Source organism: Streptomyces albus subsp. albus (assembly GCF_000725885.1).
GTDB lineage: Bacteria > Actinomycetota > Actinomycetes > Streptomycetales > Streptomycetaceae > Streptomyces > Streptomyces albus.
Genome location: NZ_JODR01000019.1, coordinates 55,580 through 139,557, shown reverse-complemented (window position 1 = coordinate 139,557; position 83,978 = coordinate 55,580). Strand labels below are relative to the sequence as shown.

Below are 83,978 nucleotides of genomic sequence, written 5' to 3'. Positions count from 1 at the left end.
GCGGCGGGCCGTTGCCCGGTCTCCTCGCGACCTGGCACCCACCCTGGGAACCGGCTCCCCACCCCCGCAAACATGTGACCTACGACCCCGCATAGTCCGTTATGTCCGATACGGGAAACCGCCCCACCCCCACCCCCGATCCCGGCATACCGGACATACGACACGAGGTCGTATGTGACCTGTCCCCTATGGGCGCCCTCACATTTCGCCCAGCACGAGGGCGTTCTTGGCCCGCTCCAGGGACTCCTCGGAGGGACCCTCGCCGGGGTTCTCGGTGGCGAGGGCCTGGTTGGACTCCACGTAGGGCCGCATGCGCTCCTCGTAGCGGGGCAGGGCCGTTGCCGGGTCGGCGGAGCGGCCCAGTTCCTCGGCCAGGACGTAGGCCCCCGCGAGGGCGAGGCTGGTGCCCTGGCCGGACAGCGGCGAGGCGCAGTATCCCGCGTCGCCGACGAGGGCGACGCGCCCCCGGGACCACCGGTCCATGTGCACCTGGGCCATGGCGTCGAAGTAGAAGTCGAGGGCGGTCCGCATGGCGTCGAGCAGCTTGGGCGTGTCGCCCCCCAGGGACTCCAGACGTGCGGCGAGAAGGGCTTTGTGCGCTGCGGTGTCGCGGTGGTCGTGGTCGAGCGGCTCCGAGCGGAAGCCGAGGGTGACGCGCAGCTCCGTGTTGTCGCGTGCCGGATACACGCAGTAGGTGGCGGTCTCGCCCTGGCACCAGATCTGCCAGTCCCGGAGGCCGAGGAAGTTGTCAGCGGTGAAGACGGCCACGTAGGAGCCGAGGTGGCGCAGGTGGTGCGCGTCGGGGCCGAAGACCAGGCGGCGGACGCCGGAGTGCAGCCCGTCGGCGCCGACGACGTAGTCGTAGGTGCGGCGCGCGCCGCCGGCGAAGGTGACGTGCACTCCGTCCGGCGCCTGGTCGAGCGCGGCGATGGCGTCGCCGAAGAGGAAGGTGGTGTGGGCATCGGCGTTCCGGTGGAGCAGGGCCGTCAGGTCCTCGCGGAGCAGTTCGATGTCGTCGCTGTCCAGCCGGCCGGCGCTATAGGTCATCTCGGTCGAGCGCCACAGTTCGTTGCCGTCGCCGTCGAGCATCGACATGCCGCGTGTGCGGGTGCGGGCCCGGCGGGCCCCGTCGAGGAGGCCCATCCGGTCCAGGACGGTGAGGGCGGCGCCGCGTACGTCGATGGCGTGTCCGCCGCGGCGTACGGCGGGGGCACGCTCGACGACGGTGGGCGCGTAGCCGTGGGCGTGCAGCCGCTGGGCGAGGGCGAGGCCGGCGACGCTCGCGCCGGAAATGAGGACAGTCTTCACGGAGGACTCCTTGTGTACGGCGTACGCGGAGGCGGTGCACACCTCCCGAGCCGTGAATGTACGCCGTACGCGCAGCTGCGGGCACCCTTCAACTCCGCGACTGCGCTAGGACAGGAGCCTCCGACGACCACCCCGCCGCCCCGCTTTCGCGCTGTTAGCCTCTGTCCTAGTACAGCCCCAGCCAGGAGGCCCCCTGTGACCGACGTCACTCCCCCGTATGCGCGGATCGCGGACGCCCTGCGCCGGCGCATCACCTCCGGCGAGCTCTCCCCGGGCGACCGGGTGCCCTCCACCCGGCAGCTCGCCCGGGAGTGGAACGTCGCGCTGGCCACCGCCACCAAGGCCCTCACCGCTCTGCGCCAGGACGGGCTGGTCGAGGCCCGGCCACGGGTGGGCACCGTCGTCGCGGCCCCGCGCAGCCGGACGGCGGCACCCCGCAGGAACCGGGCGCCGGAACCGGAACCGGGGACCGGGGCCACGGGCGGGGGCGAGCTGACCCGGGAGCGCATCGTGCGGGCCGCCGTCGCACTCGCCGACGCCGAAGGGATCTCCGCTCTCTCGATGCGGAGCGTCGCCGCCCGGCTCGGCACCGCCACGATGGCCCCGTACCGGTATGTGAACAGCAAGGACGACCTGCTGCTGATGATGGCGGACACCGTCCTGGGCGATCATCCGCTGCCCGCCCCGGCGGACGCCCCCGACGGCTGGCGGGCCCGCCTGGAGCTGGGCGCCCGGTGGCTGTGGCGCCGGCACCGGGACCACCCGTGGCTGGCCCAGATCGGTCCGCTGACCCGCCCCCTGCTGCTGCCCAATCTGATCGCGTACTCGGAGTGGATGCTCAGCGCCCTGGAGGGCCGCGGGCTGTCACCGGCCACCATGCTCGATGTGAACGTGCTCTTCTACAGCCACGTCCAAGGGCTGGCCGTCCAGTGGGAGCGCGAGACCGCCGCCCGCAGCAGCACCGGTCTGTCCGAACAGGAATGGCTGGACCGGCAGGAGGGCACCCTTGCCCAGCTCACCGCCTCCGGTGCGTACCCGGCCTTCGCCCGGGTGCTGGAGGCGCTGGCCGACGGCGGCTACGACCTGCGCCTGGACGAGCTGTTCGAGAGCGGTCTCGCCGCCATCCTCGACAGGGTGGCCCGCTTGAGCGGACAGCCCTGAAGACCGGCACTCCCCGCGACCCGGCGACCGCCCCGCCCACGTCCATAATCCGTTCGACCGCGCGGGGCCGCTCCGGCATCCTCCCGTCATGGAAGCCGAGGTATGGCCCCTCTACGGGCTGAGACTGACAACACCCCGCCTGGAGCTGCGACTTCCCGACGGGCCGACGCTCGACGCACTGTCCCGGCTGGCCGCCGGCCCGGTGCACGACGAGGCCGACATGCCGTTCAGCATCCCCTGGACGGCCGCCCCGCCCGCGGAGCGCGCCCGCGGCTGCTTCCAGCACGTCCTGGGCACCGTCGCGCAGTGGCGGCCCGAGGCCTGGACGCTGAGCACGGCCGTGCTCCACCAGGGCACGGTGATCGGCCGCCACGACCTGATTGCGGACGACTTCGGGGTCGTGAGGGAGGCCCGGACGGGCTCCTGGCTCGGCGCCGCCCACCAGAACCAGGGCTTCGGCACGGAGATGCGGGCGGCGATGCTGCATCTGGCCTTCGCGGGGCTCGGCGCGCTCAGCGTCACCTCGGCCGCCATGACGGACAACCCGCGCTCGCGCCGGGTATCCGAGAAGCTCGGCTATCACGTGGACGGCAGGGAGACCGTCGCCGTGCAGGGCAGGGCCCGTACCCAGTACCGCTTCCGCCTCGACCGCGCCGACTGGGAGGCCCGCCGCACTGTGCCGGTCACCCTCACCGGTCTGGAGCCGTGCCTGCCGTTCTTCGGCCTGTGAGCCGAACGGGCCCCGGGGCCCCCGCCCCCCGCGCCCGCCCCCGGGCCCCGGCACGGCGAAGGGCGGGCACCCCCGGTGGGAGTGCCCGCCCTCGACTGCCTTCGCGGACGGTACCGCGTCAGCGGTGTGGACCTGACCGGCCGATCAGAAGTCCATGCCGCCCATGCCGCCGGCACCCGCGGCGTCGGCGCCCGCGGCGGCCTTCTCCGGCTTGTCGGCGATGACGGCCTCGGTGGTGAGGAAGAGCGCCGCGATGGAGGCGGCGTTCTGCAGCGCGGAGCGCGTCACCTTGGCCGGGTCGAGGATGCCCTCGGCGATCATGTCGACGTACTCGCCGGTGGCCGCGTTCAGACCGTGGCCCGGGGTCAGGTTGCGCACCTTCTCCACGATGACGCCGCCCTCAAGGCCGGCGTTGACCGCGATCTGCTTGAGCGGGGCCTCCAGGGCCAGCTTGACGGCGGCGGCACCGGTGGCCTCGTCGCCCTCCAGCTCCAGCTTCTCGAAGACCGAGGACGCCTGGAGCAGGGCCACGCCACCGCCGGCGACGATGCCCTCCTCGACGGCCGCCTTCGCGTTGCGGACAGCGTCCTCGATGCGGTGCTTGCGCTCCTTGAGCTCGACCTCGGTGGCGGCACCGGCCTTGATGACGGCCACGCCGCCGGCCAGCTTCGCCAGACGCTCCTGGAGCTTCTCGCGGTCGTAGTCCGAGTCGCTGTTCTCGATCTCGGCGCGGATCTGGTTGACGCGGCCCGCGACCTGCTCGCTGTCACCGGCACCGTCGACGATGGTGGTCTCGTCCTTGGTGATGACCACCTTGCGGGCGCGGCCCAGCAGGTCGAGGGTGGCGTTCTCCAGCTTGAGGCCGACCTCCTCGGAGATGACCTGGCCGCCGGTGAGGATGGCGATGTCGCCCAGCATGGCCTTGCGGCGGTCGCCGAAGCCCGGGGCCTTGACGGCGACGGACTTGAAGGTGCCGCGGATCTTGTTGACCACCAGGGTGGACAGGGCCTCGCCCTCGACGTCCTCGGCGATGATCAGCAGCGGCTTGCCCGACTGCATGACCTTCTCCAGCAGCGGAAGGAGGTCCTTCACGTTGCTGACCTTGGAGTTGACGATGAGGATGTACGGGTCCTCGAGCTCCGCCTCCATGCGCTCCATGTCGGTGGCGAAGTAGGCGGAGATGTAGCCCTTGTCGAAGCGCATGCCCTCGGTGAGCTCCAGCTCGAGACCGAAGGTCTGCGACTCCTCGACGGTGATGACGCCTTCCTTGCCGACCTTGTCCATGGCCTCGGCGATCAGCTCACCGATCTGGATGTCGCCGGCGGAGATCGAGGCGGTGGAGGCGATCTGCTCCTTGGTCTCGATGTCCTTGGCCTGCTCCAGCAGGGCAGCGGAGACAGCCTCGGTGGCCTGCTCGATACCGCGCTTGAGGGCCATCGGGTTGGCGCCCGCGGCGACGTTGCGCAGACCCTCGCGGACCAGCGCCTGGGCCAGGACGGTCGCGGTCGTCGTGCCGTCACCGGCGACGTCGTCCGTCTTCTTGGCGACCTCCTTGACCAGCTCCGCGCCGATCTTCTCGTAGGAGTCCTCGAGCTCGATCTCCTTGGCGATGGAGACACCGTCGTTGGTGATGGTGGGGGCGCCCCACTTCTTCTCCAGAACGACGTTGCGGCCCTTCGGGCCGAGCGTGACCTTGACGGCGTCGGCAAGCTGGTTCATGCCACGCTCAAGACCGCGCCGCGCCTCCTCGTCAAAGGCGATGATCTTGGCCATGTGGGTTGGTCCTCCCTGGATTCCCCCATGCCCGACGCAAGGGGAGGGTTGGATTTCTCCGGACCGCGTGGCGCCCGCGACGGACGGCCTGCGACCCGGCGGTTCCTTCCCCACCCGGCCCGCGGACCTCACCGACCCGGTCCTTGTCTGTCACTCTCACTCGTAGAGTGCTAACCCAATGATTAGCACTCGGGCATGGCGAGTGCAAGCGGCACCGGGGGCGTCTCTCGACGGGGTGACACAGGGACGAGCCGACGACGGCCGGACACCGGGAGCCGGGTCCGGCGCCCGGCACACAGGGCTCCGCCCCGCCGGAAGGGTGCCCTCTCGCGGACCCCACCCCGGCCCACCGGGACGAGGCGTCCCCTTCCAGGGCCCACACCCCTCCCCGCGCGCACCCGGGGGCCGCCCGCCCCGAACGGGGAGAGCGGACACCGAAGCTCCGGGCCGGGAGCCCCGGACCCGATGACCCGGCCCCTCGGAGAGCCGGCCTCCCGGGGGCCCGGACCCACCCCCGGGACGTCAGAGAGGGGCCGCCCCCCTCATGGGGTGCGGCCCCTCTCTGTTCGAGGTCTGCGCCGTCGCGCAGTCCGGCAGCACTCAGCCGGTCACGCGGACCATGTCCGCCTGCGGCCCCTTCTGACCCTGCGAGATCTCGAACTCGACCCGCTGTCCTTCGTCGAGAGTGCGGTACCCGTCCATCTGGATCGCGCTGTAGTGGACGAACACGTCCGCACCACCGTCGACCGCGATGAAGCCGTACCCCTTCTCCGCGTTGAACCACTTGACGGTGCCCTGAGCCATTCCTAACTCCCCTATTACTGGCCCTTGCACGAGCCCGCACTTCGCGAACCCGGGTCAGACCTCACCCCCACGAGCGAGCGGGGGCGTGCGCCGGAACGCGTCGACCGCCGCTGAATGTATCTGCACGGACGCCCTCTGCAACAGGGCAATCGGACGGGAATTCTTGGCACGGCTGATCGGGAAAATCAGCTCAACTCCGGTGCTATCAGGGCAAGTCGGGCCGGGCATACGGGATCTTCACGACAATTGGCACACGGCTTTCCGCACTGATCCACGCCAACTTGTCGCGCTCTTGGCGCGTATTCATATGCAACCGGCAAGCGCGGCTGTCCTGTTCGCAGCCGCAGCGCGGGGAATCCCGGGGAACATCCGTCACTCTACCGCCTTCCGGAACGCGGAATCGCCCCTCCCCGTGCGGCCGGGGAGGGGCGATTCCGCAGGGGTTCGGGGCAGGTCAGCCGCCGGCCACCGCCGGGATGATGGAGACGCCGGCGCCGTCCGGCGTCGGGGTCTCCAGGCCCTGCTCGAAGCGGACGTCGTCGTCGTTGACGTAGACGTTCACGAAGCGGCGCAGCTTGCCGGTGTCGTCCAGCACACGGGCGCTGATGCCGGCGTGGTTCTTCTCCAGGTCGGCGAGGACCTCGGCGAGGGTCGCCCCCTCCGCCGTGACCTCCGACGCGCCGCCGGTGTAGGTACGCAGGATGGTCGGGATCCGGACGTTCACACTCATGTCGATCTTCCTCACGTGGGGTGAGGCCCCGCCCGGGGCCTCGGCGGCAGGGGTCAGGCGAGGCCCGCGTCGCGGAACGCGTCGAGGCTGGGGCGGATCACCGCGGTGGGCCGCGCCGTCGGCGCGACCGCGTCGAGCGTCTTGAGCCCGTCACCCGTGTTGAGCACGACGGTCGTCAGGGCCGGGTCGATGGCCCCGGACTCGATCAGCTTGCGCGTCACGCCCAGCGTGACACCGCCCGCCGTCTCCGCGAACACGCCCTCCGTCCGCGCCAGCAGCTTCATCGCGTCGACGATCTGCTCGTCGTCGACGTCCTCGACGGCACCGCCCGTCCGCTTGCAGATGTCGATGACGTACGGCCCGTCGGCCGGGTCGCCGATGGCGAGGGACTTGGCGACGGTGTCGGGCCGCTTGACCGGGCGGACCGCGTTCGTCCCGTCCTTGAAGGCGCGGGAGACCGGGGAGCAGCCCTCGGCCTGGGCCGCGAAGATCCGGAACGGCTTGTCCTCGACGAGCCCCAGCCGGATCAGCTCCCGCAGCCCCTTGTCGATCTTGACGAGCTGGCAGCCGGAGGCGACGGGGATGACGATCTGGTCGGGCAGGCGCCAGCCGAGCTGTTCGCAGATCTCGTACGCCAGGGTCTTGGAGCCCTCGGCGTAGAACGGCCGCAGGTTGACGTTGGTGAAGCCCCAGCCCTCGCCCAGCGGGTCGCCGATGAGCTCCGAGCAGAAGCGGTTGACGTCGTCGTACGTGCCGTCGATGGCCACCAGGTCACCGCCGTAGACGGCGGCCATCACGACCTTGGACTGCTCCAGCCCGTCGGGGATGAACACGCAGGAGCGCAGCCCCGCGCGGGCGGCGGCGGCCCCCACGGCACCGGCCAGGTTGCCGGTGGAGGAGCAGGAGAGCGTGGTGAAGCCGAAGGCGCGGGCGGCCTGAAGCGCGATGGCGACCGGACGGTCCTTGAAGGAGTGGGTCGGGTTGCCGGAGTCGTCCTTGACGTACAGACCGCCGGTCACGCCGAGTTCGGCGGCGAGCCGGTCCGCCTTGACCAGCTGGGTGAAGCCGGGGTTGAGGTTCGGCCCGGCGGCGACGTCGGCGGGCACCGGCAGCAGCGGGGCGTACCGCCACATCGAGGCGGGCCCGGCCTCGATGCGCTTGCGCAGCCCCTCCGGGTCCCCGGTCGGCAGTTCGTAGGCGACCTCCAGCGGACCGAAGCACTCCAGGCACACGAAGCTGGGGCCGAGCGGGGTGCGGGTGCCGCACTCGCGACAGGAGAGGGCGACGGCCGCGCCGAGATCGTAGGGGGAGTCACCGCTGGTGCCGGGGGTGCTGTTCGCTGCAACTGTTTGCACAGCCATGTAGGCGAGGCCCTTTCTCCTCATCTTCCCCGTGCCGTATCTCGTCACGGGCCGGAATTGGCACCGTCCCCACGAGGCGGTCTCGCCTGGAGATTCCGCGTACACGCGGATCGCGGGATGGTTGCCGGGGCTTCAACGGGCCGTTCCCTCTGCCCCTCTGGATGAGCTGCACTATGGGCACCGGGCGGCCGGCAGGCCGCTCGGGCATGTGACGCGAGGGCCCCCGAGATGCGGAGGCCACCTGCGTTGTTCAAGACTGTAACCGACGGCGGTCACGCTTGAGAGGGACGTCCGATCGGCGAGATGGCACAGTCGGGGACCGTCCGTCACCCCCAGTCGGACTACGGGAAGGCGCACACGTGCTCGATGAAGTGGGCGAATGGCTGCGACGCCGTTCCTGGCGCGCCGCCGACCGGCCGCTGGAGGCACTGCTGGCCGCCAAACGACGCACGGGTGCCACGGTCAGTGTGGTGCTGCCCGCGCTGAACGAGGAGGCCACCGTCGGCGACATCGTCTCGGTGATCCGCCGGGAGCTGGCCACACCGCACCCCGCCACGGGAACCTCGCTGGTGGACGAGGTGATCGTGATGAACTCGGGCTCCACCGACCGCACGGCGCAGGTCGCCGAGGCGGCCGGGGCCCGGGTCGTGCACCGCGACGACGTGCTGCCCCGGGTGCCGACCCGGGCGGGCAAGGGCGAGGTGCTGTGGCGGTCACTGATGGTGACCAGGGGCGACATCATCTGTTTCGTCGACGCCGACCTGCGGGAGTTCTCCCCCGACTTCGTCACCGGCATCGTCGGCCCGCTGCTGACGGAGCCCGACGTCCAGCTGGTCAAGGCCATGTACGACCGTCCGCTGCGGGACAGCCCGGCCGGCGGCGGCCGGGTCACCGAATTGGTGGCACGTCCGCTGCTCAACCTGCACTGGCCGCGGCTCGCGGGACTGGTGCAGCCGCTGGGCGGCGAGTACGCGGCGCGGCGCTCGCTGCTGGAGCGGCTGCCGTTCCCGGTCGGCTACGGCGTGGAGCTGGCGCTGCTGGTGGACGCGCTCGATCTGGTCGGGCTGGACGCGCTGGCCCAGGTCGACGTGGGCGTACGGCTGCACCGCAACCAGGACGGGCTGGCGCTGGGCCGGATGGCCACCGCCATCATGGCGGCGGCCGAGCGGCGCATCGGCCGCACCCCCGAACCGGACGGCGAGGACGGCCCCGCCCTGCTGGACGGCCGGTCCGGGGTGACTCCGCTGACCCAGTTCGAGCGGGACGGCTCGGGCTCCTTCGTCCCGCGGGGGCACCTGGTGGACGCCGAGGAGCGCCCGCCCATGTGCACGGTGCCCGAGTACGGGCAGCGCCGGGTGGCGGCGTGAGCGGCGCACCAGGGTGAAACAGCGAAAGGGGCCCCTCCCGGGCGGAGTGCCGGGAGGGCCCTTCGTGACGGCAACGCCCGGTGGCGGCGCGCCGGGGCGGTGACGCGGCGGGTGCGGGTGCCCCGGCAGGACGGTCCGCACACGCGGGCCGTCCCGTGGTGTGTCCGTGTTCGGCGGCCATAGGTGGTTGGGCGGCCACGCGTACGTTTGAGCCAATTCGGTCGCGGCTAGGCTCGGCCCATGGTCGCTGGAACACCGTCACAGGGAGTCACTTCGCCAGAAGGACCGGCCCGCGTGCTGGTCGCCTCCAACCGGGGGCCCGTCTCGTACACGCTGGAGGAGGACGGCTCGCTCACCGCCAAACGCGGTGGCGGCGGTCTCGTCTCCGGGCTGTCGGCCATCGGGCCGGAGGCGGACGCGGTGTGGGTGTGCGCGGCGCTCGGCCCGGGCGACCGGGAGGCCGCCCGCCGTGCGGAGGGCCGTCTGGACCGCGCGCAGACCGGCGGCCAGACGGTGCGGATGCTCGACATCCCCGCCGCCACCTTCGAGGCGGCCTACCAGGGCATCGCCAACTCGGTGCTGTGGTTCACCCACCACATGCTGTACCAGACCCCGCTCGATCCCGTGTTCGACGAGGACTTCACACGGCAGTGGGAGCAGTACGAGGCGTACAACACCGCGTTCGCCGACGCACTGGCCCAGGAGGCCGCGCCCGGCGCCACCGTGCTGGTGCAGGACTACCACCTCACCCTGGTGCCCGGCCTGCTCCGCGAACGCCGCCCCGATCTGCGCATCGGCCACTTCTCCCACACCCCCTGGGCGCCCGCCGACTACTTCCGGCTGCTGCCCGACGCGGTCGCCCGCGACGTCCTGCGGGGCATGCTCGGCGCCGACCGCGCCGCGTTCCTCACCGCCCGCTGGGCCCGGCTGTTCGCCGACTGCTGCGCGCAGGTGCTCGGCGCCACCGTCACCGGTGAGGGCTCGTCGCTGTCCGTCACCCATGAGGGCCGCACCACCCGCATCGGCGTGCACCCGCTCGGCGCCGACGGCGACTTCCTGCGCGAGCGCGCGCACCGCGACGACGTCGCCGACCGCATGACGCAGTTGCGCGAGCAGGTGGGGACCGCCCCCGACGGCACTCCGCGCCGCACCATCGTCCGCGTCGACCGCACGGAGCTGTCCAAGAACATCGTGCGCGGACTGCACGCCTACCGGCGCCTGCTGACCGACCACCCCGAGTGGCGCGAACACGTCGTGCACATCGCGTTCGCCTACCCCTCCCGGCAGGACCTCGCCCTGTACCGCGACTACACGGCGGAGGTCGGCCGGGTCGCCGACGAGATCAACGCCGAGTTCGGCACGGGCGACTGGACGCCCGTCGTCCTCCACGTCAAGGACGACTTCGCCCGCTCCCTCGCGGCCTACCGCATGGCGGACGTCGCCCTGGTCAACCCCATCCGCGACGGGATGAACCTGGTCGCCAAGGAGATCCCCGTCGTCTCCGAGGAGGGCTGCGCGCTGGTGCTCTCGCGGGAGGCCGGCGCCCACGAGGAGATGGCCGCCGACGCCTTCTCCGTCAACCCGTACGACGTGCGGGAGACGGCCCGCGCACTGCACGCCGCCCTGGAGATGGACCCCGCCGACCGCGAGGCCCGCTCCCGCCGCCTCGCCGGGACCGCCACCGCCCATCCCCCCACCCGCTGGCTCCTCGACCAGCTCGAAGCACTCGGCTCCTGACGGCCCCGGCCCACCTCAGAGGCTGTCCGCGAGCCGGTGCAGCCAGCCGGTCAGACCGGCCGGGCCGGACAGGGTGAGGTCGGCACGCTCCGCGAGCGCCGGCACCGTCTCGGTGCCGGCCTCCGGCGCGCTGTAGACGAGCAGTCCGGCCGTGCCCTGCGCGCGGAGCGCGGCCACGGCGTCGTACGCGGGCAGGTCCCCGCGGTCGTCCCCGCCGTAGACCACCGCCGTGGCGCTCTTCTCCTGGACGTAACCGGTCAGGGCCGCGCCCTTGTCGGCACCCGGCGGGCGCAGCTCCAGCACCATCCGCCCGGGCTCCACCATGAGCCCGTGCTCCTTAGCGAGGGCGTACAGCGGGGCGCGCAGCAGTTCGAGCGCCTCGTCGGGGGAGGCGGCACGCCGGGTGTGCACCGCGAGCGCCCTGCCCTTGTCCTCCGTCCAGGTGCCCTCGGGGGCTCCCAGCCGTTCGAGCAGTCGGGGCAGTTCGGCCCGTACGGCGGCGACCCCGGGAGGCGGTTCGGGCGCCCGGACCGTCCCGTCCCCGGCGTCCCACCGCTCGGCCCCGTAGGCACCGAGCACGGTGAGCCCTTCCAGACCAGCGGCGCCCGCGAAGCCGCCGAACCGTACGGCGTCGGCGGCGGGGCGTCCCGTGATCACGACGATGCCCGCCAGCCGGGGCGCGAGCCGGGCGAGCGCGGGCACCGCCTCCGGATGGGCCCGCGCCTGGCGCGGGTCGGCGACGATGGGCGCCAGCGTCCCGTCGAAGTCCAGCGCGAGCACCGCCCGCGCGGGGTCGGCGAGGAGGGCGGCGAGTCCCGCGCGGCCCTCCTCCGTCCGGGGCCGGGGCAGATCCGGGTGCGGCTGTGTCGGCATGGCCGCACCTTAACCAGGCGGGCGCCCCGTCACCGCGTACGGTCGCGGTTGGCCTGACGGACGCGGCGCAGCCGGTTGACCGTCACGGGCGCGTACCGCAGCGCCTCCGGGTCGTCGAGCAGGGCGTTGAGGTACTGGTAGTAACGGACGGGCGACATGCCGAGCCGTTCCCGGACGGCCCGTTCCTTCTCACCGGGCGAGGGCCAGCCACGCCCCGCGAAGTCGAGCACGGCCCGGTCCTCGTCCGTGAGCACCGGCCCGCCCCCGGCCCCGACGCCCGCCCCGGACTCCGCAGGTGAGGCCCCCAGGCAGCCGCCCTCCCCCACGGCCCCGTCCGGCTCCCCGACCACCGAAGGTTCGACGGCCGCCGCGGGCTCCACGGCAGCGACGGCCTCCGCCGACGCCCCGGACGCCGCGGACTCCGCAGTCCCCGGCTCCGCGCGCGGGGCGCTCCCGCTGCCGACCGCCTCGGCCGAACCGGGTTCGGCCGGGCCGGCCCCCGCCGGTCCGGTTCCCGCCTCGTGCTGCCGCGTGCCGTCCATGGTTCAACGGTACGCGGCAGCGGTGACAGCGGGACCGCTACGCGGACTCGGCCTTCTTCTCGGCGGCCTCCGCCTTGCGCTGGAGCGTGGTCAGCACGCTCTTGGGGTCGCCGCCCTTCATCGCGGCCTGGCCGACGGTCTCCTTGAGTGCGGCATTGGTCGCGGCCCAGGAGACCTTGCCCACCGGGTAGAACTCGGCGCTGGCGAGCTGGTCGAGGAACGGCCACAGCTTCTTGTGCCGCTTGTCCTTGCGCATCCGTTCCGAGGCGCTGGTGGTGACGGGGAGCAGCCCGTACTGCGAGGCGAAGGCGTAGTGGTTCTTCTCCTCGTAGACGAAGGAGAGGAACTTGCCGCACTCCTCGCGGTGGCCGTTCTTGCGGAAGGCCATCATCCAGTCGGCGACCCCGAGGGTGCCCTCGGCGGGGCCGTCCCGGCCGGGCAGTTTGCCGGTGCCGTACGAGACGTTCTTCTGGTCGGCCTGCTGCATCAGCGTGGGGTGGCCGTTGAGGACGCCGACCTGGCCGGCGCTGAACGCGTCGAACAGCTTCTGGCGGTCCACCCGCTGGGGGTTGGGCTCGGTGTAGCCGGGGACGACCATGTTGTCGCGCAGCCACTGCATGGTCTCGATGTTCTCGGGGCTGTTGAGCGTGTAGTTGCCGACGCTGTCCACGTAGGAGCCGCCGTTGCCCAGCATCCACATGAGGGCTTCGCCCTGGGCCTCCTCGGGGCCGAGCGGCAGACCGTAGGGGATCTTGACGCCCGCCTCCTTGAGCCGGCGCGCGTGCACCTGGAGCTGTTCCCAGCTGCTGGGCGGCTCGTCCGGGTCGAGCCCGGCCTTGGCGTACAGGTCCTTGTTGTAGAACAGCACGCGGGTGCTGCCGACGAAGGGCAGTCCGTACTGGACGCGGCGTACCTCGCCCGCTTCCGCGAGGGAGCTGAGGAATTCGGCCTGGACGGGGATCGGCAGCAGTTCGCTGACCTTGTAGAGCTTTCCCTCGGCGGCCCAGTCGGCGTACGAGTCGACCTGGGCGATGTCCGGCGGGTTGCCGTTCTCGACCATCTCGGTGAGCTTCTTGCCGATGTCGTTCCAGCTGTGGACGGTGACGTCGACCTTGATGCCGGGATTCTTCTCGGTGAAGGCGTCGGCCAGTTTCCGCCAGTAGATCTTGGAGCTGTTGTTGGCGCCGGGATTCCCGTAGTCGGCGGCGACGAGCTTCAGCGTGACATCGCCGGATCCCGTACCGCTGCCGCAGCCGGACAGTGCGGTCGCCCCGGCCGCACCGGCCACCCCTGTAGCAGCCCATCTCAGGAAACGACGCCGATCCATCTTCTTCATTACCCCTCGACCCTGCGAACCCTCAGATCATGCTGTGAGCCCCCTGGCACCCCAAGCCCCCTTTGGCACCATCAACCCCGGCCCGTTGGGCGGGAGTCTCCCTCCACCACGCCCGCAACGTCTACAGGTGCCGGATACCGGTACGGAATCAGGTTGGCTTCCGTTCGAGATCTTCGAACAAGTCCGGACACGGAACACCTCGCACCGCTCGGGAAACGGCCAACTCCCCACCGTGCGAAGCCGATCGGCGCCTACTCCGCGTACTCGGTCCGCGTGGCCCGGACCGGACCGGACCGGCCCGCCGGGCCACGCGGGTTCCCCGGGCACCCTGCGGTCAGCCGGCGTCGAACGCCGCGGCGACGGTCAGCGTGTCCTCGTACAGGTGCATACGGACGATCCGGCCGTCCTCGACCACCAGGTGCATGGCCGCCGGTGTGGTGAACTCCTTCCCGGTGGCCGCGACGGTGTGCGTCCAGACCGCCAGCAGCACCACGTCACCGCCGTCGACGACGACGCGCTCCAGTGCGACCTCGCTCCTGCCGGGGACGAAGTGCGGCCACATCGTGGTGAAGTACGGCGCGACCTCCTCCCGGCGGGTGCGGCGCCCGGTCCAGGGCAGCGCGTCGTTGCCGGGTACGTACCAGTCGATCTCCTCGGCGAACAGTTCCTGGATGCCCTCGGGGTCCTGCCTGCCGAGGCGCTCCACGAACTTCTCGGCCACGGCCCGCGCGCTCCACGTGCCCGCCGCCGCCGTCGCTTCCGCTGCCGTTGTTGCTTCCGTTGCCATCGTCCTTGTCCTTCCGTGTTGTCCTTCCGCTGTTTCCGGCGCCTACAGCTGTGTGGCGCCGCCGTCGACGAACAGTTCGGCGCCGGTGGTGAACGTGCTCTGGCCCCCGGCCAGATAGAGGGCGGCGGCTGCGACCTCGTCGGGGTGGCCGACGCGGCCGAGCGGGGTCGGCGGGGCGGGCTCTGCCGCGCTGGGCCGGTCGCCGTCGGGGAAGGCGGCGAGGAGTTCGTCCAGGCCCGGGGTGCCGACGGGGCCGGGGGTGAGGGCGTTGACGCGGATTCCGCGGCCGGCCAGTTCGGCGGCCCATGTGCGGGCGAGGCTGCGGATCGCGGCCTTGGTCGCGGCGTAGACGCCCAGGCCCGGGGTGGCCCGCAGGGCCGAGCTGGAGGAGAGCAGCAGCACCGAGGCGCCGGCCGTCAGCAGCGGCAGGGCCTTCTGGACGGTGAAGACCGTGCCCTTGAGGTTGATCGAGACAGTGTGGTCGTACTCCTCCTCGGTGATCGCGCCGAGCGGGCCGTATTCCCCGACCCCGGCGTTGGCCACCACGACATCCAGCCCGCCGCTGCGGTCCGCGATCTCCGCGAAGAGCCGGTCGAGGTCGCCGAGGTCCGAGGTGTCGCCCTGTACGGCGATGCCCCGGGGGCCGACCTGTGCGACGGCGGCGTCCAGCGCGTCCTTGCGGCGCCCGGTGAGGTAGACGGTCGCGCCCTCGGCGGCGAAACGGCGGGCGGTCGCCAGACCGATACCGCTGGAGGCGCCCGTGACGAGGGCGGTCTTGTCGTCGAGCTGTCCCATGACACTCTCCGATTCCTTGATGTAACAATTCTGGTTACATTGACCGGGGCAAGAAGCGACCTCCCTCTCTCAGGGGAGGTCGCCGACCTGCCGATCAGGCGGCTTTCAGGATGTCCCGCAGTACGTCCTCCAGCGTGGCCCCGGCCAATTCCCTGCGCAGGGCGGCCTCCACGCCGTCGTACACGGCGGTCAGCGCCGGCCCGATACCGCGGCCCACGACGCACTCGGGGTCCGGTGTCGCGCGGTGCAGGGCGAAGACCGGGCCCGGTTCGACCGCCTCGTAGACGTCGAGCAGGGTGATCGCCGACAGGTCCCGCGCGAGCATCCAGCCCGCCCCCGCCCCCCGCCGCGAATCGGCCAGGCCGGCCTTGCTCAGCTGGGCCAGCAGGCGGCGGATCACCACCGGGTTGGTGTTGACGCTCGTCGCGATCTGTTCGGAGGTGGCGACCTCGTGGCCGCGCCGCTGGTACAGCCCGATCCAGGTCAGAGCGTGTGCCGCGATGGTCAGCCTGCTGTTGGCGCTCATACCGGCCTCCACCTCCCTCGCTCCGCGGTCTGGTCGTAACCGTATTTGTTACGACGCCGGACGGCAAGCCCCGCCCGCGGCCACGGCTCCCGGCCGCGGGCGGAACCGCCGGGAGAAGAAGACCCCCGAGTGGACTAGACCTTTACAGGGATCACGCGGGAGACTGTCCCGCGTGAGCACCCGTGACGACGACCCCACCGCAGCCGCCCAGCCGCCCGGGACCGAGCGGACCGTGCGGTACGTCATCGCCCTCGACGTCGGCGGCACCGGCATGAAGGCCGCACTCATCGGCAGCGGCAACGAACTGCTGCACGAGGCGCGGCGGGCCACCGGACGCGAACGCGGCCCGGACGCCGTGGTCGAGGCCATCCTCGACTTCGCCGCCGAACTGCGCACCCTCGGCCTGGAGCGGTACGGCACCGAACCGTCCGCCGCCGGGGTCGCCGTGCCCGGCATCGTGGACGACGCACAGGGCGTGGCCGTCTTCTCCGCCAACCTCGGCTGGCGCGACGTACCGCTCCGCGCACTGCTGAGCGAACGGCTCGGCCGCGGCCGGCCCGCCGGTGCGCCCCCGCTGCCGGTGGCGCTCGGCCACGACGTGCGCACCGGGGGCCTGGCGGAGGGCCGGATCGGCGCCGGCGAGGGCGTGGACCGCTATCTGTTCCTGCCGCTGGGCACCGGCATCGCGGGCGCCATCGGTATCGGCGACACCGTCGAACCGGGGGCGCACGGCAGCGCGGGCGAGATCGGCCACATCGTCGTACGCCCCGATGGGCCGCCCTGCGGCTGCGGACAGCGCGGCTGTCTGGAACGGCTCGCCTCCGCCTCCGCCGTCGGCGAGGCGTGGGCCGCGGCCAGCGGCGACCCGGAGGCGACCGCGGCGGACGCCGCCAAGGCCGTCGAGTCGGGCGACCCGCGGGCCGTCAAGGTGTGGGCGGACGCGATCGACGCGCTGGCCACCGGCCTCGTCACGGGCATCACGCTGCTCGACCCGCGCACACTGATCATCGGCGGCGGCCTCGCCGAGGCGGGTGACACCCTCTTCGTTCCGCTCCGGGAGGCGGTCCGCGAGAAGGTCACGTTCCAGCCACTCCCGGCCATCGTCCCCGCGGCGCTCGGTGACGCCGCGGGCTGCCTGGGCGCGGGGCTCCTCGCCTGGGACCTACTCTCCGCGGAGGTTGCGAACCGATGAGCAAGCGAACGGTGCTGACGGGCGCCCGGGTGGTGCTGCCCGAAGGGGTGCACGAGAACGGCCGGCTGACGGTCGAGGACAGCCGGCTGGCCGCCGTGGAACCCGTCGCAGGGACCGGGGAAGCGGGCGGGACCGCCGCGTCCGAAGGTGCCGAGTCCCTGGACCTGACGGGCCACTGGATCGTGCCCGGCTTCGTGGACGTGCACGTCCACGGCGGCGGCGGTGCCTCCTTCTCGGCCGGCGACCACACCGAGTCGCTGACCGCCATCGACACCCACCGCAGACACGGCACCACCACCATGGTCGCCTCCACCGTCACCGGCGACCTGGACGAGCTGGCCCGCCAGGCGGGTTCGCTGAGCGAACTGGTCGAACAGGGCGATCTGGCGGGCATCCACTTCGAGGGCCCGTTCATCTCCTGCCAGCGGCGCGGGGCGCACGAGGAGTCGCTGCTGCGCGACCCCGACCCGGCCGACGTCCGCAAGCTGCTGGACGCCGCGCGCGGCCACGCCGCGATGATGACGCTCGCACCGGAGCGTGCGGGCGGCCTGGAATCGGTGCGGCTGCTGGCCGACAACGGTGTCATCGCCGCCGTCGGGCACACCGACGGCACCTACGAGAGCACCCTGGAGGCCGTCGAGGCGGGCGCGACGGTGGCCACCCACCTGTTCAACGCCATGCCGCCGCTGGGGCACCGCGCGCCCGGCCCGGTCGCCGCGCTGCTGGAGGACGAGCGGGTGACCGTCGAGCTGATCAACGACGGGACCCATCTGCACCCGGCCGCCCTCCAGTTGGCGTTCCGCGCGGCCGGCCCCGAGCGGGTCGCCTTCATCACCGACGCGATGGGCGCGGCCGGTATGGGCGACGGCCGCTACCCGCTGGGCAACCTGGAGGTGGAGGTGCGCGACGGCGTGGCCCGGCTGGTCGAGGGCGGCTCCATCGCGGGCTCGACGCTCACCCTGGACCGTGCCTTCAAGCGGGCGGTGACCGTCGACGGCATCCCGGTCGCCCAGGCGGTGGCCGCACTGTCCGCGAACCCGGCCCGGCTGCTGGGCGTGGCCGACCGCGTGGGCACCCTGGAGGCGGGCAAACTGGCCGACCTGGTGGTGCTCGACGAGAGTTTCGATCTGGTCGGCGTCATGCGCCACGGTGCCTGGATCGTGCACCCGCACGGCCGCTGAGCTGGTACGGGGGGTCGCCCGGCGGCGGTTCCAATGGCATGATCGCTCGCACGGTCGGTTCCGCCGTGGTGTCGTTTTCTCCTGGGTTGTGAGTGATGAACCGTTGTCCGACGGATGAGGGTGGTGCACGCAGATGATCCTGACCGTCACGCTCAATGCCGCTCTCGATCTGACCTATCGGGTGCCCCATCTCGTTCCGCACGCCTCCCACCGGGTGCGCGAGGTGACCGAACGGCCCGGCGGCAAGGGCCTCAACGTCGCCCGCGTACTGGCCGCCCTCGGCCTGCCCTCGACCGTCACCGGCTTCGCCGGCGGCGAGACGGGCCGGGTCCTGCGCGCCCTGCTTGCGGCGGACGCCGAGGCGGCCGGGCCGGACGGCCGGGCCCTCGTCACCGACGCGCTGGTGACCGTCGCGGGCAACACCCGGCGCACGGTCGGCGTGGTGGACGAGACCACGGGTGACACCACCCAGCTGAACGAGCCCGGCCCGCACATCACGCCGGACGAGTGGGAGACCTTCCTGGCCGCCTACCGCGAACTGCTGGCCGGCCAGGTGCGGGCGGTCGCACTGTGCGGCAGCCTGCCCCCGGGCGTCCCGGTGGGCGCGTACGCGACGCTGGTGCGCGAGGCCCGCACCGCACGCGTCCCCGTACTGCTGGACACCAGCGGGGAGCCGCTGCGCCGCGGACTCGCCGCCCGGCCGGACATCATCAAGCCGAACGCGGAGGAACTGGCCGGCATCACCGGCACCGCCGAACCGCTGCGCGCCGCCCGCGCGGCCCAGCGGCGCGGCGCCCACACGGTCGCCGCCTCGCTGGGCGCCGACGGGATGCTGCTGGTCACCCCGGACGGCGCGTGGAGCGCCGCGGTGCCCGAGCGGCTGACGGGCAACCCGACCGGCGCCGGCGACTCGGCCGTCGCCGGACTGCTGTCCGGGCTGGCGGAGGGGCTGCCGTGGCCCGACCGGCTGGCGCGGGCCGTGGCACTGTCCGCCGCGACGGTACGCTCCCCGGTCGCCGGCGAGTTCGACGAGGAGACGTACACCGGCATGCTGCCCGCCGTACGGGTGCGCCCCTCCGAAGCCCCCTCCGCCCCCTGAGCGCTGGCGGGACCCCGCACAGGCCAGAGCCCCCGCACAGGACCGGGGCCCCGCGCACAGGAAAGAGCCCCGCGCCGTCCGGCGCGGGGCTCTTCGGGCACCGGCTCCTCAACCGGGCGCGGCCCGGGAGGGCGGGCGGAGGCTCAGCCCCAGCCCTTCTCCAGCCACACCTTGTCGAGGACGGCGCCGCACTTGTTGCCGTCCTCGCAGGAGATCTTGATGGAGTTCTCGCCCTCGTTGAGCTGGATGTTGGACCAGCTGTTGGTCCAACCGTGCTCCCAGTCGCCCTTCTTGGCGCCGGCGAAGTTCTTCAGCCGCAGCGGGCGCCCCTCCGCCTTGCCGTTGACGGTGAGGGTGGCGTCCGCGTCCTGGCCGGGAACGCCGTAGCGCACATGGAGCGTGTACCTGCCGCCCTCGGGCAGGTCCTTCAGCTCCCAGGTGGCCGACGCGCCCGGCTGGTCCAGCCCGGAGACGTACGCCCCGCCCTGGCCCTCGGCGCCCTTGATGTCCGTCGAGGTGGTGGCGCTGCCGCCGAGGGTGAGGCTGGCCGCGTCCTCCTTCGGCAGGCCCTTGGGGGCGGTCTTCTCGTCGGGCTTGTCGTCCTTCTTGTCGCCGCCCTGGTCCTGGCCGCCGTCCTGCTGAGCGGTACCGGACGGCTTGGCCTGCGGGTCCTCGGGCTCGTCCTTGTTGAAGACGATCGCCGCACCGATCCCGATGACCACAGCGGCGACCACGGCTATCGCCCCCACCAGCAGTCCGGTCCGGTTGCGCCGGCCCCGGCCCGGCCCCTGCCCGGCACCCTGCTGCCGCGCCGCCGCACGCCCGCCGGGCACCGTCTCGGGCGCCGCGTAGTGCGCGCTGGGCTGCTGGGCGGGCTGGGGCGGCTGCTGCGGATAGCCGTAGCCGGAGCCCTGCTGGGGGTAGCCGTAGCCGCCGCCCTGCTGTTGCTGCTGCGGATAGCCGTAGCCGTACTGCCGCTCACCGACCGCGCGGACCTGGTTGAAGGAGCGACGTGGGACGCCGGGCTGCTGGCCGGACGCGGCGGGCTGCTGCGCGCCGCCCTCCTGCCGGTACAGATAGGCGAACGGGTCCTCGTCTCCCCCTTCCGGCGTGGCACCCGTGCCGTGGTTCTCGGCGCTCATCCCTTCACTCCCTACTGCGTCAGGTATCCGGGCGAGCCTACCTCTCTTGGGCGAACCTCTTGGCACGGTCGTGGCCGATCGGAACCGTGTGTGCTAGCCCGCCCGGCGCTGCCCCTTGGAGCGCGACCGCTTCTCCACGTACATGCGCTGGTCAGCGGAGTGCAGCACCTCGTCGGCGGTCATTCCGCAGCCCGCCCAGCCGATGCCGAAACTGGCGCCCACCCGCACCGATATCCCGTCGATATGGATCGGCGGGATGATCGCGTTGCGCAGCCGTACAGCGAGGTCCTCCGCCTCCGCCGGGCCCAGACCGTCGGCCAGCACGGCGAACTCGTCGCCGCCCAGCCGGGCGACCGTGTCGTCCTCCCGCACGCCCTCCGTGAGGCGGCGGGCGACCTCGATGAGCACCGCGTCACCGCAGTGGTGGCCGTAACGGTCGTTGATCGCCTTGAAGCCGTCCAGGTCGCAGTAGAGAACCGCCAGCCCCTTCTCCCCGGAACCGTCCCCCGTGGGCGGCACCGCGTGCTCGTGGTGCCCGGCCTCGGGGGGGGTAGGACGTCGCTCCCGTGCCGCCGAACGGGAGATACCCTGCGCCGCCCGGGAGGGGCGGCGGTCCGGTCAGCTGCTCCCCGTCCCAGGGCAGGAAGCCGCCGAACCCGTGGGTCGCCGCATCGGTGGCGCCGCCCGGTCCGGCCGCGTCCCGGAAACCGTCGGCCGTCCCGTACCCGTGGACCGGTCCCGCCTCGGCGTCGGCCGCCGGCCGGCCCGGCAGCGCGCAGAGCCGGCTGCTGAGGCGGGCACGCAGCTCCGCCGCGTTCGGCAGCCCGGTCAGCGAGTCGTGGCTCGCGCGGTGCGCGAGCTGGAGCTCATGCCGCTTGCGCTCCTCGATGTCCTCGACGTGGATGAGCAGGAAGCGCGGCCCGTCGGCGGCGTCGGCGACGACGGAGTTGCGCAGCGAGACCCACACGTACGAACCGTCCCGGCGCGCGAGCCGCAGCTCGGCCCGGCCGCCCTCCGCGCTGGTCCGCATCAGGGTGTTGATGTCGTCGGGGTGGACGAGGTCGGAGAAGGAGTAGCGGCGCATCGCGGCGGCGGGCCGCCCCAGCAGCCGGCACAGCGCGTCGTTGGTCCGCAGCAGCCGGCCGTGCTGGTCACCGCCCATCTCGGCGACGGCCATCCCGCTGGGCGCGTACTCGAACGCCTGCCGGAAGCTCTCCTCGCTGGCGCGGAGGGCCTGCTGCTCCCGCTCCAGCCGTACCAGCGCCCGCTGCATGTTGGAGCGCAGCCGCGCGTTGCTGATGGCGATGGCCGCCTGCGACGCGTACATCTGGAGGGCCTCGCACCCCCAGGCGCCGGGCCTGCGGCCGTTGCGGGGCCGGTCCACGGACAGGACGCCCAGCAGCTCACCGTCGGGCGCGTGCAGCGGGGCGAACAGCCGGTCCATGGGGTGCCAGGCGTCCGGTGTCTCGCGGACGGGCGAGGGGGCGTGCCACTGCGGGACGTCGTCGTCGTCCAGCACCCAGCCCTCGGTGTACGGGATGAAGCGGAGCGCCCCCCACTGCTCGCCCATGGCCAGCCGGCGCTCCCAGGAGTCGCGGGGGCCGACCCGGCCGCACATCATGGCCTCGGCGGCGGCGCTGCCGGCGACGGCGGCCACCACCAGATCGCCGTCCGCGCGCACCAGATTCACCGCCGAGATCTCGAAACCGAGCCCCTCCACGACTCCGTCGGCGACGGCCTGGAGGGTGTCGGCGAGACTCCGGGCGGTGTTGAGCTTCGCTATGACGTGGTGCAGCTGGCGCAGACTGGCGAGGCGGACATATGGTTCCGACTCGGTTTCCATAGCCCTCCCCCTGAGCCGTGTACGTCAACTCCAGGTGCTCGTGTCGTCGCTTCCGGGCCCCCGTCGGCGGTCTTCTGTGGCGTTCTTCGGCTGTCACGGCCACTGAATCACAGCGAGCTGTTCACTCGGTACACAGGGTCAACAATTAATGCCCTCTGTGACTCAAGTCACAACAGAATGCGACTAGTTGACTGCGCAACGTGTGCCGGAGGACCGGTGCCACAGCCGGCCCCGTCCCGGCCCCGGCCCCGGTCCCCGCGCCCGGTTTCCCCCGGCCTGCGGTCTTAGGCCCCGCCTGGTCCCCCAGCCCGATGCACGCCGGAGAACCGGCTGGTTAGCGTAGCCAGCGTGTCCCACGCAGTGCAGCAGCAGACGGCCCACGTGCCCCACACCCACCCGATGCCCCATGCTGATGGGGTGAACGACGAGGAGTTCCGTGCCGCGATGGCGCGGCTGGCGGCCGGAGTGGTCCTGGTCACCGCGCACGACCCGGAAGAGGGCGCGCGCGGCGAGGACGTCGGCATGACCGCCACCGCGTTCATGTCCGTCTCCCTCGACCCGCCCCTGGTCCTCGTCAGCCTCCGCGAGGGCTCCCGGATGGACGAACTGCTCTCCCGCCAGGACCACTGGGCCGTCTCCCTGCTCACCGACGCCCAGACCAAGACCGCCGGTCGCTTCGCAATGAAGGCGCGGCTCAGCGACCGGCTCCTCTTCCAGGAGCTCCCGCACACCCGGGGCACCGCCAGCGGCGCACCGCTGGTCGACGGCGCGCTCGCAGCCGTCGAGTGCCGTACCGAGCAGCGGGTGACCGCCGGCGACCACACGCTCGTCGTCGGCCGGGTCCTGGCCACCCGCCTCACCCACGGTTCGGGCGGCCCCCTGCTGTACTACAGCGGCCGGTACCGCTCCCTGGGCTGAGGCCCGCGCGCCCGCGCCAGGCGCCACGGTCCGGGCTCCGGAGCCGCGGCGCCGGGCCCCTCGGTCCCAGCCGCGGGACCCTCAGTCCCAGCCGCGGCCCGAACGGCCGCGCTTGACCTCGCCGCGCTGCTTCTTCTGCCGCAGTCGGCGCTCGTTGACACCGCGCGGGATCTTCTTCTTGCGGCGCGGCGGCGGTGGCGGAGCCGTCGCCTCCGCGAGCAGCGAGGCCATCCGTACGGCCGCCGTCTCGCGGTTCCGCCACTGCGAACGGTGCTCACTGGCCCGTACGACCAGCACACCGCCGTCCACCAGCCGGTTGCCGAGCCGTTCCAGCGCGCGGCGCTTCCACACCTCGGGGAGCGCCTGGGTGCGCGCGAGGTCGAAACGGACCTCCGCCTGGCTGTCGCTGGTGTTCACATGCTGCCCGCCCGGCCCCGACGCGCGCGAGAAGCGCCACGTCAGTTCGGCCTCGGGCAGCGAGACCGCACCACGGATGTAATAGGGACCGGACATGTCCTCCATGGTCCGCCCTCACGGCCGGGACGTCATCCGCATTTCGGCCGGCCGGCGGGCGCCCCGCGCCGGGCCCGTGGGCCGCCCGGCCGGGGCGAAGGGACGGTCAGGGGGCCGCCGGGGCGGGGCCGGGGAGGCGGCCGGGCCGGGAGTGAAGGCAAAGAAAGCAAAGAAACCTGGAACCCGGCCGTCCCCGGCCTGCGTTGTGGAGAGTGAGAAGCGGGGCCGCGGACCCCGGTCAGGTCACGGTCCGACGACGGTGGTTCCCTCGGGAGTCACCACGATTCATCACAACGGAAGGGCACCCCATGGCTGTCAGCCTGTCCAAGGGCGGCAACATCTCGCTCACCAAGGAGGCACCGGGCCTGAGCGCCGTCACGGTCGGCCTCGGCTGGGACGTGCGCACCACGACCGGCACGGACTTCGACCTGGACGCGAGCGCCATCGCGGTGAACGCACAGGGCAAGGTCTACTCCGACCAGCACTTCGTCTTCTTCAACAACAAGGCCACCCCGGACCAGGCGATCGTCCACACCGGCGACAACCTCACCGGCGAGGGCTCCGGCGACGACGAGCAGATCAACGTCAACCTGGCCGCGCTGCCGGCCGACATCGACAAGATCGTCTTCCCGGTGTCGATCTACGACGCGGAGAGCCGCAGCCAGAACTTCGGCCAGGTGCGGAACGCCTACATCCGCATCGTCAACCAGGCCGACCAGGCGGAGATCGCCCGCTACGACCTGAGCGAGGACGCCGCCACCGAGACCGCCATGGTCTTCGGTGAGCTGTACCGCAACGGTGCGGAGTGGAAGTTCCGCGCCGTCGGCCAGGGCTACGCCTCCGGCCTCGTCGGCATCGCCCAGGACTTCGGCGTCAACGTCTGAGACCCGGCCGCGCACGGACGATGACGGGGCGGCGCCCCTCCCGCCGGAGGAGCGCCGCCCCGCCGCAACGGGGGAAGCTCCACCATGGCGTGACACCATCGCGGGGTGCTCGACATCGGCTATGCCCTCTCCCGCCGCTTCCCCGACCCGCCCCAGACGGACTACCGCACCGCTGACGTCCACGCGCTGCGGCACGATCTGTTCTGCGGCGACGTCTATCTCGCGGACACCGAGAGCGACCGCGAACTGTCCACAGCCTGGGGATGGGTGCCGGTGCTCGACTTCGCCTGGGCGCTGTGCGACATCGCCGAGGACCTCGACCGCGATCCGCGCGGTGCCCGCTCCCCCGGCCCCCACCACGCGACCCTGGACTTCACGGAGTCCGCCGATCTGCTGAGCTTCACCCGCCGCTTCGGCTGGGTGGAGATCACCGGCGACTGGCCGGCAGCACGGGACGAGGGGCCGCTCACCTTCTCCCACACCGAACTGCGCCGCGAAGCACGCGACTTCCTCCACGATCTGGTCGCGGACCTCACCGACATGCACGAGGGACTGGCCGACAACCCGGCCGTCTGGACGCTGATGTCCCGTTTCCCCCGCGTCTGACCCACCCCAGCGTCCCCTGCCCGCGCCCTGGCACGGCACAAGCGCCGCGTACGGCACGACGACGTACGGCACCGGCCCGGTACGGCACGTCCACGTACACGGAGGTCCGCGTACACCCGCGTCCCCGCACACGCACGCGTCCCCGCACACGCACGTCCCCGTACGAAGCGTCCCCGTACGGCCCGTCCCCACGGCACCGGCTGCCGACGGCCAACCGCCGACCACCCGACCGCCCAACCACCCGACCGCCCGACCGCCCGACCGCCCGACCGCCCGACCACCCGACCGCCCGACCGCCCGACCGCCGATGGTCCGGCTGCCGACGGCCGGAAAAGGCCAGGCCGTCTACCCCTCCACCCGGAGGCCGATCTGTGTGGCGAGGGCCGGTGCGAGATCCATCAGCTGGCCCATGGTGATCACGGCTCCGGCCAGGTGCTCCACCCCCACCGCGACGTCCAGTTCCGTCGCCCCTCGCAGGTCCACGTCCTTCAGCCGCACCTGGTGGAGCTCGGCCCGGCGCAGCACGCAGTCCCGGAACGTCACGCGTTCGAGCGAGGCGCCGCTGAAGTCCGGCTCGCTCAGCACGCACTCCTCGAACGTGACGTCGGTGAGGGACGCCTGCCGCAGATTGAGACAGTCGATCTTCCCGCCGCGTACCAGCACCCGGTTGAGCCGGGCGCCGTGCAACTGGACACCGCCCAGTCGGGCATCCCGCAGCTCCACGTCCCGCAGTTCGGCGTCGGCCAGCTTCGTTCCGACGCCCCAGACGCCCTCCAGCACCGAGTCGATGAACCGGGTGCGTCGGAGCGCGGCCTCGTCCAGCGCGCAGCGGTACATCCCCACGTCCAGGAAGGTCGCCCCGCCGCCGTCCGTACCGCTCAGATCCAGCCCTTCGAACCGCACCCCGTCGTAGTCGCCGTCCGGCGCCAGCCCCCGCCCCTCGAAGGGCCGCAGCTCGGGGAGAACGATCGAGGGTCGCCGCGCCTCACGTACCGCTGATGTCGCCATGCCCTCATGCTGCACTCGGCCACTGACAAGCGGCACCGGCAAGCGGCGCTGTCCCGAGGCCGCCGTACCGGCCCGCGGGCGAGGCTTGACTTGAACCTCACTTCATGTCGCAGCGTGGGCGGCACGAACCGGCCACCGGCCCCGCCGGACACCGGCCGGCCCATCCGCGAAGGAGCGAGCCCCATGCACGCCGTCCGTCTGCACGCCTTCGGCCCCGCCGAGAACCTGACGTACGAGGAAGTCCCCGATCCGATACCCGGACCCGGCCAGGTCAGGATCGCCGTGCAGGCAGCGGGCGTGCACCTGATCGACACCACGCTCCGCGGCGGCCACCGGATCGGCCCGCTGCCGCTGCCAAACCTGCCCACCGTCCCGGGCCGCGAAGTCGCCGGCGCTGTCGAGCTGCTGGGCGAGGGGACCGACCCCGGCTGGCTCGGCCGGCGCGTCACCGTCCATCTCGGCGCGGCACCCGGCGGCTACGCCGAACTGGCCGTCGCCGACGCCGCGGCCCTCCAGCCCGTCCCCGGGGACATGACCGCGGCGCAGGCCGTCGCCCTGATCGGCACCGGCCGCACTGTCATGGGGGTACTGCGGAACGCGGAGATCAAACCCGGCGACACCGTGCTCGTGCTCAGCGCGGCCGGCGGTATGGGCGCCCTGCTGACGCAGTACGCCAAGCACCGCGGCGCCCGCGTGATCGGCGCGGCCGGCGGCCCCGCCAAGACGGCCGTCGTCACGCGGCTGGGCGCCGACCTGGCCGTCGACTACGACCTGCCCGACTGGGCCGACCGCATCCGTGCCGCCTACGGGGAACGCCCCGTGCACCATCTGTTCGACGGCCCCGGCGGCGCCCTCGGCCGTACCGCGCTCGATCTGGTCGCCCACGGCGGCAGCCACCACGCGTACGGCGGCTCCTCGTCCCTGCCGACGGCCACCGGCCGGCCGGCTCAGGCCGCGGCCCCGCCCCTGAGCGCCGACGAACTGCGCGGCCGGGGCATCGTCGTCCACCCGCTGGACCCCGCCTTCATGCAGTCGCACAAGCGCGAACTGGAGGAGGCGGCGCTCCGTTCGGCGGCCGACGGGACACTCGTACCGCTCGTCGACGAGTACCCCCTCGCCCGGGCCGCCGAGGCGCACCGCGCCCTGGAGACGCGGGGCACCACGGGCAAAGTGGTGCTCGTCCCGTAGCCGGCCGGACCGCCCCGGAGGCGTGAGGGGGGCGCCGCGCCACGGGGCTCGCCCGTCGCACCGCACGGGCGGCCTCACTGCTTGCCGGTGCCGACCGGGTCCACCACGACCTTCTGGTCGGCGCCGACCTCGACCGGGAGGCTGATGCTGACCGGCAGGCTCTTGGAGTGGGTCTCGTTGGGCGGGGTGACGACCATGCTGCTGACGTACGCGCCGGTGCCGCCGGTGTTGTTCGGCGGGTAGTGCAGGGTGAAGCGGGTCTCCTCACCGTTCTGGAGGGAGACGGCCGGCGCCGCCAGGTCGCTGCGCTTGGCGCTCAGGGGCCGGCCGGCGTCCTGCGACCGCAGGTCCACGCCGGGGAAGCCCTTGAGCGAGCAGGCGTCCCCGCCGACGTTCTTGAGGGTGACGATCAGATCGCCCTCGCCCATGCCGTGGGACGAGCTGAATTCCAGGTTCTTGGTCTTGCAGTCACCGGTGGTGATCTTCCCGCCGCCGCTGCCGGGAGCGGCCTCCGTCGAGCCCGCCGCCTTCGTGCCGCCGGTGCCGCTGCCGCCGGTGCCGCCGGTGCCGCTGCCGCCGCCGGTGCTCGTGCCGCTCTCCTCGGAGGAGCCGCCGCCGGAGGTGCCCGCCGAGGACGAGGAGGAACCGCCGCCCGAGGACGAGGCGGCGGAGGAGTTCGAGCCGGCGGCGGAGTCGTCGTTGCCCTGGCAGGCGGTGAGCGAGAGACCGGCGGCGAGGGCCAGAGCGGCGAGGGTCATCTTCTTGGCGCGCATCGTTTCTTCCTTCGCGGTCGGTGCCGGCTGCGCGGCACGGGTGAGCGTTTCCGACACGTTCGATCCGCCCGCCCCGCGTGGTGTTCACGCCGAGCCGCCGCTCTTACACGCCTGTTACAGGCGAACGGACGGCACGGCCGCTCCCACCGCCGCACCCGAGCCCCCACGCCCCGGACGCGGCCCGACGGTGCGCACCCGGCCCCGCAGCCGCCGTCCGCCCCGGAACGAGGCGGTCAGAGCCGTACGGAGCACCGCGTCACCGTGCGGGCGTCCCGCTCGCCGCCCCGCCGGTTCTCCGCCGCCCGTCACGGATCACGGCGACGGCCGGTGAGCGCCCGACCGCCGGAACAGTTCCGTTACCGTCCGGCCCTTGCACACCCGGGTGCGGTCCGGCGGGTCACTCGGAGCGCACTCACCATGTCGGACGGTCTCCGTACCGTCCCGCCCCACTCCGCATGCCACTGTCCTAGCGTTTCCGGTATGACCACCACGACCGGAAAGCGGACACGCCGGCTCGCCATAGTGGCCGTACTGTGCGCGCTGGCCGTCACGGCGGCCGTCGTCCTGTTCCGCCAGTACCAGCAGGAGCGGTCCGTCACCTCCTTCGTCGTCCCCGAGGGATGGCGCGCCTCACAGGTGTACGCCGCGGCCGACAAGGCCCTCTCCGTCCCCGAGGGCACCACGGAGAAGGCCGCCGAGCGCGCCGCCCGCCGGGGCAAGCTCAAGCTGCCGGCCGCGGCCAAGGGCAACCTGGAGGGCCATCTGTACCCGGCGACCTATCCCGTCCGGTCCTCGACGACACCGACGTCACTGGTCACCCTCATGACCGACACCGCGCGGGAACGGCAGTCGGCCGCCGGTGTGCACGACGAGAAGACGCTGATCATCGCCAGCATCGCCCAGGCAGAGGCCGACACCTTCGAGGACATGAAGAAGGTCGTCCGCGTCATCGACAACCGCATGAAGCGCGACATGCCGCTCCAGATGGACTCCACGATCAACTACGCGCTCGGCCGCTCCACACTCCGCACCACATACGCCGACACGCGCCTCGCCTCCCCCTACAACACCTACCTCCACAAGGGCCTCCCCCCGACCCCCATCTGCAACCCCGGCCCGGAAGCCCTCAAGGCCGCCCTCTCCCCCGCCGAGGGCGACTGGCTCTACTTCGTCACCGTGAAACCGGGCGACACCCGCTTCACCGCGGACTACCAGCAGCACGAGAAATGGGTGCAGGAGTTCAACGCCGCCCAACAGCGCAACGGCACGTGACCGCCCACACCTTCGCGGCCCCCTCTCCGCCGCCCCTTCGCCCTCCGCCGCCCCTCGACGGGCATCAGCCGCTGAGCCGGCATCGGCCGCTAGGCCGATACCGGCCGCTCCCCGGGGCGTCAGCCTCTCCCCGGGGCGTGAGCCCCTCCCCGGGCGTCAGCCGGACGGGGGCGCTCCCTGCGGCACGACGCTCACCGCCCGGTAGCGGTACCCGTCCTGCTCGAACCCGGGTGCCTCCCAGGTGAGATCCACGCGCTGGCCGGGCGACAGGGTGCGGAAGCCTTCCATCCGGACGTCGGAGTAGTGCGCGAAGCAGCCCCCGGGGGTCTCGGGGCAATCGAGCACGCCCCACCCTTCCTCTTCGCTCCACTCGCGGACGATCGCCTTCACCATGCCGGAACCCTACGACCCGGCCCCACCGCACGGCACCACCGGCGCCGCCCCCGCAGGAAGCCCCCGCTTGATCCCCGGTGGACGGCGCCCCTCATCCGGGGGCCCGTCACCCGGGCGGGGATCATCCGGGCGGGGCTCATCCGGGCGGGCGCTGGTCCGGCCGGATCATGGGGGTGCCGGGCTCGTGCTTGCCCTGGCAGCGGGGCGACGCCTGGCAGGAGAAGCCGCGCCCCCGGCAGTGCCGGCAACCATGGGGCGCGGACACGTCCTCGCCGACCCCGTGGTCCGACACATACACGGCAACACCATGGACGAGACCGGTGCCCCCGCACCCCCGGCACCCCTGATGCGGGCCCGGACAACTCATCGGCCACCCGCCTCGGCCCGGACGCCGCACCATTGCCGATCACTCACCGCGCCCACCTCCTCCCCGAGCGTAGGACGGCCGCGGCGACGGGGCGCCCCGCTCCGGCATTTCCCGTACGGAAGAGGGCACCTCACACCCCGCACCCGTTTCCGACGCCCCCGCGCGAACTCCCGGAAGAATGGCCGGAACACGACGCCCGAACCGAAGCGACTCTGTACGAGGCGCCACAGCGCCACTACACTCAGAAAATCACCCCTTCCGTCGAGAAGGGGTTCTTCCACGGAGAGAAGGAGAGGAGGGAAACCGTGTCGATCACCATGCGCGGCCGGGCCGCAGAGCGTCCCCCGCAGAGCCGCGAAATCCACCAGTGGCGAGAAGCTGCCGGAAAGGCCGGTTCCTTCACCTTCTCCACCCCAGGAATTCGTTTCCTGTCCGTGTGAATCACCAGAATGCGCGCCCGGCCCGCGCGCGGGAGGCGAGCGCCATGTTCCTCCAACTTCTTGAAGCCCTGGGCACTTTCTTCGGCGGCCTCGCCGCCCTGGTCGCCGCCGTCGTCCAACTCCTCACCTTCCTCAAGAAGAAGGAGAACAACGAGGATGTCGGATGCGGTGACCGGCCGGACTCCTGGATGAGCCCGCCGCAAGCACTCATCCTCCTGACCGCATGGGCCTGACGGCACCTCAGTAACGCATGCCCCGGGGGCGGGGCGCACCACCGCCGCATACCGAACCGACCGACCCACGGATGCGCCCCGCCGCCCGCCCCCACCCCCGAATCGGTCACAGAAGGATCACCCCTCTCACACATCCTTCACTTCTCACCCTCCCCGGCACTACGGTCACTCCACCCGAAAACCACTGGGGGGACGAGATGACCGATCCGCGTACTGCTCCCATACCGCCCGTACCGCCTCACCCGCACACCCGCCCGCTCCACAAGCGCGCCCTGGTGTGGGTCGGCGGCTCGGCACTGTTCCTGGCGGGAGTCCTCATAGGCACCGCGGGCGACGACGGGCAACAGCCCGCCGCCGAAGCCAAGCCGGCCGCCACCGTCACGGCCACACCCAAGCCCGGCCCGACCGTCACCAAGACCGTCAAGCCCACCCCGAAGCCCGCCCCCACGGTCACCGTCACCAAGACCGCCACCCCCGAGGCCCCGGACACGGGCACCGACACCAACGCGGACGCCGACAGCACGGACAGCACCGGGACCGGCTCCGGCACCTGCTCCATCGTCTCCAGCTCGGGCAACTGCTACTCAGCAGGCCAGTTCTGCCGCAACAGCGACCACGGAGCGACCACGTCCACAGCGAGCGGCAGAACAATCAAATGCGCCTACAGCGCGAACGCTTGGCGCTGGACCTACAACTGAGCCCGGCCGGTGCCGCAGACCACTGCGGAACGGCCGGAAGGCAACAGGAGTCGGCTCACAGCCGAGCCACCCCCTCAACTGCTATGGCAATCACTCCGAACGCGAAGAACACCGAGCCGAAGATCCACAGTGTCCCGGGCCCGATACCGCCACCCGTCCAGGTCACATGCCGCTCGATGCGGAGGTACACGTAGTCGGCCGCTCCCCTGATGTTCAAAGCGAAAATGGCCCCGACGACGAAGAGGCACGCTGGGTGAACCATCAGCCTTCCAGGCGATGACGGAGCCCCCGAAGCGCTGAACACATCCCCTCCCCGAAAAACCGTGGAACCGCCCCACAACCTACCGACCGGCCCGCACGCACGCACCTAGACACGTATGCCTGCGGAGTGAAAGCGCCATGAACATCGCCGAAGACATGCCGAAGCCCGGGGCGGCTCGGCCGCGCCTCGACCGGCACGGCCTGCGCCGTGCCGACCGCTCCTATGTCCGGGGCTCGTGATGAGCTGAACCACCGACGATCGCGCAATTCATGAGATCGCGCTCCATGATCACCTGAGTGACGCCGACGCCTACGAGCGATTCGACGAGGCCTTCACGCCCGGCCTCGTGGTTGATGCCACCGCTCTCGGTCTCGCTCCCCGACATGCCTCGTCGTGGTTGTCGATGGGGAGCGTCACCGCACCTGTCATCGCATGGTGGCTGCTGTCAGGCGCGGGAGGGGTCGCTGCCTTCCGGGGCCTTGTAGCAGGGCGAAACGAGGGTGACGCTGATCTGCGGCTTGAGGTCACCTGAGCGTTTCTTCAGCGCCCTGATGGCCACGTGATGCCCGGAGGAAATGTGTACCGCCTTGATCTCCGGATTGCGGAACATACTGTGTTGGGGCCCGTCTTTGGTGATGCGCCAACCCAGGCCGGGAAGTCGAGAGCGCAGGTTCTCCATGGCGGTGTCGAAATCGTCCGCGTCCGCCTCCCACAGCGCCCAGGGATGGTCCACGGTGTAGTAGGTGGTGAAGTCCGGGTCGACGGCATCACATGGTCCGGCAGCGGCAGGAAGGTCACTTGGGATGCCAGAGATGCCCATGGCATCCAGCAGCCGGGACGACATCCGGTTGACCTCGTCCTCTGCCTGTCGCACCTCGCGCACCTCGGGCGTGTACCCGAGGATCTTGCGCACCTTCGACGGCTTGGCGACCCGCCCGCAGCCAGTGTTGTCCATGATCGAGCGTCCCATCGGTGGGGCAGGGGCAACAGGGCGGCCACCAACTCCAGGCCAGTGGACGAGGTCCTCCACCGCTGGAACGAAAACAGAGGCCCCGGACCTCCCTCCCCACTTCTGGTCTTCTGCACGGCCGCGCTCAGCGGCATCGTCAGCAGAGCACAGAGCGAAAGCGGCCGGTGAGCTGTGGAGGGCCTGCACGGGCCGGCCTCCACCGCTCGCTACGGAAACCCGATCGAGTCCGACAACCCGAGCCGCGCCTTCGCCGTACGCACCAAGGAAGCCGGCATTTGGGGGCCATCCCGTCCCGGAACTCCCGACACACCATCGAGGAAGTCCTCGCCGTTCCCGAGGCGCCCGAGGTGGCGCAGCGCATTCTGCGAGGCGCGCCGAGGGCTCGGCCCCAGTGCAGCAAGCTTCGGAACTGCCCCCGGCGATCATCGTGTGCTCCACCACTGCACGCGAGGCACCACAGAGGCCCCGTACCAAACCCGGTGCGGGGCCTCTGACCTGCGGAGCCGCCTGTCGGATTCGAACCGACGACCTTCTGTTTACAAGACAGATGCTCTAACCAGCTGAGCTAAGGCGGCGTCGCCGCGGGGTGTGCGGCGTCGCTCGTGCAGTGTACCCGGAGGGGATCGGGCCGGTCGGACTACTGACAAAAGCTGGATCAGAGGCTAGCGTCTCGCCAGGTCCACGCAGTGGACTACACCTCCGCCTTTACCACGGATCGTCCGGCACGTACCTGCCGGTGAAGGAGAAGAGAACATGGCCACGGTCACCTATGACAAGGCGACCCGGGTGTACCCGGGTGCCGAGACGCCGGCCGTCGACAAGCTCGACATCGAGATCGCGGACGGCGAGTTCCTCGTGCTCGTCGGCCCCTCCGGCTGCGGGAAGTCCACGTCGCTGCGGATGCTGGCGGGGCTGGAGGACGTCAACGAGGGCAACATACGTATCGGTGACCGGGACGTGACCCACCTTCCGCCGAAGGACCGGGACATCGCGATGGTCTTCCAGAACTACGCGCTGTACCCGCACATGACCGTGGCGGACAACATGGGCTTCGCGCTCAAGATCGCCGGGGTGCCGAAGGCGGAGATCCGCAAGAAGGTGGAGGACGCGGCGAAGATCCTCGACCTGACCAAGTACCTGGACCGCAAGCCGAAGGCGCTCTCGGGTGGTCAGCGGCAGCGTGTCGCGATGGGACGGGCGATCGTCCGGGAGCCGCAGGTCTTCCTGATGGACGAGCCGCTCTCGAACCTGGACGCCAAGCTGCGTGTGCAGACGCGTACGCAGATCGCCAGCCTCCAGCGCCGGCTGGGCATCACCACCGTGTACGTCACGCACGACCAGGTCGAGGCGCTGACGATGGGTGACCGGGTGGCGGTCCTCAAGGACGGTCTGCTCCAGCAGGTCGACAGCCCGCGCAACATGTACGACCGCCCCGCGAACGTCTTCGTCGCCGGCTTCATCGGTTCCCCCGCCATGAACCTGGTGGAGGTGCCGATCATCGACGGCGGTGTGAAGTTCGGCAACAGCGTGGTGCCGGTCGAGCGGGACGCGATCAAGGCGGCGGCCGACCGGGGTGACAAGACGGTCACGGTCGGCATCCGGCCGGAGCACTTCGACCTGGTCAACGGCGACGGCGGCGACAGCGGCAAGACGCTGTCCAAGGACGAGCGGGCGGGCGTGCCCGTCACCGTGAACGTCGTCGAGGAGCTGGGCGCCGACGGTTACGTGTACGGCACCGCGGACGTCGGCGGCGAGAAGCGTGACCTGGTGGTCCGCGTCTCCGGCCGCAGCGTCCCGGAGAAGGGCACCACCCTGCACGTGGTGCCGCACGCGGGCGAGACGCACGTCTTCTCCACCTCCACCGGTGAGCGGCTCAGCGACTGACCGTCGGTCCCGATGAGTTGGAGGGCCGTGAGCGGGTTTCCCACCCGTTCACGGCCCTCTTCTGCCTGTTCCCCTTGTCCCTCCTGGGGCTTGTGCCGCTGATCGGGACTTGTGCCACTTGTGCCGAACCGGGACCGGGAACGGCCCCGGACGCGGCCTCGGGAGAGCAAGAGAGCCCCCCTTGAGGGGGACATCGCTCGAACAACACTCCTCTTCGGTCCCTCGAAGTGGTGACAAAATGTCGCCATATCACTACCACTCGCTACCATCTCGGGCGTGAACCACGCAGCCCGCCGTATCGGCCGATCCCTCGCCCTCGTACTCCCGGTCGTGCTCGTTCTGTCCGGGACTCTCGCCGTCACCCGCGTCCCGTGGGACTCGCCCGCGGACTCGCAGGTCCTCACCGCCTCCGCGCGCGACGCCTCCGCATCGACCCCGGACGCGGCCTCGCCGGACGCCTCTTCGTCCGATGCCTCTTCGTCCGGTGCCTCGACGCCCGCCTCGTCCGGTGCCCCGGTCACGCCGGGTACGCCCGGCACGGCGACCGCCCAGCAGGCCCCTCAGGACTCGCTGCGCGACCGTCTGATCGCGGAGTTGCAGGAGAAGGACCCGGGTGCGGCGCTCACCGGTCTCCAGCGCGCGATCACCCGTAAGCCGTCGCTGGCCCGGCACTGCGCCTCGATCGCGCGGGCGCTCGGCAAGGCCGCCGTGCACAAGTACGGGCCGCAGCGGGCGCAGAGCTTCTCCCGGCCGGTCTGCGACACCTCGTTCGCCACCGGTGTCGCCCAGCTGAGCTGATCCCCACGCTGCCGGGGGCCGGCCCCCGGCCCGCCCGGGTGCGCGGTCACGCACCCGTGGTGCGCCGCGCCCGCATAGGCTGCGGCACATGACCCAGCATCCGACCCAGGCCGTGATCCTCGCCGGTGGGCAGGGATCACGGCTGCGGCCGTATACCGACGACCGCCCCAAGCCGATGGTCGAGATCCCCGGCACCGGCGTGCCGATCATCGGCCACCAACTGGCCTGGCTCGCTGCCGAGGGCGTCACCGATGTCGTCGTCTCCTCCGGCCACCTCGCCGAGGTGCTGGAGGAATGGCTCGCCAAGGCCGAACTCCCCTGCCACGTCACGACGGTCACCGAGAAGGAGCCACTGGGGCGGGGCGGCGGGCTGAAGTTCGCCGCGCGGTCCCTGCCGCGTCCGGAGGAGCCCTGGTACGCGACCAACGGTGACATCTGGACGCGTTTCTCGCTGCGCGAGATGGCCGCCTTCCACACGGAGCGCGACGCGACGGCCACTCTCGCGCTCGCCCGGCCCCGTATCCCGTGGGGCGCGGTGGAGACGGACGAGTTCGGCCACGTTCTCGACTTCATCGAGGCGCCCCCGTCCCCGTATCTGATCAACGCGGGTGTCTACGTCTTCTCGCCCCGGTTCACCGGGCTGCTGCCCGAGCGCGGCGACCACGAGCGCACGACCTTCCCCCGGCTGGCCCGCGAACGGGCCCTGGCGGGCTTCCCGTTGCCCCAGGGCTCCTACTGGCGTGCCATCGACACCGCCAAGGACCTCATGGAGGCGGCCAGGGAACTCGCCCGCGGGGACCGCCGGGACGGCTGACCCGGCCCCACACAATGGCCGACGGCCCCGCCTGTTTCCAGGTGGGGCCGTCGGCCGTCTCGTGCGCTCGCTCCCGGGTGCGGTCGCCGGCGCCCGGTCTGCGGTTCAGCGGCCCAACAGGCCGCCCAGCGCGCCGCGTCCGCCGCCGCTGCCGCCGCCGGACGTGGACGTGCCGCCGCCCGAGCCCGTCGAGGCGCTGCCGCCGGTGTCGGCGGACTGGCGGGACAGACCGTTGGGCGAGCCCGTGCCGGTGCCGGTGGTGGCCTGCGGCTGCTGCGGGGACTGCTGTTGGGGCGGCGGCGCCGTGGTGCCCTCCTGGGGGGACGTGGTGCCCTGTCCGGGGCCCTGGGTGGCGCCCTGGGTGGGCGTGGTCTCCGGGCCGCTGGTGGCCCGTCCCTCGCCCGGCCGGGTCTCGTCGGTGGACGTGCGGCCGTCGCGGCGGCGGTCCGTGCCGTCCCGTCGCCCGTCGGCGCCGCCGTCGGGCCCGCGCGTGGCCTGGCCGCTGCTCGACCCCGCTCCGGGGGTGCCCGGCATCGGGGAGCCCGGCAGCCGGTTGGTGGGGGTCTTGCCGGGCTGGGTGCCGGTGGCGGGCTGGGCGGAGCGGACGGCGCTGCCCAGCAGGGAGCCGACCAGCAGGGCGAGGCCGATGATCACCGAGGCGATCAGGGTGCCGCGGCGCAGTACGCGGCGGCGCAGGTCCCACAGGGAGACGCGGGGCCCCAGCTTGCGCCACGCCTCGCCGGCGAGCCGGCCGTCGACGGAGAAGACGGGGGCGCCGGCGATGATCAGCGGGCTCCAGGCGGCGAGGTAGATGATGTCGGGCGCCTCGTAGGCGGGGACGGTCCGCCAGCTGACGGTCAGCAGCAGGGCGGCGGACAGCAGGGCGCCGACGCCGGCCGCGACGCGCTGCCAGAGTCCGAAGATCGTGAGGACGCCGACGATGACCTGGAGGAACGCCACGGTCAGCCCGGCGCCGACCGGGTGGGCGAGGGCGAAGTCCCGCAGCGGGGAGGCGATCGTCCACGGATGCAGGGACCGCAGCCAGGTGACCATGGAGCCGCGCTCACCGCCGTCGAAGTAGACGGGGTCGCACAGTTTGCCCATGCCCGCGTAGACGGTGATGAGGCCGAGGAAGACCCGCAGCGGGAGGAGGACGACGCCGAGGTTCATCCGGCGCCCGGGGTAGTAGGCGTTCCGCAGGGCTTCACGGCGGCGCCGGTTGTCGGTGCCGGTCCCGGCGGTGTCCTCGTAGGGGCCTTCGTGGCCGATCGTGGCCAGTTCGCCGGTGTCCTCGGCGTCGGGTCCGGGCGGACCGCTGGGGGCGTCGGGGCCGTCCAGGTCGTCGAACGCGCCGCGCGCCGGGCGTACGCCCTTCAGCAGGGGCTCGCCGGTGGGCGGCGGGACGGGCCGGTTCTCCGAGGGCTGGGGGCCGCGGGGCGGGCCGACCACGGTGGCGGGGCCGCCACGCGGCGGCAGGTCCCCGACTCGGGGCAGCGTCTGCGTGGACGACGTCGGCGAGGGGGACTGCGTGGACGGCATGGACGGCGTGTCGGTGTCGGCGGGGGCCCGGGGGTGGCCGGTGAAGCCGACGAGGCCGGCCGTGCGGGCGGCCTGGATCACCTTGGTGGCGCCCGTGTCGTCCGGTTCGGCACCGCCGCTCCACACGACGGGGGCGCGGCGGCGGGCCGGGGCGCCGGCGGTGCGGCGGGCCGCGCCGGCGGCGACGGGGATCGGCTCGGTGTCCTCGAACGCCGTGTCGCGCCGCGTGGCGGTGGCCGCCACGGCCGGACGGGGGTGGGCCGCGGTCGCCAGGGCGGCGCGTGCGGCCACGGAAGGGGAGAGGGCGGCCGGCGCGGAGGACGCGCCGAGCCGCACTCGGAAACTTGCGTGATTGACGACCACCTCTGCGGGGTCGGACGGGACCTTTACCGTGCTCAGCACCGGCTCGTCGTCGAAGAAACCGCGGGGGTTCCCCCCTGGGCCGTGCCCAGAGCCGCGGCCCGAAGCGCCGGGTGCGCGGGGTGTTCTGGTGTCCACACTCATCTAACCGAGTGACGGACGTTTAGGACACTGCCTTGACCGCCCCGATCTGTCGGAGGCCCGTCAAAGGATCATCGGCTCGGTCCGGGGCCGCCCCGCGGGGCGGCCCCGGACCCGACGCGTCAGGCCCGGCGGCGCCGCGCCGCCTCGTAGAGCACGACACCCGCCGCGACGCCGGCGTTCAGCGACTCGGCGCCGCCCGGCATCGGGATCCGCACCCGCAGGTCGCAGGTCTCGCCGACCAGCCGCGACAGCCCCTTGCCCTCGCTGCCGACGACGACCACGAGCGGGCCGTCGAGCGCGGCGACGTCCTCCAGCTCCACCTCGCCGTCCGCGGCGAGTCCGATCACCGTCAGCCCCGCCTTCTGGTACGCCTCCAGCGCACGGGTGAGATTGGTGGCGCGCGCCACCGGCGTACGCGCCGCCGTACCGGCCGACGTCTTCCACGCCCCCGCCGTCATCCCGGCCGCGCGCCGCTCCGGCACCACGACGCCGTGCCCGCCGAACGCCGAGGCGGAACGGACCACAGCGCCCAGGTTGCGCGGATCGGTCACCCCGTCGAGGGCGACGATCAGCGGGTCCTCGCCCCGGTCGAAGGCCGCCGCCGCCAGGTCCTCCGGGTGCGCGTACTCGTACGGCGGGACCTGGAGGACGAGGCCCTGGTGGTTGAGGCCGTTGGTCATCCGGTCCAGTTCGGGGCGCGGCGCCTCGACCAGACGGATACCGCCGCGCTCGCCGGCGAGCTGCACCGCCTCGCGGACGCGCTCGTCGTTGTCGATGAACTGCTGGACGTACAGAGCGTTCGCCGGGACGCCCTCGCGCAGCGCCTCCACCACCGAGTTGCGGCCGACCACCAGCTCCGCGGTGCCCTTGCCGCCGCGCGGACCGCCGCGCTGGGGGCGGCCCTGGGCGCGCCGCGCCTTGGCCTGGGCGGCGCGCTGCTTGGCGTGGCCCTTGCGCATCTCGGCGGGCGGGGTGGGGCCCTTGCCCTCCAGGCCGCGGCGACGATTCCCTCCGCTGCCGATCGTGGGGCCCTTCTTCTTGCCGGGCATGGGGTACCTACCTTGCTTGCGTACGGGGTCGCTGATTCGCGTGTGCGTGCGGCCTGTCAACGGTACCGGTACCCGGCGCCGGGCCCCGCCGCCAGCCGGTGGGCGGGCGGGGCCGGGGCCGGGCGGGGCGACGGCTCAGTCGGAGGCCAGCTCCCAGCGGGGGCCCGAGGGGGTGTCCTCGACGGAGAGGCCGGCGCGCTTCAGCTCGTCGCGGAGGGCGTCGGCGGTGGCGTAGTCCTTCCGCGCCCGCGCCGCCTGCCGCTGTTCCAGGACCAGCCCGACCAGGGAGTCCACCACCGCGTGCAGGCTGGCGCCGCCGTCACCGGACGCGGCGGCCCACGCGGGGTCCAGGGGGTCCATGCCCAGGACACCGAGCATGGCCCGCACCTGCGCCACCGCCTGCGAGACGGCCGTCCGGTCCCCGTCGCCGAGAGCGGCGTTGCCCTGCCGGACGGTGGTGTGGACGACGGCCAGCGCCTGCGGCACCGAGAAGTCGTCGTCCATCGCGTCGGCGAACGCGTCGGGCAGCTGCTCGGCGGGCGCCACCTCGCCCACCAGCTCGGTGCCGCGCTGGAGGAAGCCCTCGATACGGCCGAAGGCGGCGTCCGCCTCGCGCAGGGACTCCTCGCTGTACTCGATGGTGGAGCGGTAGTGCGGGGTGCCCAGGTAGTAGCGGAGCACGAGCGGACGCCAGTGCTTGACCATCTCGCTGACCAGCACCGAGTTGCCCAGCGACTTGCTCATCTTCTCGCCGCTCATGGTGACCCAGGCGTTGTGGGCCCAGTAGCGGGCGAACTCGTCCCCGAAGGCGCGGGACTGGGCGATCTCGTTCTCGTGGTGCGGGAAGACCAGGTCGACGCCGCCGCCGTGGATGTCGAAGGCGCGGCCCAGGTACTTGTGCGCCATCGCGGAGCACTCCAGGTGCCAGCCGGGGCGGCCGGGGCCGAACGGCGTCTCCCAGAAGGGCTCGCCCGGCTTGGCGGCCTTCCACATGGCGAAGTCCCGGGGGTCGCGCTTGCCCGTCTCGCCCTCGCCGGAGGGCTGGAGGAGGTTGTCGAGGTCCTGGTTGGACAGGGCCAGGTACTCGGGGAAGGAGCGGACGTCGAAGTAGACGTTGCCGTCGGCGGCGTAGGCGTGGCCCCGGTCGATCAGGACCCGCATCATCTCGACCATCTCGGGGATGTGCCCGGTGGCGCGCGGCTCGTTGGTCGGCGGCAGGCAGCCCAGGGCCTCGTAGGCGGCGTTGAAAGCGCGCTCGTTCTCGTAGCCGATCGCCCACCAGGGGCGGCCCTGCTCGGCGGACTTCGCGATGATCTTGTCGTCGATGTCGGTGACGTTGCGGATGAACGTCACTTCGTAGCCGCGGTGCAGGAACCAGCGGCGCATGATGTCGAAGTTGAGGCCCGAGCGGATGTGCCCGATGTGCGGGGCGGCCTGCACGGTGGCGCCGCACAGGTAGATCGAGACACAGCCGGGTTCGAGAGGGCTGAAGTCGCGGATCTGCCGGGCGCTGGTGTCGTACAGGCGAAGAGTCACGGGGTCAAGGGTAGTAGCCCGCCGGGCCCTGCCGTGCCCCTCCCGGGGAGGGGCGGCGGCGCGGGGCGGCGGGCGACGGATCACAGCCGGCCGGCGACCTTCTCGACGGTGATCCGCACGACGACGCGTTCGGCCTCGCCGGCCGACGACGGGTTGAACTCGGCGTAGCTCTTGCCGGTGTACTTGCGCGACAGCTCGTCGATGAGTTCCTGGCCGCCCTCGGTGGTCAGCTGCGCCGTACCGCGCAGCTCCGCGTACAGGTACGGGTCGTCGGCGGGCTGCACCAGGACGGTGACACGCGGGTCGCGCCGCATGTTGAGCGTCTTGCGCCGGTCGGCGGTGGTGGAGACGAGCACGTCGTCACCGTCCCGCTTCACCCACACCGGCGACACCTGCGGGCTGCCGTCGGGCTGGAGGGTGACCAGGGCGATGAACACCTTGCCGTCGAGGATCTTCTTGATGCCGTCGGAGAGCTGCGCCACGGGTGCTCCTTGCGGGTCGGGTGCGGTGGTCGGTCACGGCCGGGGTCCGCCGCGCCCCGGCGTAGCCGGCCGGTCCGCGAGGGGGGGGCGGCCCCACGCCGGGAGCCACGAGCGCGTACCCCGGACCCTGGGACCGTATCCAAGACGCCCCTCAGCCGGCGGCGCGCCGCACCCGTACCGCGCGTCCCGCCACGGCGCCCAGCAGCGGGACGCCCGCCAGAACGGACCAGACGGCGGCGGGCCCCAGCCCGGTGCCGAACAGCGCGCCCGTCGCGGAGCTGCCGGCCAGCACGACGGCGCCGCCGAACGACGAGAGCACGCCCATGCCGAAGCCCAGCCGCTCCGCCGGCACCAGCTCCGTGACCAGGGCACGGCTCGCCGGGACGGCCAGCATCTGCCCGAAGGTGAGGGCGAGCACGTACACCGCGGCCGGCACCAGGCCGACGGCGCCCCGCAGGCCGAGCGGCGCGGTCGCGGCCACGGTCAGGAACCCGGCGGCGACCACGGCGAGCCCGCCGCACAGGGCGGCCCGGTGGTCCAGCCGCTCCCCCACGGCTCTCGTCACGGGAAGCTGCGCGCAGACCACCAGCAGTGAGGAGAGCGCGAACAGCCAGCCGAGGGCCGTCTGCGAGCCGGTGGCCCGCACGACCTCCTCGGGCAGGGTGAGGTACAGCTGGTTGTAGGCGAGCAGATAGGTGCCGTGGGCGAGGCACAGCAGGAGGAAGGGCCCGTTGCGGAAGGTGGCCCGCCAGGCGCCGCCCTCCGACCGCCGTACGCGACGCCGGTCGCCGACGGCGCGGCCGGTGCCGGCGGCGCGGCCGGTGCTGGTGGCGCGGTCGGTGCTTACGTCGTGGCCACCACTGCCGCCACTGGCGCCACGCCCGCCGCTGCGGCCGGCTTCGGCGCCGCCGCCCCCGGCACTGGCGCCACACTCGGTGCTGGTACCGCGCCCGCCACCGGCGCCACATTCGCCACTGGCACCGCACTCGGCGCTTACGTCGTGCCTGTCACTCCCGCCACTGGGGCCATGCCCGCTGCTGCGGCCATTTCCGCCACTGGCGGCACGCCCGGCGCTGACGATGCGCCCGCCACTACCGCCACCGGGGTCACTCCCACCACTGGCGCCACGCTCACCGCTGCGACCGGCTTCGGCGCTGCGGTCTCCGGCCCCGCCGTCGCCACCCCCGGCATCGCCGTCCTCGCTCCCGTCGGCGCCCTCGCTCCCGGTGGGCCCGCCGGGCGGCGGTGTGCTGTCGGGGCGTCCGTGCGGCATCCAGTGCCAGTGGCCGGCCAGGACGGCGACGAAGACGGCGGCGCCCGCCAGGCAGGCGGTGCGGAAGTCGGCGAGCAGCAGCAGCGAACCGAGCAGGGGCCCGAGGAAGGCGCCGGCCTGCCCGGCGGCGGAGAAGACCGCGAGGGTGCGGGCCCGCGGGTATCCGGTGGCCGTCTCGTGGCGTACCGCCTGGCGTGCCGTCTCCGATTCGACGGCGGGTGAGAAGAGTGCCGCCGCGAAGCCCACGCACACCACTGCGGCGACGACGGAGCCCGTGCCGTGCGCGTACCCCAGCCAGACGAACCCGGCGATCCGCAGCAGGCACCCGGCCAGGACGACGGGGCGTGGCCCGAACCGGTCGGTGAGGGCGCCGCCGACGACGAACAGCCCCTGCTGGCTGAAGGTCCGCAGGCCCAGTACGAGGCCGACCAGCCAGCCGCCCATGCCGAGGGTTCCGCCCAGGTGTGCGGCCAGGTACGGCAGGACGGCGAAGAAGCCGATGTTGAACGCGAGCTGGGTGCCCGCCAGCAGCCGTGCGAACGGGGGCAGCAGCCGTATGTCGCCCAGCGCGCCGAGCGAGGTGCGCGCCCGTCGGGTGCCGCTGCCGCCCGGCCGGGCGGTGCGCGCGCCGGTCACCGGCTGCCTCCGCCGCGCCGGGGGCGGGCGCCCGCGGTCAGGGCGCCGGCCGCGACGGCCAGTACGCCGACGGCGGCGAGGGCGGCGGCGGGCGCGAGGACGGCCCAGGGGGCGCGCTCGGCGTAGGGCATGTTCTCCGAGAGCATGCGGCCCCACTCGGGGGCGGGCGGTTCGGTGCCCAGGCCGAGGAAGCCGAGCGAGGCCAGGGCGAGGGCCAGGGCGGGGATGCGCAGCAGCGCGTGCCGCAGGACCGGGGGCAGTACCCCGGGGAGGATGTGGCGGCGCAGCAGGTGGCCGCGGCCGGCGCCGAGGGCGACGGCGCCCTCCACGTGGGCGGCGGCGCGCTCCTGCTCGTACAGCGCGGCGGTGTGCGCGGCGATGGGTGCCCAGGCGACGACGGTGACGGCGACGGCGGCCCCCGTGGCGCCGGACCCGGCGATGCCGGCGACGACGAGCCCGGAGATGACCGGGGGCAGCGCGTTGACGACCTCGCGCAGGCCCTCCGCCCAGCGGGTGAGCACGCCCAGTGCCACGCCGAGGACGAGGGTGGCGGCGGCGACCGCGAGGGAGGTGAGGGCGGTGCGGGCGGCGCCGTGGCCGAGGCGGGCGAGCACGTCGCGGCCGAGCGCGTCGGTGCCCAGCGGGTGGGCGGCGCCGGGCGGGGCGAGCCGGGCGGCGGTGTCCACGTGCAGGGGGTCGCGGGTCATCCCGTAGGCGATGACGCCGGCCAGCAGGGCGGCCGACACGAGTGCCGTCGCGGTCAGGGTGCGGGACGGGGGCAGTGCGGGGCGGCGCAGGGCGGGCAGGGCGCCGGCGTCGAGGGCGGGGCCGAGCGCGGCTCGCCGGACGGCGCGGACGGCGATGCCGACGGCGACACCCAGGGCGAGCAGCAGCAGGACGCACGCCTGGAGGACGGGCAGGTCCTGGGCGAGGGCGGCGGACAGGGCGGTGCCGCCGAGCCCGGGGATCGAGAAGAGGGTCTCGACGGTGACGGCGCCGCCGGTGAGGCCGACGACGACGAAGCCGAACTGGGGCAGCAGGGGCGGCAGGACGCGCCGGAGCGCGTGCCGTGCGATACGGGCGGGCGGCAGCCCGCTCGCGGCGGCGGTGCGCACCCAGTCCTCGGCGAAGGCGCCGGGCAGCGCGTCGTCCAGCAGCCGTCCCAGCAGGGCGCCCGCGGGCAGGCCCATGGCGAGGGCGGGCAGCACGGCGGCGTGCAGGGCGTCGCCCGGCGCGCCGCCCCAGCCGACCGCGGGGAACCAGCCGAGCCGTACGGCGAAGACCGTGGCGAGCACGGCGGCCAGCAGGAACTCGGGGAGGGCGGCGAGCACCGCTCCGAGGGCGCCGGCCCGTGCCGTGGGGGGCTTGTGTCCTGGTCCGCGCGCGCCGGCGAGGAGGGTGCGCGCACCGAGCGCCGCGGCCACCAGGAGGGCGACGGCCAGGGAGGCGGCCATCAGCGTCAGGGAGACGCCGAGGGCGGACAGCACATCGGGGCGGACGGGCTGGCCGGAGACCCAGGAGGTGCCGAAGTCGCCGCGCAGCAGCCCGAAGGCCCAGTCGCCCAGCAGGTGCAGGGGTCCGGCGTCCAGTCCGGTCTCGCGGCGGATGGCGGCCAGGGTGCCGGGGGTGGGCTCGCGGTCGGCGTAGCGGGCGTGCAGGATCGTGCGGGCCGGGTCGGTGCGGGTCAGCCACGGCAGCAGTCCGATGACGAGCAGCACGCCGAGGGCGGCGAGTGCCCTGCCGACGGCCGTCGGCAGGGTGCGTGCGGCCGTTCGCACGGCCCGGCTCACTCGCGGTGGGTGTCGGCGGTGACCAGGGTGCGCTCCATCGGGTCGAGGGAGACGCCCTCGACGCCGTCGGCGACGCCCTGGATGAACCGTTCGTGCAGCAGCGGCACCACCGCGTCGGTGCGCAGGATCTCGGCCTCGGCCTTCGTCTCGGCGCGCTGCCGGGCGGCGGTGTCCTCGGTGGCCGCGGCCTTGCCGACGGCTTCGTCGACGTCCTTGTCGCACAGCTGCGACATGTTGAAGGAGCCCTTGCAGGTGAAGTCGGACTCCAGGTAGGAGACCGGGTCGCCGGTGTCGAGGAGGGTGTTGCGGGCCTGGACGAAGATGTCGTACTTGCCGGCCAGCGCGTCCGCCTCCATGCGCGCGTAGTCGCGCACGACCTGCTTCACCTTGAAGCCGGCCTTCTCGAACTGCTGCTGGAGGGCGGTGACGACCTCGGGCAGCTCCGGGCGGTTGGTGTAGGTCGCCAGCGTGATGGTGGGCGCCTTCTTCACCTGCGCCTCGGAGGCGGGCTTCGCGCGGTCCCGCACGGGGACGCGTTTGCCGGCGGCCCACTTCACCCCCGGGCCGAGCAGGCCCTGGGGCTTGTCCGCGTAGCCCTCGTAGACGCTTCTGATCAGCGCCGGGCTGTCGATGGCGGCGCGGGCGGCGGCCCGCAGGCGCGCGTCCCGGAAGGGGCCGTGCTCGGTGTTCATGTAGAGGCTGTTGGTGCGGGCGGTCGGCACTTCGCGGACCTGCTCCTTCTTGAGCACCGACGCCTGCGAGACCGGGACGTACTCGGCGATGTCGGTGCTGCCGGAGCGCAGTGCGTTGGCCCGGGTGGTGCCGTTCGCCGAGAACTTCACATCCACCCCGGACGCCTTCGCCCGGCCGCCCCAGTAGTCGTCGTTGCGCTCCAGGGTGGCGCTGACGGTGCCGTTCACCTTGGTGAGGGTGAACGGTCCGGTGGCGTGCCCGGCGACGGTCACCTTGGTGTCCTTGCCCTCGCCCTTGCCGTACGCCTTCGGGGAGAGCACGGCCAGGGAGGGGTTGGCCAGCCGCTGGGGCAGCAACGCGTCCGGCTCGCTGCTGGTGACGGCGACCGTACGCGGCCCCTCGGCCTTCGCCGTCAGCTTCCCCGCGTCGCTGAGCACCCGCGGCTGGGGCGACGCCTCGGTGGCCTCCTCGATGGAGCGCACCACCGCGTCGGCGGTCAGCTTCCGCCCGTCCTGGAAGCGGGCCTTGCGCAGCTGGAAGGTCCAGGTCCGGTCGCCGTCGGAGGACTTCCACGAGGTGGCAAGCGCAGGCTTGGGCACCCCCGAGGCGTCCAGTTTGGTCAGCCCCTCGATGACGGAGAGCCGGCTGAGCGTGACCGCGTCGTCCCCGTACGGCGACATCGCCTGCGCGGGCGGGAACGCCATGGAGACCCGCAGCCGGTCCCCGGCCGAGCCGCTGCTGCCGCCGCCCGAGCAGGCGGTGAGGGTGAGCGCGCAGCCGGTCAGGACGGCTGCGGTCGTGACGGTCGCCCGGCGGGCGCGGCGTATCTGGGGCATGGATCGGACTCTACCTGGAAGCGATTTTCAACACTGATTCAGCGGCCGGTGGCGGCCAGCGTGCCGGACGCCCCCGCGCCGGCAGCCGCGGACGGCACCGGGACCGGCAGCTCGAAGTGGATGATGCCCTGGCCGCCGTCCGGCAGCGTGCGCTCGTCGCACACGACCGTGGCCAGCGACCGCCAGAACGGTTCGGCGCCCGGCACGGACGGGTCGGTGTGCAGGTAGATCGCCTCGTAGCCGCCGGCGTCCGCCACGAAGGCGGACAGCTCCCGCACCATCGCGCGGGCGATGCCCAGCCGGCGGTGCGTCGGCCGCACGTAGATCCGGCACAGCTGCGCCGTGCTGCGGGAGGGGAAGCGCTCGGCGATCCACGGCGGGTTCGGCGGCGCCTGCGGCCCCTGGTCACGGACCGCGCCCGTGCCGACGACCTCGCCGCTCGTCTCGTCCACCGCGACCAGGAGCGTACGGCGCGCGGGGCGCAGATACGTTCCCTCGATGTCGATGATGTCGCGGTGCCAGCGCGGTACGTAGCCGGACCGCAGGTCCCCGTAGACGGTGTCGAGCATGACGCTGCGGGCGGCGTCGACGTCGGAGGGGGCGGCGGTGCGCAATACGTATGACATCCCTGCAACTGTAACTGCGACCTCTTCGCAGTTACGGAGGGAGTGCATCCTCGCGTTCCCCGCAAAAGGGGACACCCCGCGCGGACGGCGCCGGCGGGGTGCTCCTGACCGCCCGGGGGCGGCTCCCCGGCGTGCGGGGCGCGGCCCGTCACCTCCGGGGCAGCACCAAGGCGGTCGCCAGGGCCGCCAGCCCCTCCCCGCGCCCGGTGAGGCCGAGCCCGTCCGTGGTGGTGCCCGACAGCGAGACGGGGGCACCGACCGCGTCGGAGAGCACCTTCATCGCCTCGGCGCGGCGCTTGCCGATCTTCGGGCGCACCCCGATGACCTGCACGGCGACATTGCCGATGGCGAAGCCGCCCTCCCGCACGATGCGGGCCGCCTCGGCCAGGAGCGTCACCCCGGACGCACCGGCCCACTCCGGCCGGCCGGTTCCGAAGTGGGCACCCAGGTCGCCCAGCCCGGCGGCGGAGAACAGGGCGTCGCACGCCGCGTGCGCGGCCACGTCACCGTCGGAGTGCCCGGCGAGCCCGTACGGTTCGCCCTCCCACAGCAGACCGCCGCACCACAGCTCGCGCCCCTCCTCGAAGGCGTGCACATCGGTGCCGATGCCGACCAGCGGCACAACGGGTCCCTCAGAACGCATCGTTGGCCCTCCTCCGCGCCAGGACAGCCTCGGCCAGCACGAGATCGAGGGGCCGGGTGACCTTGAACGCCTCCTCGTGGCCGGGGACGACGACGACCTCCACACCCAGCCGTTCGACCATGCCCGCGTCGTCGGTGGCGCCCTCGCCCTCCGCCGCGATCCGGGCGTGCGCCTCGGCCAGCACCTTGCTGTCGAAGCCCTGCGGGGTCTGCACGGCGCGCAGCAGCGCACGGTCGGGGGTGCCGGTGACCGGCTCGGGCCGGCCGTCCCCGCGGGGTTCGACCTGTTTGACGGTGTCGGTGACCGGCAGCGCCGGGACCACGGCCGGTGCGCCCGCGCGGACGGCGGCGGCGACGGCGTCCACCGTCTCGTCGGGCACGAGGGGCCGGGCGGCGTCGTGCACCAGCACCGTCCCGACGCTCTCGGGCAGCGCCGCCAGCCCCAGCCGTACCGACTCCTGGCGGGTCTCCCCGCCGGGGACGACGACGACCTCTGGCAGCCCGTGCTCGTCGAGCAGCGCGCGGACGGCGGGCGCGCCGTCGGACGGGGCGACCACGACGACGAGTTCGACGGCGCGGGCGCGCACCGTCGCGCGGACGGCGTGGACGAGCATCGGCGTACCGGCCAGCTCGCGCAGCGCCTTGGGCGCCCCCGGGCCGAGCCGTACGCCCCGGCCGGCGGCGGGGATGACGACCGCGGTACGGGGTCCGCCGTCACCGGTGGGACGCGGGTCCCCGGAAGGGGCGAAGTCTGTGGAATCGATTGACATCGGTAGCGCGTTCAGGGTTTGTGTCCTCAGCCGGGGTGGGTATGGCCTGGGGGTACCCCCGACCGTAGGTTGGGGGTGTGCCGGGCGCGACCAATCGACCGAACCCTTCCGTGATCACCGGTCGAGGCAGCTGCCCGGGCCCGGCACGCCGACACCTCTCGCCGCGGAAGAGTCTCGCCGCGGGAAGGTACGGACGCACTCGGGATGTGGCGCCGTCACAGGCGCCACATATGCCGCAGCGCCCGGCGACGACTGTTGTCATCCGGGCACCGCGGCATCGTAGAACTGAACTGAGCGTGTGTCAGGAAGCGAGAACCTCGTCGAGCAGGGCCTCGGCCTTGTCCTCGTTGGTGTTCTCCGCCAGGGCCAGCTCGCTCACCAGGATCTGACGGGCCTTGGCCAGCATCCGCTTCTCCCCTGCGGACAGGCCGCGCTCGCGCTCACGGCGCCACAGGTCACGCACGACCTCGGCGACCTTGATCACATCGCCGGACGCGAGCTTCTCCAGGTTCGCCTTGTAGCGGCGAGACCAGTTCGTGGGCTCCTCGGCGTACGGCGCGCGGAGCACCTCGAAGACCCGGTCCAGCCCGTCCGAACCGACGACATCGCGTACACCAACGAACTCCGCATTGTCCGCCGGTACGCGCACCGTCAAATCGCCCTGCGCAACCTTCAGAACCAAGTAGGTCTTGTCCACGCCTTTGATCTGGCGAGTTTCGATAGCCTCGATCAGCGCGGCCCCGTGATGGGGATAGACCACGGTGTCGCCAACCTTGAACGTCATGTGTCAGGTACCCCTTCCGTGGCTATCCAGGGTAACACGGGAACGACGTCTTCTGAATGGCGTTTTCGCAGGTCAGGGCATATCTCGGGGCTTGACAAGCAGCCCTCTATCGTGCTGCGAGCGGGCAATGCAAGCGGGTATTCGCAGGTGAGAGCGGTTCTGCGCACTCCGGGAAACGCGCACACGAACCCGGCGGAACGGGCCTGCGACACGTCCGTGATGACCGTTTTGTCCGACTGTAGGGAGTGGGTCTCTTCACGCCGTCTTCGCGCTTTCCCAAGAATTGATCAATGGCCGCGCAAGAACCTGTTGATCAATTCTTCATGGATCTCCCGCATTCCCTCGGAATCCCCCGTACGGAGTCCACGGCGGAGGAACCCGCGGGTATGCGGCGCCAGCCGGACGTGTGCGGGAGCGGCCTGGCGGCGGAGTCGTGGCGCGGGAGACGGGTGCGCCGGCCGGAGGGTCGGGTGCGGGGCGCCAGTCGGCTGTCGGTAACCTGAGCCCGCACGCGAAAGCCCATCCGTATGCGACCGGCAACGCTCAGGAGCGTCACGCGCTCAGCAGCGTGCCGCCGCCCTAGCCCGCTAGGAGTTGCCGCCGCCGTGAGCAGCAGCCTTCGTCGCGGCACCCTCGCCGCCGCCACCCTCGCGCTCGCCGCCGTCTCGCTGACCGCCTGCGGCGCCGGGAACGATGCGCAGACGCTCAGGATCCGCCCCGACAACGCGGCGACGCACGTCGGGGACATCAAGATCCAGAACGTCAACATCGTCACCGACCCCCACGGCTCGGGCGAGGCCACCGTCACCGCCCGCATCTTCAACGAGGGTTCCAAGGACCAGGTCCTCAAGGGCGTCACCAGCAAGGGCGCCCGGGCCGAGCTGAGCCCCGCCAAGGGTGAGAAGAAGCTGGTCGTCCCGGCGGGCGGCTCCCTGGAGCTCGGCGGCAAGGACGAAGCCTCCGCCCTGCTGGCCGACGCGGAGAAGGCGGGTGTCCGCAACGGTGACGCGCGGGCGGTCACCTTCGACCTGAGCCGCACCGGCGACATCAAGCTCAAGGCGACCGTCGTACCGGCCAAGGGCGCCTACAAGACGGTCGGCCCCAGCTCCTCGCCGTCCTCCCAGCCGCCCAAGCCGGGCACCGAGCAGTCCGGCGAGCCGGGCGAGAACGGGAAGCCGGGCGAGAGCGGCAAGCCGGGCCAGAGCACGAAGCCCGGCCAGAGCACCAAGCCGGGCCAGGAGGGTGACGCCTCCTCCGCCGACAACGCCGGCGAGCAGGGTGAGTCCGCCTCCACCGGCCAGGACGCGCAGGAGGGCGGCGCCGGTCACTGACCCGCGGCGCCACGCCATACGCCTTGAGGGCCGTACCCGGTCGGGTACGGCCCTCGGCCGTTCGCGGCCCCGGCCGGCCGCCCGTCCCGGAGGTTCGCCGCCTCGCAGGGCGCCTCACGGGGCACGGCCTCCGCCGGGTCACGGCCTCGCAGGTCACGGCTTGCGGGGCACAGCCTCCGCCGGATCATGACCTCGGCGGTGGCGCGGTGCTCTCCGGTTCTCAGTCGGCCCGGCGCCCCTCAGCGCTCTCGTGCGCCCTCCGCCCGTTCCGCGCGCTCCATACTGTCGGCGGCTCACGGCGTTCAGCGGCTCACGGCTCGAACTTGTAGCCGAGGCCGCGGACCGTCACCAGGTAGCGGGGGGCGCCCGGGTCCGGCTCGATCTTGGCTCTCAGCCGTTTGACGTGCACGTCGAGCGTCTTCGTGTCGCCCACGTAGTCGGCGCCCCAGACCCGGTCGATCAGCTGCATCCGGGTCAGCACCCGGCCCGCGTTGCGCAGCAGCATCTCCAGCAGGTCGAACTCCTTGAGCGGCAGATCCACCTTGCCGCCGCCCACCGTGACCACGTGGCGGTCCACGTCCATGCGGACCGGACCGGCCTCCAGCGCGGCCGGCGCCGCCTCCTCCGGCTCGCCGCGGCGGCGCAGCACGGCGCGGACCCGGGCGACCAGCTCGCGGGAGGAGAACGGCTTGGTGACGTAGTCGTCGGCACCTATCTCCAGGCCGACGACCTTGTCGATCTCGCTGTCCTTGGCCGTCACCATGATCACCGGGACGTTGGAGCGGCCCCGCAACTGGCGGCACACCTCGGTGCCGGGCAGTCCGGGCAGCATCAGGTCGAGGAGCACCAGATCGGCACCGTTGCGCTCGAACTCCTCTAGCCCCTCGGGACCCGTGGCCGCCACGGCGACCTCGAAGCCTTCCTTGCGGAGCATGTACGACAGTGCGTCGCTGAACGATTCCTCGTCCTCGACGACGAGCACTCGGGTCACGGGAGGACCTCCGGGGCGGGAAGTTGTTCTTCAGCCTGATCGACATACGGCCGCTCTTCCTCGTCGAAGGCGGCCGGTTCCTGAAGCGCGCCCGACAGACGGTTCCGGCCCAGCCGGTCCGCCTCGGCACGCCGACGTGCGCTGCCCGCCTCGGGCAGCCGCAGAGTGAAGGTGGAGCCCTGGCCCTCGGCGCTCCACACGGTGACCTCCCCGCCGTGCGAGGCGGCCACGTGCTTGACGATGGACAGGCCCAGTCCCGTACCGCCGGTGGCCCGGGACCGGGCCGGATCGACCCGGTAGAAGCGCTCGAAGATCCGCTCCTTGTCGCGGTCGGAGATGCCTATCCCCTGGTCGGTGACGGCGATCTCTATCAGATCGGCGCCGCTCTCCTGCGTGCGGCGGCCCGCCACCTTCACCCGCGTTCGGGCCGGGGAGTAGTTGACGGCGTTCTCGACGAGGTTGCCGAGCGCGGCGGCGAGCTGGCCGCGGTTGCCCCACACGTGCAACCCCTCCGTCCCCCCGGCCAGCAGCGTGATCTGCTTGCTGTCCGCGGTGTGCCGGCAGCGCTCGATGGCCTCGGTCACCAGCTCGTCCACCCGGACCGACTCCGAGTCCTCCAGCGGGTCGTCGTTCTGCACCCGGGAGAGGTCGATCAGCTCCTGGACGAGGTTCGTCAGCCGCGTCGCCTCGTGCTGCATCCGGCCCGCGAAACGCTGCACCGCCTCGGGGTCGTCGGAGGCGTCCAGCACGGCCTCCGACAGCAGCGACAGCGCCCCGACCGGTGTCTTGAGCTCGTGGCTGACGTTCGCCACGAAGTCCCGGCGCACCGCCTCGATCCTGCGGGCCTCCGTCAGGTCCTCCACCAGCAGCAGCACCAGCCGGGAGCCCAGTGGCGCCACCCGGGCGGAGACCGCCAGGGCGTCCCCCCGACCCGTGCCGCGCCGGGGCAGGTCCAGTTCGACCTGCCGTATCTCACCGTCCCGCCGGGTGTCCCTGGCCATCTTGAGCATCGGCTCGACGGCCAGCCGGCCGCCGCGCACCAGTCCCAGCGCGTAGGCGGCGGAGCTGGCCTTGACCACGGCGTCGCTCTCGTCCAGCACCACGGCGGAGGAGCGGAGCACCGACAGGACCGTGTCCACCCCCGGTGGCAGCCCCGGGCCGGTGTGCAGCGACGAGGTGCGGGTGGGGCGGGCCTGTTCCCGCTCGCTCCAGCGGAACGCCAGCATGGCGATCACACCGGTGCACACACCGCCGATCGCCGCTGCCGCGGCGACCGCCGCATTCACGTCCATACAGCCAGGTTATGCGCCGCGCCGGACACTCCCCCAGCCCCGCAGGGGCCGACCGGGAGAGCTGTCGCCCAGTGTTTACCCCGACGGCGCCTGTGGTTCACCGTGGAAAGCCGAACCGGTCGCATTTCGGGCGCACCGTGAAAACGTAGGGGCCCGGGGCGGCACGGGAGGTCCGGGGAGACCCTGCGCGGGGCCACACAGGTCCCGCCGGAACCGTCACTGCACGAGCACATCCCGTGCAGTAAGTGCAGCAAGTGCATCAGTGCAGGCAAGTGCATCAGTGCGAGGGAAGGACAGCCATGCGGGACGCGTACCACGAGGAGCTGGACTCGATCGGGGACAGTCTGGTCGAGATGGCCAGGCTCGTCGGCTCCGCGATCGGGCGCGCCACCACGGCGATGCTGGACGCCGACCTCAAGCTCGCCGAGAGCGTCATCGCCGCCGATGAGAAGGTGGACGACCTCCAGCGCGACCTGGAGACCAGGGCGATACAGCTGCTGGCCCGCCAGCAGCCCGTCGCCACCGACCTGCGGATCGTCGTCACCTCACTGCGGATGAGCGCCGATCTGGAGCGGTCCGGCGACCTGGCGCAGCACGTGGCGAAGGTCGCCCGGCTGCGGTACCCCGAATCGGCGGTGCCGCAGGACCTCCAGGCGACCCTCCTGGAGATGGGCCAGCTCGCCCAGCGGCTGATGGCCAAGGCCGCGGAGGTCCTCATCACCAAGGACGTGGACCTGGCCATGCAGCTGGAACAGGACGACGACGCGATGGACCTGCTGCACCGCGCCCTCTTCCAGCACCTGATGGACGACCGCTGGAAGCACGGCATCGAGACCGCCGTGGACGTCACCCTCCTGGGCCGCTACTACGAGCGCTTCGCCGACCACGCCGTGTCGGTGGCCCGCCGGGTCGTCTACCTGGTCACCGGTGACTACGCCGACGAGCTCGACCCCGCGCTGACCGCGGCCACGGCGGCGAACGGCACCGGCAACAGCAACGGCACCCGGGCCGACGTCGATGCCGGCCCGGACGCGGGCGCGGGCGCCGACAGCCAGTCGGCCGGGGCCTGACCGGGCGGCCGGCCGCCCGCCAGCGGACGGCGGGCAGGGCGGCCGGCCCGCCGGGGGACGGCGGCAGGGCGGCCGGTCCGCCGGGGGACGGCGACGGGGTGGCCGGTCCGCGCGGTGGGAGGGGGCAGCGCGGGGCAGGTGAGCGCTCCTCGGTGGGGGCGTGGGACGTGCAACCGCGCGCCCTTGATGCGCCCGTGCCCCGGCGGCGTCCAATGGCAGCGTCATGCCTGTCCATGACAGAACCGCGAGGAGGGATTGAGCGATGGCCGACTCCCCGAAACCGCTCCGGACACCGGCCGACCAGCCGCCGGCCGCCCCGCGCGACGCACGGCAGCTGCCTCTGCTGGGATCGTGCGGATGCGGACCCGGCTGCGGATGCGGCTGCCAGTCCGGCGGTCCCTGCCAGTGCGGCGGCTCCTGCGGCTGACCGGCACCGGCCGACCGCCACCGGCTGAGCGGGCAGCGCCCGCCGCCGACGCGCGAGCCCCCACGGGATACCGGACGGGGCCCTGACCGGTTCGACGGGTCAGGGCCCCGTTTCGCGTCCCCGGGCCGGCCACGGCAGCCGGGCGACCAGCGTGAACGCGTCCCGCGAAGCCCCGTACTCCAGGCTGCCGCCCTCGATCTCCAGCCGCTCCCGCAGACCGGTCAGCCCGGCCCCGGCACCCGGGATGCCCGCGCCCTCCCGCCCGGCCGCCAGCGGGTTGACGACCCGCACCGTCAGCCCCTCCCCCACGGCACCCGCCAGCTCCACCTCGACCGGCTGCCCCGGCGCGTGCTTGCGGGCGTTGGTCAGGCCCTCCTGAACCGCCCGGTAGGCGGTGCGCTGCAACTGGGGGCGCAACGGACAGCCGTCCGCGCCCTCGGTGCGCTCGGGCAGCCGCTCCACGAAGCGGACGCGCTGCCCCGCGGCCCGGGCCTCCGCCACCAGTTCGCCGATCCGCTCCAGATCCGGCTGCGGCCGGGCCCCGTCGCCCGCACCGCGCTCCGGGTCGGGCCGCCGCCCGGCCCCCGCCGTACCGCCGCGGCTCCCGTCCGGGCCCGCCTCCTCGTCCTCGTCCTCGCGGAGCACGTGCAGGACGTCGCGCAGCTCCTCCAGCGCCTGGTGGGCGTTGTCCCGGATGACGGTCGCGCTCTGCGCGATCTCCTCGTCGCCCAGGGGCGTGGCCTCCCCGGCGGCGGTGCGCTGCGCCCGGTAGGCGAGCGCGCCCGCGTGCACCGACAGCAGCGAGACCCGGTGCGCCAGCACGTCGTGCATCTCCCGGGCGATGGCCCGCCGCTCCGCCCGCCGCGCGTCGGCCAGACGGCGCCGGTGGTCGGCCTGCGCACGCGCCGCGTCCTCGCGCAGCTTCAGCACCAGCTGCCGCCTGACCCTGGTCAGACTGCCCCAGACGAAGAAGAGCAGGTAGTAGACGACCACGAAGGCGGCCACCGTCCGGCGCTCGTCGTGCGGCGCCCCGTACAGCAGGACGTACGGCAAGGTCGCCGCGAAGTGCAGCAGCAGCACCGCCCCCGCCGTACGGGGCGGGGTGCGCAGCGCCAGATTGAAGATGATGACGGCCAGCGCGCCCATCACGGTGTCCGTCAGCGCGGCGGCGGGCACGGCGGCCAGCGCGACACCCAGCGGCCAGCGCCGCCGCACCCACAACGACAGGCACGCCACCGCACCCAGCGGCGGGTCCAGGGCCAGCAGCCAGCCCGGCAGGAACGTTTTCGTGGCGACCTGGTCGTACAGCGCGAACCAGCACAGCACGGCCCAGCCGAACAGCACGACGTCGACCACCCAGTCCCGCGCACTGCGCCGCACCCGCCCGCCGCCGCCCGGCACCGGAGCACCGGACGTCAGCTCACCCGGCAGCAGACGCCGGGCGAAGGCGGAGACGGGATGGCCGGTCATACGACGAGCGTAGGCCGCACCGCGGCCCGGGGCGGCGGGGTACCGCCCCGGACACACCGGGCGAGGGCCGACCGCCGCGGACCACTCTCATGGTGCGGCCGGCCCCCTCACGGCTCCGCCGTCAGATGGGCCGGAACATCTCCGGGTCGGAGCCGAGCGGGGGCCCCGGAAGAGCTGGACGTGGACCGGGCCGTAGGGGGTGCCGGTCCGCCACGCCTCCCACTGGCCCGGCTGGTGGCGGGTGCACCGCCTCAACGGGGCGAGGAGCGGCACGGACTCGACGTCCACCGCGCGGCCCGCCCCCGTCCGCCCGGTCACCACCCGCCGAGGGCCGGCACGGCGGGCGGCCCGGCGGAGAGGGGCGGTCCCGTCGCCCGTTACTTCTTCTTGCCCTGGTTCTTGACGGCCTCGATGGCTGCCTTGGCGGCTTCCGGGTCGAGGTAGGTGCCGCCCTTGTTGACCGGGTGGAAGTCGGCGTCCAGGTCGTAGGCGAGCGGGATGCCGGTGGGGATGTTGAGGCCGGCGATGTCCTCGTCGGAGATGCCGTCGAGGTGCTTGACCAGGGCGCGCAGCGAGTTGCCGTGGGCGGCGACCAGGACGGTGCGGCCGGCCATCAGGTCCGGGATGATGCCGTCGAACCAGTAGGGCAGCATCCGCTGGACGACGTCCTTGAGGCACTCCGTGCGGGGGCGCAGCTCGCTGGGGACGCCCGCGTAGCGGGGGTCGTCGCTCTGCGAGAACTCGGCGCCGTCCGGCAGCTCCGGCGGCGGGGTGTCGTAGGAGCGGCGCCAGAGCATGAACTGCTCCTCGCCGAACTCCTCACGGATCTGTGCCTTGTCCTTGCCCTGGAGGGCACCGTAGTGGCGCTCGTTGAGGCGCCAGGAGCGGCGGACGGGGATCCACAGCCGGTCGGCGGCCTCCAGCGCGAGCTGGGCGGTGCGGATGGCCCGTTTCTGCACGGAGGTGTGCAGCACGTCGGGGAGCAGGCCAGCGTCCTTCAGCAGCTCGCCGCCGCGGACCGCCTCCTTCTCGCCCTTCTCGGTGAGGTTGACGTCCACCCAGCCGGTGAACAGGTTCTTGGCGTTCCATTCGCTCTCGCCGTGGCGGAGCAGAATCAGCTTGTACGGTGCGTCGGCCATACCCGGAAGCCTACGCGGCCGTCCCGGGGCCGGGAGCGAGGGTGGGTGCCCGCCTCATCCGGGCGGTGTCAAGTGTGGGGCGCCGCCACATGGGGGCCGGGGGGCGGTTTCCCTAGCGTGCGGCGGCATGGTTGCCCCCTCTTCCGGTTCCGCCGGGTCCTCTCCCGCCGCCGCCTCGCCGGGCCCGTCGCCGCGTGCGCTGCGGCGGATCGTCGCGGCCAGTCTCGTCGGCACCACCATCGAGTGGTACGACTTCTTCCTGTACGGCTCGGCCGCGGCGCTGGTCTTCGACGAGCTGTTCTTCCCGGACTCCGATCCGCTGGTCGGCACGTTGCTGGCGTTCCTGACGTACGCGGTCGGGTTCGCGGCGCGGCCGGTCGGCGCGCTGGTCTTCGGCCACTACGGCGACCGCCTCGGCCGTAAGAAGCTGCTGGTGGTGAGCCTGCTGCTGATGGGCGGGGCGACGTTCGCCATCGGGCTGCTGCCCACACACGCGACGGTCGGGTCGCTGGCTCCCGTGCTGCTGACGGCGCTGCGCCTCGTGCAGGGGTTCGCGCTGGGCGGCGAGTGGGGCGGCGCTGTGCTGCTCGTCTCCGAGCACGGGGACGCGCGGCGGCGCGGCTTTTGGGCGTCGTGGCCGCAGACGGGGGCGCCGGCCGGTCAGCTGCTGGCCACCGGGGTGCTGGCGCTGCTGACGGCGCTGCTGTCCGAGAGCGCGTTCTCGGGCTGGGGGTGGCGGGTGCCGTTCCTGCTGTCGGGCGTGCTGGTGCTCGTGGGGCTGTGGGTGCGGCTGGCGGTGGACGAGTCGCCGGTCTTCCGTCAGGCGCGGGAGCGGGCGGCGGCCCGTGCTGCGGCGGGCGCCCCGGTGGAGGAGCCGCCGCTTCGGGCGGTGCTGCGCCGGCACTGGCGGGACGTGCTGGTGGCGATGGGTGCCCGGATGGCCGAGAACATCAGCTTCTATGTGCTGACCGCGTTCATCCTCGTCTACGTCACCGCGCACCTGGACCTGTCCCAGCAGACGGGTCTGAACGCGGTGCTGCTGGCCTCCGCCGTCCACTTCTGCGTCATCCCGCTGTGGGGTGCGCTGTCCGACCGGCTGGGGCGCCGGCCCGTCTACTGCGCCGGCGCGGTCGGCGTCGCCCTGTGGATCTTCCCGTTCTTCGCGCTGCTGGACACCCGCAGCTTCCCCCTGATGGCGCTGGCGGTGACGGTGGGGCTGGTGCTGCACGGGGCGATGTACGCACCGCAGGCGGCGTTCTTCTCGGAGCTGTTCGCCACCCGGATGCGGTACTCGGGTGCCTCGATCGGGGCCTAGTTCTCGTCGGTGGCCGCCGGCGCGCCCGCGCCGATGATCGCCACCGCACTGCTGGCGGAGTTCGACGGGCCGGTGATGGTGGCGGTGTACGTGATCGCCGCGGCGCTGCTGACCGTGGTGGCCCTGGCCTGCGCGGCGGAGACCAGCAGGCGGGACCTGGCGGCGGTGGGCGGGGACGGCCCTGGGGACGGGGGCGAGGCGTCCTTGCCGTCACCCGCCGACGGCTCCCGCGAGCCGGTGGAGCCGTAGCGCGAGCTGGATCTCCAGCGCCCGGTGCGGCGCCTGCCAGTCGTCGCCCAGCAGCCGGGCCACCCGCTCCAGCCGCTGGGCGACGGTGTTGACGTGGACGTGCAGCGAGTCCTTGGCCCGCGCCGGGCTCATACCGCAGGAGAAGTAGGCGTCCATGGTGGCGACCAGGGCGGTGCCGCGCCGCCGGTCGTAGTCGAGTACGGGCCCGAGGGTGCGGCGTACGAAACCGGCCACGTCCCGGGTCTCGGTCAGCAGCAGGCCCAGGAAGCCCAGGTCGGCGGCGGCGCCGTCACCGCGGCGGCCCAGCAGGCTGAGGGCGTCCAGGCAGCGGCGGGCCTCCGGGTAGGCGGCTGCGACGGCGCCGGGCCGGTGCGCCGGGGACGGTACGGGCGCGGAGGCGCCGACGGTGACGGGGTGACCGGCGGCCCGGCCGAGTTCGGCGGCGACCTCCCGCGCCGTACGGGAGACGGCCTCGGCGCCGTCCCGCCTGCCGAGCGGCAGCAGCAGGACGAGCCCGCCGTCGCGTGCCGCGGCCAGCCCGCGCCGGGTGGCCGCCAGATGGCTGGCCGCCGACCAGAGCCGCTGCCGGTCCCCTTCGCCGGGGGCGGAGATGCCGTGTATGGACGGGGTGCCGGATGCGTCGGCAGCGGGGGCGCCCGGCGTGAGGGCGCCGGGCGCGGAGGTGTTGGGTACGGGGAAGGCACCGGCCTCGCCAGGCGCGGGGGCGCCGGATGCGCCGGGGCCGGGCGGGACGGCGGCGCCGGGGCCATGGGCCGGAGCCCCGATTGAGTCCGCCCCACGTGAGGCAGCGCCGGACGAGGCGCCCCCGGGCGGGTTGGCCCCAGATGAGGCGGCCCGGGCTAGAGCGGACCCGGACGAGGCGGCCCCGGACCGGGCGCACCCAGGCGAGGGGGACCCAGACGAGGCAGCGCCAGGTGGAGCGGTCCCAGGTGAGGCAGCCCCACGTGAGGCGGCCCCACGTGAGGCGGCCCCGGACGCGCCCGGTGGTGCCGTCCCTGTGGTCGCCGTCCCTGTGGTCGCTGTCCCCCCGGCTTCGTCGCGCAGGGTGGGGCCGGGGGCGCCCGGTGGTGGGTCGAGGCGGGCCGCGAGCACCGTGTGGGGTGCGGTCAGGTCGGCGCCGATGCGGGCGGCGCGGTCCCGCAGCAGGCGGGGGTCGCGGTGTGCGGCGTCCAGCAGGTCGTCCAGCAGTTCGCCGCGGACCCGCTGTTCGGCCTCGCCGGCAAAGCGGCGGGCGAGCTGGAGCAGGGAGGTGACCATCGCGGCGCGTTCGAGGGTGCGCTGGTCGACGGGGGCCAGGTCGGTGTGGCCGTGCAGCAGCAGGGCGCCCAGGGGTTCGCCGCCCGCGGTGACGGCGGCCACCCAGGTGTCGTCCTCCCGTACGGCGTGCCCGTCGCGGCGGGAGCGTTCGACGGCGGCGTCCCACCGGGCGGCGGTCTCCCGGTCGCTCTCCCGGCCGCTCTCCGCGAACTCGACGTGCCCGCCCAGCACTTCGGCCAGGGCCCGGGTCACATCGGTGACGCCGCCGCCGCGCAGCACCAGTTCGGTGAGCCGGTCGTGGACGTCGGAGGCACGGCGGATGGTCTCGTTGACGGCGCGCAGCCCGGCCAGGGCCTCGGTGGTCTCGGTGAGCAGCCGGGTGTTGTCGAGGGCGACGGCGGCGTGCGCGGCGAACGAGCGCAGCAGCGCGATCTGTTCGGGCCCGAAGACCCGCTCGCGCCGGTCGGCCGCGTACAGCACGCCGATGACGTCGCGGGCGCCCAGCAGCAGCGGCACGCCCAGGATGGCGATCAGCCCTTCCTCGCCGACTCCGCCGTCGATGGCGTCGGTGTGCCGGAAGCGGGCGTCGCGCGGATAGTTCTGGGTGGCGTAGGGGCGGGCGGTCTGCGCCACCAGCCCGCCCAGCCCCTCGCCCATGCCGAGCCGCAACTGCTGGAAGCGGGCGGAGACGGACCCTTCGGTGACCCGCATGAAGGTGTCGCCGTGCTCGGGGTCCGTCAGCGTCATGTAGGCCACGTCGGTGCCCAGCAGCCGGCGGGCCCGCCGCACGATGGCCTGGAGCACCTCGTCCAGGTCGCGGAGCCCGGCCAGGTCGTGCACCGTCTCGAACAGTGCGGTCAGCTCCGCCTCGCGCCGCCGCCGCGCCTCCAGCTCGGCGCGGATGCGCAGCGCGAGCTGTCTGCCACGCGCGGCGGCGGGCGTCTGCCCCGCACCGGGTCCGTCTCCGGGCGAGACCGCGGCGTCGTACGCCTCGGCGGGGGCGCCGTCCACCAGGAGTTCCAGGTAGCCGAGGCAGGCGGCTGCGCAGCGTGGCCCGGGCCGGGCGGGGTGGGGTGCATGGGTTCAGCGTCAGTGCGCGGTCCAGGCGCCGTCGAGGGGGAAGGCCGAACCGGTGACGAAGGACGCGGCGGGGGTGCACAGATAGGCGACCGCCTCGGCGACCTCGGCCGGCTCCAGCAGCCGTTTGACCGCCGAGTCGGCGAGCAGCACGTCGGTGACGACCTGTTCCGGCGGGATGCCGTGCGCCGCGGCCTGGTCGGCTATCTGCCGCTCCACCAGCGGGGTGCGCACATAGGAGGGGTTGACGCAGTTGACGGTCACCCCGTGCCCGGCCGCCTCCAGGGCCGTCGTCTTGGACAGCCCCTCCAGCCCGTGCTTGGCCGCCACGTACGCCGACTTGTAGGCGGAGGCCCGCAGCCCGTGCACGGACGAGATGTGCACGATGCGGCCCCACCCCTGCGCGTACATGTGGGGCAGCGCGCCCCGCGTGGTGCGGAACGGGGCCTCCAGCATGAGCGTCAGCATCGAGCGGAACGCCTCGGGCGGGAACTGTTCGACGGGCCGTACGAGTTGCCTGCCCGCCGCGTTGACGAGCACGTCGGCGCCGTCGGCGGCACGTTCGGCGGCGTCCAGCCCGGCCGGGTCGGTCAGGTCGAGCGGGTGGACGGCGACGGGCGGCGCCGAGGGGCCCAGGGTGCGGGCCGCCTCGCGGGCGAGCGAGTCCAGCCCTTCCGGGTCGAGGTCCACCGCGCGCAGCCGGGCCCCGGCCGCCGCCAGCCGCAGCGCGCAGGCCCGCCCGATGCCGCTGGCCGCGCCGGTGACCAGGGCCGTACGGCCGGTCAGGTCCAGGGCGACGGAGTGCGGCGCGGCCTGTGACGCCCCGGTGGGACGCTCGCCTTGCGACGCCGACTCCGACGGTCCGGCGGCCGGGTCCGGGTGCGGCGCCCTCTCCGACGGCTCAGCGGCGGGGTCCGGGTGCGGTGCGGTCCGTGACGGTCCTGCGGGACGGTCCGGGTGCGGTGCGGGTCCGGGGTGCGGCGTCATGGACGTCACCCTAAGACCCGTGCGACACGGGCCGGATGTGGTCGACGGCTCCTCCCGAACCGCTCACTATGTGCCGACGGCACACCCCAGTCCCGCGGCGGCGCAGACGGGGCGAGGCGGGCTCCTCCGCCCAGTACCGGGCGATTGACGGCGGCCGTCAATCCAGTGGCGACCCGCGGTGGTCGTCGTTACTTTCAGCGGGCGGCGCACCACACAGGGGGCGGGTTCCCGCAGGGCGAACGCCTACAGGCACGAACGCCCGCAGGGCACGAATCCGCAGGGCATGAAGAGGAGCGGTCATGGACAGGGGTGGGGTCTTCGGCAGGGCGGGACAGGCCGTCAGGGAGAGCGTCGGCGGACTGCCCCGCCAGTTCTGGTGGCTGTGGACGAGCACCCTCGTCAACCGGCTCGGCGCGTTCGTGGCCACCTTCCTCGCCCTCTACCTGACGGCCGAGCGCGGCTTCTCCGCCTCGTACGCGGGACTCGTCGGCGCCCTCTACGGCCTGGGCGGGGTCGTCTCGTCGATCGGCGCTGGCGTCCTCACCGACCGGCTCGGCCGCCGCCCCACCATGCTGACCGCCCAGGTGGCGACCGCCCTGTCCGTCGCGTCCCTCAGCCTCGTGACGCACCCGGTGGCCATCGCGGCGGTGGCCTTCGCCGTGGGCATGGCGTCCAACGCGTCCCGCCCCGCCGTGCAGGCGATGATCGCCGACATCGTCCGCCCCGAGGACAGGGTGAGAGCCTTTTCCCTCAACTACTGGGCGATCAACCTCGGCTTCGCCGTCTCCTCCGCCGGCGCCGGCTTCATCGCCCGCTACAGCTACCACCTGCTCTTCTTCGGCGAGGCGGTGATGCTGCTGGCCACGGCGGTGGTGGTCTTCCTCCGACTCCCGGAGTCCCGCCCGGCCGCCGGGAGCGACGACACCCCCGGCGCCGCTCCTGCCACCGGCGCCTCCCCCGCCGCCGTCTCCCTGTGGACGGTCCTGCGCGACAAGCGCTTCATGGTCGTCGTCGGCCTCAATCTGCTGCTGGCCTCCGTCATCCAGCAGGCATTCGTCTCCCTGCCCGTCGCCATGGGCGAACAGGGGCTCGGCAGCGCCGACTTCGGTACCGTCATAGCGGTCAACGGCGTGCTGATCGTCCTGCTCCAGATCCCGCTGTCCCGCTTCATCGAACACCGGTCCCCCGCCGCGCTGCTGATCGTCTCGGCACTGCTGACGGGCTACGGGTTCGGGATGAACGCCTTCGCCGCGTCCGCCGCGTTCTACACGGTCGCCGTCATCGTGTGGACCCTCGGCGAGATGATCAACGCCCCCACCCAGATGTCTCTCGTGGTGCGCCTCTCCCCCACCCACGGCCGAGGCCGCTACCAGGGCGTCTACTCCCTCTCCTGGGCCCTCGCCTCCCTCGGCGCACCTCTGGCCGGCGGCACCGTCATCGACCACTTCGGCGCCGCCGCACTGTGGGCCGCCTGCGCCGCCGTCGGCACCCTCGCCGCCGCGGGCTACGCCCTCCTCCTCCGCACCATGCGGACCGACGAGCCCCTGCCGGCCCCTTCCGCTTCGCGGGACGCTGCGGGGGACAAGCGGGAAGAGCGCGCGGAAATGACGGGGTGAGGGCTGGGGTCGTACTGCTGGAACAGCGCGCCCGTTGGCGCCTGCTGGGCACCGCGACCGTGGTCGCCGTCACGGGCCTGCTGGCAGCGCTGGTCCAGTTCGCACGGTGAAGAGCCCCCCGCCCCGGCAGCGCGCCGGGGCGGGGGGCTCCTGTCGTTGATCTACCGGTTCGTTGGTCTACCGGTCCAGCCGGCCGTCGGCGACCGCACCCAGAAACGCCCGCATCGCGGCAGCCCCTACCGTGACCACCGGGCCGCCCTGCTGCTTGCTGTCCCGCACACCGACCGTCGACCGGCTGATGCGTAGCTCGACACACGCGCTGTTCGAGTTGCTGTAGCTGGACTTGCGCCATGCGAGCTTTTCAGCGCTGCACATAGTCTTCCGCCACCTCCGAGATGAGGCACCGTGATGCATCCTGATCGAGTGATCGTTTCCGGATGTCGGGGAACGCCGCGTCGTAGCGAGCAGAGATCCTCGGGTTTGGCCGGGTACAGGCTGCGGTGAAGCCATCCGCGTAGACCGTCGGCAGCTCGGTCTCATACCGCCCCCTGCGGGGAATCGCAGGATTCCGAACCGCCCGGCCATGACGCCACGATGCAACCCAGCGCTGAACGGGACAACCCCGACGAAGACGAGGAGGGCAAGCGGGAAGAGCGCGCGGAACTGACGGGGCGCAGGCAGGGGCCGTACCTCTTGAACCGCGCGCCCGTTGCCGCCTGCTGGGTACCGCAGCTGTGGTCGCGGTCGCGGGCCTGCTGGTGCCGCTGGTCCAGTTCGCACAGTGAATAGCCACCCGCCCTGGCAGCGCGCCAAGGCGGCGGCTCTTCCGTCCATTCGAGGGCGAGCGTTATCCGGCGAACTTGCCCGACTTGACGGCCGTCACCAGGCCGACGAACTGATCACGGGTGAGCAGCAGGGCGGGCCCCGTCGGCTTCTTGCTGTCTCGCACCGCTACCCGCTCAGGGGCGACGACGGCGCACTCGACACAGTCCGACTGTGCCGCGGACGCCGACGACTTCCACCACGACAGGGGGAGCGTCGACGCGTCTTCGAAGCGGTTCATTCCGCCTTTTCCCTTACCTCTGTGATGCGTTGTGGAAAGCACGGGTGCCGGGGGCGAGGACGCTCTGTCGGGACGGCCGTGCTCAGGCGTCGTCGGACAGGGCCACGACGAACACCGACCAGCTCGCCGCCGGGAACACCAGCTCGGGGCTGTCGGTACGCTTGCTGTCGCGCGCCGCGACGCCTTCGGGAAGATCCGCCACCTCGACGCATGCACTCTGGCCGTTGCTGTAGCTGGACTTGCGCCACGCGAGTTTTTCAGTGCTGCACATAGTCTTCCGCCACCTCCGTGATGAGGCGCCGTGCTGCATCCTCATCGAGTGATCGTTTCCGGACGTCGGTGAACACCGCGCCGTAGCGCGCGACATCCTCGGGCTTACCCGGGTACAGGCATCCGGTGAAGCCGTCCGCGTAAACCGTCGGCGGCTCGGTCTCGTGCCGCCCCGTGCGGGGGAATCACAGGATTCCGAACCGTCCGGCCATGACGCCACGATGCAGCCCCGTGCTGGACGTGACAACCCGGAGGCACGTACGACGTGTGCCCAAGCTGTGCCCCCACGACCTCATGCCCCGACCGGGCGGCGCCGTACCGCCGCCTCATTGAGAACGACGCGCCGCCTGATCTCCCCGGGCTCCGCAAACGTCAGACAACACCGGTGATCACCAGCCTGGACAATCCCGATGAAGACGAGGAGGACGAGCGGGAGGAGCCCACGCGGGTGGCTGCGTGAGGGCGGGCTGAGGCGGGTGCGCGCCCACCGTGCGCCCCGTCAGGGGGGGGGCTGGGGTGGGCACCAACTGGGGCAGGCGGGCGCCCGATCGAGGGGCGCGTCCACAGCGGAGGGAGCGTATACCGAGGACGCCGGCGGTGTTCGACGCACTCCACAGTCCCAGCACCCCATGGGTACCGTTCGTAAGGAAGCCCAATGGATGGAGCCGTGATGTTGGAAGAAGCCGAAGAGATCGGCCGCCGCGTACGCCGCGCACGGCTCCGCCTCGGTATGACGCAAACAGATCTCGCCGCCGCTCTCAACAAAACGCAAGGGTGGGTCTCGAAAGTTGAGCGCGGACGTATCGAACTCGACCGCGTCGGCGTGCTCAACCTGCTCGCGTCCGAGCTGCACGTACACCCGAACGATCTGATCGGCCGCCCGTACAACAGCTCGCCCACCGAAAATCAATGGCAAGTCGCCGCCGCCGCTATTCTCCGAGAGCTGCGCCGATATGATCTCGCGCCGGTATTCGACGGCACGCCACGCTCGTCACGGCAGCTCTGGCAGGAGACGACGCGGCTGCACCGTCTGCGTGATGCCGCTGCAAACGTAGCGATCCTCGAAGTCCTGCCCGATCTCTTCCGGGAAGCACGCGCACTGGCCGAGGCCAGCACTGGTTACGAGCGCGAGGAGGCATTCGCTGTATACGCCGTGTGCTGCAAGTTCGCCCATACGGCAGCCCATGCCCTCGGCCACCCTGAGCTGATCGCCATGTCGTGCGAGCGGGCGAGCTGGGCCGCACAGCTCTCCGGCGATCCCCTTCTGCCTGCGGTCGCGGACTGGCTGCGGGTGTGGGACATGTGGGCCACAGCCGACTGGTCCGACTCCCTGTCACTGACCGACAAGGCTCTCGCCAGCGTGCAGCAGGCTCACGACGAAGGCGATCAACTCGCCATCCGCGTGTGGGGCTCTCTTCACCTGCGTGCCGCCGTCTCCGCGGCAAGGGCAGGTCGACGCGCGGAAGCGGGAGATCGCATCACTCACGCGAGGGCCGCCGCCGAACGGCTTTCGGGCTACGTCGGACCGCCGGTCCATGACCGCCATTCGCTGACGTTCTCCGCAGGCAATGTGCAGATCCACGCCATCGGCGTGGCTCTGGAGATGGGTGAGCAGCGAACGGCCCTCGCGATAAACGCGCGCACCAGCCCGTCTCTGATCGACCCGCTGCCCAACAGTCGCAAGGGCCACCACCATATGGATTTGGCGCGCGCGTGGCTGTGGGACGGCAACCGGGACAGGGCGTTGAGAGAGCTGGAGACCGCTGAACGGCTCGCCCCGCAACTGATCCGGAATCATCCGCTCGCCCGGTCAACTTTGCGTAGCATCGTCTACGCCGAACGAGCGAACACCCGTGAAAAGCTGCGGCGCATGTCCGATCGCTTTCATCTCGATGGATAACGGTCGTATTCCGCTGATTCATAATGGGCCGCCGCCGTCGTCCTAGCTTCGCGACATGGCCGAACGGACCTCGAAACACCAGCAGGCCGCGCACAGCGGCCGGTTGCCCGCACGCACCCCGTTCCATCCCAGGCTCGGCGACCTCGCATCCGACCTCGCACGCGGAGGCCGAGTCGGGGTGGTCGTCGAGCTGCCGGGCACAGCGTCGGCGTCCTACCACCTACGCCCTCCAGGGGGTGGTCCCGACTGGCGCGCACGGTCTGACGGCAGCACGTTGCGCCCGGTGCCCATCCCGATCACCCACGTCACGCCGTCAGGCCGGGATGTCATGTACGACCACCGAGCCCAGCAAGCGGGGCTTTCGGTGACCGTCCACCACGAGGACGGCGGCACCACCGAGTGGCTGCTCGTCCTCACGCCCGGCCAGGTAGAGCTGTACCGCATCCAGCTCGAGCAGCTGATCGAACAGCGGCAGAAGGCCCAGGAGGGTATGCCGTGACTTCTGTCGCCTTCCGGTGCGAAGCAGTCGCCAGTGACCTCCGCGGCTCCCGCGAGGTCGTGCTCGGCGCCTACTGCGGCCGGTCTCCGCGCCTGGCCGCCCGGTGGCTCAACGCCAGGGCCCGGAAGCTCGCCCACCTGCTCGACCCCGCCCCGGAGTCAGCGCACCTGCGTGACGCGCCGCTCGTCGCCGTCCAGCACGCCCCCTGCCCGCAGGCCGAGCTGCGCGCGTGGGCGGAGAGCCACAGAGCGTACGAACAGGTCATGGCCGCCCTCGCCCAGGGTCGTCCCTTCTTGCTCACCGTGCGGGACTACGACGCCGAGTACGCGCTGCGCGTCCACCCCACGCCGGGCCGCCGACCGTCACAAGTACCCGCAGCCCGGCAGCGCCCCGCGTTTCGGTAGTCCTGGCGCCGCCCCCGCTCCGGCACCACCGGGGCCGGGGCGGCTTCGCCGTCGGCGGCACCGTCAGGCGTCGGGGAGGCCGGAGATGAATGCCGCCCAGCTGGTCGCGCGGAACGCTAGGGCCGGGCCGTCGTCCAATACGGGAACCGTAGACGGACGAACGGGCCCGTCAACGTGCCGCGGTGCAGGACGGCCGAGAAATGGCACTCCTCGACGACTCCCCAGCCTCGCCCCTATGCAAGTGGCGTTCCGCGCTCTCATGAAGACATCGGGCTCCGGGTAACTGCCCCTCAGTCCCTGGTGGCTCCGGCCGGCCAGATGAGCGTCACCGGTACGCCGACCCGCTCCGCGTGGGCGACCACGTCCGCTGTGCCGCCGTAGCCGCGGGCGGGCCGGCCGTCCCACACCGCGAGCAGGTGGTCCGAGAGGCCGACGAGGATTTCACTCCCCGCCATGTGCGCCTGCTCGGTGGACTCGACGAGACCCGTCACGTGCACGTCGGTCGCACTGTTCCGCAACCGGTCGTACGTCTCGTGGTGGCCGACAGGCAGCCCCTCGCGGTAGCGCTCGGCCGGGATCACCACCTCCAGCCGGCCACCGTGATCGAGCACGGCCTCCGCGAACCACGCGTCGGGGCCGTCGGCCAGACACGAGACGCCGGTCAGTTCCGTACTCGGGTACTGGCGGACGCGCTCTTCCAGCGCAGCCCGCACGAGCCGTTCCGTCGGCCCGGGCAACCCCCGGTGCCCCGTGATCCCCACCCGCATGCGCCTCCTCCTCCCCGGCCGGCTGCCATCAAGCCTGATGCCCCCGGCCCGCGACAAGTGGCACGCCGCGATCGCGTGAGGTCCCACGCGTGGCAGTCCCGTCCCAGAAGCGGGCGTGTGCGCAGGTCACAGCGGCGGCGGCGGGGTGACAGGGGGTAGTCGGGGCGGGGAGTCGCATAGGTGGCCGAGGGTCGGGTACGCCGGGGGGGGCGGTGACCGACATCAAGGACAACCGGAACATCCAGGGCTCCTGTACGGACAACGCGAACAGAGCCGGCAAGGGCGAGCCCCCAGCCCTGCCCGTGCGGTCACCGGCGGCCCGGCACAGGGCCGCCCCGCTCGCACCGGCTGAGCAGCGAAAGGCAGATGTGCATCATGACCACGACCCATGAGGCACCGCCCCGCAAGGACGCCGCACCCCGCCCCGACGCCGTCTCCCCGGACGGCGCCCCGCACCACCGGCACCGGCCCTCCGACGAATCGGTGGGCCACCTGGTGCAGCAGGCATCGGGGCAGATCACCCAGCTCGTGCGGCAGGAACTGCGCCTGGCGCAGGCCGAGATGCAGCAGAAGGGCAAGCGGTTCGGCCTCGGCGGCGGCATGTTCGGCGGCGCCGGAGTGTTCGGCTTCGTCGCCCTCCAGGCGCTCGCGGCCACGGCCATCGTGGTGCTCGACCTGGTGCTGCCGCTGTGGCTGGCCGCCCTGGTGGTGACCGGCCTGCTGGCCGTGGTGGCGGGCCTGCTCGCCGTCGTCGGCAAGAAGGAGATCAGCAAGGCCACACCTGCGGCGCCACAACGCACGGTCGAGAGCGTGAAGGCCGACGTGGCCGAGGTGAAGGAGAGGGCTCACCGATGACGGACCATGCCAAGAGCCACACTTCCACGCCGGGCCCGGAGGAGTTGCGGGCCCAGGTGGAGGAGACACGCCGGGAACTCGGCGAGACGGTCGAGGCGCTGGCGGCGCGGGCCGACGTCAAGACGCAGGCCCGGAACAAGGCCACCCGGCTCAAGAAGGAGGCGCGGGCCAAGGCCGCCGCCGCCAAGGAGCAGGTGTCCGGGTCCGCCCACACCGTGAGCGAGAAGGTGCAGGAGCGGACGCCCGAGCAGGCGCAGGCCAAGGCCAAGCACGCGGCGGAGACGACGCGCGGCAATCCGGCGGTGCCCGTCGCCGCGGGGGCTGCCGTGCTCGCGCTGATCCTCCTCGCCCGGCGCCGGAGGAGGCACTGATGAACACGGTCAAGCTCGCCTACAAGCCGGTGGGCATGCTGCTGGGCGCCGCCAGCGGCATGCTGGCCGGGGCGGCCTTCAAGCAGATCTGGAAGGCCACCGGTCACGACGAGGAGGCGCCGGGTGCCACCGACCCCGAACGGGGCTGGCAGGAGGTCCTGTTGGCGGCCACGTTGCAGGGGGCGCTGTTCGCCGTCGTCAAGGCGGCCGTGGACCGTACCGGTGCCACCACCGTGCACCGGCTCACCGGTACCTGGCCGAGCTGAGGCCCGGTACGTACGCGCCGCGGCGCCGACGGTCCCGACGACCGTCGGCGCCCCGGTCGTTCCGGCCCGGCCGGCTCGCGGAACACCCCTGTGGCCCCGCCCCGGCCGGATCACGGAACGCCCTGCGTGGTCCCGTCCCGCACGTCCCGGGACCGCTCACGGGATGCCCCGCGCTTCCGTCCCGGCCCGCTCGCGGCACCCCTGGTCTGTGGTCCCTGCTCCGTGGTCCCTGGTCCCGCCGGCCCGCCCGGTCCGCCCTCCCCGAAACAGGGCGGAGGAGCCGGGCGGGACCCCGCGCGGCGGGCGCCGCTCAGTGGACGACGTCGAAGACGTTCTTCTGGATGCCGTTGGCGTAGACCGCGTGCTCCACCAGCTTCAGCTTCTGGGTGTCCTTGTCCGTGCTGCTGAACAGCCGCTTGCCCGCGCCGAGCAGGAGCGGGAAGACCAGCAGGTGGTAGCGGTCGATGAGGCCGGCGTCCGAGAGGGAGCGGTTCAGGGAGGCGCTGCCGTGGATGATGACCGGCCCGCCCTCGGTTCTCTTCAGCGCGGCGACCTCGTCGAGGGAGCGCAGGATCGTCGTCTCGCCCCAGTTCGTCACCAGGTCGTCCTCGGTGAGGGTGGTGGAGACGACGTACTTCGGCATCGCGTTGTAGCCGGCGAACTCGTCCATCGCGGGCCACACCTGGGCGAATCCCACGTAGCTGTCCCGGCCCAGCAGCATCGCGGTGGCTTCCTCCTGCTCGCGGCCCTTGATCTCGTACGCCTCCAGCAGGAATTCGACGTCTTTCATCGTCCAGTCGGAGTTGCGGTAGGCGGGCTCTCCGGCCGGGCCCTCGACGACGCCGTCGAGCGATATGAAGGCGGTGCTGATCAGAGTGCGCATCGGGAACTCCTCGGTGGCTTGGTGCCGGTTCTCGCCGGGTGCGGCCGGTGCGGTCCGCCACCGCCACGCGGGGTGCGGCGCACCGGTCATGAGATCCGACCACCGGGCGTCGGAAAACTCATCGCCCGTGTCGGATTTCTTTCAACGGGCCCGGCGCCGCAGGCTCTTGAGGAGCAGAGCGCGGGATGCGTGTCAGTCGCCGGACGGGCGGCCCTCCGTCAGGTGGCGGAAGGCGTCCAGGTTGCGGGTGGACTCGCCGCGGGAGGTGCGCCACGCGTACTCCTTGCGGATGGCCGAGGCGAAACCCATCTCCAGCAGGGTGTTGAAGGAACCGTCGGCGTTCTCCAGGACGCTGCCCAGCAGCCGGTCGACCTCCTGCGGGGTGACGGCGGCCAGCGGGAGGCGGCCCGCCAGGTAGATGTCGCCGTGCTGGTCGACGGCGTAGGCGACGCCGTACAGCTTGGTGTTGCGCTCCAGCAGCCAGCGGTGGACGGCCGCGTGGTTCTCGTCGGGGTTGCGCACCACGAACGCGTTGACGGACAGCGAGTGGGCGCCCACGACCAGCGAGCAGGTCGTCTTCAGCTTGCGGGTGCCGGGCAGGGTGACGACGTAGGTGCCCTCGGACGGGCTCTCCCACTCCAGCCCGGCGTCGCTGAGCGTCTCCTCGATCGCGGCCCGCGCCGCGGCGGCGGTTTCGGCGTCACGCATGCGGTGATCGTAGGCGACGGCGCCGCTCCTGCACCGCGGCGGCGTACACGTCGGCGGTGGCCTCCGCCGCCGCGCCCCAGCCGAAGCCCTGCGCGTGCCGGGCCGCCGCCGCGCCGAGCCGCCCGGCCAGCCCGGGGTCGTCCACGAAGCGGCGCAGGGCACGGGCGTAGTCGGCGGGGTCGTGCCCGGCGACGAGATAGCCGGTGGTGCCGTCCCGCACGACGATGGGCAGCCCGCCCACCGAGGCGGCCACCACCGGGGTGCCGCACGCCTGCGCCTCGGCGGCGACCAGCCCGAAGGACTCGCTGTGCGAGGGCATCACCAGCACGGACGCGGCCCGGTACCAGTCGGCTAGCTGTTCCTGGCCGACCGGCGGGCGGAAGAGCACCAGATCGGCGATGCCGAGCCGGGCGGCCAGTTTCTGCAGGCCCTCCGGTTTGGCCAGGCCGCTGCCGCTGGGCCCGCCGACGACGGGGACCACCAGGCGGCCCCGCAGCGAGGGGTCCTCGTCCACGAGGTGCGCGGCGGCGCGCAGCAGCACGTCCGGGGCCTTCAGCGGCTGTATGCGGCCGGCGAACAGCGGGATGACCGCGTCCTGCGGCAGCCCGAGCCGGTCACGGGCGGCGGCGCGGCCGTCCGCGGGGCGGAAGCGGTCGAGGTTGACGCCGGGGTGGACGACGGCGGTGCGTTCGGCGGGGGCGTCGTAGTGGTGGGCCAGTTCGCCCGCCTCCTCGACGGTGTTGGCGATGAGGCGGTCCGCGGCCCGCACGATCTGTGTCTCGCCGATGACGCGGGCGGCCGGCTCGGGGGTGTCGCCCGCGGCCAGCGCCGCGTTCTTGACCTTGGCCATGGTGTGCATGGCGTGCACCAGCGGGACGCCCCAGCGCTGCGCGGCCAGCCAGCCGACGTGCCCCGAGAGCCAGTAGTGGGAGTGCACCAGGTCGTAGTAGCCGGGCCGGTGGCCGGCCCACACCTGCATCACACCGTGGGTGAAGGCGCACAGCTGGGCGGGCAGCTCCTCCTTGGACAGCCCCTCGTAGGGCCCGGCGTCGATGTGCCGGACCAGCACACCGGGCGCCAGCTCGACGGTGGGGTCGAGGGCGCCGGTGGTGGCACGGGTGAAGATCTCCACCTCGGTGCCCTGCGCCGCCAGCTGCCGGGCCAGCTCGACGATGTAGACGTTCATGCCGCCCGCGTCCCCCGTGCCCGGCTGGTGCAGCGGCGAGGTGTGGACGCTGAGCATGGCCACGCGGCGGACCTTGCGGGTGCCGGGCAGGCGCAGCAGCGGGGTCCTGGGCTGGTGGGTGCGCACCGGGTGCCCGGCCGCGGACCGTCCGCCGCGCCGCTGGCCGAGCAGGGACACGTACTGGCTCACGGTGGCGATGCCTCCTGAGGGTCGGGCGGTACGGGCGGAGCTGCACGGTTCTCGGGTGCGGAGGAGCGCGGGTATCGCGGGCCCTCGACGGGAAACACCGGAAAGGTTGCCTCCTCTTCCCACTTTGCCCAATCGTGACAATGCGGGGAGGAACAGCCGCCGGGCGGGCCGTCCGGCTCCGCCTCGTATCCTCGTGACGTGCCCCCGCCCCGCCCCGTACCGTCCCGCCCCGTCGGCACGGTCACCCGGGGTACGACGAACCCGAACCGGCTGCGGCGGATGGACCGCTGGATCGCCGCCGCGCACGGCCCCGCGCTGCGCCGCGCCCTGCCCCGCCCGGTCGCCGTCGACCTGGGGTACGGCGCCGCACCGTGGACGGCCGTCGAGCTGCTCCAGCGGCTGCGGAAGGTACGCGGCGACGTCCGTGTCCTCGGCGTGGAGATCGACCCGGAGCGGGTGGCCGCGGCACAGCCGTACGCCCGCGAGGGCCTGTCCTTCGTACGGGGCGGCTTCGAGGTGCCCGTACCGGGCGCGTCCGGTGGCGGGCCGCGGGGCCTCCTCCTGATCCGGGCCGCGAACGTGCTGCGCCAGTACCCGGAGGCGGAGGTCCTCCCCGTCTGGGAGCGGCTGCGCTCCGCACTGGCACCGGACGGGCTGCTGGTGGAGGGCACCTGCGACGAGATCGGCCGCCGCCACGTGTGGGTGGCGCTCGGCCCCGAAGGCCCCCGCACCGTCACCTTCGCCGCCCGGCTCTCCGCACTGGCCACCCCGTCCGACCTGGCCGAACGGCTGCCGAAGGCGCTCATCCACCGCAATGTGCCGGGTGAGCCGGTGCACGCGTTCCTGCGCGACTTCGACCGCGCCTGGGCCACGGCCGCGCCCTACGGCGCGCTCAGCGCCCGCCAGCGCTGGATCCGCACCGTACGATCGCTGGCCGCCGACTGGCCGCTCGCCGACGGCCCCCGCCGCTGGCGCCAGGGCGAGGTCACCGTCCCCTGGCCGGCCCTCGCCCCCCACACCGGCCCGACAGCCACCCGCGCCTGAACGGGGCCTGTTCTCCGCGGGCGTCCCCGTTCCCCTGTCCCCGCCATGTGGGACGTCGGCCGCGGCCGGTGCCGCTCTGGTGCTGCTGCGGCCCGCGACGAGGGTGGAGGAGTTGCGGGCCGGCTGATCAGCAGCCGGTGGCGCCCTGCGGGGTGCTCGTCCAGTGGCGGCCGAAGGCGAACCGGGCGGCCTCCACCTCGTGCCGCTGGTCGGCGTGGAGGACGCCGAGGGCGTAGGCGGTGGCCGGGGCGATACGCGGGGTGGCCGCCGCCGAGGCCGCGGCTGCCGCCGCTGCCGCCGCCGCCCGGTGCCGCTCCAGCGCGTCGCCCGCCGGGCGCAGCCGCGGGTCGGGCTCGGCGAGCGGGCCCAGTACCTCCTGCGCGTACCGGTGCAGCCGCAGCAGGACCCGAACCTGGTCCCAGGCGGCGTCCTGCCGCACCTCGGTGGCCAGCGAACGGGACAGCCCGTCCGCGTTGTACGGCGCGCCCGCCCGCGACAGCGGCAGCGCGGCGACGGCCTCCACCAGTTGTCGGCCCGTCCGTTCGGCCAGCGGGCCGAGGACCGCGGACGCCGGCCCGTCGGCCTCCGCGGGGCGCAGCGGCGCCTCCGAGGCCAGCACCGCCACCGCGTCGGCCACGGCGTGGAACCGGGCCGAGCCCAGGGCGCGCAGCGCCGCCGAGTGGGCCCGGGTCCGCGCCAGCGTCAGTTGCCGGTCCAGCAGCGCACCGGCCCGGGCGGCACCCGCGGGGAGGCCGCCCCGCTCGCGCGGTCCGGAGGCGGCCCGGGAGGCGACGGCACCGGTCGGAGCCGCCGGGTGTGCGGCCGGGCGGCCGGGCGCCTCGGGGCCGGAGGTTCCGCCGCTGGCCAGCCGGTGCAGGGCGGACAGCAGCCGCTCCAGCCGCGCCGCGTACGCGTACTCACGGGCCAGCGTGCCGGCGAGCCAGCTCAGTTCGGTGCGCAGTTCGTCGGCCCAGCGCGCGTCGAGCAGCGGCCGGTAGGTGAACAGGGCGCCGTTCATGCGGCGTGCGGCGGCCCGCAGGACGTCCACGGACGCCGCCGTCCCGCCCCGGCCCGTACCGTCCTGCCCGCCGGTGCCCGCGCCCTGCGCGTGGGCGCGCAGTCCGCGCAGGAACTCCGCCGCCCGCTGGTGCAGATAACCGCTCAGCACCTCGGCCGCGCTTCCCGTCGCCGTATCCGTCCCGGGGCCGGGCTCCACGACCACGTCCCGGCTCTGTCCGGCCATCACGTCCCCTTCCGCGCACTGCCCGCGCTGTCCCCGCCTCGCCCGCGCCGCCGAGCAGGCCCGGCTTCCCGGGCCCGGCACTGCCCGGCGCGTGCCTTCCACACCTCACGTCGCCGCCGTCGGGCCCCGTTTGCGGCGCCGGCCCTCGATGAGCATCTCCTGCACATTGGGCAGCGGCTGTCCGGCGGTCTCGCCGTCCGTCACGTACGCGTGCCGCGTCCACTCGCCGTCCGGGCCCAGGTGCCAGGAGGCGGTGCCGTCCGACATGCCCAGCTCCAGCAGCCGGTCGAGCGAGGCCCGGTGCGTGGGGTCGGTGACCCGCACCAGTGCCTCGATGCGCCGGTCCAGGTTGCGGTGCATCATGTCGGCGCTGCCCAGCCACACCTCCGGCTCGCCGCCGGCCCCGAAGCAGAACACCCGCGAGTGTTCCAGGAAGCGGCCCAGCACGCTGCGCACCCGGATGTTGTCGCTCAGTCCGGGCACCCCGGGCCGCAGGGCGCAGATGCCGCGCACCCACACGTCCACGGGAACGCCCGCCATGGAGGCCCGGTAGAGGGCGTCGCACACCGTCTCGTCCACGATCGAGTTGACCTTCATCCGGACGTACGCCGGGCGGCCTGCCCGGTGGTGGGCGATCTCCTGCCGGATGCGGGAGACGAGTCCGTCCCGCAGCGAGGTGGGTGCCACCAGCAGCCGCCGGTAGGTCTCCCGCCGCGAGTAGCCCGAGAGCCGGTTGAAGAGGTCCGACAGGTCGGCGCCCACCTGCGGGTCCGCCGTCAGCAGCCCCAGGTCCTCGTACCGGCGCGCGGTCTTCGGGTGGTAGTTGCCGGTGCCCACGTGTGCGTAGCGGCGCAGTGTCTCGCCCTCCTGCCGCACCACCAGCGACAGTTTGCAGTGGGTCTTGAGCCCGACCAGTCCGTAGACGACGTGGCAGCCGGCCTCCTCCAGCTTCCGCGCCCACTTGATGTTGGCCTGTTCGTCGAACCGCGCCTTGATCTCCACCAGGACCAGCACCTGTTTGCCGGACTCGGCCGCGTCGATCAGGGCGTCCACGATGGGCGAGTCACCGGAGGTGCGGTACAGCGTCTGTTTGATCGCCAGCACGTCCGGGTCGGCCGCCGCCTGTTCCAGGAACGCCTGCACGGAGGTGGAGAACGAGTCGTAGGGGTGGTGCAGCAGCACGTCGCGTTCGCGCAGCGCAGCGAAGATGTCGGGCGCCGAGGCGGATTCGACCTCCGCCAGGTCGCGGTGGGTGCCGGCCACGAACTTGGGGTACTTCAGCTCCGGCCTCTCCAGCGCCGCGGCGATCCCCGACAGCCCCGTCAGGTCCAGCGGGCCGGGCAGCGGATAGACCTCCGCCTCCGTCACCTTCAGCTCCCGCACCAGCAGGTCCAGCACGTACGGGTCGATGGACTCCTCGACCTCCAGCCGCACCGGGGGACCGAACCGGCGCCGCATCAGCTCCTTCTCCAGCGCCTGGAGCAGGTTCTCCGCGTCGTCCTCCTCGACCTCCAGGTCCTCGTTCCTGGTCACCCGGAACATGTGGTGCGCCAGCACCTCCATGCCGGGGAACAGCTCCTCCAGATGCGCGGCGATCACGTCCTCCAGCGGGACGTACCGGTACGGAGAGGCTTCGAGGAAACGCGGCAGCAGCGGCGGCACCTTCACCCGTGCGAAGTGGTTGTGGCCGCTCACCGGGTTGCGCACCACCACCGCGAGGTTGAGGGAGAGCCCGGAGATGTAGGGGAAGGGGTGCGCCGGGTCGACGGCCAGCGGGGTGAGCACCGGGTAGATCTGCTGCCTGAACAGCGTGAAGAGCCGGGCCTGTTCCTTGTCCGTCAGCGCGGACCAGCGCAGCAGGTGGAGCCCTTCCTCGGCCAGTGCCGGGGCGACGTCCTGCTGGTAGCAGGCCGCGTGCCGGGCCATCAGCTCCCGCGAACGGTTCCAGATGCCCTCCAGCACCTCCCGCGGCTGGAGCCCGGAGGCGCTGCGGGTGGCCACGCCGGTCGCTATCCGCCGCTTGAGGCCGGCCACCCGCACCATGAAGAACTCGTCCAGGTTCCCCGCGAAGATCGCCAGGAAGTTCGCCCGTTCGAGCAACGGGGTGGCCGGGTCCTCCGCGAGTTCGAGCACCCGCTCGTTGAAGGCGAGCCAACTGCGTTCCCGGTCCAGGAACCGGTCGGCCGGCAGATCGGCGGCCGACTCGGCGGGGTGGCCGCGGCCGTCCTCGTACAGATCGACGTCGGAATCGATGTCCGGCTCCAGGCCCAGGTCGGGGCCCGCACCGGGAACGTTGCTGGGACGGTGGGCCGCGATCGAGCCGACCGGAGGTTGCGGCTGCTGGGTCATACCGTCATTGTCGATGCTCTCTGCGAGGGAGGACCGGGGCATTTCGTGAGCCTCGCAAGAGAGTTTGAATCCGTGGTTACGTCCGCGTGGCGGGACGGGGTGCCGCGAGTGTCCTGCGGCACCGCCCTCCGGGGTGCGCCGCCGGGCTGGCGGTACGTCGCCGGCCCGGCCCGTTACGCCCGCGCGTCCCCCGCCGGGCCCGCCGGTACGTCGCCGGCCCGGCCCGCTATGCCCGCGCGTCCCCCGTCTGCCCGCGCGGGACCAGCCACTCCTGGAACTCGATCAGGTTTCCTTCCGGGTCCGCCAGGTAGGCGACCCGCATCCGCTCCCCCATGGGGGCCGGGTCGCGGGTGAACTCCGCCCCGCGCGCGGTCAGCTCGGCGTGGGTGGCCTCCAGGTCGTCCACCCGCAGCACCACCAGGGCGCGGTGTCCCTGCGGCTGCGCCCTCAACTGCTCCAGCACGCCCGCCATCTGTGCCCGGTCCTGCAACGCGACCGCGGCGTTTCCGGTGTCGGGGCTGAACTTGGCGTACGGGCCGGTCTCGGCCTCGAACTGGGGCGTGAGCCCGAGCACGTCCCGGTAGAAGCGGTACACGGCGGGGAAGTCGGACACCAGCAGACGCGTCTGAGTGATTTCCATGCGGCATTCTCTTCCCGGGCGCCGAGGCCCAGGAGTCCGGGGCCCGGGAGTCCGGGCCCCCGGCTCCCGGCCCCGGGCCCCGACCTTCGGGCTCCGACTTTCGGGCTGCCGGCGCCGGGCCCCGGGTTTCGGGCACCGGACGCCGGGCCCCGGGTTCCTGGCACCGGTCTCCAAGTTCCAGCTCCGGGCCCGGCCCAGGAACCGGACCCGGCCGCACGGCTGCCGTTGCCGACCGCGGACGCCGCCACGCGCCCCGGGCCGGGAGGCCGACTGCCGTTGCGGCCTGCGGACGCCGCCCCGGGCCGGCGGGCCCGCAGGCCGGCGGACCCGCAGGCCGGCGGACCCGCAGGCCGGCGGAACGGCGGAACGGCGGAACGGCGGGACGGCGAGACGGCGAGACGGCGAGACGGCGAGACGGCGAGACGGCGAGACGGCGAGACGGCGAGACGGCGAGACGGCGGGACGGCGGGACGGCGGGACGGCGGGACGGCGGGATGGCGGGACGGCGACCGGCTCGCAGCCGGCCGCGCGCCCCGCCGGGAAGGGAGCGGGCCCCCTGACCGGCGCTCCGGTGCGCCGGAACCCGCGGCAGGCGCTCTCAGGTCTCGGTGCGGTACATCAGGTCGGTCTCGTACGTGCTGAAGCCGAGGTGCTCGTAGACGCGCACGGCGGCGGCGTTGTCCGCGTCCACGTAGAGCATCGCGGTCGGCATCTCCCGATCCCGCGCCAGATGCCGCAGCCCGATGGTGGTGAGGGCCTTGCCCAGGCCCCCGCCCTGCTCGCCGGGGGCGACACCGAGCACGTACACCTCGCCGAGCCCTTCGGCGGCGTGGACCTTGGTCCAGTGGAAGCCGACGAGCCGGCCGTCCCGCTCGGCGAGGAAGAAGCCCGCCGGATCGAACCAGTCGGCCGCCTTGCGGTCGTCGAGGTCCCGCTGGGTGAGTCCGCCCTGCTCGGGGTGGTGGGCGAAGGCGGCGGCGTTGAGTTCCAGCCACGCCGCGTCGTCCTCGCCGGGCCGGAACGTGCGGACGGTCACACCGGGCGGCAGCACCGGTTCGGGCTGGTCCCAGCCGGCGAGCGGCCTGCGCATCTGCCGCAGCTCGCGGAAGAGGGTGAGGCCCAGGCTCTGGGCGAGGTGCCGCGCGGCGGGGTGCCCGCCGTGCGCCCACACCCGCAGCCGCCGCCCCGACCGGTCGAGCAGTACCTGTCCCAGCCGCCTGCCGTGGCCCCGGCCGCGGTGGTCGGGCGCGACGACGAGCTCGGCCGCGGGGGCCTCCACGGGGTCGGTGTCCTCCAGCTGCGCGTAGCCGGCGAGGGTTCCGTCCCCGGCACGCAGCAGCAGGTGCCGCACCCCTTCGCGGGGGCCGCCGCCCAGATGGAGTCTGCCTTGTTCGGAGACGGCGGGCTGGCCGTCCTGCCGGGCTGCTTCCTCGATCAGCTTGTGGACCGCGGGTACGACGTCGGCGGGTACCTCGGCCACGACTTCCACGTCACTCATGGCCCCGACCCTACGGCGGCCGGCGCCCGCGGGGCCGGTCCGCGACCGCGCGGGCTCACGTGTGGGGTGCGGCGGGGGGCGGTGTGGGGGCGCCGGGCAGCCGCACCTCGGCCTCGGTTCCCGGGCCGCCGTCCGCCGGGCGGCGCAGCATGACCTGGCCGCCGCACTGCCGCACGGTGCGGGCCACGATGGACAGCCCGAGGCCGGAACCGGGCAGGCTGCGGGCGGAGGGGGAGCGCCAGAAGCGGTCGAAGACGTGGGGGACTTCGTGCTCGGGCACGCCCGGCCCCTCGTCCCGCACGGTCAGCACCCCGTCGTGCAGGGCGGTGTGCACGGTGCCGCCCTCGGGGCTGAACTTGACGGCGTTGTCGAGCAGATTGACCACCGACCGTTCCAGGGCCGCCGCCTCGCCCCGCACGTACCAGGGGTCGAGTGCGCTGGTGAGGCTGAGTCCCGGGCCGCGCGGGCGGACGCGTTCGAGGGCGTGCTCGACGATCTCGTGCAGCGCGACGATGCCGGTGCGCGCCGGGTCACCGGAAACGCCCTGCCCGGCGTCGCCGGGTGCGTCGTGCGGGCGGGAGAGCTCCTGGAGGTCGCCGATGAGGTCGGCGAGTTCGGTCATCTGTGCCTGGACGGAGGCCATCAGCTCCCTGCGGTCCTCCTCGGGGAGTGCCCGTCCGGTCTCCTCGCTGCGTACCAGCAGATCGATGTTGGTGCGCAGCGAGGTGAGGGGGGTGCGCAGTTCGTGGCCGGCGTCGGCGATGAGCTGCTGCTGGAGGGCGCGCGAGGAGGCGAGGGCCTCGGTCATGGCGTTGAACGAGCGGGAGAGCCGGGCGATCTCGTCGTCGCCCTCGGCGGGGATGCGGACGGCCAGGTCCTCGGTGCGGGCGATGTGTTCGACGGCCTCGGTGAGCCGGTCCACGGGCCGCAGTCCGGCGCGGGCCAGTGCGACGCCCGCACCGGCCGCGCCGAGCACCCCGGCCCCGCCGACCAGGGTGAGGACCAGGGCGAGGTTGCCCAGCGAGTCGCGCAGCTCCGTCATGGGCCGGGCGAGGGAGACGGCGAGCCCGGTGCCGGGCACCTGCGTGGTGCGCACCCGGTACTCGGTGCCGTCGCCGGCCCGCGCGGTGTGCAGGGCCTGGGCGCGGCTGCGCTCGGCGACGTGGACGTCGGCCGGCGTCACGTCCAGCTTGCTGCCGACGATCACGCAGCTGCCGCCGTTGGGGTCCACGACCTGCACGGTGGCGCCGAACGGGTTGGGCGCGGGCTGGTCGGGCGGCGTGCACTGGCCCGAACGGACGCTGTCCACCACGGTGCTGGGCGTGACGGAGGTGGCCCGCAGCGAGTCGTCGAGGGAGTCGAGCAGCTGGGCCCGTACCAGGAACCAGCAGGCCGTGGCGCAGGCGGCGACCGCCAGCGCGACGGTGAGCGCGGCCAGCAGGGCGAGGCGCCCGCGCAGCGGCATCGAGACGGCACGCGCTCCTTCGCGGCGCAGCCGGTACCACCAGGTGCGGGGGGCGGCCGGGCCGGGCGCCGTCCCTGGGGTGTGCGGCGTCATGCCTCGTCCCGCAGGACGTAGCCGACGCCGCGCACCGTGTGCACCAGGCGGGGTTCGCCGCCGGCCTCGGTCTTGCGGCGCAGATACATCACGTACACGTCCAGCGAGTTGGAGGAGGGTTCGAAGTCGAAGCCCCAGACGGTCTTGAGGATCTGTTCCCGGGTGAGCACCTGGCGGGGGTGGGCGAGGAACATCTCCAGCAGCGTGTACTCGGTCCTGGTGAGTTCCACGGGCCGCCCGCCCCGGGTCACCTCGCGGGTGCGCAGGTCCATCCGCAGGTCGGCGAAGGCGAGGACCTCCGGCTCCTCCTCGGCCTCCGCGCGGGCCTGTTCGCGCGCGTAGGAGCTGCGCCGCAGCAGGGCGCGGACGCGGGCGAGGAGTTCGTCCAGCTCGAACGGTTTGACGAGGTAGTCGTCGGCGCCCGCGTCCAGGCCGCTGACGCGGTCGCCGACGGTGTCGCGGGCGGTGAGCATGAGGATCGGCAGGTGCTTGCCCGCGGCCCGCAGCCGGCGGGCGGCGGTCAGTCCGTCCATCCGGGGCATCAGCACGTCGAGGACGACGAGGTCGGGCCGGTGCCGTTCGACCGCCTCCAGCGCCTCGGCGCCGTCGGCGGCCAGCAGCGTGTCGTACCCCTCGAAGCTGAGACTGCGGCGCAGCGCGTCCCGTACGGCGGGCTCGTCGTCCACGACGAGGACGGTCGGTGCCTCGGCCGGGGCTGCGGCGGATGCGGTGTCGGGCATGTCCTCCAGCTTGGCACCCCCGGTCCCGGCCGGGCGCCCGTCCCCGCCCGTCGGGGCCGGTGCCGCACCGGGCGGGGGCGCAGAGGAAGGTGCGGGGGGTGCGGGGGAGCTTCGGAACGGGCGGCGCAGGGGTCTCGGGATCATGCCGTCCCGTCACGCAGGGCGTCGAGGTCCTTCTTGACGTCGTTGACGGGGATCGCGAAGCCGAGGCCGACGCTGCCGGCGTCCGACTGCGACGCCTGCCCCTGCCCGGAACCCGCCGGCAGGATCGCGGAGTTGATGCCGATGACCTGGCCGGACATGTTGAACAGCGGGCCGCCGGAGTTGCCCGGGTTGAGGGAGGCGTCCGTCTGGATCGCCTTGTAGGTGGTCGTCTCCCCCTGCACGCCCCCGTTGTACTGGCCGCCGTCGAACTCGAACGGCCACCCGCCGCCGAGCCCGCCCCCGCCCTGGTCCTGCTCCGGCTCCTGCCCGCCGTCCTCCTTGGGGACCTTCACCTCGCGGTTCTTGGCGGAGACGATGCCGCTGGTGACGGTGCCGGACAGGCCCTGCGGGGAGCCGATGGCCACCACCTGGTCGCCCACGCCGACCGCGTCGGAGTCGCCGAGCGCGGCGGGCCGCAGCCCGCTGACCCCTTCCGCCTTGAGGAGCGCGAGGTCCTTGTCGGCGTCGGTGCCCACGACACGGGCCCGCGCCGTCTTGCCGCCCTCGAAGGTGACCCGCACGGTGTCGGCGCCGGAGACGACGTGGTTGTTGGTGAGTATCTGGCCGTCCTTGGTGATGACCACGCCGGAGCCGGTGGACTGGCCCGAGCCGGTGTCGGCCTTGATCTCGACCACGCTGTCCTTGACGGCGTCCACCACCCCGGCCACCGTCCCGGAGGCGGAGGCGTTGGTGCCGCTCGCGGCCGGCGCGGAGGCACTGCTGCTGCCGTGGCCGCCCAGCAGGGCCTCCAGCCCGAACGCGGTGCCGCCCCCGACGACGGCGGCGGCCACGGCGGCGGCCGTCACCAGCGCGGCGGGCCCGCGCATCCGACGCCGCCGGCCCGGCGACCGCGACCCGTCGGGGAAGGCCGCGTACGGGGGCGTGGCGGGCGGCGGCGGCACGGCACCCTGCGGCGGCACGCCCGTCCCTTGCGGCGGCACGCCGCCGGCCTGCGGGGGAACGCCGGCGCCCTGCGGTGCCGGCGGGGGCACCTGGGGCTGGGGGCCGGTCCCGGGCTGGGGCTCGGTCCGGGGCTGGGACCCGATCCCGGACCGGGACTCGGTCCGGGGCTGCTGCGGGAGCCGCGAGGTCTGCGAGGGCTGCTCGGGGACCTGCTGGGCCTGCGGGATCTGCGGGGACTGCCTGTCGTAGCTCTCCATGCCCCTGAGCGTGCTCCCGCAAGATGAGAGCAGTCTGAGGGCGGGCTGAGGAATCCCCGAAAGTCGTGGCCGCCCGCACATGCGCGGGACCGCGATCCTGCGCGGGGCCATGGCCGCACGCGGGCCAGCGCGGCGCGGGACCGCAGCCATACGCAGGAGCAGCAGGCTTGCGCAGGAGCAGCAGGCTTACGCGGGCCCGCAGCCGCAGGAGCGGCGGATCACCAGGCCGGAGGGGAACTGGCGTACCCGCCCCTTGCCGCCGGGCACCCCCGCGGCACGGGTGCCGGGGATGCGGACGGTGTCGTCCAGCACCAGTTCGACGGCGGCCGTGGCCATCGCCTCGCGGTCGGAGCCGACCGTGGTCAGCGGCGGGTCGGTCAGCCCCGCCTCCTTCACGTCGTCGAAGCCGACGACGGCCAGCTCGCCCGGCACGTCGATGTCGAGTTCGCGGGCGGCGCGCAGGACGCCGAT

The 83,978-nt window shown here is 72.9% G+C and carries 78 protein-coding genes, 1 tRNA gene, 5 pseudogenes and 1 riboswitch (1 of these 85 cut by a window edge); of the genes and pseudogenes, 29 read left to right on the top strand and 55 right to left on the bottom strand.

Annotation, left to right across the window (positions count from 1 at the left end; translation table 11 throughout):
• Window positions 1-198: 198 nt before the first annotated feature.
• Window positions 199-1,308: an FAD-dependent monooxygenase gene (locus IO40_RS0122945; protein ID WP_031176042.1), complete on the bottom strand. Its 1,110-nt coding sequence runs from the start codon at window positions 1,306-1,308 to the stop codon at window positions 199-201.
• A 195-nt stretch (window positions 1,309-1,503) separates the two neighbouring features.
• On the opposite strand from IO40_RS0122945, the gene IO40_RS0122940 reads away from it, so the two are divergent.
• Together IO40_RS0122940 and IO40_RS0122935 are read left to right on the top strand one after the other, a co-directional pair.
• Window positions 1,504-2,469, top strand: coding sequence for a GntR family transcriptional regulator (locus tag IO40_RS0122940; RefSeq protein ID WP_031176041.1), 966 nt, complete (start codon window positions 1,504-1,506; stop codon window positions 2,467-2,469).
• Window positions 2,470-2,557: 88 nt separating this feature from the next.
• Window positions 2,558-3,199: a GNAT family N-acetyltransferase gene (locus IO40_RS0122935; RefSeq protein WP_031176040.1), complete on the top strand. Its 642-nt coding sequence runs from the start codon at window positions 2,558-2,560 to the stop codon at window positions 3,197-3,199.
• A 144-nt stretch (window positions 3,200-3,343) separates the two neighbouring features.
• Here the strand turns inward: IO40_RS0122935 and groL are convergent, their stop codons facing one another.
• The 4 genes from groL to thrC form a co-directional block, all read right to left on the bottom strand.
• Entirely contained in the window at window positions 3,344-4,972 is a 1,629-nt protein-coding gene (gene groL / locus IO40_RS0122930) for a chaperonin GroEL (protein WP_016472379.1), read from the bottom strand.
• Between the two features lie 600 nt (window positions 4,973-5,572).
• Window positions 5,573-5,776 carry a cold-shock protein gene (locus IO40_RS0122925; protein ID WP_016472377.1) on the bottom strand — a complete coding sequence of 68 codons (204 nt, stop codon included), beginning with the start codon at window positions 5,774-5,776 and terminating at the stop codon, window positions 5,573-5,575.
• Window positions 5,777-6,230: 454 nt separating this feature from the next.
• Entirely contained in the window at window positions 6,231-6,506 is a 276-nt protein-coding gene (locus IO40_RS0122920; RefSeq protein WP_016472376.1) for a MoaD/ThiS family protein, read from the bottom strand.
• Window positions 6,507-6,559: 53 nt separating this feature from the next.
• Entirely contained in the window at window positions 6,560-7,867 is a 1,308-nt protein-coding gene (gene thrC, locus IO40_RS0122915; protein WP_174500690.1) for a threonine synthase, read from the bottom strand.
• Window positions 7,868-7,884: 17 nt separating this feature from the next.
• Window positions 7,885-8,035, bottom strand: a riboswitch (SAM riboswitch).
• A 191-nt stretch (window positions 8,036-8,226) separates the two neighbouring features.
• Here thrC and IO40_RS0122910 point away from each other — a divergent pair.
• Entirely contained in the window at window positions 8,227-9,234 is a 1,008-nt protein-coding gene (locus IO40_RS0122910; protein ID WP_016472374.1) for a glucosyl-3-phosphoglycerate synthase, read from the top strand.
• Window positions 9,235-9,474: 240 nt separating this feature from the next.
• On the top strand, window positions 9,475-10,971 hold the full coding sequence (locus IO40_RS0122905; protein WP_041968779.1) for an alpha,alpha-trehalose-phosphate synthase (UDP-forming): 1,497 nt from the start codon (window positions 9,475-9,477) through the stop codon (window positions 10,969-10,971).
• A 15-nt stretch (window positions 10,972-10,986) separates the two neighbouring features.
• Here IO40_RS0122905 and otsB read toward each other — a convergent pair whose 3' ends face one another.
• The 6 genes from otsB to IO40_RS0122875 all read right to left on the bottom strand — a co-directional run bounded on the left by otsB (window position 10,987) and on the right by IO40_RS0122875 (window position 15,830).
• On the bottom strand, window positions 10,987-11,844 hold the full coding sequence (gene otsB / locus IO40_RS0122900) for a trehalose-phosphatase (RefSeq protein ID WP_016472372.1): 858 nt from the start codon (window positions 11,842-11,844) through the stop codon (window positions 10,987-10,989).
• Between the two features lie 29 nt (window positions 11,845-11,873).
• On the bottom strand, window positions 11,874-12,386 hold the full coding sequence (locus IO40_RS39870) for a DUF3263 domain-containing protein (RefSeq protein WP_016472371.1): 513 nt from the start codon (window positions 12,384-12,386) through the stop codon (window positions 11,874-11,876).
• A gap of 37 nt (window positions 12,387-12,423) precedes the next feature.
• A complete protein-coding gene (locus IO40_RS0122890) occupies window positions 12,424-13,722 on the bottom strand; it encodes an extracellular solute-binding protein (protein ID WP_016472370.1) in 1,299 nt (432 codons plus the stop codon).
• Between the two features lie 334 nt (window positions 13,723-14,056).
• Window positions 14,057-14,509 carry a nuclear transport factor 2 family protein gene (locus tag IO40_RS0122885; RefSeq protein WP_016472369.1) on the bottom strand — a complete coding sequence of 151 codons (453 nt, stop codon included), beginning with the start codon at window positions 14,507-14,509 and terminating at the stop codon, window positions 14,057-14,059.
• 42 nt (window positions 14,510-14,551) lie between these two features.
• Window positions 14,552-15,304, bottom strand: a complete 753-nt coding sequence (locus IO40_RS0122880) for an SDR family NAD(P)-dependent oxidoreductase (protein WP_016472368.1) — start codon at window positions 15,302-15,304, stop codon at window positions 14,552-14,554.
• Window positions 15,305-15,398: 94 nt separating this feature from the next.
• Window positions 15,399-15,830: an Rrf2 family transcriptional regulator gene (locus IO40_RS0122875; RefSeq protein ID WP_030407927.1), complete on the bottom strand. Its 432-nt coding sequence runs from the start codon at window positions 15,828-15,830 to the stop codon at window positions 15,399-15,401.
• Window positions 15,831-16,062: 232 nt separating this feature from the next.
• Between IO40_RS0122875 and IO40_RS0122870 the strand changes: the two genes are divergently transcribed.
• The 3 genes from IO40_RS0122870 (at window position 16,063) to IO40_RS0122860 (ending at window position 19,302) form a co-directional block, all read left to right on the top strand.
• Window positions 16,063-17,022 carry an ROK family protein gene (locus IO40_RS0122870; protein ID WP_031176038.1) on the top strand — a complete coding sequence of 320 codons (960 nt, stop codon included), beginning with the start codon at window positions 16,063-16,065 and terminating at the stop codon, window positions 17,020-17,022.
• Window positions 17,019-18,203: an N-acetylglucosamine-6-phosphate deacetylase gene (gene nagA / locus IO40_RS0122865; protein ID WP_016472365.1), complete on the top strand. Its 1,185-nt coding sequence runs from the start codon at window positions 17,019-17,021 to the stop codon at window positions 18,201-18,203. Before IO40_RS0122870 ends, nagA begins: the two co-directional genes overlap by 4 nt.
• A gap of 133 nt (window positions 18,204-18,336) precedes the next feature.
• Window positions 18,337-19,302, top strand: a complete 966-nt coding sequence (locus IO40_RS0122860; protein WP_030407929.1) for a 1-phosphofructokinase family hexose kinase — start codon at window positions 18,337-18,339, stop codon at window positions 19,300-19,302.
• Between the two features lie 143 nt (window positions 19,303-19,445).
• On the opposite strand, the gene IO40_RS0122855 is transcribed toward IO40_RS0122860, so the two are convergent.
• From IO40_RS0122855 to cdgB, 3 genes and pseudogenes are all read right to left on the bottom strand, one after another.
• Window positions 19,446-20,444: a carbohydrate-binding protein gene (locus IO40_RS0122855; protein WP_016472363.1), complete on the bottom strand. Its 999-nt coding sequence runs from the start codon at window positions 20,442-20,444 to the stop codon at window positions 19,446-19,448.
• A gap of 93 nt (window positions 20,445-20,537) precedes the next feature.
• A pseudogene (locus IO40_RS39865) lies at window positions 20,538-20,978 on the bottom strand (GGDEF domain-containing protein); the annotation flags it as partial.
• A gap of 241 nt (window positions 20,979-21,219) precedes the next feature.
• Window positions 21,220-22,287: pseudogene (gene cdgB / locus IO40_RS39860) on the bottom strand (diguanylate cyclase CdgB); the annotation flags it as partial.
• A 444-nt stretch (window positions 22,288-22,731) separates the two neighbouring features.
• On the opposite strand from cdgB, the gene IO40_RS0122840 reads away from it, so the two are divergent.
• The gene (locus tag IO40_RS0122840) at window positions 22,732-23,205 is read left to right on the top strand and encodes a flavin reductase family protein (protein WP_016472361.1); all 474 of its coding nucleotides are present in this window, start codon (window positions 22,732-22,734) and stop codon (window positions 23,203-23,205) included.
• An 81-nt stretch (window positions 23,206-23,286) separates the two neighbouring features.
• Here the strand turns inward: IO40_RS0122840 and arfB are convergent, their stop codons facing one another.
• Window positions 23,287-23,718 (bottom strand): alternative ribosome rescue aminoacyl-tRNA hydrolase ArfB, encoded by a 432-nt coding sequence (gene arfB, locus IO40_RS0122835; protein ID WP_374117476.1) that lies wholly within the window; start codon window positions 23,716-23,718, stop codon window positions 23,287-23,289.
• 308 nt (window positions 23,719-24,026) lie between these two features.
• Here arfB and IO40_RS0122830 point away from each other — a divergent pair, with 308 nt between their 5' ends.
• Together IO40_RS0122830 and IO40_RS0122825 are read left to right on the top strand one after the other, a co-directional pair.
• Window positions 24,027-24,602, top strand: coding sequence for a TerD family protein (locus IO40_RS0122830; RefSeq protein ID WP_016472359.1), 576 nt, complete (start codon window positions 24,027-24,029; stop codon window positions 24,600-24,602).
• A 105-nt stretch (window positions 24,603-24,707) separates the two neighbouring features.
• Entirely contained in the window at window positions 24,708-25,208 is a 501-nt protein-coding gene (locus tag IO40_RS0122825; RefSeq protein WP_016472358.1) for a hypothetical protein, read from the top strand.
• A 345-nt stretch (window positions 25,209-25,553) separates the two neighbouring features.
• Here the strand turns inward: IO40_RS0122825 and IO40_RS0122820 are convergent, their stop codons facing one another.
• Entirely contained in the window at window positions 25,554-26,216 is a 663-nt protein-coding gene (locus IO40_RS0122820) for a pentapeptide repeat-containing protein (RefSeq protein ID WP_016472357.1), read from the bottom strand.
• A 183-nt stretch (window positions 26,217-26,399) separates the two neighbouring features.
• Here IO40_RS0122820 and IO40_RS0122815 point away from each other — a divergent pair, with 183 nt between their 5' ends.
• Window positions 26,400-27,404: a zinc-binding dehydrogenase gene (locus IO40_RS0122815; protein ID WP_016472356.1), complete on the top strand. Its 1,005-nt coding sequence runs from the start codon at window positions 26,400-26,402 to the stop codon at window positions 27,402-27,404.
• A gap of 74 nt (window positions 27,405-27,478) precedes the next feature.
• On the opposite strand, the gene IO40_RS0122810 is transcribed toward IO40_RS0122815, so the two are convergent.
• On the bottom strand, window positions 27,479-28,177 hold the full coding sequence (locus IO40_RS0122810) for a DUF4232 domain-containing protein (protein ID WP_031176035.1): 699 nt from the start codon (window positions 28,175-28,177) through the stop codon (window positions 27,479-27,481).
• Between the two features lie 480 nt (window positions 28,178-28,657).
• On the opposite strand from IO40_RS0122810, the gene mltG reads away from it, so the two are divergent.
• On the top strand, window positions 28,658-29,449 hold the full coding sequence (mltG, locus tag IO40_RS0122805; RefSeq protein ID WP_033229447.1) for an endolytic transglycosylase MltG: 792 nt from the start codon (window positions 28,658-28,660) through the stop codon (window positions 29,447-29,449).
• A gap of 156 nt (window positions 29,450-29,605) precedes the next feature.
• Here the strand turns inward: mltG and IO40_RS0122800 are convergent, their stop codons facing one another.
• Window positions 29,606-29,842, bottom strand: a complete 237-nt coding sequence (locus IO40_RS0122800) for a cold-shock protein (protein WP_031176034.1) — start codon at window positions 29,840-29,842, stop codon at window positions 29,606-29,608.
• A 672-nt stretch (window positions 29,843-30,514) separates the two neighbouring features.
• Here IO40_RS0122800 and IO40_RS39490 point away from each other — a divergent pair.
• The 3 genes from IO40_RS39490 to IO40_RS0122790 all read left to right on the top strand — a co-directional run bounded on the left by IO40_RS39490 (window position 30,515) and on the right by IO40_RS0122790 (window position 31,580).
• Window positions 30,515-30,649, top strand: coding sequence for a hypothetical protein (locus IO40_RS39490; RefSeq protein WP_262070658.1), 135 nt, complete (start codon window positions 30,515-30,517; stop codon window positions 30,647-30,649).
• Window positions 30,646-30,882 carry a hypothetical protein gene (locus IO40_RS0122795; RefSeq protein WP_137023004.1) on the top strand — a complete coding sequence of 79 codons (237 nt, stop codon included), beginning with the start codon at window positions 30,646-30,648 and terminating at the stop codon, window positions 30,880-30,882. The genes IO40_RS39490 and IO40_RS0122795 overlap by 4 nt, the downstream gene beginning before the upstream one ends.
• A 197-nt stretch (window positions 30,883-31,079) precedes the next feature.
• Window positions 31,080-31,580 carry a hypothetical protein gene (locus IO40_RS0122790; protein WP_031176033.1) on the top strand — a complete coding sequence of 167 codons (501 nt, stop codon included), beginning with the start codon at window positions 31,080-31,082 and terminating at the stop codon, window positions 31,578-31,580.
• A 55-nt stretch (window positions 31,581-31,635) separates the two neighbouring features.
• Here the strand turns inward: IO40_RS0122790 and IO40_RS0122785 are convergent, their stop codons facing one another.
• From IO40_RS0122785 to IO40_RS0122770, 3 genes are all read right to left on the bottom strand, one after another.
• Window positions 31,636-31,797, bottom strand: a complete 162-nt coding sequence (locus IO40_RS0122785; RefSeq protein WP_157846447.1) for a hypothetical protein — start codon at window positions 31,795-31,797, stop codon at window positions 31,636-31,638.
• Window positions 31,798-32,287: 490 nt separating this feature from the next.
• On the bottom strand, window positions 32,288-32,797 hold the full coding sequence (locus IO40_RS0122775) for a hypothetical protein (protein WP_016472347.1): 510 nt from the start codon (window positions 32,795-32,797) through the stop codon (window positions 32,288-32,290).
• A gap of 516 nt (window positions 32,798-33,313) precedes the next feature.
• Window positions 33,314-33,387 (bottom strand) — tRNA-Thr (locus IO40_RS0122770).
• 178 nt (window positions 33,388-33,565) lie between these two features.
• On the opposite strand from IO40_RS0122770, the gene IO40_RS0122765 reads away from it, so the two are divergent.
• From IO40_RS0122765 to IO40_RS0122755, 3 genes are all read left to right on the top strand, one after another.
• Window positions 33,566-34,696 carry an ABC transporter ATP-binding protein gene (locus IO40_RS0122765; RefSeq protein WP_016472346.1) on the top strand — a complete coding sequence of 377 codons (1,131 nt, stop codon included), beginning with the start codon at window positions 33,566-33,568 and terminating at the stop codon, window positions 34,694-34,696.
• Window positions 34,697-34,972: 276 nt separating this feature from the next.
• The gene (locus tag IO40_RS0122760) at window positions 34,973-35,494 is read left to right on the top strand and encodes a hypothetical protein (protein WP_016472345.1); all 522 of its coding nucleotides are present in this window, start codon (window positions 34,973-34,975) and stop codon (window positions 35,492-35,494) included.
• A gap of 88 nt (window positions 35,495-35,582) precedes the next feature.
• Window positions 35,583-36,308: a nucleotidyltransferase family protein gene (locus IO40_RS0122755; protein ID WP_031029024.1), complete on the top strand. Its 726-nt coding sequence runs from the start codon at window positions 35,583-35,585 to the stop codon at window positions 36,306-36,308.
• 105 nt (window positions 36,309-36,413) lie between these two features.
• On the opposite strand, the gene IO40_RS0122750 is transcribed toward IO40_RS0122755, so the two are convergent.
• The 12 genes and pseudogenes from IO40_RS0122750 to IO40_RS0122695 form a co-directional block, all read right to left on the bottom strand.
• On the bottom strand, window positions 36,414-38,351 hold the full coding sequence (locus IO40_RS0122750; protein WP_031176031.1) for a DoxX family membrane protein: 1,938 nt from the start codon (window positions 38,349-38,351) through the stop codon (window positions 36,414-36,416).
• Window positions 38,352-38,470: 119 nt separating this feature from the next.
• The gene (gene rlmB / locus IO40_RS0122745) at window positions 38,471-39,400 is read right to left on the bottom strand and encodes a 23S rRNA (guanosine(2251)-2'-O)-methyltransferase RlmB (RefSeq protein WP_016472342.1); all 930 of its coding nucleotides are present in this window, start codon (window positions 39,398-39,400) and stop codon (window positions 38,471-38,473) included.
• Window positions 39,401-39,535: 135 nt separating this feature from the next.
• On the bottom strand, window positions 39,536-40,936 hold the full coding sequence (gene cysS, locus IO40_RS0122740) for a cysteine--tRNA ligase (protein WP_031176030.1): 1,401 nt from the start codon (window positions 40,934-40,936) through the stop codon (window positions 39,536-39,538).
• 80 nt (window positions 40,937-41,016) lie between these two features.
• On the bottom strand, window positions 41,017-41,418 hold the full coding sequence (locus tag IO40_RS0122735) for a PPOX class F420-dependent oxidoreductase (RefSeq protein ID WP_031029032.1): 402 nt from the start codon (window positions 41,416-41,418) through the stop codon (window positions 41,017-41,019).
• Between the two features lie 151 nt (window positions 41,419-41,569).
• Window positions 41,570-42,691, bottom strand: a complete 1,122-nt coding sequence (locus IO40_RS39855; RefSeq protein WP_078845585.1) for an MFS transporter — start codon at window positions 42,689-42,691, stop codon at window positions 41,570-41,572.
• Window positions 42,674-43,258, bottom strand: a pseudogene (locus tag IO40_RS39850) (MFS transporter); the annotation flags it as partial. The gene IO40_RS39855 and the pseudogene IO40_RS39850, both read right to left, overlap by 18 nt.
• A 65-nt stretch (window positions 43,259-43,323) precedes the next feature.
• Window positions 43,324-45,084: an ABC transporter permease subunit gene (locus IO40_RS0122720; protein WP_031176029.1), complete on the bottom strand. Its 1,761-nt coding sequence runs from the start codon at window positions 45,082-45,084 to the stop codon at window positions 43,324-43,326.
• Between the two features lie 29 nt (window positions 45,085-45,113).
• On the bottom strand, window positions 45,114-46,646 hold the full coding sequence (locus IO40_RS0122715) for an ABC transporter substrate-binding protein (RefSeq protein WP_031176028.1): 1,533 nt from the start codon (window positions 46,644-46,646) through the stop codon (window positions 45,114-45,116).
• Between the two features lie 38 nt (window positions 46,647-46,684).
• Window positions 46,685-47,272, bottom strand: coding sequence for a GNAT family N-acetyltransferase (locus IO40_RS0122710; protein WP_033229451.1), 588 nt, complete (start codon window positions 47,270-47,272; stop codon window positions 46,685-46,687).
• A 148-nt stretch (window positions 47,273-47,420) separates the two neighbouring features.
• A complete protein-coding gene (ispF, locus tag IO40_RS0122705; RefSeq protein ID WP_016472334.1) occupies window positions 47,421-47,915 on the bottom strand; it encodes a 2-C-methyl-D-erythritol 2,4-cyclodiphosphate synthase in 495 nt (164 codons plus the stop codon).
• Window positions 47,905-48,684: a 2-C-methyl-D-erythritol 4-phosphate cytidylyltransferase gene (gene ispD / locus IO40_RS0122700; protein WP_031176027.1), complete on the bottom strand. Its 780-nt coding sequence runs from the start codon at window positions 48,682-48,684 to the stop codon at window positions 47,905-47,907. Before ispD ends, ispF begins: the two co-directional genes overlap by 11 nt.
• A gap of 301 nt (window positions 48,685-48,985) precedes the next feature.
• Window positions 48,986-49,468: a CarD family transcriptional regulator gene (locus IO40_RS0122695; protein ID WP_016472332.1), complete on the bottom strand. Its 483-nt coding sequence runs from the start codon at window positions 49,466-49,468 to the stop codon at window positions 48,986-48,988.
• Window positions 49,469-50,073: 605 nt separating this feature from the next.
• Between IO40_RS0122695 and IO40_RS0122690 the strand changes: the two genes are divergently transcribed.
• The gene (locus tag IO40_RS0122690; protein WP_030407945.1) at window positions 50,074-50,799 is read left to right on the top strand and encodes a copper chaperone PCu(A)C domain-containing protein; all 726 of its coding nucleotides are present in this window, start codon (window positions 50,074-50,076) and stop codon (window positions 50,797-50,799) included.
• A 310-nt stretch (window positions 50,800-51,109) separates the two neighbouring features.
• On the opposite strand, the gene phoP is transcribed toward IO40_RS0122690, so the two are convergent.
• Both phoP and phoR read right to left on the bottom strand, forming a co-directional pair.
• The gene (phoP, locus tag IO40_RS0122685; RefSeq protein ID WP_466208703.1) at window positions 51,110-51,781 is read right to left on the bottom strand and encodes a two-component system response regulator PhoP; all 672 of its coding nucleotides are present in this window, start codon (window positions 51,779-51,781) and stop codon (window positions 51,110-51,112) included.
• Window positions 51,782-51,786: 5 nt separating this feature from the next.
• A complete protein-coding gene (gene phoR / locus IO40_RS0122680) occupies window positions 51,787-53,082 on the bottom strand; it encodes a two-component system sensor histidine kinase PhoR (protein ID WP_016472329.1) in 1,296 nt (431 codons plus the stop codon).
• Between the two features lie 299 nt (window positions 53,083-53,381).
• On the opposite strand from phoR, the gene phoU reads away from it, so the two are divergent.
• Window positions 53,382-54,152 carry a phosphate signaling complex protein PhoU gene (gene phoU, locus IO40_RS0122675; RefSeq protein ID WP_016472328.1) on the top strand — a complete coding sequence of 257 codons (771 nt, stop codon included), beginning with the start codon at window positions 53,382-53,384 and terminating at the stop codon, window positions 54,150-54,152.
• Window positions 54,153-54,678: 526 nt separating this feature from the next.
• Here phoU and IO40_RS0122670 read toward each other — a convergent pair.
• Complete coding sequence (locus IO40_RS0122670) at window positions 54,679-56,049, bottom strand: sensor histidine kinase (RefSeq protein ID WP_016472327.1); 1,371 nt, start codon at window positions 56,047-56,049, stop codon at window positions 54,679-54,681.
• A gap of 377 nt (window positions 56,050-56,426) precedes the next feature.
• Window positions 56,427-57,188, bottom strand: coding sequence for a phosphoglyceromutase (locus IO40_RS0122665; protein ID WP_016472326.1), 762 nt, complete (start codon window positions 57,186-57,188; stop codon window positions 56,427-56,429).
• A 127-nt stretch (window positions 57,189-57,315) separates the two neighbouring features.
• Here IO40_RS0122665 and IO40_RS33940 point away from each other — a divergent pair.
• A pseudogene (locus IO40_RS33940) lies at window positions 57,316-58,752 on the top strand (MFS transporter).
• Here the strand turns inward: IO40_RS33940 and IO40_RS36085 are convergent.
• Both IO40_RS36085 and IO40_RS0122650 read right to left on the bottom strand, forming a co-directional pair.
• Window positions 58,714-61,041 (bottom strand): GAF domain-containing protein, encoded by a 2,328-nt coding sequence (locus IO40_RS36085; protein WP_051719295.1) that lies wholly within the window; start codon window positions 61,039-61,041, stop codon window positions 58,714-58,716. The pseudogene IO40_RS33940 and the gene IO40_RS36085 overlap by 39 nt on opposite strands.
• Window positions 61,042-61,119: 78 nt before the next feature.
• Window positions 61,120-62,094: a 3-hydroxybutyrate dehydrogenase gene (locus tag IO40_RS0122650; protein ID WP_031176025.1), complete on the bottom strand. Its 975-nt coding sequence runs from the start codon at window positions 62,092-62,094 to the stop codon at window positions 61,120-61,122.
• A 299-nt stretch (window positions 62,095-62,393) separates the two neighbouring features.
• Between IO40_RS0122650 and IO40_RS0122645 the strand changes: the two genes are divergently transcribed.
• Window positions 62,394-63,710, top strand: a complete 1,317-nt coding sequence (locus IO40_RS0122645; protein WP_016472322.1) for an MDR family MFS transporter — start codon at window positions 62,394-62,396, stop codon at window positions 63,708-63,710.
• 177 nt (window positions 63,711-63,887) lie between these two features.
• Here the strand turns inward: IO40_RS0122645 and IO40_RS0122635 are convergent, their stop codons facing one another.
• From IO40_RS0122635 to IO40_RS39845, 4 genes and pseudogenes are all read right to left on the bottom strand, one after another.
• Window positions 63,888-64,085 carry a DUF397 domain-containing protein gene (locus tag IO40_RS0122635; protein ID WP_016472321.1) on the bottom strand — a complete coding sequence of 66 codons (198 nt, stop codon included), beginning with the start codon at window positions 64,083-64,085 and terminating at the stop codon, window positions 63,888-63,890.
• 472 nt (window positions 64,086-64,557) lie between these two features.
• Window positions 64,558-64,773, bottom strand: coding sequence for a DUF397 domain-containing protein (locus tag IO40_RS0122630; protein WP_016472320.1), 216 nt, complete (start codon window positions 64,771-64,773; stop codon window positions 64,558-64,560).
• 82 nt (window positions 64,774-64,855) lie between these two features.
• The gene (locus IO40_RS0122625; protein WP_016472319.1) at window positions 64,856-65,044 is read right to left on the bottom strand and encodes a DUF397 domain-containing protein; all 189 of its coding nucleotides are present in this window, start codon (window positions 65,042-65,044) and stop codon (window positions 64,856-64,858) included.
• Window positions 65,031-65,198: pseudogene (locus IO40_RS39845) on the bottom strand (Scr1 family TA system antitoxin-like transcriptional regulator); the annotation flags it as partial. The gene IO40_RS0122625 and the pseudogene IO40_RS39845, both read right to left, overlap by 14 nt.
• Before the next feature lie 515 nt (window positions 65,199-65,713).
• Here IO40_RS39845 and IO40_RS0122620 point away from each other — a divergent pair.
• The 3 genes from IO40_RS0122620 to IO40_RS0122610 all read left to right on the top strand — a co-directional run bounded on the left by IO40_RS0122620 (window position 65,714) and on the right by IO40_RS0122610 (window position 67,846).
• On the top strand, window positions 65,714-66,943 hold the full coding sequence (locus IO40_RS0122620; protein ID WP_031176024.1) for a helix-turn-helix domain-containing protein: 1,230 nt from the start codon (window positions 65,714-65,716) through the stop codon (window positions 66,941-66,943).
• Window positions 66,944-67,226: 283 nt separating this feature from the next.
• Window positions 67,227-67,442, top strand: a complete 216-nt coding sequence (locus IO40_RS38945) for a hypothetical protein (RefSeq protein WP_033229456.1) — start codon at window positions 67,227-67,229, stop codon at window positions 67,440-67,442.
• The gene (locus IO40_RS0122610) at window positions 67,439-67,846 is read left to right on the top strand and encodes a hypothetical protein (RefSeq protein ID WP_016472316.1); all 408 of its coding nucleotides are present in this window, start codon (window positions 67,439-67,441) and stop codon (window positions 67,844-67,846) included. Before IO40_RS38945 ends, IO40_RS0122610 begins: the two co-directional genes overlap by 4 nt.
• A 290-nt stretch (window positions 67,847-68,136) precedes the next feature.
• Here the strand turns inward: IO40_RS0122610 and IO40_RS0122605 are convergent, their stop codons facing one another.
• Window positions 68,137-68,613: a hypothetical protein gene (locus tag IO40_RS0122605; protein WP_031176023.1), complete on the bottom strand. Its 477-nt coding sequence runs from the start codon at window positions 68,611-68,613 to the stop codon at window positions 68,137-68,139.
• Between the two features lie 375 nt (window positions 68,614-68,988).
• Here IO40_RS0122605 and IO40_RS0122600 point away from each other — a divergent pair, with 375 nt between their 5' ends.
• The 3 genes from IO40_RS0122600 to IO40_RS0122590 are packed head-to-tail and all read left to right on the top strand — an operon-like array spanning window position 68,989 to window position 70,105.
• Window positions 68,989-69,468 (top strand): phage holin family protein, encoded by a 480-nt coding sequence (locus IO40_RS0122600; RefSeq protein WP_016472314.1) that lies wholly within the window; start codon window positions 68,989-68,991, stop codon window positions 69,466-69,468.
• Complete coding sequence (locus IO40_RS0122595) at window positions 69,465-69,839, top strand: DUF3618 domain-containing protein (protein WP_016472313.1); 375 nt, start codon at window positions 69,465-69,467, stop codon at window positions 69,837-69,839. The genes IO40_RS0122600 and IO40_RS0122595 overlap by 4 nt, the downstream gene beginning before the upstream one ends.
• Window positions 69,839-70,105 carry a DUF4235 domain-containing protein gene (locus IO40_RS0122590; RefSeq protein WP_016472312.1) on the top strand — a complete coding sequence of 89 codons (267 nt, stop codon included), beginning with the start codon at window positions 69,839-69,841 and terminating at the stop codon, window positions 70,103-70,105. The genes IO40_RS0122595 and IO40_RS0122590 overlap by 1 nt, the downstream gene beginning before the upstream one ends.
• A gap of 310 nt (window positions 70,106-70,415) precedes the next feature.
• On the opposite strand, the gene IO40_RS0122585 is transcribed toward IO40_RS0122590, so the two are convergent.
• The 3 genes from IO40_RS0122585 to mshA all read right to left on the bottom strand — a co-directional run bounded on the left by IO40_RS0122585 (window position 70,416) and on the right by mshA (window position 73,071).
• Window positions 70,416-70,988, bottom strand: coding sequence for a dihydrofolate reductase family protein (locus IO40_RS0122585; protein ID WP_016472311.1), 573 nt, complete (start codon window positions 70,986-70,988; stop codon window positions 70,416-70,418).
• Between the two features lie 192 nt (window positions 70,989-71,180).
• Window positions 71,181-71,696: a type III secretion system chaperone family protein gene (locus tag IO40_RS0122580; protein WP_016472310.1), complete on the bottom strand. Its 516-nt coding sequence runs from the start codon at window positions 71,694-71,696 to the stop codon at window positions 71,181-71,183.
• Window positions 71,689-73,071: a D-inositol-3-phosphate glycosyltransferase gene (gene mshA / locus IO40_RS0122575; RefSeq protein WP_016472309.1), complete on the bottom strand. Its 1,383-nt coding sequence runs from the start codon at window positions 73,069-73,071 to the stop codon at window positions 71,689-71,691. Before mshA ends, IO40_RS0122580 begins: the two co-directional genes overlap by 8 nt.
• 279 nt (window positions 73,072-73,350) lie before the next feature.
• Between mshA and IO40_RS0122570 the strand changes: the two genes are divergently transcribed.
• The gene (locus tag IO40_RS0122570; protein WP_079042496.1) at window positions 73,351-74,115 is read left to right on the top strand and encodes an SAM-dependent methyltransferase; all 765 of its coding nucleotides are present in this window, start codon (window positions 73,351-73,353) and stop codon (window positions 74,113-74,115) included.
• A 127-nt stretch (window positions 74,116-74,242) separates the two neighbouring features.
• Here IO40_RS0122570 and IO40_RS0122565 read toward each other — a convergent pair whose 3' ends face one another.
• The 8 genes from IO40_RS0122565 to IO40_RS0122530 form a co-directional block, all read right to left on the bottom strand.
• Complete coding sequence (locus IO40_RS0122565) at window positions 74,243-75,358, bottom strand: CHAD domain-containing protein (protein WP_016472307.1); 1,116 nt, start codon at window positions 75,356-75,358, stop codon at window positions 74,243-74,245.
• 105 nt (window positions 75,359-75,463) lie between these two features.
• Window positions 75,464-77,707, bottom strand: a complete 2,244-nt coding sequence (locus IO40_RS0122560; protein ID WP_031176020.1) for an RNA degradosome polyphosphate kinase — start codon at window positions 77,705-77,707, stop codon at window positions 75,464-75,466.
• Between the two features lie 226 nt (window positions 77,708-77,933).
• Window positions 77,934-78,347 (bottom strand): VOC family protein, encoded by a 414-nt coding sequence (locus tag IO40_RS0122555; RefSeq protein WP_016472305.1) that lies wholly within the window; start codon window positions 78,345-78,347, stop codon window positions 77,934-77,936.
• Window positions 78,348-78,945: 598 nt separating this feature from the next.
• Window positions 78,946-79,845: a mycothiol synthase gene (gene mshD, locus IO40_RS0122550; protein ID WP_016472304.1), complete on the bottom strand. Its 900-nt coding sequence runs from the start codon at window positions 79,843-79,845 to the stop codon at window positions 78,946-78,948.
• Between the two features lie 55 nt (window positions 79,846-79,900).
• Window positions 79,901-81,403, bottom strand: a complete 1,503-nt coding sequence (locus IO40_RS0122545; RefSeq protein ID WP_016472303.1) for a HAMP domain-containing sensor histidine kinase — start codon at window positions 81,401-81,403, stop codon at window positions 79,901-79,903.
• Window positions 81,400-82,143 (bottom strand): response regulator transcription factor, encoded by a 744-nt coding sequence (locus IO40_RS0122540; protein ID WP_030407959.1) that lies wholly within the window; start codon window positions 82,141-82,143, stop codon window positions 81,400-81,402. The genes IO40_RS0122545 and IO40_RS0122540 overlap by 4 nt, the downstream gene beginning before the upstream one ends.
• Before the next feature lie 140 nt (window positions 82,144-82,283).
• Entirely contained in the window at window positions 82,284-83,507 is a 1,224-nt protein-coding gene (locus IO40_RS39485) for a S1C family serine protease (RefSeq protein WP_031176018.1), read from the bottom strand.
• 186 nt (window positions 83,508-83,693) lie between these two features.
• Window positions 83,694-83,978, bottom strand: partial view of a LacI family DNA-binding transcriptional regulator gene (locus IO40_RS0122530; protein WP_031176017.1) — the 3' end only. The gene runs 765 nt beyond the window's last position; 285 of the gene's 1,050 nt are visible here — the last part of the coding sequence; the start codon falls outside the window, past its right edge — the gene reads right to left on this strand; it ends in the stop codon at window positions 83,694-83,696.

Coding starts and splice junctions, on each gene's coding strand:
- IO40_RS0122935 (WP_031176040.1), top strand. CDS start 2,558: ATGGAAGCCGAGGTATGGCCCCTCTACGGGCTGAGACTGACAACACCC.
- groL (WP_016472379.1), bottom strand. CDS start 4,972: ATGGCCAAGATCATCGCCTTTGACGAGGAGGCGCGGCGCGGTCTTGAG.
- IO40_RS0122925 (WP_016472377.1), bottom strand. CDS start 5,776: ATGGCTCAGGGCACCGTCAAGTGGTTCAACGCGGAGAAGGGGTACGGC.
- IO40_RS0122920 (WP_016472376.1), bottom strand. CDS start 6,506: ATGAGTGTGAACGTCCGGATCCCGACCATCCTGCGTACCTACACCGGC.
- thrC (WP_174500690.1), bottom strand. CDS start 7,867: ATGGCTGTGCAAACAGTTGCAGCGAACAGCACCCCCGGCACCAGCGGT.
- IO40_RS0122905 (WP_041968779.1), top strand. CDS start 9,475: ATGGTCGCTGGAACACCGTCACAGGGAGTCACTTCGCCAGAAGGACCG.
- otsB (WP_016472372.1), bottom strand. CDS start 11,844: ATGCCGACACAGCCGCACCCGGATCTGCCCCGGCCCCGGACGGAGGAG.
- IO40_RS39870 (WP_016472371.1), bottom strand. CDS start 12,386: ATGGACGGCACGCGGCAGCACGAGGCGGGAACCGGACCGGCGGGGGCC.
- IO40_RS0122890 (WP_016472370.1), bottom strand. CDS start 13,722: ATGAAGAAGATGGATCGGCGTCGTTTCCTGAGATGGGCTGCTACAGGG.
- IO40_RS0122885 (WP_016472369.1), bottom strand. CDS start 14,509: ATGGCAACGGAAGCAACAACGGCAGCGGAAGCGACGGCGGCGGCGGGC.
- IO40_RS0122880 (WP_016472368.1), bottom strand. CDS start 15,304: ATGGGACAGCTCGACGACAAGACCGCCCTCGTCACGGGCGCCTCCAGC.
- IO40_RS0122875 (WP_030407927.1), bottom strand. CDS start 15,830: ATGAGCGCCAACAGCAGGCTGACCATCGCGGCACACGCTCTGACCTGG.
- nagA (WP_016472365.1), top strand. CDS start 17,019: ATGAGCAAGCGAACGGTGCTGACGGGCGCCCGGGTGGTGCTGCCCGAA.
- IO40_RS0122860 (WP_030407929.1), top strand. CDS start 18,337: ATGATCCTGACCGTCACGCTCAATGCCGCTCTCGATCTGACCTATCGG.
- IO40_RS0122855 (WP_016472363.1), bottom strand. CDS start 20,444: ATGAGCGCCGAGAACCACGGCACGGGTGCCACGCCGGAAGGGGGAGAC.
- IO40_RS0122840 (WP_016472361.1), top strand. CDS start 22,732: ATGGCGCGGCTGGCGGCCGGAGTGGTCCTGGTCACCGCGCACGACCCG.
- arfB (WP_374117476.1), bottom strand. CDS start 23,718: ATGTCCGGTCCCTATTACATCCGTGGTGCGGTCTCGCTGCCCGAGGCC.
- IO40_RS0122830 (WP_016472359.1), top strand. CDS start 24,027: ATGGCTGTCAGCCTGTCCAAGGGCGGCAACATCTCGCTCACCAAGGAG.
- IO40_RS0122820 (WP_016472357.1), bottom strand. CDS start 26,216: ATGGCGACATCAGCGGTACGTGAGGCGCGGCGACCCTCGATCGTTCTC.
- IO40_RS0122815 (WP_016472356.1), top strand. CDS start 26,400: ATGCACGCCGTCCGTCTGCACGCCTTCGGCCCCGCCGAGAACCTGACG.
- IO40_RS0122810 (WP_031176035.1), bottom strand. CDS start 28,177: ATGCGCGCCAAGAAGATGACCCTCGCCGCTCTGGCCCTCGCCGCCGGT.
- mltG (WP_033229447.1), top strand. CDS start 28,658: ATGACCACCACGACCGGAAAGCGGACACGCCGGCTCGCCATAGTGGCC.
- IO40_RS0122800 (WP_031176034.1), bottom strand. CDS start 29,842: ATGGTGAAGGCGATCGTCCGCGAGTGGAGCGAAGAGGAAGGGTGGGGC.
- IO40_RS0122790 (WP_031176033.1), top strand. CDS start 31,080: ATGACCGATCCGCGTACTGCTCCCATACCGCCCGTACCGCCTCACCCG.
- IO40_RS0122775 (WP_016472347.1), bottom strand. CDS start 32,797: ATGGACAACACTGGCTGCGGGCGGGTCGCCAAGCCGTCGAAGGTGCGC.
- IO40_RS0122765 (WP_016472346.1), top strand. CDS start 33,566: ATGGCCACGGTCACCTATGACAAGGCGACCCGGGTGTACCCGGGTGCC.
- IO40_RS0122755 (WP_031029024.1), top strand. CDS start 35,583: ATGACCCAGCATCCGACCCAGGCCGTGATCCTCGCCGGTGGGCAGGGA.
- IO40_RS0122750 (WP_031176031.1), bottom strand. CDS start 38,351: ATGAGTGTGGACACCAGAACACCCCGCGCACCCGGCGCTTCGGGCCGC.
- rlmB (WP_016472342.1), bottom strand. CDS start 39,400: ATGCCCGGCAAGAAGAAGGGCCCCACGATCGGCAGCGGAGGGAATCGT.
- IO40_RS39855 (WP_078845585.1), bottom strand. CDS start 42,691: ATGCCGCACGGACGCCCCGACAGCACACCGCCGCCCGGCGGGCCCACC.
- IO40_RS0122715 (WP_031176028.1), bottom strand. CDS start 46,646: ATGCCCCAGATACGCCGCGCCCGCCGGGCGACCGTCACGACCGCAGCC.
- IO40_RS0122710 (WP_033229451.1), bottom strand. CDS start 47,272: ATGTCATACGTATTGCGCACCGCCGCCCCCTCCGACGTCGACGCCGCC.
- ispF (WP_016472334.1), bottom strand. CDS start 47,915: ATGCGTTCTGAGGGACCCGTTGTGCCGCTGGTCGGCATCGGCACCGAT.
- ispD (WP_031176027.1), bottom strand. CDS start 48,684: ATGTCAATCGATTCCACAGACTTCGCCCCTTCCGGGGACCCGCGTCCC.
- IO40_RS0122695 (WP_016472332.1), bottom strand. CDS start 49,468: ATGACGTTCAAGGTTGGCGACACCGTGGTCTATCCCCATCACGGGGCC.
- phoR (WP_016472329.1), bottom strand. CDS start 53,082: ATGGACGTGAATGCGGCGGTCGCCGCGGCAGCGGCGATCGGCGGTGTG.
- phoU (WP_016472328.1), top strand. CDS start 53,382: ATGCGGGACGCGTACCACGAGGAGCTGGACTCGATCGGGGACAGTCTG.
- IO40_RS0122670 (WP_016472327.1), bottom strand. CDS start 56,049: ATGACCGGCCATCCCGTCTCCGCCTTCGCCCGGCGTCTGCTGCCGGGT.
- IO40_RS0122665 (WP_016472326.1), bottom strand. CDS start 57,188: ATGGCCGACGCACCGTACAAGCTGATTCTGCTCCGCCACGGCGAGAGC.
- IO40_RS0122650 (WP_031176025.1), bottom strand. CDS start 62,094: ATGACGCCGCACCCCGGACCCGCACCGCACCCGGACCGTCCCGCAGGA.
- IO40_RS0122645 (WP_016472322.1), top strand. CDS start 62,394: ATGGACAGGGGTGGGGTCTTCGGCAGGGCGGGACAGGCCGTCAGGGAG.
- IO40_RS0122635 (WP_016472321.1), bottom strand. CDS start 64,085: ATGTGCAGCGCTGAAAAGCTCGCATGGCGCAAGTCCAGCTACAGCAAC.
- IO40_RS0122630 (WP_016472320.1), bottom strand. CDS start 64,773: ATGAACCGCTTCGAAGACGCGTCGACGCTCCCCCTGTCGTGGTGGAAG.
- IO40_RS0122625 (WP_016472319.1), bottom strand. CDS start 65,044: ATGTGCAGCACTGAAAAACTCGCGTGGCGCAAGTCCAGCTACAGCAAC.
- IO40_RS0122620 (WP_031176024.1), top strand. CDS start 65,714: ATGTTGGAAGAAGCCGAAGAGATCGGCCGCCGCGTACGCCGCGCACGG.
- IO40_RS0122605 (WP_031176023.1), bottom strand. CDS start 68,613: ATGCGGGTGGGGATCACGGGGCACCGGGGGTTGCCCGGGCCGACGGAA.
- IO40_RS0122600 (WP_016472314.1), top strand. CDS start 68,989: ATGACCACGACCCATGAGGCACCGCCCCGCAAGGACGCCGCACCCCGC.
- IO40_RS0122595 (WP_016472313.1), top strand. CDS start 69,465: ATGACGGACCATGCCAAGAGCCACACTTCCACGCCGGGCCCGGAGGAG.
- IO40_RS0122590 (WP_016472312.1), top strand. CDS start 69,839: ATGAACACGGTCAAGCTCGCCTACAAGCCGGTGGGCATGCTGCTGGGC.
- IO40_RS0122585 (WP_016472311.1), bottom strand. CDS start 70,988: ATGCGCACTCTGATCAGCACCGCCTTCATATCGCTCGACGGCGTCGTC.
- IO40_RS0122580 (WP_016472310.1), bottom strand. CDS start 71,696: ATGCGTGACGCCGAAACCGCCGCCGCGGCGCGGGCCGCGATCGAGGAG.
- IO40_RS0122570 (WP_079042496.1), top strand. CDS start 73,351: ATGGACCGCTGGATCGCCGCCGCGCACGGCCCCGCGCTGCGCCGCGCC.
- IO40_RS0122565 (WP_016472307.1), bottom strand. CDS start 75,358: ATGGCCGGACAGAGCCGGGACGTGGTCGTGGAGCCCGGCCCCGGGACG.
- IO40_RS0122560 (WP_031176020.1), bottom strand. CDS start 77,707: ATGACCCAGCAGCCGCAACCTCCGGTCGGCTCGATCGCGGCCCACCGT.
- IO40_RS0122555 (WP_016472305.1), bottom strand. CDS start 78,347: ATGGAAATCACTCAGACGCGTCTGCTGGTGTCCGACTTCCCCGCCGTG.
- mshD (WP_016472304.1), bottom strand. CDS start 79,845: ATGAGTGACGTGGAAGTCGTGGCCGAGGTACCCGCCGACGTCGTACCC.
- IO40_RS0122545 (WP_016472303.1), bottom strand. CDS start 81,403: ATGACGCCGCACACCCCAGGGACGGCGCCCGGCCCGGCCGCCCCCCGC.
- IO40_RS0122540 (WP_030407959.1), bottom strand. CDS start 82,143: ATGCCCGACACCGCATCCGCCGCAGCCCCGGCCGAGGCACCGACCGTC.
- IO40_RS39485 (WP_031176018.1), bottom strand. CDS start 83,507: ATGGAGAGCTACGACAGGCAGTCCCCGCAGATCCCGCAGGCCCAGCAG.